General features: G+C 66.7%; 106 protein-coding genes and 3 pseudogenes (1 of these 109 running past the window's edge). 57 read left to right on the forward strand and 52 right to left on the reverse strand.

Annotated features, from left to right (window positions below):
* A protein-coding gene (glnE, locus tag ACN20X_RS04115; RefSeq protein WP_473210800.1) for a bifunctional [glutamate--ammonia ligase]-adenylyl-L-tyrosine phosphorylase/[glutamate--ammonia-ligase] adenylyltransferase crosses the window boundary here: on the forward strand, positions 1-2,613 show its 3' portion. Its footprint begins 129 nt before the window's first position; 2,613 of the gene's 2,742 nt are visible here — the last part of the coding sequence; its start codon lies beyond the left edge, outside the window; the stop codon is at positions 2,611-2,613.
* Between the two features lie 352 nt (positions 2,614-2,965).
* On the opposite strand, the gene ACN20X_RS04120 is transcribed toward glnE, so the two are convergent.
* Entirely contained in the window at positions 2,966-3,586 is a 621-nt protein-coding gene (locus ACN20X_RS04120) for a glutathione S-transferase family protein (RefSeq protein WP_016449378.1), read from the reverse strand.
* Between the two features lie 114 nt (positions 3,587-3,700).
* Between ACN20X_RS04120 and purB the strand changes: the two genes are divergently transcribed.
* Genes purB through ACN20X_RS04135 form a run of 3 tightly spaced genes read left to right on the forward strand, consistent with a single transcriptional unit; the run spans position 3,701 to position 6,748 of the window.
* Positions 3,701-5,080, forward strand: coding sequence for an adenylosuccinate lyase (purB, locus tag ACN20X_RS04125; protein WP_016449379.1), 1,380 nt, complete (start codon positions 3,701-3,703; stop codon positions 5,078-5,080).
* Positions 5,081-5,084: 4 nt separating this feature from the next.
* On the forward strand, positions 5,085-6,161 hold the full coding sequence (locus ACN20X_RS04130) for an acyltransferase family protein (protein ID WP_016449380.1): 1,077 nt from the start codon (positions 5,085-5,087) through the stop codon (positions 6,159-6,161).
* Between the two features lie 26 nt (positions 6,162-6,187).
* On the forward strand, positions 6,188-6,748 hold the full coding sequence (locus tag ACN20X_RS04135) for a YaeQ family protein (RefSeq protein WP_016449381.1): 561 nt from the start codon (positions 6,188-6,190) through the stop codon (positions 6,746-6,748).
* Between the two features lie 29 nt (positions 6,749-6,777).
* On the opposite strand, the gene ACN20X_RS04140 is transcribed toward ACN20X_RS04135, so the two are convergent.
* From ACN20X_RS04140 to ACN20X_RS04150, 3 genes are all read right to left on the reverse strand, one after another.
* Positions 6,778-7,467, reverse strand: a complete 690-nt coding sequence (locus ACN20X_RS04140; RefSeq protein WP_016449382.1) for a hypothetical protein — start codon at positions 7,465-7,467, stop codon at positions 6,778-6,780.
* A 140-nt stretch (positions 7,468-7,607) separates the two neighbouring features.
* Positions 7,608-7,787 carry a hypothetical protein gene (locus ACN20X_RS04145; RefSeq protein WP_016449383.1) on the reverse strand — a complete coding sequence of 60 codons (180 nt, stop codon included), beginning with the start codon at positions 7,785-7,787 and terminating at the stop codon, positions 7,608-7,610.
* A 57-nt stretch (positions 7,788-7,844) separates the two neighbouring features.
* Entirely contained in the window at positions 7,845-8,276 is a 432-nt protein-coding gene (locus tag ACN20X_RS04150) for a DUF3717 domain-containing protein (RefSeq protein WP_034348260.1), read from the reverse strand.
* Positions 8,277-8,784: 508 nt separating this feature from the next.
* Between ACN20X_RS04150 and ACN20X_RS04155 the strand changes: the two genes are divergently transcribed.
* From ACN20X_RS04155 to ACN20X_RS04165, 3 genes are all read left to right on the forward strand, one after another.
* Positions 8,785-9,525, forward strand: a complete 741-nt coding sequence (locus tag ACN20X_RS04155) for a TerC family protein (protein ID WP_016449385.1) — start codon at positions 8,785-8,787, stop codon at positions 9,523-9,525.
* 134 nt (positions 9,526-9,659) lie between these two features.
* Complete coding sequence (locus ACN20X_RS04160; protein WP_016449386.1) at positions 9,660-10,118, forward strand: hypothetical protein; 459 nt, start codon at positions 9,660-9,662, stop codon at positions 10,116-10,118.
* A gap of 152 nt (positions 10,119-10,270) precedes the next feature.
* Entirely contained in the window at positions 10,271-10,618 is a 348-nt protein-coding gene (locus ACN20X_RS04165; protein WP_012202791.1) for a phage holin family protein, read from the forward strand.
* Here the strand turns inward: ACN20X_RS04165 and ACN20X_RS04170 are convergent.
* The gene (locus tag ACN20X_RS04170; RefSeq protein WP_473210310.1) at positions 10,592-12,217 is read right to left on the reverse strand and encodes a M48 family metalloprotease; all 1,626 of its coding nucleotides are present in this window, start codon (positions 12,215-12,217) and stop codon (positions 10,592-10,594) included. The two genes, ACN20X_RS04165 and ACN20X_RS04170, sit on opposite strands and share 27 nt — an antisense overlap.
* Before the next feature lie 152 nt (positions 12,218-12,369).
* Between ACN20X_RS04170 and moaC the strand changes: the two genes are divergently transcribed.
* Complete coding sequence (moaC, locus tag ACN20X_RS04175; RefSeq protein WP_016454242.1) at positions 12,370-12,843, forward strand: cyclic pyranopterin monophosphate synthase MoaC; 474 nt, start codon at positions 12,370-12,372, stop codon at positions 12,841-12,843.
* Between the two features lie 27 nt (positions 12,844-12,870).
* Here moaC and tfpZ read toward each other — a convergent pair whose 3' ends face one another.
* The 8 genes and pseudogenes from tfpZ to sucC all read right to left on the reverse strand — a co-directional run bounded on the left by tfpZ (position 12,871) and on the right by sucC (position 19,499).
* Positions 12,871-13,680, reverse strand: coding sequence for a TfpX/TfpZ family type IV pilin accessory protein (gene tfpZ, locus ACN20X_RS04180; RefSeq protein WP_227469570.1), 810 nt, complete (start codon positions 13,678-13,680; stop codon positions 12,871-12,873).
* Between the two features lie 39 nt (positions 13,681-13,719).
* On the reverse strand, positions 13,720-14,148 hold the full coding sequence (locus tag ACN20X_RS04185) for a pilin (protein WP_473210801.1): 429 nt from the start codon (positions 14,146-14,148) through the stop codon (positions 13,720-13,722).
* Between the two features lie 105 nt (positions 14,149-14,253).
* Positions 14,254-14,337: pseudogene (locus ACN20X_RS04190) on the reverse strand (prepilin-type N-terminal cleavage/methylation domain-containing protein); the annotation flags it as partial.
* Between the two features lie 194 nt (positions 14,338-14,531).
* Positions 14,532-15,245, reverse strand: coding sequence for an FHA domain-containing protein (locus ACN20X_RS04195; RefSeq protein WP_016454239.1), 714 nt, complete (start codon positions 15,243-15,245; stop codon positions 14,532-14,534).
* A gap of 244 nt (positions 15,246-15,489) precedes the next feature.
* A complete protein-coding gene (locus ACN20X_RS04200; RefSeq protein WP_034348263.1) occupies positions 15,490-16,272 on the reverse strand; it encodes a PP2C family protein-serine/threonine phosphatase in 783 nt (260 codons plus the stop codon).
* Positions 16,273-16,566: 294 nt separating this feature from the next.
* The gene (locus tag ACN20X_RS04205; RefSeq protein WP_016449393.1) at positions 16,567-17,259 is read right to left on the reverse strand and encodes a TerC family protein; all 693 of its coding nucleotides are present in this window, start codon (positions 17,257-17,259) and stop codon (positions 16,567-16,569) included.
* Positions 17,260-17,424: 165 nt separating this feature from the next.
* On the reverse strand, positions 17,425-18,318 hold the full coding sequence (sucD, locus tag ACN20X_RS04210) for a succinate--CoA ligase subunit alpha (protein ID WP_016449394.1): 894 nt from the start codon (positions 18,316-18,318) through the stop codon (positions 17,425-17,427).
* Positions 18,319-18,338: 20 nt separating this feature from the next.
* Positions 18,339-19,499, reverse strand: a complete 1,161-nt coding sequence (sucC, locus tag ACN20X_RS04215) for an ADP-forming succinate--CoA ligase subunit beta (protein WP_016449395.1) — start codon at positions 19,497-19,499, stop codon at positions 18,339-18,341.
* Between the two features lie 436 nt (positions 19,500-19,935).
* On the opposite strand from sucC, the gene argC reads away from it, so the two are divergent.
* The 3 genes from argC to yddG are packed head-to-tail and all read left to right on the forward strand — an operon-like array spanning position 19,936 to position 23,691.
* A complete protein-coding gene (argC, locus tag ACN20X_RS04220) occupies positions 19,936-20,868 on the forward strand; it encodes an N-acetyl-gamma-glutamyl-phosphate reductase (protein ID WP_016454237.1) in 933 nt (310 codons plus the stop codon).
* Entirely contained in the window at positions 20,865-22,748 is a 1,884-nt protein-coding gene (locus ACN20X_RS04225; RefSeq protein WP_016454236.1) for a hypothetical protein, read from the forward strand. The genes argC and ACN20X_RS04225 overlap by 4 nt, the downstream gene beginning before the upstream one ends.
* A gap of 22 nt (positions 22,749-22,770) precedes the next feature.
* Entirely contained in the window at positions 22,771-23,691 is a 921-nt protein-coding gene (yddG, locus tag ACN20X_RS04230; RefSeq protein WP_016449398.1) for an aromatic amino acid DMT transporter YddG, read from the forward strand.
* On the opposite strand, the gene recX is transcribed toward yddG, so the two are convergent.
* Both recX and recA read right to left on the reverse strand, forming a co-directional pair.
* Positions 23,688-24,167, reverse strand: a complete 480-nt coding sequence (recX, locus tag ACN20X_RS04235) for a recombination regulator RecX (protein WP_016449399.1) — start codon at positions 24,165-24,167, stop codon at positions 23,688-23,690. The genes yddG and recX overlap by 4 nt on opposite strands.
* A gap of 202 nt (positions 24,168-24,369) precedes the next feature.
* Positions 24,370-25,473 carry a recombinase RecA gene (gene recA / locus ACN20X_RS04240; protein WP_016454235.1) on the reverse strand — a complete coding sequence of 368 codons (1,104 nt, stop codon included), beginning with the start codon at positions 25,471-25,473 and terminating at the stop codon, positions 24,370-24,372.
* 147 nt (positions 25,474-25,620) lie between these two features.
* Between recA and ACN20X_RS04245 the strand changes: the two genes are divergently transcribed.
* From ACN20X_RS04245 to ACN20X_RS04255, 3 genes are all read left to right on the forward strand, one after another.
* Entirely contained in the window at positions 25,621-26,121 is a 501-nt protein-coding gene (locus tag ACN20X_RS04245; RefSeq protein ID WP_017407164.1) for a MarR family winged helix-turn-helix transcriptional regulator, read from the forward strand.
* A 100-nt stretch (positions 26,122-26,221) separates the two neighbouring features.
* Positions 26,222-26,896 (forward strand): response regulator, encoded by a 675-nt coding sequence (locus ACN20X_RS04250; protein ID WP_012202808.1) that lies wholly within the window; start codon positions 26,222-26,224, stop codon positions 26,894-26,896.
* A gap of 95 nt (positions 26,897-26,991) precedes the next feature.
* Positions 26,992-28,491 (forward strand): sensor histidine kinase, encoded by a 1,500-nt coding sequence (locus ACN20X_RS04255; protein ID WP_016454233.1) that lies wholly within the window; start codon positions 26,992-26,994, stop codon positions 28,489-28,491.
* Here the strand turns inward: ACN20X_RS04255 and ACN20X_RS04260 are convergent.
* Entirely contained in the window at positions 28,475-29,455 is a 981-nt protein-coding gene (locus ACN20X_RS04260; protein ID WP_016454232.1) for a LysR substrate-binding domain-containing protein, read from the reverse strand. The two genes, ACN20X_RS04255 and ACN20X_RS04260, sit on opposite strands and share 17 nt — an antisense overlap.
* A 109-nt stretch (positions 29,456-29,564) precedes the next feature.
* Between ACN20X_RS04260 and ACN20X_RS04265 the strand changes: the two genes are divergently transcribed.
* Positions 29,565-30,533, forward strand: coding sequence for a Bug family tripartite tricarboxylate transporter substrate binding protein (locus ACN20X_RS04265; protein ID WP_026062916.1), 969 nt, complete (start codon positions 29,565-29,567; stop codon positions 30,531-30,533).
* Between the two features lie 175 nt (positions 30,534-30,708).
* Positions 30,709-31,641 carry an N-formylglutamate amidohydrolase gene (locus ACN20X_RS04270; RefSeq protein WP_047218928.1) on the forward strand — a complete coding sequence of 311 codons (933 nt, stop codon included), beginning with the start codon at positions 30,709-30,711 and terminating at the stop codon, positions 31,639-31,641.
* Positions 31,642-31,715: 74 nt separating this feature from the next.
* Here ACN20X_RS04270 and ACN20X_RS04275 read toward each other — a convergent pair whose 3' ends face one another.
* From ACN20X_RS04275 to ACN20X_RS04285, 3 genes are read right to left on the reverse strand one after another with little or no spacing between them, the layout of a single operon-like run.
* Positions 31,716-32,447 carry a hypothetical protein gene (locus tag ACN20X_RS04275; RefSeq protein ID WP_047218929.1) on the reverse strand — a complete coding sequence of 244 codons (732 nt, stop codon included), beginning with the start codon at positions 32,445-32,447 and terminating at the stop codon, positions 31,716-31,718.
* A gap of 34 nt (positions 32,448-32,481) precedes the next feature.
* On the reverse strand, positions 32,482-33,312 hold the full coding sequence (locus ACN20X_RS04280) for a biotin--[acetyl-CoA-carboxylase] ligase (protein WP_473210311.1): 831 nt from the start codon (positions 33,310-33,312) through the stop codon (positions 32,482-32,484).
* On the reverse strand, positions 33,309-33,959 hold the full coding sequence (locus ACN20X_RS04285) for an SET domain-containing protein (RefSeq protein WP_026062805.1): 651 nt from the start codon (positions 33,957-33,959) through the stop codon (positions 33,309-33,311). Before ACN20X_RS04285 ends, ACN20X_RS04280 begins: the two co-directional genes overlap by 4 nt.
* 128 nt (positions 33,960-34,087) lie before the next feature.
* Here ACN20X_RS04285 and ACN20X_RS04290 point away from each other — a divergent pair, with 128 nt between their 5' ends.
* Together ACN20X_RS04290 and ACN20X_RS04295 are read left to right on the forward strand one after the other, a co-directional pair.
* Entirely contained in the window at positions 34,088-37,003 is a 2,916-nt protein-coding gene (locus ACN20X_RS04290; protein WP_154836132.1) for a DNA topoisomerase III, read from the forward strand.
* Positions 37,004-37,221: 218 nt separating this feature from the next.
* Positions 37,222-38,001, forward strand: a complete 780-nt coding sequence (locus ACN20X_RS04295; RefSeq protein ID WP_016449410.1) for a tyrosine-protein phosphatase — start codon at positions 37,222-37,224, stop codon at positions 37,999-38,001.
* Positions 38,002-38,428: 427 nt separating this feature from the next.
* On the opposite strand, the pseudogene ACN20X_RS04300 reads toward ACN20X_RS04295, so the two are convergent.
* Positions 38,429-39,358, reverse strand: a pseudogene (locus tag ACN20X_RS04300) (transposase); the annotation flags it as partial.
* 71 nt (positions 39,359-39,429) lie between these two features.
* Between ACN20X_RS04300 and ACN20X_RS04305 the strand changes: the two are divergent.
* Positions 39,430-40,688, forward strand: a protein-coding gene (locus ACN20X_RS04305; RefSeq protein WP_232357001.1) for an IS3 family transposase whose coding sequence is annotated in 2 segments (ribosomal slippage) — positions 39,430-39,760 and positions 39,760-40,688 — 1,260 coding nt in all. Because the reading frame shifts where the segments join, the coding sequence is not laid out codon by codon here.
* A gap of 30 nt (positions 40,689-40,718) precedes the next feature.
* Here the strand turns inward: ACN20X_RS04305 and ACN20X_RS04310 are convergent.
* The 3 genes and pseudogenes from ACN20X_RS04310 to ACN20X_RS04320 all read right to left on the reverse strand — a co-directional run.
* A pseudogene (locus ACN20X_RS04310) lies at positions 40,719-40,979 on the reverse strand (helix-turn-helix domain-containing protein); the annotation flags it as partial.
* 327 nt (positions 40,980-41,306) lie between these two features.
* Positions 41,307-43,832: a penicillin-binding protein 1A gene (locus tag ACN20X_RS04315; RefSeq protein ID WP_473210312.1), complete on the reverse strand. Its 2,526-nt coding sequence runs from the start codon at positions 43,830-43,832 to the stop codon at positions 41,307-41,309.
* 163 nt (positions 43,833-43,995) lie between these two features.
* Entirely contained in the window at positions 43,996-44,565 is a 570-nt protein-coding gene (locus ACN20X_RS04320) for a ferritin-like domain-containing protein (RefSeq protein ID WP_017405563.1), read from the reverse strand.
* A gap of 233 nt (positions 44,566-44,798) precedes the next feature.
* Between ACN20X_RS04320 and ACN20X_RS04325 the strand changes: the two genes are divergently transcribed.
* The 3 genes from ACN20X_RS04325 to ACN20X_RS04335 all read left to right on the forward strand — a co-directional run bounded on the left by ACN20X_RS04325 (position 44,799) and on the right by ACN20X_RS04335 (position 47,051).
* Positions 44,799-45,305, forward strand: a complete 507-nt coding sequence (locus ACN20X_RS04325; RefSeq protein WP_046988514.1) for a glutathione peroxidase — start codon at positions 44,799-44,801, stop codon at positions 45,303-45,305.
* Between the two features lie 109 nt (positions 45,306-45,414).
* Entirely contained in the window at positions 45,415-46,479 is a 1,065-nt protein-coding gene (locus tag ACN20X_RS04330; RefSeq protein ID WP_473210313.1) for an asparaginase, read from the forward strand.
* Positions 46,480-46,592: 113 nt separating this feature from the next.
* Positions 46,593-47,051: an RDD family protein gene (locus tag ACN20X_RS04335; protein WP_133074009.1), complete on the forward strand. Its 459-nt coding sequence runs from the start codon at positions 46,593-46,595 to the stop codon at positions 47,049-47,051.
* A gap of 102 nt (positions 47,052-47,153) precedes the next feature.
* On the opposite strand, the gene ACN20X_RS04340 is transcribed toward ACN20X_RS04335, so the two are convergent.
* The 4 genes from ACN20X_RS04340 to sbcD all read right to left on the reverse strand — a co-directional run bounded on the left by ACN20X_RS04340 (position 47,154) and on the right by sbcD (position 53,761).
* Positions 47,154-47,762, reverse strand: coding sequence for a hypothetical protein (locus ACN20X_RS04340; RefSeq protein ID WP_473210314.1), 609 nt, complete (start codon positions 47,760-47,762; stop codon positions 47,154-47,156).
* A gap of 206 nt (positions 47,763-47,968) precedes the next feature.
* Positions 47,969-48,907, reverse strand: a complete 939-nt coding sequence (locus ACN20X_RS04345; RefSeq protein WP_473210315.1) for a GSU2403 family nucleotidyltransferase fold protein — start codon at positions 48,905-48,907, stop codon at positions 47,969-47,971.
* An 82-nt stretch (positions 48,908-48,989) separates the two neighbouring features.
* Positions 48,990-52,487: an SbcC/MukB-like Walker B domain-containing protein gene (locus ACN20X_RS04350; protein ID WP_473210316.1), complete on the reverse strand. Its 3,498-nt coding sequence runs from the start codon at positions 52,485-52,487 to the stop codon at positions 48,990-48,992.
* A complete protein-coding gene (sbcD, locus tag ACN20X_RS04355; RefSeq protein WP_473210317.1) occupies positions 52,484-53,761 on the reverse strand; it encodes an exonuclease subunit SbcD in 1,278 nt (425 codons plus the stop codon). Before sbcD ends, ACN20X_RS04350 begins: the two co-directional genes overlap by 4 nt.
* A gap of 135 nt (positions 53,762-53,896) precedes the next feature.
* On the opposite strand from sbcD, the gene ACN20X_RS04360 reads away from it, so the two are divergent.
* A complete protein-coding gene (locus tag ACN20X_RS04360; RefSeq protein WP_012202828.1) occupies positions 53,897-54,283 on the forward strand; it encodes a VOC family protein in 387 nt (128 codons plus the stop codon).
* Positions 54,284-54,422: 139 nt separating this feature from the next.
* Here the strand turns inward: ACN20X_RS04360 and ACN20X_RS04365 are convergent, their stop codons facing one another.
* On the reverse strand, positions 54,423-54,824 hold the full coding sequence (locus ACN20X_RS04365) for a hypothetical protein (protein ID WP_016449868.1): 402 nt from the start codon (positions 54,822-54,824) through the stop codon (positions 54,423-54,425).
* A 32-nt stretch (positions 54,825-54,856) separates the two neighbouring features.
* Positions 54,857-55,498, reverse strand: a complete 642-nt coding sequence (locus tag ACN20X_RS04370) for a peptidoglycan recognition protein family protein (RefSeq protein ID WP_016452080.1) — start codon at positions 55,496-55,498, stop codon at positions 54,857-54,859.
* Positions 55,499-55,866: 368 nt separating this feature from the next.
* On the opposite strand from ACN20X_RS04370, the gene ACN20X_RS04375 reads away from it, so the two are divergent.
* The 3 genes from ACN20X_RS04375 to ACN20X_RS04385 all read left to right on the forward strand — a co-directional run bounded on the left by ACN20X_RS04375 (position 55,867) and on the right by ACN20X_RS04385 (position 58,966).
* Entirely contained in the window at positions 55,867-56,478 is a 612-nt protein-coding gene (locus ACN20X_RS04375) for a class I SAM-dependent DNA methyltransferase (RefSeq protein WP_133074004.1), read from the forward strand.
* On the forward strand, positions 56,475-57,323 hold the full coding sequence (locus ACN20X_RS04380; protein WP_473210318.1) for a tRNA-uridine aminocarboxypropyltransferase: 849 nt from the start codon (positions 56,475-56,477) through the stop codon (positions 57,321-57,323). The genes ACN20X_RS04375 and ACN20X_RS04380 overlap by 4 nt, the downstream gene beginning before the upstream one ends.
* Before the next feature lie 494 nt (positions 57,324-57,817).
* Positions 57,818-58,966, forward strand: coding sequence for an acyltransferase family protein (locus tag ACN20X_RS04385; RefSeq protein WP_016449864.1), 1,149 nt, complete (start codon positions 57,818-57,820; stop codon positions 58,964-58,966).
* An 81-nt stretch (positions 58,967-59,047) separates the two neighbouring features.
* On the opposite strand, the gene ACN20X_RS04390 is transcribed toward ACN20X_RS04385, so the two are convergent.
* Together ACN20X_RS04390 and yjjJ are read right to left on the reverse strand one after the other, a co-directional pair.
* Complete coding sequence (locus ACN20X_RS04390) at positions 59,048-59,695, reverse strand: DUF924 family protein (RefSeq protein WP_016452078.1); 648 nt, start codon at positions 59,693-59,695, stop codon at positions 59,048-59,050.
* 200 nt (positions 59,696-59,895) lie between these two features.
* Complete coding sequence (yjjJ, locus tag ACN20X_RS04395; protein WP_016452077.1) at positions 59,896-61,248, reverse strand: type II toxin-antitoxin system HipA family toxin YjjJ; 1,353 nt, start codon at positions 61,246-61,248, stop codon at positions 59,896-59,898.
* 497 nt (positions 61,249-61,745) lie between these two features.
* On the opposite strand from yjjJ, the gene ACN20X_RS04400 reads away from it, so the two are divergent.
* The 3 genes from ACN20X_RS04400 (at position 61,746) to ACN20X_RS04410 (ending at position 64,333) form a co-directional block, all read left to right on the forward strand.
* Positions 61,746-62,195, forward strand: a complete 450-nt coding sequence (locus tag ACN20X_RS04400) for a DUF1439 domain-containing protein (RefSeq protein ID WP_473210319.1) — start codon at positions 61,746-61,748, stop codon at positions 62,193-62,195.
* Between the two features lie 236 nt (positions 62,196-62,431).
* The gene (locus tag ACN20X_RS04405) at positions 62,432-63,154 is read left to right on the forward strand and encodes a glutathione S-transferase C-terminal domain-containing protein (RefSeq protein ID WP_016449860.1); all 723 of its coding nucleotides are present in this window, start codon (positions 62,432-62,434) and stop codon (positions 63,152-63,154) included.
* Positions 63,155-63,286: 132 nt separating this feature from the next.
* Positions 63,287-64,333: a pirin family protein gene (locus tag ACN20X_RS04410; RefSeq protein ID WP_012202840.1), complete on the forward strand. Its 1,047-nt coding sequence runs from the start codon at positions 63,287-63,289 to the stop codon at positions 64,331-64,333.
* A 16-nt stretch (positions 64,334-64,349) separates the two neighbouring features.
* Here ACN20X_RS04410 and ACN20X_RS04415 read toward each other — a convergent pair whose 3' ends face one another.
* Genes ACN20X_RS04415 through ACN20X_RS04425 form a run of 3 tightly spaced genes read right to left on the reverse strand, consistent with a single transcriptional unit; the run spans position 64,350 to position 67,222 of the window.
* Entirely contained in the window at positions 64,350-64,802 is a 453-nt protein-coding gene (locus tag ACN20X_RS04415) for a carboxymuconolactone decarboxylase family protein (RefSeq protein ID WP_016452075.1), read from the reverse strand.
* Between the two features lie 16 nt (positions 64,803-64,818).
* A complete protein-coding gene (locus ACN20X_RS04420; RefSeq protein ID WP_473210320.1) occupies positions 64,819-66,189 on the reverse strand; it encodes a lyase family protein in 1,371 nt (456 codons plus the stop codon).
* 16 nt (positions 66,190-66,205) lie between these two features.
* Positions 66,206-67,222, reverse strand: coding sequence for a Bug family tripartite tricarboxylate transporter substrate binding protein (locus ACN20X_RS04425; RefSeq protein WP_016452073.1), 1,017 nt, complete (start codon positions 67,220-67,222; stop codon positions 66,206-66,208).
* 100 nt (positions 67,223-67,322) lie between these two features.
* Here ACN20X_RS04425 and ACN20X_RS04430 point away from each other — a divergent pair, with 100 nt between their 5' ends.
* Positions 67,323-68,216 carry a LysR family transcriptional regulator gene (locus ACN20X_RS04430; RefSeq protein ID WP_016452072.1) on the forward strand — a complete coding sequence of 298 codons (894 nt, stop codon included), beginning with the start codon at positions 67,323-67,325 and terminating at the stop codon, positions 68,214-68,216.
* A 111-nt stretch (positions 68,217-68,327) separates the two neighbouring features.
* Complete coding sequence (locus ACN20X_RS04435) at positions 68,328-68,798, forward strand: FKBP-type peptidyl-prolyl cis-trans isomerase (RefSeq protein WP_026062580.1); 471 nt, start codon at positions 68,328-68,330, stop codon at positions 68,796-68,798.
* A gap of 87 nt (positions 68,799-68,885) precedes the next feature.
* Here the strand turns inward: ACN20X_RS04435 and ACN20X_RS04440 are convergent, their stop codons facing one another.
* Both ACN20X_RS04440 and ACN20X_RS04445 read right to left on the reverse strand, forming a co-directional pair.
* Positions 68,886-69,731: a class III extradiol dioxygenase family protein gene (locus tag ACN20X_RS04440; protein ID WP_016449853.1), complete on the reverse strand. Its 846-nt coding sequence runs from the start codon at positions 69,729-69,731 to the stop codon at positions 68,886-68,888.
* A gap of 47 nt (positions 69,732-69,778) precedes the next feature.
* Entirely contained in the window at positions 69,779-70,120 is a 342-nt protein-coding gene (locus ACN20X_RS04445; RefSeq protein ID WP_016449852.1) for a protocatechuate 4,5-dioxygenase subunit alpha, read from the reverse strand.
* Positions 70,121-70,196: 76 nt separating this feature from the next.
* Between ACN20X_RS04445 and ACN20X_RS04450 the strand changes: the two genes are divergently transcribed.
* Positions 70,197-71,216 (forward strand): LysR family transcriptional regulator, encoded by a 1,020-nt coding sequence (locus ACN20X_RS04450; protein ID WP_312840819.1) that lies wholly within the window; start codon positions 70,197-70,199, stop codon positions 71,214-71,216.
* On the opposite strand, the gene ACN20X_RS04455 is transcribed toward ACN20X_RS04450, so the two are convergent.
* Complete coding sequence (locus ACN20X_RS04455) at positions 71,118-71,999, reverse strand: gamma-glutamyl-gamma-aminobutyrate hydrolase family protein (RefSeq protein ID WP_012202849.1); 882 nt, start codon at positions 71,997-71,999, stop codon at positions 71,118-71,120. The two genes, ACN20X_RS04450 and ACN20X_RS04455, sit on opposite strands and share 99 nt — an antisense overlap.
* A gap of 371 nt (positions 72,000-72,370) precedes the next feature.
* On the opposite strand from ACN20X_RS04455, the gene ACN20X_RS04460 reads away from it, so the two are divergent.
* Positions 72,371-72,751 carry an HPF/RaiA family ribosome-associated protein gene (locus ACN20X_RS04460; protein WP_016449850.1) on the forward strand — a complete coding sequence of 127 codons (381 nt, stop codon included), beginning with the start codon at positions 72,371-72,373 and terminating at the stop codon, positions 72,749-72,751.
* A gap of 97 nt (positions 72,752-72,848) precedes the next feature.
* Here ACN20X_RS04460 and ACN20X_RS04465 read toward each other — a convergent pair whose 3' ends face one another.
* The gene (locus ACN20X_RS04465) at positions 72,849-73,787 is read right to left on the reverse strand and encodes a pirin family protein (RefSeq protein WP_473210321.1); all 939 of its coding nucleotides are present in this window, start codon (positions 73,785-73,787) and stop codon (positions 72,849-72,851) included.
* Between the two features lie 191 nt (positions 73,788-73,978).
* Here ACN20X_RS04465 and ACN20X_RS04470 point away from each other — a divergent pair, with 191 nt between their 5' ends.
* Complete coding sequence (locus tag ACN20X_RS04470) at positions 73,979-74,275, forward strand: hypothetical protein (RefSeq protein ID WP_016449848.1); 297 nt, start codon at positions 73,979-73,981, stop codon at positions 74,273-74,275.
* Between the two features lie 81 nt (positions 74,276-74,356).
* On the opposite strand, the gene ACN20X_RS04475 is transcribed toward ACN20X_RS04470, so the two are convergent.
* A complete protein-coding gene (locus ACN20X_RS04475; protein ID WP_016449847.1) occupies positions 74,357-74,767 on the reverse strand; it encodes an OsmC family protein in 411 nt (136 codons plus the stop codon).
* Positions 74,768-74,824: 57 nt separating this feature from the next.
* Positions 74,825-75,721 (reverse strand): MBL fold metallo-hydrolase, encoded by an 897-nt coding sequence (locus ACN20X_RS04480; RefSeq protein WP_017404645.1) that lies wholly within the window; start codon positions 75,719-75,721, stop codon positions 74,825-74,827.
* 81 nt (positions 75,722-75,802) lie between these two features.
* Here ACN20X_RS04480 and ACN20X_RS04485 point away from each other — a divergent pair, with 81 nt between their 5' ends.
* The 4 genes from ACN20X_RS04485 (at position 75,803) to ACN20X_RS04500 (ending at position 78,971) form a co-directional block, all read left to right on the forward strand.
* Positions 75,803-76,120: an ArsR/SmtB family transcription factor gene (locus ACN20X_RS04485; RefSeq protein ID WP_016449845.1), complete on the forward strand. Its 318-nt coding sequence runs from the start codon at positions 75,803-75,805 to the stop codon at positions 76,118-76,120.
* Between the two features lie 25 nt (positions 76,121-76,145).
* Positions 76,146-76,676, forward strand: coding sequence for a rhodanese family protein (locus ACN20X_RS04490; protein WP_017404647.1), 531 nt, complete (start codon positions 76,146-76,148; stop codon positions 76,674-76,676).
* 101 nt (positions 76,677-76,777) lie between these two features.
* A complete protein-coding gene (locus ACN20X_RS04495) occupies positions 76,778-78,160 on the forward strand; it encodes an aminopeptidase P N-terminal domain-containing protein (RefSeq protein ID WP_312840817.1) in 1,383 nt (460 codons plus the stop codon).
* Positions 78,153-78,971 carry a hypothetical protein gene (locus tag ACN20X_RS04500; RefSeq protein ID WP_016449842.1) on the forward strand — a complete coding sequence of 273 codons (819 nt, stop codon included), beginning with the start codon at positions 78,153-78,155 and terminating at the stop codon, positions 78,969-78,971. The genes ACN20X_RS04495 and ACN20X_RS04500 overlap by 8 nt, the downstream gene beginning before the upstream one ends.
* A gap of 39 nt (positions 78,972-79,010) precedes the next feature.
* Here the strand turns inward: ACN20X_RS04500 and ACN20X_RS04505 are convergent, their stop codons facing one another.
* The gene (locus ACN20X_RS04505; protein WP_016452063.1) at positions 79,011-80,282 is read right to left on the reverse strand and encodes a TIGR03118 family protein; all 1,272 of its coding nucleotides are present in this window, start codon (positions 80,280-80,282) and stop codon (positions 79,011-79,013) included.
* 466 nt (positions 80,283-80,748) lie between these two features.
* On the opposite strand from ACN20X_RS04505, the gene pyk reads away from it, so the two are divergent.
* Positions 80,749-82,185, forward strand: coding sequence for a pyruvate kinase (gene pyk / locus ACN20X_RS04510; RefSeq protein ID WP_016449840.1), 1,437 nt, complete (start codon positions 80,749-80,751; stop codon positions 82,183-82,185).
* 75 nt (positions 82,186-82,260) lie between these two features.
* On the opposite strand, the gene ACN20X_RS04515 is transcribed toward pyk, so the two are convergent.
* Together ACN20X_RS04515 and ACN20X_RS04520 are read right to left on the reverse strand one after the other, a co-directional pair.
* Positions 82,261-82,830, reverse strand: coding sequence for a phosphatase PAP2 family protein (locus ACN20X_RS04515; RefSeq protein ID WP_279493590.1), 570 nt, complete (start codon positions 82,828-82,830; stop codon positions 82,261-82,263).
* A 12-nt stretch (positions 82,831-82,842) separates the two neighbouring features.
* A complete protein-coding gene (locus ACN20X_RS04520; RefSeq protein WP_279493589.1) occupies positions 82,843-83,619 on the reverse strand; it encodes a phosphatase PAP2 family protein in 777 nt (258 codons plus the stop codon).
* A gap of 93 nt (positions 83,620-83,712) precedes the next feature.
* Between ACN20X_RS04520 and ACN20X_RS04525 the strand changes: the two genes are divergently transcribed.
* The 3 genes from ACN20X_RS04525 to fba all read left to right on the forward strand — a co-directional run bounded on the left by ACN20X_RS04525 (position 83,713) and on the right by fba (position 86,972).
* Positions 83,713-84,411: a response regulator transcription factor gene (locus tag ACN20X_RS04525; RefSeq protein ID WP_034363543.1), complete on the forward strand. Its 699-nt coding sequence runs from the start codon at positions 83,713-83,715 to the stop codon at positions 84,409-84,411.
* Positions 84,408-85,778, forward strand: a complete 1,371-nt coding sequence (locus ACN20X_RS04530) for a histidine kinase dimerization/phospho-acceptor domain-containing protein (protein ID WP_043791552.1) — start codon at positions 84,408-84,410, stop codon at positions 85,776-85,778. Before ACN20X_RS04525 ends, ACN20X_RS04530 begins: the two co-directional genes overlap by 4 nt.
* Before the next feature lie 129 nt (positions 85,779-85,907).
* Positions 85,908-86,972: a class II fructose-bisphosphate aldolase gene (gene fba, locus ACN20X_RS04535; protein WP_013804528.1), complete on the forward strand. Its 1,065-nt coding sequence runs from the start codon at positions 85,908-85,910 to the stop codon at positions 86,970-86,972.
* A 56-nt stretch (positions 86,973-87,028) separates the two neighbouring features.
* Here the strand turns inward: fba and ACN20X_RS04540 are convergent, their stop codons facing one another.
* Together ACN20X_RS04540 and ACN20X_RS04545 are read right to left on the reverse strand one after the other, a co-directional pair.
* Complete coding sequence (locus tag ACN20X_RS04540) at positions 87,029-87,865, reverse strand: sulfite exporter TauE/SafE family protein (protein ID WP_012202868.1); 837 nt, start codon at positions 87,863-87,865, stop codon at positions 87,029-87,031.
* 132 nt (positions 87,866-87,997) lie between these two features.
* Positions 87,998-88,786 carry a nucleotidyltransferase family protein gene (locus ACN20X_RS04545; protein ID WP_133073467.1) on the reverse strand — a complete coding sequence of 263 codons (789 nt, stop codon included), beginning with the start codon at positions 88,784-88,786 and terminating at the stop codon, positions 87,998-88,000.
* 117 nt (positions 88,787-88,903) lie between these two features.
* On the opposite strand from ACN20X_RS04545, the gene tkt reads away from it, so the two are divergent.
* The 4 genes from tkt to ACN20X_RS04565 all read left to right on the forward strand — a co-directional run bounded on the left by tkt (position 88,904) and on the right by ACN20X_RS04565 (position 93,135).
* Positions 88,904-90,949: a transketolase gene (gene tkt, locus ACN20X_RS04550; RefSeq protein ID WP_133073468.1), complete on the forward strand. Its 2,046-nt coding sequence runs from the start codon at positions 88,904-88,906 to the stop codon at positions 90,947-90,949.
* Positions 90,950-91,058: 109 nt separating this feature from the next.
* Entirely contained in the window at positions 91,059-92,060 is a 1,002-nt protein-coding gene (gap, locus tag ACN20X_RS04555) for a type I glyceraldehyde-3-phosphate dehydrogenase (protein ID WP_012202871.1), read from the forward strand.
* Positions 92,061-92,184: 124 nt separating this feature from the next.
* Positions 92,185-92,721 carry a CcdC protein domain-containing protein gene (locus tag ACN20X_RS04560; protein WP_016449832.1) on the forward strand — a complete coding sequence of 179 codons (537 nt, stop codon included), beginning with the start codon at positions 92,185-92,187 and terminating at the stop codon, positions 92,719-92,721.
* A 54-nt stretch (positions 92,722-92,775) separates the two neighbouring features.
* Positions 92,776-93,135, forward strand: a complete 360-nt coding sequence (locus ACN20X_RS04565; protein ID WP_016449831.1) for a tRNA-binding protein — start codon at positions 92,776-92,778, stop codon at positions 93,133-93,135.
* Between the two features lie 28 nt (positions 93,136-93,163).
* Here ACN20X_RS04565 and ACN20X_RS04570 read toward each other — a convergent pair whose 3' ends face one another.
* From ACN20X_RS04570 to ACN20X_RS04580, 3 genes are all read right to left on the reverse strand, one after another.
* Positions 93,164-94,138, reverse strand: coding sequence for a tripartite tricarboxylate transporter substrate binding protein (locus ACN20X_RS04570; RefSeq protein WP_016449830.1), 975 nt, complete (start codon positions 94,136-94,138; stop codon positions 93,164-93,166).
* Positions 94,135-95,388, reverse strand: coding sequence for a M20 aminoacylase family protein (locus ACN20X_RS04575; RefSeq protein ID WP_016449829.1), 1,254 nt, complete (start codon positions 95,386-95,388; stop codon positions 94,135-94,137). The genes ACN20X_RS04570 and ACN20X_RS04575 overlap by 4 nt, the downstream gene beginning before the upstream one ends.
* 136 nt (positions 95,389-95,524) lie before the next feature.
* Complete coding sequence (locus ACN20X_RS04580) at positions 95,525-96,418, reverse strand: LysR family transcriptional regulator (protein WP_016449828.1); 894 nt, start codon at positions 96,416-96,418, stop codon at positions 95,525-95,527.
* A gap of 141 nt (positions 96,419-96,559) precedes the next feature.
* Here ACN20X_RS04580 and dkgB point away from each other — a divergent pair, with 141 nt between their 5' ends.
* Together dkgB and ACN20X_RS04590 are read left to right on the forward strand one after the other, a co-directional pair.
* Positions 96,560-97,381: a 2,5-didehydrogluconate reductase DkgB gene (dkgB, locus tag ACN20X_RS04585; protein WP_016449827.1), complete on the forward strand. Its 822-nt coding sequence runs from the start codon at positions 96,560-96,562 to the stop codon at positions 97,379-97,381.
* Positions 97,382-97,539: 158 nt separating this feature from the next.
* The gene (locus ACN20X_RS04590) at positions 97,540-99,219 is read left to right on the forward strand and encodes a long-chain-fatty-acid--CoA ligase (protein ID WP_047217875.1); all 1,680 of its coding nucleotides are present in this window, start codon (positions 97,540-97,542) and stop codon (positions 99,217-99,219) included.
* Positions 99,220-99,287: 68 nt separating this feature from the next.
* Here the strand turns inward: ACN20X_RS04590 and ACN20X_RS04595 are convergent, their stop codons facing one another.
* The gene (locus ACN20X_RS04595; RefSeq protein WP_473210322.1) at positions 99,288-100,733 is read right to left on the reverse strand and encodes an L-lactate permease; all 1,446 of its coding nucleotides are present in this window, start codon (positions 100,731-100,733) and stop codon (positions 99,288-99,290) included.
* Between the two features lie 143 nt (positions 100,734-100,876).
* Between ACN20X_RS04595 and ACN20X_RS04600 the strand changes: the two genes are divergently transcribed.
* The 9 genes from ACN20X_RS04600 to ACN20X_RS04640 all read left to right on the forward strand — a co-directional run bounded on the left by ACN20X_RS04600 (position 100,877) and on the right by ACN20X_RS04640 (position 108,415).
* Positions 100,877-101,368, forward strand: a complete 492-nt coding sequence (locus ACN20X_RS04600; protein WP_473210323.1) for an Lrp/AsnC family transcriptional regulator — start codon at positions 100,877-100,879, stop codon at positions 101,366-101,368.
* A gap of 81 nt (positions 101,369-101,449) precedes the next feature.
* Positions 101,450-102,040, forward strand: a complete 591-nt coding sequence (locus ACN20X_RS04605) for a TetR/AcrR family transcriptional regulator (protein ID WP_013804518.1) — start codon at positions 101,450-101,452, stop codon at positions 102,038-102,040.
* A gap of 136 nt (positions 102,041-102,176) precedes the next feature.
* A complete protein-coding gene (locus ACN20X_RS04610; protein ID WP_473210324.1) occupies positions 102,177-103,061 on the forward strand; it encodes an NAD(P)-dependent oxidoreductase in 885 nt (294 codons plus the stop codon).
* 22 nt (positions 103,062-103,083) lie between these two features.
* Complete coding sequence (locus ACN20X_RS04615) at positions 103,084-104,280, forward strand: MFS transporter (protein WP_473210325.1); 1,197 nt, start codon at positions 103,084-103,086, stop codon at positions 104,278-104,280.
* Positions 104,281-104,461: 181 nt separating this feature from the next.
* Entirely contained in the window at positions 104,462-104,992 is a 531-nt protein-coding gene (locus ACN20X_RS04620; protein ID WP_016449821.1) for a cupin domain-containing protein, read from the forward strand.
* A gap of 14 nt (positions 104,993-105,006) precedes the next feature.
* Positions 105,007-105,861: an alpha/beta fold hydrolase gene (locus ACN20X_RS04625; protein ID WP_473210326.1), complete on the forward strand. Its 855-nt coding sequence runs from the start codon at positions 105,007-105,009 to the stop codon at positions 105,859-105,861.
* 22 nt (positions 105,862-105,883) lie between these two features.
* Positions 105,884-106,690: an IclR family transcriptional regulator gene (locus tag ACN20X_RS04630; RefSeq protein ID WP_126311145.1), complete on the forward strand. Its 807-nt coding sequence runs from the start codon at positions 105,884-105,886 to the stop codon at positions 106,688-106,690.
* A 54-nt stretch (positions 106,691-106,744) separates the two neighbouring features.
* Complete coding sequence (locus tag ACN20X_RS04635) at positions 106,745-107,542, forward strand: aspartate dehydrogenase (protein ID WP_047217880.1); 798 nt, start codon at positions 106,745-106,747, stop codon at positions 107,540-107,542.
* Between the two features lie 111 nt (positions 107,543-107,653).
* Positions 107,654-108,415, forward strand: coding sequence for a 5'-methylthioadenosine/adenosylhomocysteine nucleosidase (locus ACN20X_RS04640; protein ID WP_016452051.1), 762 nt, complete (start codon positions 107,654-107,656; stop codon positions 108,413-108,415).
* 12 nt (positions 108,416-108,427) lie between these two features.
* Here ACN20X_RS04640 and ACN20X_RS04645 read toward each other — a convergent pair whose 3' ends face one another.
* From ACN20X_RS04645 to ACN20X_RS04655, 3 genes are all read right to left on the reverse strand, one after another.
* Complete coding sequence (locus tag ACN20X_RS04645) at positions 108,428-108,736, reverse strand: XRE family transcriptional regulator (RefSeq protein WP_016452050.1); 309 nt, start codon at positions 108,734-108,736, stop codon at positions 108,428-108,430.
* Positions 108,733-109,080, reverse strand: a complete 348-nt coding sequence (locus ACN20X_RS04650) for a type II toxin-antitoxin system RelE/ParE family toxin (protein WP_017406311.1) — start codon at positions 109,078-109,080, stop codon at positions 108,733-108,735. Before ACN20X_RS04650 ends, ACN20X_RS04645 begins: the two co-directional genes overlap by 4 nt.
* 263 nt (positions 109,081-109,343) lie before the next feature.
* Positions 109,344-109,619 (reverse strand): hypothetical protein, encoded by a 276-nt coding sequence (locus ACN20X_RS04655; RefSeq protein WP_012202887.1) that lies wholly within the window; start codon positions 109,617-109,619, stop codon positions 109,344-109,346.
* Positions 109,620-109,886: the final 267 nt, after the last annotated feature.

Raw genomic sequence — 109,886 nt, forward strand, 5'->3', positions numbered from 1 at the left:
CAGGCCCTGGCGGCACTGCTGGAGCGTGGCCTGGACCTGTCGGCTGCGCTGCGTGTGCTGCGCCAGCTGGTCATGGAGCGCACCATGGTGCTCGACTGCGAGCAGCAGGCGCCGCTGGCCGTGGTCACGCGCGCCGTGACCGAGCTGGCCGAGCTGGCGCTGGAGCGCGCCTGCATCCAGGCGCGCGCCGAGCTCGACGCGCGCCATGGTGCGCCTCAAGGCCCCGACGGCCGGCCAGTGCAGCTGTGGATCATCGGCATGGGCAAGCTGGGCGCACGCGAGCTCAACGTCTCCAGCGACATCGACCTGATCTACGTCTACGAGCAGGACGGCGACACCGCCGGCCTGCCCGATGGGCGCGGGGTGATCTCCAACCACGAGTACTTCGCGCGCGTGGTCAAGGGCATCTACGGCCTGATCGGCGACACCACCGAGCACGGCTTTGTCTTCCGCGTGGACCTGGCGCTGCGTCCCAACGGGAACTCGGGGCCTTCGGCCGTCTCGCTGGCCTCGCTGGAGGAGTATCTGCAGACCCATGGACGCGAGTGGGAGCGCTTTGCCTGGCTCAAGAGCCGCGTCGTGGCGCCCATGGACTGCGTGCGCTCCCAGCAGGTGCAGGCGCTGCGTGCCGTGGTCCTGCCCTTTGTCTTTCGCCGCTACCTGGACTACGCGGTCTTTGATGCGCTGCGCTCGCTGCACCGCCAGATCCGCGAGCATGCGGCGCGGCGCAGCGCGGGCCATCCGGGCCGCTCCAATGACGTCAAGCTCTCGCGCGGCGGCATCCGCGAGATCGAATTCACCGTGCAGCTGCTGCAGGTGGTGCGTGGCGGCCAGTTCCCCGAACTGCGCTGCCGCCCCACGCTGGAGGCGCTGGGCCGCCTGGCGCGCGCCGGCCTCATGAGCCAGGAAGTGGCCGACGCCCTGGGCTCGGCCTACACCTTTTTGCGCCGTGTCGAGCACCGTATCCAGTACCTGGACGACCAGCAGACCCATGTGCTGCCCACCCGCGACGATGACCTGGAATGGATTGCGCGCACCATGGGCTTTGCCGATGCCTGCGCCTTTTTGCACCAGCTCGATGCCCATCGCGAAAAGGTGGCCGAGGAATTCGACACCCTGCTGGGCGGCTCGGCCCAGCCCCAGTGCGGCTCGGGCCGTTGCAATGGCGCGCGCAGCCCCGCCCAGGGCACGCCGCGCGAGATAGACGGCCTCATGGAGCAGTTGCCGCCAGCCCTGGCCGCCCATGTGGCCGACTGGCGCGGCAATGCCCGCATCGCCAACCTGCGCGACGAGGCGCGCGGCCGGCTGTTTCGACTCGTGCAGCGCACGGCGCAATGGGTAGCCGAGCGCAGCGTGCCCGAAGACGCCGCGCTGCGCTTTCTGAACTGGCTGGAGCCGCTGCTGCGCCGTGAAAGCTATCTGGCCCTGCTGCTGGAGCGCCCCGCCGTGCACGAGCGGCTGCTGGACCTGCTGGGCGCGGCACGCTGGCCCGCGCGCTACCTGCAGCAGCACCCGGGCGTGATCGACGAGCTGGCCAACGAAGCCATGCTGGGCGAGCGTTTCTCGCCCATGGACTTCGAGCATGAGCTGGCCCTGCGCCTGGCCGCGCTGCAGGCCACGGGCGAGGACGATGACGAAACCCTGCTGAACCTGCTGCGCCGCGCCCACCATGCCGAGGTCTTTCGCACGCTGGCGCGCGATATCGAAGGCCGCATCACGGTCGAGCAGGTGGCGGACGATCTCAGCGCACTGGCCGACTGCGTGCTGCGGGTGACGGCCAGCTGGTGCTGGAGCCGGCTCAAGAACCGCCACCGCGAGTCGCCGCAGTTCGCCATCATCGGCTACGGCAAGCTGGGCGGAAAGGAGCTGGGCTACGGCAGCGACCTGGACATCGTCTTCGTCTTCGATGACGAAGACGAGCACGCCTCCGAGATCTATGCCGCCTTTGTGCGCAAGCTCATCAACTGGCTGGCCGTCAAGACGGGCGAGGGCGACCTGTTCGAGATCGACACCGCGCTGCGCCCCAACGGCAACTCGGGCCTGCTGGTGACCAGCTTCGCCTCCTATGCCAACTACCAGCAGCAGCGCGGCAGCAACACGGCGTGGACCTGGGAGCACCAGGCCATGACGCGGGCGCGCTTCGTGCTGGGCAGTGACGATCTGCAGGCCCGCTTCGATGCCGTGCGCGAGGCTGTGATCACCGCGCCTCGCGACCCCTCGGCGCTGCGCGACGAAATCGTCGCCATGCGCGAACGCGTGCGCGGCGCCCATCCGGTGCGCGGCGGCCTGTTCGATGTCAAGCACAGCCCGGGCGGCATGGTCGATGTGGAATTCGCGGTCCAGTACCTCGTGCTCTCGCAATCGGCCTCGCACCCGGAACTGATGGCCAACCTCGGCAATATCGCGTTGCTGCAGCGCGCCGAACAGGCAGGATTGATCCCGGCCGGCGTAGGCCAGCAGGCGGCCCCGGCCTACCGCGAGCTGCGCCGCCTGCAGCACGTGGCACGGCTGGATGAGCGCTCGGCACAGCTGGTGCCAGGGCAGGCCGAGCCGCTGAGTGCGCCCGTCAAGGCCTTGTGGGATGCGGTTTTCGCCAACGCCGTTGCGGCTTGACGATGTGAAGCAAAGAAGGCGGCTTGCGGCTGCGAACGCCTTCACTTCAGCATCCGTGGAAATTGGCCTACAGCAGGATCGCGGGCATCCTCAAAATGTTACATTTTTCCTGCCCACGACCCCTGGAACTTCTGCAAAAGTAGCTCATCTATTGAACAGCTTGTTGAGAGAGAGTACCCAGACCGAATTTCACGTTGCGAAGCCTCTGGGGCCACAGTCCTGAACTGTTCCGCCCGAAGCGCTTCTCCTCCCTCCCTCTCTTTATTCGTTTCGGGATGCTTCGCAACTTTTTTATGCCAGCAAAAAGGCCACCCATCGGGTGGCCTTTTTGCATTCCCGGGCTGGTGCGGCGTCAGGGCTGGGGAGGGCGCGTGGCTGCAAAACTGGCACGCTCGGCCAGCTTGGCCTGCAGTGCGGCCAGATTGGGGTGGTCGGCGCGCCAGTCCAGCTCGGGAAAGCGAAAGTCCAGCCAGCCCAGGGCGCAGCCCACGCACACGTCGGCCAGGGTGAAGTGGATGCCGCAGCAATACGGCTTGTCGCCCAGCCCCTGGGACATCACGTTCAGTGCAGCCCGCACCTTGGCAAGCTGGCGGTCTATCCAGGCCTGGCAGCGCTGTTCTTCGCTGCGGCCATCCCAGGTGGCTTCGAGGCGGGCCAGCGCCCCGGCATCCAGCAGGCCATCGGCCAGTGCTTCCCAGGTCTTGATCTCGGCGCGCTCGCGCCCCGTGCCGGGAATCAGCTTGCCTACCGGGGAAAGTGTGTCCAGATATTCGACGATCACGCGCGAGTCGAACATGGCATCGCTGCCGTCCATGACCAGGCGCGGCACCTTGCCCAGCGGGTTGCCGGTGCCGGGCGACAGCTCGCGGCTCCAGGGGTTTTCCTCGACGAACTGATAGTCGAGCCTTTTCTCTGCCAGTACGACGCGTACCTTGCGTACGTAGGCGCTGGTGGAGGAACCTATCAGTTTCATGGCAATTTTCCGTGGCGAAGAGGCGGCCCATGGGCGGGCAGCAGATTCTATGCGCTGCCCGGCGATCTCCCCCTCGGCCCCCGTTTTTGCCGCGCGCACCTACAATCACGGCCCATGAATCTGCCGCACATCTCCGCCCTGTCCCCGCTCGACGGCCGCTACGCCGCCAAACTGTCTCCTCTGCGCCCGATCATGAGCGAGATGGGATACATGCACCGCCGCGTGCAGGTGGAGGTGACCTGGTTCATCGCCCTGTCGGATGCCGGCTTTGCCGAGTTCAAACCCCTGTCCGAAGGCGCGCGCGTCTATCTGCAGGACCTGGTGAAGAACTTCTCCGAGGCCGATGCCGTGGCCATCAAGGACATCGAAAAGACCACCAACCACGACGTCAAGGCCGTGGAGTACTGGATCAAGGGCAAGTTCGACGGCCGTCCCGAGCTGCTCAAGGCCGCCGAATTCGTGCACTTTGCATGCACCAGCGAAGACATCAACAACACCAGCCACGCGCTGCAACTGCGTGCCGGCCGCGACAGCGTGCTGCTGCCCGCAATCTCCGGCATCACGGCCAAGCTGCGCGAGATGGCCCATGCCTATGCTGCCGTGCCCATGCTCAGCCGCACGCACGGCCAGACCGCCAGCCCCACCACCGTGGGCAAGGAAATCGCCAACGTGCTGGTGCGCCTGGAAAAGGCCTCTGCCCGCATCGCCGAGGTCAAGCTCCTGGCCAAGATGAACGGCGCCGTCGGCAACTACAACGCCCACCTTTCCGCCTGGCCCGAGTTCGACTGGGAAGCCTTCAGCAAGAACGTGATCGAGTCGCCCGAGCCCCAGGGTCTGGGCCTGAGCTTCCAGCCCTACTCGATCCAGATCGAGCCGCATGACTACATGGCCGAGCTGTTCGACGCCATCGCGCGCGCCAACACCATCCTCATCGACTTCTCGCGCGATGTCTGGGGCTATGTGTCCCTGGGCTACTTCAAGCAGCGCCTGAAGGCCGGCGAGATCGGCTCCTCGACCATGCCGCACAAGGTCAACCCCATCGACTTCGAGAATGCCGAAGGCAACCTGGGCCTGGCCAACGCCCTGCTCAAGCACCTGGCCGAAAAGCTGCCCATCTCGCGCTGGCAGCGTGACCTGACCGATTCGACCGTGCTGCGCAACATCGGCGTGGCCATGGGCTATGCCACGCTGGCCTACAGCTCGCTGATGACCGGCCTGAACAAGCTCGAACTCAACGAAGAGCGCCTGCAGGAAGACCTGGACAACGCCTGGGAAGTCCTGGCCGAGCCCATCCAGACCGTGATGCGCCGCTACGGCGTGCAGGGCGCCTACGAAAAGCTCAAGGAAGTCACGCGCGGCAAGACCGTGCAGGCCGAAGACCTGCACCGCCTGATCAACGGCCTGGAAATCCCCCAGGCCGACAAGGACCGCCTGCTGGCCATGACGCCTGCCTCCTATGTGGGCAAGGCGGCCGAGCTGGCGCGCCGCGTCTGAGTTGATGCAGGCCCATGGTGCCGGCACTTCGGCGCGATCCAACAATTTCGACGCGCTGAGACTGCTGGCCGCACTGCTGGTCATCTGGAGCCATCAGTTCGCGGTCATGGGCTTGCCGGTTCCCCAGCTCCTGCACAACGAGCCCGGGGCGCTGGGCGTGGTCATCTTCTTTGCCATCAGTGGCTATCTCGTCACCTTGTCCTGGCTGGCTGACCCGCATCTGGGGCGCTTTGCGGCGCGCCGGGCACTGCGTATCTGGCCCGGCCTCATCGCAGCCGTCCTGCTCTGCGCTTTCGTGCTCGGGCCCTTGGTCACTACCTTGCCCTTGAAGGCCTATCTCGCGCATCCATTGACGTGGGACTATCTGCGCAACCTGTGGCTGGACACACAGTTTGCGCTGCCGGGCGTATTTGATGGCAACGTGCTGGCTTCATCGGTCAATGGTCCCTTGTGGACCATCCCGCTGGAAGTGGGCTGCTATGCCTTCCTTGCTGCAGCCGGAGCCCTGGGTGTGATGCGCTGGCCCTGGGTTGCTCCCCTGGCATTTCTTGCGCTGCTTTTGGGCATGCAGTGGCACTACAGCCCAGCGCCGGGTGCTGCCATGCCTGCCTGGTCGTTCGGACTGCAATACGGCATGGTGTTCGCGCTGGGCGCGACGCTGGCCTGCTGGCGCCATCTGTGGATAGAGCGCCGCCCGTTGGCGATGACTGCAATGCTGCTGCTGCTTGCCGTCCTCTACTTCAAAGGCCCGGCGATCATTGCGGGCCAGGCACCCTTGCTGGCGCTTGCAGTTTTTTCCGTGGTGGCAGGATCGGCATCCACGCCCCTTCTCAAGCATGCAGGGCATTTCGGCGATTTCTCTTACGGCCTGTACATTTACGCCTTTCCCGTGCAGCAGCTGGTGGTCTGGCATTTCGCGGACCGGCTCGGCTATGGCGCAGCTCTGGCCTGCACCGTGGCCGGCACGGGCCTGCTGGCCGTGCTGTCCTGGCATTTGCTAGAAAAGCAGGCACTGACCTTCAAGCCTGCCCGGCCCGCTTCGGGTGCTCCCAAAATCCCTTCGTCGCATGTGACGGGCTGACCCTCACCTGCCGAACTACCTGTCTCATGGCCCTCAAATCCACCATCTTCAAGGCGAACCTGTCCATCGCCGACATTGACCACGGCTACTACGCCGACCATGCGCTGACCCTGGCTCGCCATCCCAGCGAAACGGACGAACGCATGATGGTGCGCCTTGTGGCCCTGGCCCTCAATGCCCACCAGCTCAGCGACATGTGCAACGGCGACGGCACGCTGGCCTTTGGCGCGGGCCTGTCCGATCCCGAGGATCCCGATGTCTCGCTGACCGACTTCACGGGAGCCAAGCGCCTGTGGATCGAGGTCGGCCAGCCCGAGGAAAAGCCCATCGCCAAGGCATGCAACAAGTCCGATGCCGTAGTGCTCTACGCCTTCCACCATGCGGCGGAAGTCTGGTGGAGAGGCCTGGAAGGCAAGCTGGCACGACTGAACAAGCTGCAGGTCTGGCGGATTCCCTCCGAAACCTCCCAGTCGCTGGCGGAGCTGGCCGAGCGCAGCATGCAACTGCAGGCCACCATCCAGGAAGGCGCATTGACGCTCAGCAGCAATCTGGGCACGGTCTTCATCGAGCCGCTGCGCTGGAAGTAGCCGGGCACTGGCCCAAGCAAGCCACTGTCTCAGGCAGGCAACTGCATCCGGACGGCCTGGGCGAAGGACTCCACCGTCCAGCCCGCGCCCAGCAGCATGCGGCGAGTGGACAGCCGGTCCATGACATCGTCGGGCACATTGCAGCCCAGATGGATCAGCGACTTGCTCTCCGTGATGCCCACATAGCGGCCGTCATAGCTGCGCGCCAGATGGTTCCACAGGCCGTGGGCACCCGGCGACTGGCGTGCGCCGCTGACGAGGCAGGTGCCCGTATCGAGCACGCTGCGGTAGACGGCGCTGGCGATGCCGCGCCGCTGGTAGTCCGGCGCAAAGCGCGAATGGGGCGAGCGCACGCGGCGGTCGGTGCGCTTGTCCACTTCGACCAGACGATTGAACACCGTGTAGCCGGCCAAGCAGCGCCGCTCCATATCCTCCACGTAGGCAAACCATTCGCCGTCGGCCTCCCGCCAGTGCAGCTGGAACTGCGGATCGTGAAGCGGACGTCGCTCCAGGCCGTGCAGCTTGTTGCCGGGCTGGTACAGGCGCTCATGAATGGCTTCGAGCTCGCCCTCCACCAGTGGCTGCATCACGTCGATGCGCAGTTCGGTGACGTGGTGCGGCCGCAAGCGGGCCGAGGCGCGATGCGCCACGGCATCACGCAGATGGCGCCAGAGGGTGGAAAACGAGGGCCCGGCTGGGGCAAAGGCTAGACAGGTCACGGCAAAGCTCGCTTTGTCGGCAGGCCTTGTGGCCCGGCAGACGCGTAAAAACCCAACCGCCTTCAGTTTCAAGGTGAAGGCGGCGCAAGAAGAGCGGATTCAGTGAAGCGACGCTGCCCGGTTCCGCGCAGGGCAGCGCATCAAGACCGTGCGGCCTGTCTGGGGCCGATGTTCAGCCGCGCTGCATCGCGCTCGCGCAGGCGAGCGGCCGTGGCAGGCCAGGCCTTGCCGGCCGGCACGCGCGTGCTCCCCGCATCACTTGCCGTGAGGCGCATGCAGGGGCGGGGGCGGCGGTGGCTGGAAGCGGCGGTCTGCAGCATGGGGACTGATGTTAGGCCGCCTGCAACATCGCACTGGTTCGGTGCGATATACGGCAATCAGCCGGGTTTGCGCGATATGTCCGCGCGCTCGGCCGCACGCTCTGCATAGCGGGTAAAGCGCCAGGAGTCGCCTTCTTTCGTGATCCTGCGCCATACGGCGCGCTTCTGTGGTGGCTCCATGGCGGTCCACATCTGCACTTCGTCGAAGCTGCGGCCACAACCCTTGCATTTCTCGTCGCCCTGGCTGGTGGAGCAGATGGCGATGCAGGGCGTATCGGGGGTCGTGTCGTACCAGGCCAGCCAGGCTGCCATGGCGTGCGAGGGAAAGCCCTCAACCTGCACTTCGGTCTCATGCCAGAAGATCATCAGCGCGTACACCTCGGCCAGGGCCCGTACTTCGGGCTGCAGCAGCACACCATCCGGGGACGGGTGGCGCTCTCGCCAGTAGTTGATGGCGGCTTCGATATCGGTGATGTGCAGTGCGGTCATGGACGGGCAAGGGGAAGGGACAGCGATGATAAGGCGCATGCCAGTCCTCGGCCGGGCACTGCTGCAACACTCCATCAGCTTCAGGGTTGCTATGAATAGTGAAGCGTTGGGGGCAGATGTATAAAAGGAGTACGGGATGTGTTGCTTGTGCTTTCCGTGGAATTGAAGGGTTTTTTCACTTGCGTGCCGCAGCGGCTTTGTGTTGCAATCCGCAGGTTCGAAGGGGAGTAGCTCTCTGCCGGCAGGGGTGGTTGCAAAGCCACCGCGCCGGCATCGGAATGGTCGTCAATACGAAGCGCAAGCTTCCGGCCTTCCGGGCTGCGGTACATACCGCAGCCGAGCAAGACCTTTGATGGACCTGATGACGGTCGATCAAGGTGTTCTCCCCTGAGCCAGGCATGTCCTTGCCCGGGTAGGCGCTGTGTCGTCGCATCGGTCTTTCTGTGCTGGTGGGTGTTTCTCCAGGAGGGAGGAGTTCTCGCCGGCCGTACTCAACAGCGAGGACCTTATGGACTTGGACTTTCTGACTCACGCCCCGTTCTGGGTGGCCCTGGGCCAAATCATCATCATCGACATCCTGCTGGGCGGGGACAACGCGGTCGTGATCGCGCTGGCCTGCCGCAAGCTGCCGCCCGCGCAGCGCAAGAAGGGCATCATCTGGGGCACGGCTGGCGCCATCATCCTGCGCGTCATCCTGATCGCCTTCGCGATGACGCTGCTGGCGCTGCCCTTCCTGAAGTTTGTCGGCGCACTGCTGCTGGTGTGGATCGGTATCAAGCTGATTGCGCCTGATGAAGATGGCCATGACAACATCCAGGGCAGCGACAAGCTGCTGGCGGCCATCAAGACCATCATCGTCGCCGACCTGGTGATGAGCGTGGACAACGTGATCGCCATCGCCGGCGCCGCACAGAGCTCGGGCGAACACCAGCTGCTGCTGGTCGTGCTGGGTCTGTTGATCTCCATCCCCATCATCGTCTGGGGCTCGCAGCTCGTGATCAAGCTGATGGAGCGCTTCCCCATCATCATCGTGGCCGGCGGCATGCTGCTGGGCTGGATTGCCGGCGGCATGCTGGTCACCGACCCCGTCTTCGCCAATACGGAGAAGTGGGACTGGATGGTCAAGCTGCCCCAGACCGACATGCTCAAGTACGGTGCCAGCGTGTTCGGAGCCCTGCTGGTGCTGGCACTGGGCAAGTACATCGCTTCGCGCCGTCCTGCTCCCAAGGCGGATGCCCACGGAGCTTGATTTCCTGAAAAGTTGAGGTTGGCGCCGGGTTGGCCTGTCTGGCCTCCCGCGCCGATTCGCGACAATCCAGTGCAAGGGCGGCTTTGACCGCCCGCCTGTCCCACCCCGCAAACCCAGTTCGACAAGGACTTGCTTTGAACCCCATCATCGTCTACGTGGATGACGCTTCCTACGCCCTGCCTCTGGTCCAGGCCCTGGCCGCCTCGCCGCAGGCCCAGTCCTCGCACTGGTTGCTGGTGGCCTGCGCACCGCGCATAACCCACCGTGTCAGCAAATGGGTGAGCCACAGCGCACGCGAAAGCTGGCGCGGCAAGTGGGCCGACAAGCTGTTTGCCCAGTTGCTGCCGGTGTTCGGTGACAGTGCAGGCCGAATCACGCCGGTGCTGGCCAAGGGGCCGCTGGCCGAACTGGTGGCCCAGCTCCAGCAGGAGCATGGCGCGGCCCAGATCGTCGATGCGCGCCGCCCCAAGCAGGAAGCCACGGCCCCAGCCGTGGCGCCTGCAGCCCCGCTGGGCCGGCGCTGGAATCTTCCGGGAACGCTGGCGGCCATCGGCGCGCTGATGGGCCTGGTGTTCGAGGAAGCGATGGTCTAAAGGCTGGCATCTGCCTGGCTGCTCTGGTCAGGCGATCACTGTCAGGACGGCATCCCGGAAAACGGGATGCCGTTTTTCATGGAGTTCTCCGGTCCACGGTTCCCAGTGCGCCGCCTCAACCCGGATCTGCCGGCTGCTGCTATGCTGCCCGCATGAAAATCCTGATCAAATGGCTGCTCAGCGCCGGTGCCCTGCTGGTCGTGGCCTATCTCTATGGCGGCGTGCAGGTCAACAGCTTCAGCTCGGCCATGATCGCGGCGCTGGTCATCGGCCTGCTCAACGCGGTGCTGCGGCCCATCCTCGTGGTGCTGACGCTGCCCGTGACCATCGTGACGGTCGGGCTGTTTCTCTTCGTGGTCAACGGACTGATGTTCTGGGCAGCCTCGGGCCTGCTCAGCGGCTTTCATGTCGCGGGCTTCTGGGCGGCCATGCTGGGCGCGCTCATCTACTCGCTGCTGGGCCTGGCCATCGAGTCACTTCTCGCGCGCCTGTTCCCTTAGCAGCTCCTCCACGGCACGCAGCCGCGTGTCCACGATGGAGGCTTCAATGAAATCCACCTTGGGCCCGCCCTTGCGGGCCAGTTCCTGCGCTGCCTTGAAGCGATCCACCGCGGCCGCATAGTCGTAGTGCGCGACCTGGGCCTCGGCCTCGGCGCGCAGGGCGCGCAGCTCCTGGCCCTGAGAGCGCTGAACCTGGGCCAGCAGTTGCCAGGCGCTGGCATCGCGCGGGTGGTCCGTCACCCAGGTCTGCAGCGGGCCTGCCATGCTGGCGGCGCCCTGCTCGCGCAGCAGGATCTGTGTGCGCATCAGCAGCTCGGGCCGGCGCACCGCGCGGCTTTCGACCACATTGACGGTGGCCAGACTGGGGCCGCTTTCCGTTGTCTTGGCGGGGATGGATTCCGTGGGATTGGCCTGGGCAGGCGCAGCTGCCGGCAGGTAGAGCGGTGGCAACGCCTGCAACGCGGCGCCGGGCTTGCCGGCCGTCAGCTCCAGTTCGGCCTGCAGCAGCCTGGCCTGCCGCTGGGCGCCGGCATCTGCGGCGGTTGCCACTTGAAGCCGCCCGGACATTTCCCGCGCTTCGGCCCAATCGCGCAATTGCACGGCGCTCAGCGTGGCGGCATATAGCTGCGCCACCTGCTGGGTTTGGGTTTGGCTGCCAAAGCTGGTGGAGCGCGGCTGCTCGGCCCACTGGCGCAGCACATCCACGCCGGGGCGCGACAGCACGCGGGCCCGTGCGGCCATCATCACGTGTTCCAGGGATGGTGCTGGCGCAGGCGCAACGCCACGCGGCAGGCGCGAATGCATGTCGGCCATGCGCTCCGTGGTCAGCGGATGGCTGCGCAGATAGGGCCAGCTGCCGTTGTCATTGAGCCGATTGGCCTGCTGCAGTTTGTCGAACATGGTGACAAAGCCCTGAGGCGCAAAGCCCGCAGGCGCCATCAAGCCATAACCCATGCGGTCGGCCTCGCGCTCCATGTCGCGAGAGAAGTTCAGCTGGTTCTGCACGGCCAGCGCCTGGCCGCCCATCATCATCGCCATGGCGGCATCGGGGCTGCGGCTGGCAGCCAGGGCGCCCAGGATCATCGATCCGATCATCAGCGGCGTCTGCTTGCCCTGCTGGGCAATGAGCCGCGCAATGTGGCGCTGCGTGACGTGGCTCAGCTCATGCGCCAGCACCGACGCCAGCTCGTCGCGCGTGCTGACCACGCCGATCAGTCCCAGGTGCACTCCCAGATAGCCGCCGGGCAGCGCAAAGGCGTTGACCGAGCGGTCCCGCCCCAGCAGGATCTCCCAGGCAAAGCGCTCTTCCAGCTCGTCCGACAGCTCGCCCCGCGTGCGCGCCGCATCGACCAGGTGCTGCCAGATGCCTTCCACATACTCCTGCAGTACCGCATCGTCGATGTAGTCCGGATCGCGGTACAGCGAGCGGATGATGCGGTCACCCAGGCGCCGCTCGTCACTGGTCGTCGTGGCTGCGCCGTCGCCCAGCGTGGGCAGGCGCAACTGGGCCTGTGCGGGTGCATGCGTTGCGATGGCGAGAGAGGCCGCCAGCAACTGCAGGCCGACGGCGATACGTGTCTTCAGGCGTGATGGGCGCATGGGCAGGTAAGAACCAAGGGGCCGGGCCCGTGCATAGTCACGGGGCGGTGAAACACCCCACTATGATGCCTCGGTTCGCCGAACGTTCACGGCAGGACTGACCAGCGTGTCAGGACTGCCGTAGACCGGTCCGTGCATTTTCAGGAGTTTCCATGTCTTCCCTCACCCATTTCGACGCCCAGGGCCAGGCCCACATGGTCGATGTCGGCGCCAAGCCGGCAACCCACCGCATCGCGGTTGCCGAAGGCCGTATCGTCATGCAGCCCGCCACACTGGCCATCATCCAGAGCGGCACGGCCAAGAAGGGTGACGTGCTTGGCATTGCGCGCATCGCCGGCATCATGGCCGCCAAGAAGACCAGTGACTTGATTCCGCTGTGCCATCCGCTGGCGTTGACGCGGGTGGCTGTGGAGTTTGATCTATTGCCAGATGTGTCCGCTGTCCGTTGTCTTGCAACCGTGGAAACGGTGGGGCCTACCGGGGTCGAGATGGAGGCCCTCACGGCAGTGCAGGTTGCCCTGCTCACGGTCTATGACATGTGCAAGGCAGTGGACAAGTTGATGGTGATGGAGGGAATGAGGGTGGTGGAGAAGCGGGGGGGAAAGTCGGGGAGTTTTGTGGCGTAACTAATCGGCCTTTTATTTCAGGCGTTTTCAGAATCCGTCGATAGGGGCAAAGGCTTTTACTTCGGCGGTTTGATTGTCTATCAAGGCCACCCAGCCAGTGCTGAGGAAGCTGGTGACAGGCAGCCATGCGAGTGCAGTTTCAGAAATCCCGCTATCGCGCACGGCTTTGTCGATCAATGTCTGTTGACTGGGGCGCTTGCTGCGCAGCGTGTCCAGCTTCTGAGCCCTTTTCAGCGCGTCTGGTTTGTTTTTTTCGTAAGGCTGCCACCAGTCGGGGCGCATTGACGGGTCAATTCCGCCCAGAGACATGTCCAGGCTGTCGATATACTCCTTGCTGTCACGGGGCGCTCGTGTACCGATGATGCGTGGGCCTGTCCAAGGCAGAGCATGCAGGCCACCTTGTTCCGGTCGGAGGCTCCTGTTGTCTACGTCAGCAACGGTGACCACCCGAAAACGGTCCACCTCAAATACGAGGTACACGGGTCGGGCTTGGCTGAGGGTATGCAGCCCATAGATCAGCGCAGCTAACTGGATGAGCGCGATCAGCCCCAGGTCCAGCATCAATTCACGCCGGTTTTTTTGAGGATTGAAGATTATGGCGGTCAATAGGGGGCCGCAAATTACATCCACGCCGATGATTAACCAGAGCAATTCACGGCCACCCGCCAAATCTCTATAAGGATAAGGAAACCACAGCCACAAAACTAGGCCTGTCACAACAGTGGCGATCGCCATGCTGGATAAAAAATGCAATGAAGCCGCACGAAAAGCGGCTGGCCCTCTGGGAAATAGAGTCATTTTCTTGTTGTGCGGCACATAAATAAAAAGGAGCGCCATGCGCCCCTTTTTTAGCAAGCATAAAAATATGCTTAATTATTAACGGCACTCTGCAGGTGCGAACTTTGCCAGAACATTAGTGACTGCTGGCCTAACATCAATACCGAGATTGCGTGCTGCGCTAGTTGCGGTAGTCGCAGTGGCAGAAATGCAGCCCCAATCAATCGCACCAGATTCTCCCGCACCCCATGCGGTAGCGAGTGGTACTGCTGGTGCTGCTGCATTACCAGTACGCATACGCGGGTACAGCAAAATGTCCACGCCTGTGCCCAAGCTACCAACCGTCGTTGCATTATATTTGATAGTAATGTGAGCATCTGCGTCGCCAGTAGCAGTAGAGCCGGCTTTATCAAACAGAACAGAGGCAACATACTTCGAATTTGCGCCCGTAGTGCCTGCTTGTTTGTTCCAGGTGTCAGTAAAGGACTGGTAATCAGCTAAGCTGGCGGCCCCATCTGTTGCCAGCATCTGACGTGCAGGCTGTGCCAGATTGAAACCTTCAGTAATACGCGAACGCACCGTGTAATCCTGATAAGCCGGCAGCGCAACGGCTGCCAAAATGCCGATGATCGCCACGACGATCATCAATTCGATCAAGGTAAAACCTTGCTGGATGGAACGCTTCATGAACTTCTCCTCATAGGGGGTTGATTGCATGCTCTATCGAGCAAGAGCCGTGCCAGTCGCGCCTTGAGGCCAAGGTTCGCGCATGTGTATTGTTTGGTTGCAAATTACACGGTTGATCGACATTCTCTGACAAATCGATCCAATTTTGCGTGACATTTTTGTCAAGGATGGTGAGCTTGCCAACGAAGCAACAGCGAGCCTTGTCAGTGGACCAAGAGGGTCCTTCACGCCACCAGGAACTGCATCTGCGTACCTGCCAGTTCCACCGTGTCGCCATGTTGCAGCGGCATGGCGCGGCGGCCGATTTCCTGGCCGTTGAGCTTGAGGCTGAGGGCGTCGCCTTCCAGCTGGGCCAGCACGAAGCCGTGGTGCTTCTGGGTGATGGAGGCCACGGCCACGCCGGGCTTGCCCAGCGTGGTGACGACTTTGACCAGTGGTACTTCGCGGCCGGCGGCGTTGCCGTTGAGCATGCGGATGGCGGCCTGGCGCGTGGCCAGTCCGGCCATGGAGGGGGGCAGGGTGTGGTCGAAGCCCGAGGGCGTTTCTTGGCTGAACTGCGAGGGCAGATCCGCTTCTGCCAAAGGCGCTGGGCGGGTGGCCTCGACTGCGGCGGCAATGGCGGCCAGGGCCGAGCGTGAGGACGCGCTGACCTGCTGTTGAACGAAGCGGATCTTGTACTTGCCGATGTCCAGCAGGTCGCCGTGGTTCAGGGTCTGGCGCAGTATGGGCTGGCCGTTGACATAGGTGCCGTTGGTGCTGCGCAGGTCTTCGATGATGACGGTGCCGTCGACGATGCTGAGAACGGCGTGCTCGCCGCTGACGGCGAGGTTGTCGATCACGATGTCGTTGTAGGGGCGGCGTCCCAGCGTGGTGCGCTCCTTGGCCAGCTGCACTTCCTTGATGACGGCGCCGTCGATGGAGATGACCAGGGTCGGCATGCTCAAAGTTCCTTTGTTATGCCCGGCTTGCACCATCCACTGGGCGATCCGGAGCTGGGGTGTATCTAAATATTATGTCTGCGGCCTGCGCGCGCCGAGGTCTGCCATGGTATTTGATACAGACTATGGATTGTCTTTTCCTGATTGTTGGATTTGCAATCATTTTTAACAATTGGAACCTGTGAGGGCGGTGCAGGCAAGCGCGTCCATCGGTTGGGATCTGCCGTCGATCGCTGTGTGGGGCTCAATCGAGGGAAGTGCTGGCTGCAGGGGGCGGGCTCGCCTGTATCTCGATCAGCGCCGCGCTGATGTTGTCGTTTCCGCCGGCTTCATTGGCGGCGGCGAGCAGCGAGGTCAGCAAGACGGGCAGCGGGCTGGATTGGGTGAACAGGGCGGCGATGGCTTGGTCATCGAGCATGTCGGTGAGGCCGTCGGAGCACAGCAGGATGCGGTCGCCGGGTTGCAGCGGCCACTCATTGAAATCGGGCGTGACGTCCGGCGTGACGCCCAGGGCCTGAGTGAGCAGGTGGCCCAGGCCGGATTGCCGGGCTTCGTGGTCCTGGATGCGGCCTGCGTCGATTTCTTCCTGGAGCCAGGTGTGGTCCCGGGTCAGGCGCAGCAGTTGACCCTCGCGCCAGCCGTAGGCCCGCGAGTCGCCAAGGTGGGCGAGCATCAGCAGGCCTGGCAGCAGGGCTGCGGCAATGATGGTGGTGCCCATGCCGCGGCAGCCCGGTGTTTCCCGGGCAGCCGTAAGAATGGCGGCGTTGGCCAGGTTCAAGGCATTGGCCAGTGACTGCTGCAATTCCTGGCGGGCTTGCGGAGTGTTGGCTGCCGGCGCCTCGGTGGTTACGCTTTGCAGTGCCACGGATACCAGGCTGATGGCCATGGCGCTGGCGACTTCGCCGGCGTTGTAGCCGCCCATGCCATCGGCCAGCACCGCAATGGGCCAGGGCTGGGCGTTGGGGTGGATGGTGACCGCATCCTCGTTGTTGTCACGGCGCCGGCCCACATCGGTGCGTGCAACCATGGCGCAGTACTGGGCAGGAGCTTGCTGCAGGGTGGGTTGGTCCGGGATTTTGGGGGCGCTGGGCATGGTGGCAAAGGACGGATTCGGCGGTGGTGCCATCAGTCCCTGGTGTGCAGATGCAATGGTGAAGACCGGTGCACAGCGTAAATGAAAACAGTGCGCGCAAGTGCCCGGAATGCGCGGGCGCAACGGCTCGTCAGCTTGACGCCACATCAAGATGGGTCCTCACAAAGCAAAAACGCACTGCCGGGGCAGTGCGTTCGTGATGCGGCGAAGGTGCTGCCTGCGGCAGCGTCAGGCCTGGGCTGCGTGCTTTGCGCCTGAGCGCGCCTGCAGGAACTTGCCAATGCCCACGACCAGCACGGCGCCGGCTGCGGCCGCCACATAGTGCAGCCAGGGGTGGCTGATGGCGTAGCCGTGCAGCAGGCGGTCGTTGACGATGGTTTCTCCGCCGACCCAGCCGATCAGGGCGGCGCCCAGCGTGATGATGACGGGGAAGCGCTCCATGAGCTTGATCATCAGCGTGGAGCCGAAGATCACTAGCGGGATGCTGATGGCCAGGCCCAGGATCAGCAGGACCATGTTGCCCTGCGCAGTGGCGGCCACGGCGATCACGTTGTCCAGGCTCATCACCAGATCGGCGATCAGGATGGTGCGGATGGCGACCATCATGCTGCCATGGCCCTTGGATTCGCCTTCATCATCTTCTTCGCCGGTCAGCAGCTGCAGGCCGATCCACAGCAGCAGGCAGCCGCCCACGATCTGCAGGAACGACAGCTCCAGCAGCTTTGCCGCGACCACGGTCAGGATGATCCGCAGCACCACGGCGGCGCCGGAGCCGAACATGACGGCTTTCTTTTGCTGTGCGGGAGGCAGCGAGCGTGCTGCGAGGGCGATGACGACGGCGTTGTCGCCAGACAGGATGATGTTGATCCAGACGATCTTCAACAGGCCGATCCAGAAATCGGCGCTTTGCAGGTATTCCATGGTTTCTCCGCTGTTATGAGTTGAAAAGCGCCAGGGCGGTAGCCTCTGGCGCTTTTTCTTTTTTGGAGTCGTCAGTGTAGGGCGGACTTGCCGCCTTACCGATTCGTAATTCTGCGTAATTTCTTCCTGGAGCGAACCCTGGATGTCACGCAGAACCGGTGCCGCTTAGATCAGGCCCTTGAGCAGGCGGCCCATTTCGGAGGGATTGCGGGTGATGACGAAACCGCACTCTTCCATGATGGCCAGCTTGGCGTCGGCCGTGTCGGCACCGCCGGAGATCAGCGCGCCGGCGTGGCCCATGCGCTTGCCGGGAGGGGCGGTGACACCAGCGATGAAGCCGACGATGGGCTTTTTCATGTTGTCCTTGCACCAGCGGGCAGCTTCGGCTTCGTCGGGACCGCCGATTTCGCCGATCATGATGACGGCGTCGGTGTCGGGATCGTCGTTGAAGGCCTTCATCACGTCGATGTGCTTGAGGCCGTTGATCGGGTCACCGCCGATGCCCACGGCCGACGACTGGCCAATGCCCAGTTCGGTCAGCTGAGCCACGGCTTCGTAGGTCAGCGTGCCGGAGCGGCTGACCACGCCGACGCGGCCCTTCTTGTGGATGTGGCCGGGCATGATGCCGATCTTGATCTCGTCGGGCGTGATCAGGCCGGGGCAGTTGGGGCCCAGCAGCAGGGTGCGCTTGCCGCCTGCAGCTTCCTTGGCGCGCATCTTGTTGCGCACTTCCAGCATGTCACGGACGGGGATGCCTTCGGTGATGCAGATGGCCAGGTCCAGGTCGGCTTCCACGGCTTCCCAGATCGCGGCGGCAGCGCCTGCGGGGGGAACGTAGATCACGGAGACCGTGGCGCCCGTGCCTTGTGCGGCTTCCTTGACGGAGGCGTAGATTGGCACGTCGAAGATCTTTTCGCCGGCCTTCTTGGGGTTCACACCGGCCACGAAGCAGTTCTTGCCGTTCGCGTACTCGATGCATTTTTCCGTGTGGAACTGGCCCGTCTTGCCCGTGATGCCTTGGGTGATGACCTTGGTGTCTTTATTGATGTAGATAGACATGGTGTGTTCTCCGGGCCTGCTTACTTGACGGCTTCGACGATCTTCGTGGCCGCTTCGGCCATGGTGTCGGCGCTGATGATGGGCAGGCCGGACTCGGCCAGCATCTTCTTGCCCAGTTCTTCGTTCGTGCCCTTCATGCGCACGACCAGGGGCACTTGCAGGTTCACGGCCTTGCAGGCAGTGATCACGCCGGTGGCGATGGTGTCGCACTTCATGATGCCGCCGAAGATGTTGACCAGAATGCCTTCGACCTTGGGGTTCTTCAGCATGATCTTGAAGGCTTCGGTGACCTTCTCGGGGGTGGCGCCGCCGCCCACGTCCAGGAAGTTGGCCGGCTCGCCGCCGAACAGCTTGATGGTGTCCATGGTGGCCATGGCCAAGCCGGCACCGTTGACCAGGCAGCCGATGTTGCCGTCCAGCGAGATGTAGGCCAGATCGAACTTGGAGGCTTCGACTTCGGCGGGATCTTCTTCGTCCAGGTCGCGCAGTGCCACGATTTCGGGCAGGCGGAACAGGGCGTTGGCGTCGAAGTTGAACTTGGCGTCCAGGGCAATGACATTGCCCTTGCTGTCACGGTTCAGGGGGTTGATCTCGACCAGCGAGGCATCCGTGTCCATGTAGCACTTGTAGAGCTTCTGGCAGATGTCGATGAACTGGGCAGTGGAGTCGGCAGGCATGCCGATGCCCTTGGCCAGCTCTTCGCCCTGGGCCTGGGTCAGACCGACCAGGGGATCGACGAAGATGGTGATGATCTTCTCGGGCGTGGAGTGGGCCACTTCCTCGATGTCCATGCCGCCTTCGCTCGAAGCGATGAAGGCCACCTTCTGCGTGGCGCGGTCGGTCACGCACGACAGGTAGTATTCCTTCTGGATGTCGGCGCCGTCTTCGATGTACAGGCGGCGGACCTTCTGGCCTTCGGGGCCGGTCTGGTGCGTGACCAACTGCATGCCCAGGATCTGGCCAGCCAGTGCCTTGACGTCGTCGATGCTCTTGGCAACCTTCACGCCGCCGCCCTTGCCGCGACCACCAGCGTGGATCTGGGCCTTCACGACCCACACGGGGCCGCCGAGCTTCTGGGCGGCCTCGACGGCCTCTTGCACTGTGAACGCAGGGATACCGCGAGGTACAGGCACACCAAACTGACGCAAGATGTCCTTGCCTTGGTATTCATGAATCTTCATGATGTCTCTCTCAAACAAATAGGGGGGGATTGACCCGGTAGCCCTGGGGTGCTGCCTCAAGGCGGAGTGACCTGGCAATCGCCGAATGTACCATGCTGCACTGCGCCATCCGACACGCCCCCATGCGCAGAATCCACAATTTCCTGCGGGCCAAGCAGCATGCCAGGAACTGTGCAATGCATTGATATGTCAGGGAAAAGACGGTTTCCCGACATTTCTTTCAGGCGCCACAGCTCTTTTGTCTTATAGAGGATCTGCAGACGGCCCTGCCCGCCGTTTGTAACAGGCGCATGTCAGCACGCCCTTGATCGCCACTGCCAACCGTTTTGCGACAACGGGCGCAGGGGGACCCGGTTTCGGTGAGAATCCGCAGCTGGAACGCGGCAATGGTGCCGCAGCGGCTCCAGGAGGGCCGCGCAGCAGGAGAAATACAGCGATGGCAAAAGTCTTTATCGATGGCGAAGCAGGCACGACAGGGCTGCAGATCCGTGAGCGTCTGGTCGATCTGTCCGGCGTGGAGCTGGTCAGCATTGCGCCCGAGCTGCGAAAGGATCCTGCTGCCAAGCGTGCGCTGATCGCCGGCGTGGACCTGGTCATCCTGTGCCTGCATGACGACGCTGCGCGCGAAACCGTGGCCATGGTCGACGCCATCGAGGCTGAGACCGGCCGTGCCATCAAGATCATCGATGCCTCCACCGCCCACCGCGTGGCGCCGGGCTGGGTCTACGGCTTTCCCGAGCTGCGCAAGGGCCAGCTGGACGCCGTCAAGGCTGCCACGCGCGTGGCCAACCCCGGCTGCTATGCCACGGGCGCCATCGCACTGCTGCACCCGCTGGTGGCGGCAGGCCTCATTCCAGCCGACTACCCGCTGAGCCTGCCCTCGGTGTCCGGCTACTCGGGCGGCGGCCGCAGCATGATCGAAGCCTACGAGGCCGGCACGGCCGCGCCTTACGAGGCCTATGCGCTGGGCCTGTCGCACAAGCACATTCCCGAAATCCTGCACTACACGGGCATGACGCGCCGCCCGGTCTTCATTCCTGCCGTGGGCAATTTCCGCCAGGGCATGCTGGTGCAACTGCCCCTGCATCTGGACCTGCTGCCGGGCGCGCCCAAGGCCGCCGATCTGCACGATGCGCTGGCCGCCCACTACGCGGCGACCAACACGCCCGAGCAATGGGTGTCGGTGCTGCCGCCCACCGAAGACATGAAGCTGGCTGCCGATACGCTGACCGACACGAACAAGCTGGAGTTGCGTGTATTCGCCAATGAGCAGTACCGCCAGGCCGTGCTGATCGCCCGTCTGGACAACCTGGGCAAGGGCGCCAGCGGCGCCGCCGTGCAGAACCTGCAGATCATGCTGGGCCTGTGAGGCCCCCCGCGCCCCCGTCCTTGCCGGGCCGGCGCGGTCCGGTCTGGGGCCATGTCCTGGCCCTGGCCGTGCTGTGTCTGCTGATCGTTGTGTTCGCCTGGAAGCTGCGGCCGGCATTGCCTTCCTCATCGCGCCTGCTGCTGAGTCCGCTGCTGGGCAATATGGAAGCCTGCCTGGTGCAGGACGGGCTGCGCGAGGGTTTTCCCAAGGAATTCCAGCAGGTGCCTGCCAGTTGCCTGGGCCCTCAGGGCTCGGCTGCGGAAATGGTGAAAGCCACGCTGCAGCGCTTGGACCGGCCGCAGGGCGAGGGGCTGGAGCTGGGCTATACGCTCAGCGTGCCTCTGCTGCGCTATGTGCAGTGGAACGGCCGGGCCTGGGAAGTCCGGGGCGAGGCGCTGGACCGCGTGGTGCGCACGGTGGCGCAGGCGCAGCGGCCCGTGGTGCTCTACCTGTTCGCCACGCATTTCGAGGTCCACTCCCAGGCCGAGGAGCGCCTGGCCGCCGATCCCGCCAATCTGGCCTGGACGCCCAAGGGACCGCTGCCGCTGGACACCTATCTGGGCGCGCGCATCTTCCCGTGGTCGGTTGCGCGGCAGGACAATGAAATCACGCGCGTGCGCAAGCTGGTGGTCGATGCCCTGGCCGAGCGCATGTGCGCTGCGGGCGATGCCGCCATGCATCCGCTGCGTGCGCTCACCGTGCTGGGCGAGACGCACCAGCTGTTCCCGGGTTTCGAGGCCGGCATGGGGTTCGCGGCCGAAGGCTATGCGGTCACCGACTACAGCCCTGCATCCGTGGCGGGCTTCCATGCATTCCTGCGCCAGCGCTATGGCGACATTGCGCGGCTCAATGCCCATCTGAAGTCGGAGTTCGCCAGCTTCGATGCGGTGGAGCCTCCGTCGCGCAACATCCGCAGCGAGCCGCTGCAGAACTTCTTCCAGCACATCGACAGCTATGCGGCTGGCACGGTCCCGGTGTCCGGCTGGGTCCACTCGCCCGACGCGAAGCTGCAAAAGCAACTGGCCGTGGCCGTCTTCGTGGACGGGCGCCCTTACTCGCACGCCCCCGTGCACATGCACCGCCAGGATGTGGCCCAGGCCAAGCCTGATTTCCTCACGCCCGATGTGGGCTGGCGTGCCGACATCCGCTATCCGGCGCTGGGCGAGGGCCTGCACCGCATCGACGTGGTGCTGCAGGCCGGCGGGCGCAGCCTGGGCCTGCTGGCCACGCGCCAGATCGCCGTGATGGACCGCCACCAGTGCGAGCCCAGGCCCCATGCCGCCGAGGCCTTGCCCGACTTCGGCAAGCTGCCCGATGGTGTGGAGTTCTGGGTGGACAGCCCGCAGGACCGGCTGGCGCTGTTCTACAACCCGCTGGTGACGGACTGGAACGATTTTCGCGAGCAGCAGGTGGCCGATTACATCCAGGGCTTTTCCGAGCACATCGGGCACGGCTGCCTGGGCCGGGTGCCTCGCTTTGCCCACCAGCTCAACCCCCATGCGAATCCGAGCTGGGACGCCAGCCGCTACGCCGTGGAGCGCAGCCTGCAACGCATGCCGGGGCTGTCCCTGGGTGTCAGCCTGTATGGCGAAGACACCTATGGGCCGCTGGTCGGCCAGATGCTGCGCCGCTATGGCCACACCGCCTATGGCGTGACGGAGTTCCATCCGCTGGTGGCACTGTCGCCGCAGCGGCTGGAGAAAGTGCTGACCATGCACCGCCGCCAGGGCGCGCGCTTCCTGTCCTTCTTCATGGAGGCGCGTCCCGAGGACGCGACCGGCACGCAGTCCAGCAACGAGTTCTCCTTCGATGCGGACAACCGCGCGCACGGCTCGGACGCGCTTTACCGCTCGCTGCGCCAGGTGCTGCAGCCGCACTGACCTGCCGCGCGCAGCCTTTTCCATGTCTTCAGCGCACAGCAGTTCCCCTGCAGCCGCAGGCCGGGCCACCGCCATCGGCCTGCTGGCCGTGGTGTGCTGGAGCTGCACCGTGGGCCTGATGCGCTCGGTGGCCGAGCCGCTGGGCGCCGTGGGCGGCGCTGCCATGCTCTATACGGTCAGCGCCCTGTGCGTGGCCGCCGTGCGCGGCCTGCCCAGGCCGTCGCAGTGGCGAACCATGCACCCGGCCTATTTCTGGGGCTGCGGGCTGCTGTTTGCGGTCTATGAAATCTGTCTGTCGCTGGCGATCGGTCTGGCGCAGGACCGCGCTCAGGCACTGGAGCTGGGGCTGATCAACTACCTGTGGCCCAGCCTGACCATCGTCTTGGCGGTGCTGCTGCGCCAGCAGCATGCGCGCTGGTGGCTGTGGCCCGGCGTGCTGCTGTGCCTGTGGGGGCTGACGCGCGTGCTGGGCGGCGAGTCCCTGCAGATGCATGACATGGCAGACCACATGCTGGCCAATCCGCTGGCCTATGGACTCGCCTTTGGCGCGGCCCTGCTGTGGCCCTGCTATTCGCTGGCTGCTCGGCGCTGGGGTGGGGGGCACAATGCCGTGGGGTTGTTCCTGATCTGGACTGCGCTGGCGCTGTGGATCAAGTGGTTGTGGCTGGGTGGCGAAGGCGGCATGCACTGGTCAGGCACCGTGGTGCTGCAGCTGCTGGCCGTGGGCGGGCTCACGGCCATGGGCTACAGCTGCTGGGAGCACGGCATACAGCACGGGCATCTGGCCGTGATGGCGGCGGCCTCGTACTTCACTCCCGTGTTCTCTGCCTTGCTGGCCAGTGCCTGGCTGCAGGTGCAGCCGGGCTGGGGCTTCTGGCAGGGCGTGGCGCTGGTGACCGTGGGGTCGCTGGTGTGCTGGGGCGCAACCCGGCGCGTGGATTAGTTGCCTTCGTCTGCAGCTCCGTCATCCCAGTCTTCGCTGCGCCCGCGCAGCACCTTGCTCGCTATTTCTCCGCCAAAGCCGCGCGCGGCCAGAAAGCGCATCTGCTTGAGGCGTTCCTGTGGGGTGGCCGGCGGTGTGCCGAAGCGCTGGCGCCATACGGCATGGGCGCGCTGCAGTTCGGTGGCGCGCAATTGTTCTGCGGCGGCGCGCACCAGGCCATCGTCCAGCCCCTTGCTGCGCAGCTCCTGCACCACGCGCGATGTGCCAAAGCGCGCGGCCTTGCGATGCAGCACGGACTCGGCCACGCGCTCGGCGCTGATGAAGCCGCGCTGCTCCAGCGCGTCGAGCATGGCGCCCAGGTCCTCGCCTTCCTCCACATGGGGGGCGAGCTTGCGTTCCAGCTCCAGCCGTGAATGTTCGCGCTGGCCCAGCAGCTTGAGCGCCCGGCCCTTGAGCGACAGCTTGGCGAATCCCATGCGGCAATGTCTCCTGAATCATCCCGAATAAAAAAGGCCCCCACGCTCCCCTTGCTGCGCAAGGTCCGCTGCCCCCCAAGGGGGCCGCTTTTTTGCCTTGGGGCGTCCCGGCGATAAAAAAGGCGCAGACGTGAGCCTGCGCCAAGATGGCAAACACAGTGTGCGCAGGCGCTGCGGCGCCTGCTGTGAGGGGTCTGGGCGCTCAGGCTTCGATCACGCCGTCCTTGTCGGCCTTGGCCTTGCCCGCCTTGGCAGCCTTGGCTTCGGGGGCATCGCCGCCGGCCGTGGGCAGCAGGGCAATGCCCAGGCTGTCGCGCACCTTGTTCTCGATCTCCACGGCCAGGCCGCTGTTCTCGCGCAGGAATTCGCGGGCGTTGTCGCGACCCTGGCCGATCTTTTCGCCGTTGTAGGCGTACCAGGCCCCCGACTTGTCGAGGATCTTGGCGTTGACGCCCATGTCCAGGATTTCACCTTCGCGCGAGATGCCTTCGCCGAAGAGGATGTCGAACTCGGCGGTCTTGAACGGGGGCGAGACCTTGTTCTTGACGACCTTGACTTTGGTTTCGTTGCCGATGGCTTCGTCGCCCTTCTTGATGGTGCCGGTGCGGCGGATGTCCAGGCGGACCGAAGCGTAGAACTTCAGCGCATTGCCGCCCGTGGTGGTTTCGGGGCTGCCGAACATCACGCCGATCTTCATGCGGATCTGGTTGATGAAGATGACCATGCAATTGGTCTTCTTGATGGTGGAGGTCAGCTTGCGCAGCGCCTGGCTCATCAGGCGGGCCTGCAGGCCGGGCAGCTGGTCGCCCATCTCGCCTTCGATTTCGGCGCGCGGTGTCAGTGCGGCCACCGAGTCCACGACGATCATGTCCACGGCGCCCGAGCGCACCAGGCTGTCCACGATTTCCAGGGCCTGCTCGCCGGTGTCGGGCTGGCTGATCAGCACTTCGTTGAGGTTCACGCCCAGCTTCTGGGCATAGCTGGTGTCCAGCGCGTGTTCTGCGTCGATGAAGGCGCAGGTGCCGCCCTGCTTTTGCATTTCGGCGATGACCTGCAGCGTCAGCGTGGTCTTGCCCGAGGATTCAGGGCCGTAGATCTCGATCACGCGGCCACGGGGCAGGCCGCCCACACCCAGGGCGATGTCCAGGCCCAGCGAGCCGGTGGAGACGACCTGGATGTCCTGGATGGCTTCGCCTTCACCCAGGCGCATGATCGTGCCCTTGCCGAACTGCTTTTCGATCTGGGCGAGTGCGGCCTGCAGGGCCTTGGCTTTTTCACTGTTGGCGGTGGTGACGGCGGTGTTCATGCGGACTCCTGGGTTGGGTATGGATTCAGCTCTGTATTTGCATTCAGGCTGGATGCTTGAACAGTAGTTTATGGGCTTGCTGTCTTGATTTGTTGGTGTTTTTGGTCAGTTTTCCTGACTTGTTGGATTTGCCTCCACAATGCATTCATGAGTGAGCTTTCCCCTGTCACGCCGCCCGCCGACGCCTGGCGCCAGACCCACCTGGGCCGCCTGCTCGGCCATGCCATGCGGCGGTTCGACGCGCGTGTGCTGCAGCTCATGGCGCGCGATGTGGAGGTGCCGCTGGCACTGTCCAACCTCGCTGCGCGCGACAAGGTGGGGGCGGCCCATATCCACATCACGCGGCATCTGTCGCTGGCTGGCGACCGGCTGACGGACCTGGCAGAGCGCGCAGGCATGACCAAGCAGTCCATGGGCGACCTGGTGACCCAGTGCGAGGCCTGGGGCCTGGTCACGCGCGAGAGCGACGAGCGCGATGCGCGCGCGCGCCGCATCCGCTTCACGCCAGCGGGCCTGGCCTGGCTGCAGGCTTTCCATGACGCCGTCTCCCAGGCCGAGGCCGAATTCCGCGAGGAAGTCGGCGACGACATCGCCACCGTGGTGGCGCTGGGGCTGGAGGCCTACGCGGGCGGCGGCTCACTCGGGTAAGGTCCCTGCCCGCGCTGCGGGGCGCATCCTAGAATCCTGGGAATTAAAGGCGCGCATTTCCAACTCCCAGAGCGCGCCTGCATTACAGGAGACATCCCCCATGCGCATTCTGATTGCCGAAGACGACCAGGTCCTGGCCGATGGCCTGCTGCGCAGCCTGCGCGGCTCGGGCGCCGTGGTCAGCCATGTGGCCAATGGCAGCGAGGCCGACACCGCGCTGATGACCAGCAGCGAATTCGATTTGCTGATCCTGGACCTGGGCCTGCCCAAGATGCACGGTCTCGAAGTGCTCAAGAAACTGCGCGGCCGCGGCGATGCGCTGCCGGTGCTCATCCTCACGGCGGCCGACAGCGTGGAGGAGCGCGTGCAGGGGCTGGACTACGGTGCCGACGACTACATGGCCAAGCCGTTTGCGCTGTCCGAGCTGGAGGCGCGCGTGCGCGCCCTCACGCGGCGCGGCATGGGCGGCGCCAGCAGCACCATCAAGCACGGCCCGCTGGTCTACGACCAGGCCGGCCGCGTGGCCACCATCGACGGCAAGATGGTCGAGCTGTCGGCGCGCGAGCTGGGCCTGCTGGAAGTGCTGCTGCAGCGGGCCGGCCGGCTGGTCAGCAAGGACCAGTTGGTCGAGCGCCTGTGCGAGTGGGGCGACGAAGTCAGCAACAACGCCATCGAGGTCTACATCCACCGGCTGCGCAAGAAGATAGAGCGCGGCCCCATCCGCATCGCCACCGTGCGCGGCCTGGGCTACTGCCTTGAGAAGATCGCGTCCTGAGGCCGCTGCCGTGGCTGTCAGGCCCGGGTTGGCTTGCCTGCGCATAGTGGTGGTTGCCGCGGGGCCGTGAACCCGTCGTAAGGGGCTGCCCGCCGATGAAAATCTTCCAGCGTGAACAGCGCTCCCTGTTCGGCGAGATCCTTGACTGGATGCTCACGCCGCTGCTGCTGCTGTGGCCCGTGAGCCTGGCGCTGACCTGGCTGGTGGCCCAGGGCCTGGCCAACAAACCCTTCGACCGCGCGCTGGAATACAACGCCCAGGCGCTGGCCCAACTGGTGATGGTGCAGCACGGCAAGGTGCTGTTCAACCTGCCGCAGTCGGCCAGCGAGATCCTGCGTGCCGACGAGTCGGACACCGTGTATTTCCAGGTGCTGGGCGTGAAGGGCGAATACCTGGCCGGCGAGCGCGACCTGCCGCCGCCGCCCGAACCCGACGAGGCTCTGACTGGCGCGACGCCTCCAGGCTTGCCGTCCGGCGGCACCGTGCAGTTGCGCGATGCGGAATTTCGCGGCATCGATCTGCGCGTGGCCCATGTCTGGGTGCGCATGCCCCTGCCGGGCGAACCGCAGGCCCTGGTCCAGGTGGCCGAGACGCGCGAAAAGCGCAGCGTGCTGGCCACGGAAATCATCAAGGGCGTGATGCTGCCGCAGTTCGTCATCCTGCCGCTGGCCGCGCTGCTGGTGTGGCTGGCGCTGGCGCGCGGCATCAAGCCGCTGCACCGGCTGGAGGAGCGCATCCGCGCGCGCCGGCCCGAGGACCTTTCGCCCATCAACCACAAGGACGTGCCGCTGGAAGTCGTGCCGCTGGTGGATTCGGTCAATGACCTGCTGGGCCGCCTGGGCGACTCGCTGGCCACGCAAAAGCGCTTCCTGGCCGACGCGGCCCACCAGCTCAAGACGCCGCTGGCCGGGCTGCGCATGCAGGCCGAACTGGCCCAGCGCGAAGGCGTGAGTACGGGCGAGCTGCGTCAGTCCCTGGCCCAGATCGCGCGCTCCAGCATCCGTGCCACGCACACCGTCAACCAGTTGCTGGCGCTGGCGCGTGCCGAGAGCGCGGGCCTGGGGCGGGGCCTGGCCATGCAGCCGTGCAACCTGGTGCGCATCGTCACCGACGTGGTGCGCGACTGCCTGCCGCGCGCCATGGACAAGCATGTGGACCTGGGCTATGACGGCGCCGAGTCCTCGGCCGCCGGCGTCTGGCTGCAGGGCAATGCCACGCTGCTGACCGAGCTGGTGCGCAACCTCGTGGACAACGCCATCAACTACACGCCTTCCACCAGCAGCCGGCCGGGCATGGTCACCGTGCGTGTGCTGGCCGATCCTTTTGGTCAGGTCCTGCTGCTGCAGGTGGAGGATTCGGGGCCGGGCGTGCCCGAGGCCGAGCGCGAGCTGGTGTTCCAGCCGTTCTACCGCGTGCTGGGCTCGGAGGCCGATGGCTCGGGCCTGGGCCTGCCCATCGTGCTGGAGATTGCGCGCCAGCATGGCGGGCAGGTGGTGCTGGAGGATGCGCATCCGGGCCAGCAGCCACCGGGCGCATGCTTCAGCGTGCGCTTCACGGCACTGCGCTCGCCGCCGCCGCCTAAGCCTGCGGCATAGGTGGCGCCTGACCGGCTGCCGCAGGGGCATCGGGGGCTACAGGGGCCATCGCCACCCGTCCCGGTGTCTGCGCCGCATGGTCCACCAACCAGTTGCGGAAGATGCCCAGCGTGCCATGGTTGGCACGGTCGGCCGGATAGCACAGCCAGTAGCCCAGGGCGCTCTGGTAGCCGTGCTGGGGCAGGGGCTCGTTCACCAGGCCGGCGGCAAGCTCGTCAAGCACCAGGCAGCGTGGCACCAGTGCGATGCCCATGCCCGCCATCACGGCGCGGATGATGGTCTGGAACTGGTCGAACTGCGGGCCCGCCAGCGGGCTGATGCCGTGGATGCCGTGGGCCTCGCTCCAGCGCGCCCAGGCGTCGGCAATGGTCACGTGGCGCAGCCGCGTGCAGCGCGCCACGTCCTGGGGCGTGGTGATGCGCGCCTCGGGGCCCGTGCCATGTGGCGGTGCGATCAGCGCCACCTGGCGGCCCACCAGATAGTGGGCGTGCGCGCCGCTCCAATGCCCGTCCCCGAACAAAATCGCGCAGTCCAGACCCGGACTGTCAAATTGGTAGCTGTGTACGTAGGGTACAAAGTGCAGCGTGATCTGTGGATAGCGCTGCTGAAACTGGGGCAGCCTGGGGATCAGCCACTTGGCCGCGAAAGTCGGCAGCGATGACAGGTGCAGCGCGCCTCGGCTGTCATCGCTGGTGATGAGTTCGAGGGTGGCCGCCTCCAACTGGCCCAGCAGGGCGCGCACGGCGCGCTCGTAGCGTTCGCCCGCAGGCGTCAGGCTCAAGCGCTTGCGCTCGCGTTCGAACAGCGGCACGCCCACCCACTTCTCCAGCTCCTGGATCTGCTTGCTGACTGCGCTTTGCGTCAAGTGCAAGGCTTCGGCCGCGCGCGAGACACCTCCGAAGCGCACCACGGTGGAGAAGGCGCGCAGCAGATGTATGGGCGGGTTGAGGCGGCGCAAACTCATGACAGGGATATGATGAAACTATTCCTGTTCGGAATATTAACAGGCACAGTATTTGCTTTTTTTGTGAGCAGATTTCTTTTAATCTGACCTTGTTTGTAAGAAAGATCCTATGCAACGACGCCATTTCCTTGCTTCCATCGCCGCTTCTTCTGTCGTTCCTGGAATGTCCTTCGCCCAGGAAACCACCCGTCCCCTGCGCATCGTCGTTCCGTTCCCTGCTGGTGGCTCCACCGACATGGTCCCGCGCAACATGCAGGACGTGCTGCCCAAGTTGCTGGGCGGCCAGGCGGTGGTGATCGAGAACAAGGCCGGCGCCGGCGGCTCCATCGGCATGGCCGAAGTGGCACGTGCCACCGACGGCGTGACCTTCGGCATTGCCACGCTGTCCACCCATGGCGTGAACCCTGCCGTGTTCAAGAAGCTGCCCTATGACGCCATCAATGACTTCGTCGGCGTGACCGAGATCGTCAAGGCGCCCGGCGTGATCGTGATCAACCCCAAGCTGGTGCCTGCCAACAACTTTGCCGAGTTCGTGAAGTACCTGAAGGCCAACCCCGGCAAGGTCAGCTTCGCCACGCCCGGCAACGGCACCATCGGCCACATGTGGGGCGCCCAGTTCATGAAGAGCACGGGCACAGAGATGCAGCACATTCCCTACCGTGGTGCAGGCCCGGCCATCAACGACGTGCTCGGCGGCCAGGTGCCCGTGTACTTCGACCAGGTCGCGTCCTCGCTGCCCCACATCAAGGGCGGCAAGGTCAAGGCCCTGGCCGTGTCCTGGCATGAGCGCCTGGACGTGCTGCCCGATGTGCAGACCTACGCCGAAGCCGGCCACGCCGACCTGAACGATCCTTCCTGGTTCGGCCTCGTGGCCCCCAAGAGCACGCCGCCCGAGCAGATCGCCCGCGTGCAAAAGGCCATCGCGGCCGCGCTCAAGGACCCGGCCGTGCAAAAGCGCATGGCTGCCCAGGGCCTGTACATCTCCGGCACCAGCAGCGATGCTTTCACCAAGCAGATCGCCAGCGAAGTGGCCAAGATGAAGAAGATTGCCGCCACGGCCCAGATCCAGCTGGATTAAAGGCTCCCCCTGAGGCGCTTCGCGCCTTCCCCCTCTCTCGCTTCGCGGGAGGGGGACGACGCCCTCGCTGCGGGGCGGCCCTTGCTCGGCGTCCCTGGCCTGGGACGCGCCAGTTTCATGGCGGGCTGGCCGCAGCGCAGCGGTGCAATGCGTAACCGAGATAGACCACTTCCTCATGCATCCCGTCCTGCGACTGATCAGTCAGAACTTCCTGCAATCCCTGCCCGGCGCGGCAGGCTCCGGCGCGGCCGATGCCGCGCAGCCCATGGTGACCAGCGTGGCCGGCACCAGCGCCGTGGTGCTGGACTCGCCGCACAGCGGCACGGTCTACCCGCAGGACTTCGGCTCCTGCCTGCCGCTGGCCACGCTGCGCCAGGCCGAGGACACGCATGTGGAGAAGATCTATGCCTTTGCGCCAGGCATGGGCGTGGGCTGGGTGGAGGCGCATTTCCCGCGCATCTACCTGGATGCCAACCGCGACACCACCGAGATCGACACCACCATGATCGAAGGCGACTGGCCGCTGCCCGTCACCACCGACCAGGTCGTGCTGCAGAAGGTTCGCCTGGGCAAGGGCCTGATCTGGAAGTTCACCGACGAGGGCGTGCCCATCTACGACCGCCAGTTGCCGGCCTCCGAGCTGCTGCAGCGCATCGAGCGCTGCTGGAAGCCCTACCACGCCGCCGTGGAGCGCGCCATTGACGCCGCCCATGCGCGCCATGGCTACAGCATCCACATCAACTGCCATTCCATGCCTTCCGTCGCCGCCAGCCATGCCACGCTGCACCCGGGCCTGGTGCATGCCGACTTCGTCATCGGCGACCGCGACGGCAGCACGGCCAGCCCCGCGCTGTCCGAGCGCATCTGCGCCTTCCTGCGCGAGCGCGGCTACAGCGTGGACTACAACCATCCCTACAAGGGCGTGGAGCTGGTGCGCCGCTACGGCAAGCCTGCCGAGCACCGCCACAGCATCCAGATCGAGATCAACCGCAAGCTCTACATGAACGAGCAGACCCTGGAACTGGACCAGGCCGGCTACCTGCGCCTGACCACCGATCTGAAGGTCTTGGTCGAGCAGCTCATGGCCACCGACCCGCGCGCGCTCTGACCCGCGGCGGCTGAAATGAAAAAGGCCCGCGATCCTGTGATCGCGGGCCTTTTCGCATGGCATGCCCAACGGGTTCAGCAGGGTTTGAACGGCTTGCCCTCGAAGGCCTTGCCGCCCATGGCCTCGACCTGGCTGCGCAGTGCGGCCGTGGCCTGGGGCAGGCGCAGGGTGTAGAGCGTGATGTCGGGGCGCTCCTGCACCACGCGGGCCGTGCGCACGCCCTGGCGCGCGAAGTTGGTCAGCTCGCGCGTGGCCGCTTCCTCGGTGGAAAAGCGGCCCAGCGACAGGCCCGGCTCCAGCGCACCGCCCGCACGGTCGAAATCGATCTTGCGGGCGCGCAGTTCGGCGCGCTTGCGTTCCAGGAATTCGGCGTCGGGGAACTTGCCCATGTAGACCATCCAGCGGCCCGGCTGGTGCGTGCTGCTCAGATCCCATTGGTCGCTGGCGACCTGGGCGATGAGGCCGCGGCGCAGCGCCTCGGCATGGCGGTCTTCGATGCCCGTGGCCACCAGGCAGCTGGTGGGCTGGCCTGCAGCCTGGGCGGGCCTGGGTGCAGGGGCGGGCTCCTCGCCGCCTGCCGGGGTGGGGGCCGGCGCTGGCGTGGACGGGGCGGCGGCCGGTGAGGGCGTGGTGGATGCGTTGTCCACGCTCAGCAGGCTCAGCGCCTCGGGGCGCACCTGCTGGGCCAGGCGCTCGGGCTCGGTCGTGGACGGGGGGGCCAGGCCCAGGGCCTGGAGCTGGCCGTGGCTCCAGAGGTAGTAGCCGGCATTGGCCAGCACCAGCAGCAGAAAGGCAATTCGCAGCATGTCGTTTCTCGGCGGGCCTAGTGCATCAATCGCTCTAGCCTACAGCAGCCGGCCGCACGCTGATTTCCGAGCTGGTGATGACCTGCAGGCCGCGCGCCGTGCGCACCAGCAGCGCGCCATCGCGGCCCACGCCTTCGGCCATGCCGCTTTCGCCGTCGCTGAGATTGACGGCGCGCCCGCGCAGCAGGTCGCGCTGTGCAAAGCGGTCCACCAGCGGCGCAAAGCCCTGGGCGGCAAAGGCCTGGATGTCGGACACCAGTCCCGGCAGCACGCAGGCCAGGGCGGTGGGCGCGTCCAGGCGCTCGTCCAGTTCCAGCAGGCTGGCCGGCGGCGTGCGCATGCCGTCGCCGGGGCGGGGGCGCACATTCAGGCCGATGCCCACGACCACGTAGCGCGGCGTGCCGGGCTCATGCGCGGCGCTGCCGACAAAGCTGGCGGTCTCGATCAGGATGCCGCCGAGCTTGCGGTCGCCGTCGATCCACAGGTCGTTGGGCCATTTGAGGCCGATGCGCGGGCGCTGCGAGCCCGGGGCGGGCAATTGCGGCTGCAGGCTTTGCGCCACGCTCAGGCCCACGGCCAGCGACAGGCCGGACCAGTCGGCAGGCGCCAGCGGCATGCCCAGCGAGAAGGTCAGCGAATCGCCCACGCCGCTGGTCCACTGGCGGCCCAGCCGGCCCCGGCCGGCGGTCTGCACTTCGGTCACCAGCAGCACGGGTTCGTTGCGGCCATCGCGGGCGCGTGCCATCAGCTCGGTATTGGTCGAGCCGATGCTGGGCACGATCTCCACGGAAAAGCCCGGCAGTTGCGGCTCGATGGCCTGCCACAGCGACTCCGCAGGCCAGTGGATGGGGGACGAAGCCATCATGCGCCCGCCTTTGTCGAGGATGTGCCGGATTTCTTCTTCGGCTTTTGGGTGGGTTTGCCCAAAGGCTTTGGCGCTTGGGCCTGCTGTTTTTGGGGCCGCTTTGCCTTTTCAGACTTTTCCGATTTCGGCTTTGCGCCGGCCGGCAACGCATCGCCGGGCATGGGCGGACGCCAGCCGCGCTTGGGCGCCAGCAGCGTGCCGCGGCAGGTGGCCGCACCGCACCAGCAGGGATACTCGGCCTTCAGCTTCCTGGTGTAGGGTTCGTCGATGATCAGGCCGTAGTCGTAGCTCAGCTCCTCGCCGGCGGCGATGTTGCGCAGTGCGACGATGAAGATGCGGCCATCGCGCTCGTCGGTGTAGCAGTTGGGCGCGCAGCTGTGGTTGATCCAGCGCGAGGAATTGCCGCCGTAGTTGGCATCGATCACGCGGTCTTCGTCGATGTGGAAGTAGAAGGTATGGTTGGGCTGGCTGGGGTCGTGCGGGTGCCTGTCCTGGGCTTCCTGCCAGCTGACGATTTCCCCTACGTACTCGACAAGGACCTCGCCTTCGGCAAGATCCTGCACGGCGAAGACGCCCTTGCCATGGACACCCGAGCGGCGGGTCTGGATACGGCGGCCGCCGGAAGGGGCCAAAGCTGTGCGGGGCATGTTTTCTCTGATAACTTGAATAGGCACACATGCGCGTGCGCGTACACGTACGTACACGCGTGAGCCATGGATTGTAGAAGCGCAGGCATGCGACATGCAGCTCCTGCGGGGAATGACGAGTACACACAATGACAAAGACCCTGGTGATTGCTGAGAAGCCTTCGGTCGCGCAGGACATCGTCCGCGCGTTGACTCCGGTGGCGGGCAAATTCGACAAGCACGATGAATACTTCGAGAGCGAGCACTACGTCGTGACCAGCGCCGTGGGCCACCTGGTGGAAATCCAGGCGCCCGAGGAATTCGACGTCAAGCGCGGCAAATGGAGTTTTGCCAACCTGCCGGTGATTCCGCCGTATTTCGACCTCAAGCCCGTGGACAAGACCAAGAGCCGGCTCAATGCCGTGGTCAAGCTGGCCAAGCGCAAGGACGTCACCGAACTCATCAACGCCTGCGACGCGGGCCGCGAGGGTGAGCTGATCTTCCGCCTGATCGAGCAGTACGCTGCAGGTGCCAAGCCGGACGGCAAGGGCCTGGGCAAGCCGGTCAAGCGCCTGTGGCTGCAGTCCATGACGCCGCAGGCCATCCGCGACGGCTTCCAGAACCTGCGCAGCGACAGCCAGATGCAGGGCCTTGCCAGCGCGGCGCGCAGCCGCTCCGAGGCCGACTGGCTGGTGGGCATCAACGGCACGCGCGCCATGACGGCCTTCAATTCGCGCGACGGCGGCTTCTTCCTGACCACCGTGGGCCGCGTGCAGACGCCCACGCTGTCCCTGGTGGTGGAGCGCGAGGAAAAGATCCGCAAGTTCGTCAGCCGCGACTACTGGGAAGTGCATGCCGCCTTCGACGCGCAGGCCGGCCAGTACCTGGGCAAGTGGTTCGATCCCCAATGGAAGAAGAGCGAGGATGCGGAAGCCCGCGCCGACCGCATCTGGAACCAGCGCGACGCCCAGGCCATCGCCGACGCCGTGCGCGGCAAGCCGGCCCAGGTCACCGAGGAGTCCAAGCCCACGTCCCAGGCCAGCCCGCTGCTGTTCGACCTGACCAGCCTGCAGCGCGAGGCCAACGGCAAGTTCGGCTTCTCGGCCAAGACCACGCTGGCGCTGGCGCAAAGCCTGTACGAGCGCCACAAGGCCCTGACCTACCCGCGTACCGACTCGCGCGCCCTGCCCGAGGACTACGTGCCCGTGGCGCACCAGACCTTCGCCATGCTGGCCGGCAGCGGCATGCGCCACCTGGCGCCCTTTGCCCAGCAGGCGCTGGACGAGAACTATGTGCGCCCGACCAAGCGCATCTTCGACAACAGCAAGGTGTCGGATCACTTTGCCATCATCCCGACCACGCAGGCGCCCAGCGGCCTGTCCGAGGCCGAGCAAAAGCTCTATGACCTCGTCGTGCGCCGCTTCATGGCCGTGTTCTTCCCGAGTGCCGAGCACCAGGTGACCACGCGCATCAGCAAGGTCGAGCAGCACAGCTTCAAGACCGAAGGCAAGATCCTGGTCAAGCCCGGTTGGCTGGCCATCTACGGCAAGGAGGCCGCCAACGAGGTCGAAGGCGGCAAGGACGGCGACAAGGGCCAGCCCCTGGTCGCGGTGCAGCCCGGCGAGCAGCCGCGCGCTGGCCAGGTCGATCCCAAGGGCCTCAAGACCAAGCCGCCCGCGCGCTACTCCGAAGCCACGCTGCTGGGCGCCATGGAAAGCGCGGGCAAGCAGGTGGAGGACGACGAGCTGCGCGAGGCCATGCAGGAAAAGGGCCTGGGCACGCCTGCCACGCGCGCGGCCATCATCGAAGGCCTGCTGACCGAAAAGTACATGCTGCGCGAAGGCCGCGAGCTGATTCCCACGGCCAAGGCCTTCCAGCTCATGACCCTGCTGCGCGGCCTGGGCGTGGAAGAACTCTCGCGCGCCGACCTCACCGGCGAATGGGAGTACAAGCTGGCGCAGATGGAAAAGGGCCAGCTCTCGCGCGATGCCTTCATGCAGCAGATCCAGGCCATGACGGAAAAGCTGGTCAAGAAGGCCAAGGAATACGACCGAGACACCGTGCCCGGCGACTACGCCACCCTGTCCACGCCTTGCCCCAACTGCGGCGGCGTGGTCAAGGAGAACTACCGCCGCTACGGCTGCACGGGCAGCGACGGCCAGGGCGCGGGCTGCGGCTTCTCGTTCACCAAGTCGCCTGCAGGCCGCACCTTCGAGACGGCCGAGGCCGAGCAACTGCTGCGCGACCGCCGCCTGGGCCCGCTGGACGGCTTTCGCTCCAAGGCAGGCTGGCCCTTCGTGGCCGAAGTCACCATCGTGCGCGATGAGGAAGGCGGCAACTACAAGCTCGAGTTCGACTTTGGCGACGACGCCGCCTCCGAAGACACGGGCGAGCTGGTGGACTTTGCCAGCCAGCAATCGCTGGGCCCCTGCCCCAAGTGCGGCGCGCCCGTCTTCGAGCACGGCAGCAACTACGTCTGCGCCAAGGCCGTGCCCACGCTGGCCCAGGCCACGCCCAGCTGCGACTTCAAGAGCGGCCAGATCATCCTGCAGCAGCCCATAGAGCGCGAGCAGATGCAAAAGCTGCTGCAGACCGGCAAGACCGACCTGCTGGACAAGTTCGTCTCCAACCGCACGCGCCGCAGCTTCAAGGCCTTCCTGGTCTGGGATGGCGCGGCCGGCAAGGTCAACTTCGAGTTCGAGCAGCGCGACAGCAAATACCCGCCGCGCAAGACGGCGGCCGCCAAGAGCGCGCCGGCCAAGAAGGCGCCTGCCAAGAAGGCCGCGGCCAAGACCACGGCAAAGACGGCCACCAAGACCGCGCGCAAGCCGGCGGCCGGCACGCTGCAGCCCAGCGCGGCCCTGGCCGCCGTCATCGGCGAAGGCACGGTGGCGCGTACCGAAGTGGTCAAGAAGCTGTGGGAATACGTCAAGGCCCAGAACCTGCAGGACCCCAAGGACAAGCGCGTCATCCGCGCCGATGACAAGCTGCGGCCCGTCTTCGGCAAGGACAGCGTGAACATGTTCGAGCTGGCCGGCATCGTGGGGAAACATCTCACCCCCTGAGGCGCTTACGCGCCTTCCCCCTCTCTACTCGCTCCGCGAGGGAGGGGGACGACACCCTCGGTGCGGGGCGGCGCGGCCGGCTTAGGCCCTTCTTCGGTGTCCCTGGCTTTGGGGCGCGCCAGTTTTGAGGGCAGTGTTTGAGCTCTACACCAGCGGGTCGCCGGCCTGACATGGGGGCAACACATGCTTGGGCTAATCTAGCGGGCATGGATACCGAAATGCTCACCCCGGCAGCGGCTGCCGCCGCTGCTTCCTCCCCGGCGCCCTCGCGCTCCATCCGCCTGGACGGCGCCTCCAACTTCCGAGACCTCGGTGGCTACGCGGGCCTGGATGGCCGGCGCGTGCGCTGGCGCACGCTGTTCCGTGCCGACCACCTGGCCGGCCTCAGCGCAGCGGACCTGGACGTGCTGCAGGGCCTGAAGCTCGCGCGCAGCGCGGACTTCCGGGGCAAGATGGAAAGCGCCCACCTGGCCTACGAATGGCCGGGCATTGCCCGCCATGCGCTCATCGTCGAGCCCACCGTGGTGCAGCGCGCCAGTGCCCTGATCGCCGCAGGCAACGACCTCACGGCCGCCCATGCCGAGGAGCTGATGCAGGACACCTACCGCAGCTTCGTGCACGCCTACGCACCGCGCTTTGCACAGTTGTTCCAGCTGCTGCTGGACAGCCAGGATCCGCTGGTCTTCCACTGCACGGCCGGCAAGGACCGCACGGGCTGGGCTGCCGCCTTGCTGCTCACCGCGCTGGGCGTGGACGAGGACACCGTGATGCAGGACTACCTGCTGACCAACCAGCTCTACCAGCGGCCCGCCACCACCTTCGCCCCCATGCCAGCCGAAGTGATGGATGTGCTGTGGCGCGTGCAGGCCTCCTACCTTGCGGCCGCCACCGACATGGTGCGGGCCGACTTCGGGGGGATGGAAGGGTATCTGCGGGATGCGCTGGGCATCGACAGTGCGGCACGCGAGCGGCTGGCCGCGCTTTACCTCGAAGGGTGATTACGTTCGCTCACGGGGCGGCAGGGTGGCGCGGCTAACATGGGCTGTGCCGGTCGGTTGCGCCGGAGTTCAAGGAGATTGCGATGAAATACGGCATGCGTGAGCTGGCCGCGATGGTGCTGGTGGCCCTGAGTGTGGGGCTGGCTGGTTGTGCGGGCGGGGTGCCTGGGGATGTTGCGGGGAGCCAGGCGTCCAGTGCCAGTGGGGTGACGGTGTTTGGGACTGTGGATGCCAATGTGAGTCATACGCGGACTTCGCGGTGACTTGGTTTGTGCTTTGATTCTTTCGCCGGATTTGTCCCTGCCGGGTGGTTGTTTTTCGAGGCCGGGTTTCGGCCCGGCGGCCGACCTACTTTCTTATCGCGCGATAAGAAAGTAGGCAAAGAAGCGCGCCCTGTACGTGTCAAGGACATGGGTAACAACTCAGCTCACAGACATGGGTAACACTTCAAGCTCACATAGTCCTTCTGGGGTCCTCGCACATCCTCTTCGTTGAAGCAGCCCAGTCGCACCGGCCCCAGATACACATCCCACTGGCCAGCGGCCACCTCCTGCATCCCGATCCACTGCCCCGCCAGCAGGTAGCCGATGTAGATCCGCAGCGCTCGCCAGTAAATCAAGCCGTTGTGGCTGACCCGAACCCTTTCCCAATGCTTCGGGTACTGCAGCTCGGGTAGCTTTGAGGGGTATGGCCTGGTCGAGTCGCTGTAATGCTGGGCCGGCATGCTTTGCTGCAAGGCCTCATGCGGGCGCTGCTGGTTGTAGTGCTCCACAAAGGCATCGAGCTGCATCTGCAATGCCGCTTTGTCCGCCGCAGGCTCTTTGCCCAGGGCATGCTTGAGCGTGCGGTGCATCCGCTCGTGGCGACCGTTTTGCTGTGGCTTGCCCCTCTCGATGCGCTCCGGCCTGATGCCCAGCCTTATCCACCATATCGCCAGGCGTGACAGGCCCGCCACGCCAGTAGTCGCGAACGGCGGACCGTTGTCACTGCGTATGCGCTCGGGCAGTCCGTATTGCCGAAACACCTGTTCGAAGCTGCGTTTGGCATCCTCGTAGTTGGGGCTGTCGTAGACATGCACGGCCAGCAAATAGCGGCTGGCGTGGTCCATGATGGTCAATGGATAGCACCAGTGACCATCGGCTGTCTTGAACTGGCCTTTGTAGTCTGCACTCCACACCCCATTGGGCTGCTTGCTCGTTCGCAAGGGCTGGGCCGTAGGCACCGAGCGTCTGCGTACACGCCTGCTGCAAACAAGCCCCTCAGCCTTCAGCACGTTGTAGATGGTGGTTTTGCTGGGTGTCTCCTGTGGGCCCCAACGCTGCAGGAGCAAAGCGTGCAGCTTCTTGGGCCCCATCTGGTGAAATAGCCCCCTGATTCCCCGGCCCCGTCCTATCGCTTATCTTTGAAGATAGGAACAGGACTGTGCATATGACTAGGCATACGGAGTCAATCGAGGTAGTCGTGAAGGACCAGCGCCGCAGGCGCTGGTCTCTCGCAGAGAAGGCGGCGCTGGTGCGCCGAACCTACGAACCAGGCATGAGCGTGTCATTGGTCGCTCGGCAGGAAGGCGTTTCGGCTGGACTGCTGTTCCAGTGGCGCAAGCTCGAACGCCAGGGGGCTTTGACCGCCGTCTCCGCTGGCGAGGCAGTCGTGCCCGCATCCGAACTGGCGGCTGCCCGCGCGGAAATCGCCAAGCTGCAGCGCGTGCTCGGCAAGAAAACCTTGGAGAACGAAATCCTCAAGGAAGCCGTGGAGTACGCCGCAGAAAAAAAGTGGATTGCGCGCTCGCCCTTGTTGCCCGGGGACGACCAGTGAAGACGGTCTGCAGGACGATGGGGCTGGCGCGCTCGCATGTGCGCGAGCTGCTTGGGCGCGGTGAAGACTGGACCGATGGCCGCAGCCATCGCACACCCAGCGACGATGCCGGGCTGCTCGCCGAACTGCGCCAGGAAATTGCCGACTTGCCCAGCTATGGCTACCGACGTGCCTGTGCCTTGGTGAACCGCCAGCGTGCGGCACGGGGCGCCCCGAGGGTCAACGCCAAACGCGTCTATCGCGTCATGGCACAAGCCGCTTTGCTGCTGCCCAAGGCGCCTCGCCGCCGCCAGTCCGCACGCACGCATGAGGGCCGTGTTGCGGTCTCGCGCAGCGACCTTCGATGGTGCTCCGATGGTCTGGAAATCAAGTGCGATTCAGGGCAGACCGTGACAGCCGCCTTCGCCAAGGACTGCTGCGACCGTGAGGTGCTGGCTTGGCGTGCATGGGAGGGCAAGGGACTGCCAGGCGAGCCGGTTCGCGAGATGCTCATCGAGGCCGTCGAACGCCGATTCGGCTCGGTCGAAGCGGTCCCGCAGGGCCAGGAGTTGGAGTTCCTCAGTGACAACGGCGGTGCCTACATCGCCTCCGAAACGAGGGCACTGGCACGCGCGCTGGGCCTGAAGCCCATCAACACGCCCGTCTGCAGCCCGCAGAGCAACGGCATGGCCGAGAGCTTCGTCAACACCTTCAAGCGCGACTATGTGGCGCGCATGGACCTAAGTGACGCGCAGACGGTACTGGCACAACTGCCAGCGGCCTTCGAGCACTTCAACGAGGTGCATCCGCATTCTTCGTTGAAAATGCGTTCGCCTCGGGAGTTCAGGCGGCAACAGGCTGCAGGGGCTGACCAAGTGCTTTATTGCGAATAGGGCGGGGTCGGGAATACGGGGGCAACATCACTGTGACCTTTGCTGCGTGCGCAGCTCAATGATGGCCCGGCGCTGTGCATAGCTGATCGCCTGATTGTTCCCGTGGGGCCTGCGACTGCGCTCTTGGAATCCATCCATGCCCAGTTGGCGGTATCGCTCAACCCACTTGTAGGCCGTCTTGCGGCTGATGCCGTAGCGCCTGCACAGCTCGCTCAGCGGCACGCCACTGCGCAGATGGTCGGCTATGAAGAGCAGTTTCTCGTCCATGGGTGCGCACTCCTTCCAGGGCATGGTGATCGCTCCTTGGCTGCTGTTGGCTCCAGCTGCCAAGCTTGGATCTGTTACCCATGTCCTTGTACTGATGTGTCACCTATGAGTGTGAGTCGTACCCCCCACTGCCCACGACCCTTCGCTTCGCTGCGGGCGACCTGCGTTGTGCGGGATGCGGGGTGCGCCGTGAAACTCGTTGCGCGCTGCGCGCTTCACTCAAACATCACGGCGAGCTAGACAACGAAGCAAGCCTGTCCTTCGGCAGGCTTGCCGCCCCGCATCCCGCCCAACGCAGGCGTGGGCAGAAGGGGGAGGCTGGCGACAGCCAACAGCCAACAGCCAGCCGGGTCAGGGCTGGATCGGCGTGATCACCACGCCGGTGCCTGCGGGGGCGTCTTCGCCGCCGGGCAGGGCGGGTGTGGCGGGGGTGGCTTCCTGCACTGCGCGCTGGTCCGTGGGGCCCAGCGTGCCCTGGGTGAGGGGGATGCTGGGGGCGGGCAGGGCGGGGGTGCTTTCTATGATTTCCTCGCCGGGCGACAGGCCCGGGCCGGGTGGCTCCGTGGGCTCGGGTGCGGGTTCAGGGGGCGGCGCCGGCTCCGGGGTGGCGGGTTGGCCGGGCTGGGCGGGCGGCTGCTGGTCGGGCCACCAGCCCTGCATGCGTTCGCGCAGGCGGCCGACCATGTCGGACCACCAGTGGCTTTGTTCGGGTGGCTCGAATCGGGCCTTGGCGTCGATGACGGGGCTGCGCAGGGCGCGGGACATGAAGTCTCCCACCATGGGCAGGGCGCTGCGCGAGCCCTGGCCCCAGCGGTCGCTGCGCAGGGTGATGCGCGCGTCGTTGAAGCCGGCCCAGGCGCCGGTGACGATTTCCGGGTGCATGAGGATGAACCAGCCATCGGCATTGCCCTGGGTGGTGCCGGTCTTGCCGGCCACGTCGGCGTGGATGCCGTAGCGCTGGCGCACGGCCACGGCCGTGCCTTTGTCCACCACGGCGCGCAGCATGTCCACCAGGGCGTAGGCGTGGTCTTCGTCCAGCGCGCGCTCGGGCTTGGGCGGGCTGAATTCGGCGATGACCTTGCCGTCGGCGTCCTCGATGCGCGTGACCATCATGGGTGGCAGCCAGCGGCCACCGTGGGCCAGGCTGGCATAGGCGTTGACCATCTCCAGCAGTGACACCGGGCTGCTGCCCAGGGCCAGGGCGGGAACCTCGTCCAGCGGGCTCTGGCGCACGCCCAGGGCGCGGGCCAGGCGTGCCACGCGGGCGGGGCCCACGGACTGCATGACTTCGGCGGTGATGGTGTTCTTGGAGTAGGCCAGGGCGTCGCGCAGCGTCATCTCGCGGCCCGTGGGGGGCGTGGCGTCGGTGGGACGCCAGACTTCGCCGCCGGGCAGCTTGATTTCCACGGGGCTGTCCACGCGCTTGTCGCCGGGGGTGGCGCCCTGCTGCAGCGCGGCGCCATAGACAAAGGGCTTGAAGGTGGAGCCGGGCTGGCGCCGTGCCTGCTGCACGTGGTCGTAGGCGTCCTGCGTGAAGTCGCGGCTGCCTACCCATGCCAGCACTTCGGAGGTGGCCGGGTTCAGCGCCACGAAGCCTGCCTGCACGCGGGTCTTGTCCTCGCGCAGCTGCTTCATGAAGGCCTTGTCGGCCAGCAGGGCCTTGAGGGTATCTTCCTCGCTGTCCTTGTCCGTTGCCTTGTCCTTGCCTTGGCTGTCCGCGCGTTTGCGCGCGGCACGCCAGGCGGGGGTCTCTCGCACGAGTTGCTGCACCAGCGGGTTGGAGGCGTTCCAGCCGTCGCGCTGGCTCCAGGCGCCATTGGCCACGCCCTGCAGCGTGCGCGTCTGGCGCGCCACGGCCTGGTTGGCCCAGTTCTGCAGGCGTGAGTCGATGGTGGTGTGCACCACCAGGCCATCGGTGTAGATGTTGTAGTCGTTGCGGTCGGCCCAGTCGATCAGCCACTTGCGCAGATGCTGCGCGAAGTGCGGCGCCATGCCCAGGGGCTCTTCCTGGCGCTCGAAGTTGATGCGCATGGGGCGCTTCTTGAGCTGGGCGAACTCGGCCTCCTGCAGCACGCCGCGCTTGACCATTTGCGACAGCACCGTGTTGCGGCGGTACAGCGCGCGGTCGGGGTTGAGCACGGGGTTGTAGTAGCTCGTGCCCTTGAGCATGCCCACCAGCGTGGCGCTTTCCAGCACCGTCAGCCGCGCGGCCGGTTTGTCGAAATAGGTGCGCGCCGCCATCTCTATGCCGAAGGCGTTGTAGAGGAAGGGCACGGTGTTCAGATAGGTCTCGAGGATCTCGTCCTTGGTGTAGAGCGCCTCGATCTTGAAGGCCGTGATCGCCTCCTTGAGCTTGCGGTTGAGCGTGGGCGCGCGGCCGATTTCGGTCGGGTACAGGTTGCGGGCGAGCTGCTGGGTGAGGGTGGAGCCGCCCTGCGGATCGCCGCGCAGCGTGTGCACCACCGAGCCCAGCGTGCGGCGCCAGTCCATGCCGTGGTGCTCGTAGAAGCGGTGGTCCTCGGTGGCGATCAGCGCCTTGATCACCGAGGGCGACATCTCGTCGAGCTTCACCCACTGCCGGTTGCTGCGCTTGAACTGCGCGAGCTGCTTGCCATCCGCGCTCATGATCTGGGCTGGCTGCTCCAGCTTGGCCTTGCGTATGTCGCGGATGCCGGGCGTGAACGGGATCAGGGCCAGCACATACAGCGCGAACAGCAGCGGCAGCGCAGCGGCGAACAGCAGCCATTCGCGTCGCGTGGGCCAGCGGTGCCACCAGGGCAGGGCCGCCACGCGCTGGCCGATGCGGCTGGCCAGCAGCCTTTGCCAGGCTGCGAGCACAGCGTCGGGCAGCTTCAAGTCATTGAAAGAAAAGCGCATATTGCAAGACGGCCCTGATGACAGGACATCAGGGCCGATAGGGCGGGACCATTCCGCGAAGGCTAGAGAATGCCCAAAAAAACGGCACCCCGCTCGCGCGGGGTGCCTTGCCTATGGGCCAAGCCCCGGTATTGTCGGGCTGGCGTGTACTGGCGGGAAGTGCTTATTTCTCCAGCCAGTCGGACAGCTCGTCCGCATGCTCCTGCTCCTGCTCCAGGATGGATTCGATCAGCCGGCGCGTGGTGGGGTCCTTGTCGCCGATCAGGTCGATCATCTGGCTGTAGGCCTCGATGGCCACGCGCTCGGCGATCAGGTTGGTGCGGATCATGGCCTTCAGGTCCGTCTCGCCGTTGTAGTCGGCATGGCTGCGCTGGGTCAGCGTCTGGGGGTTGAAGTCGGGCTCGCCGCCCAGCTGCACGATGCGCTGGGCCAGCTTGTCGGCGTGGGCCATTTCCTCGTTGGCATGGACCAGGAACTCGTCGGCGATGGCCGGCGAGGCCAGACCCACGGCGGTGAAGTGATGGCGCTTGTAGCGCATCACGCACACCAGCTCGGTGGCCAGCGAGTCATTGAGCAGCTTGATGATGTCCTCGCGCCAGGGCCCGAAATGCGGGGTCACGGCGCCATCGTCCAGGCTGCGCTTGGCAGCCTCCAGGGCCTTGGGGTCCAGCGCCAGGTGGCCGTTGCCGGGGTTGGATTTGGCTTGCTTCGTGGGGGTGCTGTTGGCGTTCATACAGGTGGTCTCTTCATCGTGGGACGGAAACTACGGCAGGCATGCGCCTATGCGGCTTGTAAACACCTGCCAGCGAAACGGGACCAGGCGGGCCGCTGTGCCCGCCTGTTGCCTTCCAAGGTAAGTTTTTGGCCGCCTGCTGTCTGTGAGACAAGTCCGCATCCCCATGCCCGGCCAGCGCGCCCCCGGGTGTCCCGGCGCTACCATGGATGCTCCACTTCAGGAGCATCCGCATGAATGACACCGCCGCCGCGCCCCGCTCGACCTACGACTTCGAGGCCACCTCCATCACGGGCCAGGCCGTCCCCCTGTCGGACTACCGTGGCAAGGTGCTGCTCATCGTCAACACCGCCAGCGCCTGCGGCTTCACGCCGCAGTACGCGGGACTGCAGGCGCTGCATGAGCAGTACGGCGAGCGCGGCCTGGTGGTGCTGGGCTTTCCGTGCAACCAGTTCGGTTCCCAGGAAAAGGGCAGCGAATCGGAAATCGCCAGTTTCTGCGACCTGAACTTTGGCGTGCGCTTTCCGCTCATGGGCAAGATCGACGTCAACGGCGCCAACGCCCACCCGCTGTACCGCTGGCTCACGGCCGAGGCGCCGGGCGTGCTGGGCACCAAGGCCATCAAGTGGAACTTCACCAAATTCCTCGTCGGCCGCGACGGCCAGGTCATCCGCCGCTATGCGCCGCAGGATGCGCCGGCCAAGCTGTCCACGGACATCGAGGCCGCGCTGGCGCTTTGATGCGCTGACCGCGCCTGTCCATCAGGGTTTCACGCAGGGCCGGCAGCGCGGGCCGGCCGCAAGCCATGGTTAGCATGCTCCTTGACATCACAACAAGGAGACAACACCCGTGAAAGCCTTCCGCCGCACCGCCCTCGCCCTGCTCACTGCCTGCACCCTGCCCATGATTGCTACCAGCGCCGCCGCCCAGGGCAAGCCCGTGGTCCAGTTCATCGCCACGGGCGGCACCATTGCCATGAAGATCGACCCGGTCAAGAACGCGCCCGTGCCCGCGATCTCGGGCGACGACCTGCTGGCCACCGTGCCCGACGTGGGCAAGTACGCGCGCATCCAGGTCAACAACCTGTCCAACGTGCCCTCCGACTACATGGACCCGGCCCGCTGGGTGCAGCTTACCCAGGCCGTACAGGCCGCGCTGGCCCGCCCTGAGGTGGCTGGCGCCATCGTCTCGCACGGCACGGACACGCTGGAGGAAACCGCCTTCTGGCTGGACCTGACCGTGCAGTCGTCCAAGCCCGTCGTGCTCATCGGCGCGCAGCGCAATGCCTCGGTGTCCGACTTCGACGGCCCGCGCAACCTGCTCAACGCCGTGCGCATCGCCGTGGACCCCAAGGCGCGCGACAAGGGCGCCATGCTGGCCATGAACAACCAGATCAACGCCGCGCGCTACGTCACCAAGACACACACGGCCAACGTGGAGACCTTCCGCTCGGGTGAATTCGGCTTTCTGGGCGAGGTCTACCCGGACCGCGTCAGCTTCGCCTCCGCCCCCGCGCGCCGCCAGCACCTGCCCATCCAGGCGCAGACCATGCCCGAGGTGGAAATCTTCCCCATGTACGGCGGTGCCAACGGCCAGGCCGTGCGCCAGGCGGTGGACCGTGGCGTCAAGGGCATCGTCATCGACGCCCTGGGCATGGGCAACATGAACGTCGCCATGCTCGATGCCGCCAAGTACGCCATCGGCAAGAACGTGCCCGTGGTCGTCAGCACGCGCGTGCACAACGGCCGCGTCATGCCCAGCTACGGCTTCGAGGGCGGCGGCAAGACCTCGTTCGAGGCCGGTGCCGTCATGGCCGACGACCTGCGCGCGCCCAAGGCGCGGATCCTGCTGATGCTGGCGCTGCAGTCCGGCGTGACGGGGCAGAAGGACCTGCAGGCGGTATTTGATCGATAGTTCGACCGACAGGCCGCCGCAACGCTGCCGCGCAGGCCCTGGCCTTGCGCGGCATTTCTGGCGGGGCACCGAGGTGGCACACTGGCAGCCCCATATGCCAACCAGGGCGCACCATGCAGGATGACGATCTCGAATACGTAGGCTTCTGGGCCCGCACCGGCGCCGCGCTGATCGACACCGTGATCCTGCTCGTGCTCATGCTGCCGGCCCTGATCTCCATCTACGGATGGGAATACCTGGATTCCGAAAAACTGTTGCACGGCCCGGCCGATTTCGTCATCTCCTGGGTGCTGCCTGCCATTGCCGTCGTCATCTTCTGGATCAAGAAACAGGCGACGCCGGGCAAGATGATCATCTCCGCCAGGATCGTGGACGCGCAGACCGGCGCGGACATGAGCACACGGCAGGCCGTCATTCGCTACCTGGCCTATTTCGTGTCCATCATCCCGCTGTGCCTGGGGCTGATCTGGGTGGCCTTTGACCCGCGCAAGCAAGGCTGGCACGACAAGATTGCGGGCACCGTGGTGGTCAGGCCCAAGCACCGGGGCGTGCAGCCGGTGAAGTTCCACTGATATCCACATCGCACTGCTCCAGCGCGCTGGCCGTTTGTGCCTCGGCCTGCTTCAACGCCTTCTGGCTGTCTGCCAGGTTGCGGGCAAGGCCCGCCCCGTGGCTCAATCCTCTTCCAACCCCGGCTCGTCCACCACGAAGCCCGAGCCGTCCTCGTCGCAGAACACGCATTGCTGCAAGAAGCTGTCCAGGCTGCGGGCGTGGAACCAGATCAGGCCCTGGTCTTCGTCGCAAAGCATGTCGGTCTGCTCGTCCACGCTGGCGGCGGCAAAGCCGCTCAGTTCCATTTCTTCGAGGAACTGCTCCAGGTCCTCGCAGCCTGCAAACAGCTCATGGTCCAGGCTGCCGATGCGGCCCTTGAAGGCGCCGTGCAGCACTTCCACGAAGGGGTTGCCGCCGGGGTCATGGCCAATGACCATGAAGTGCGCGGCAAACAGGTTCTCGCGCTGGTGGTCCTCCACGTCGTAGTGCTCCGAGCCTGCGCGGAAGTGGTGCAGGGTGCGCAGCCAAGCGTGGTTGTCGCCGGTCTCGTCGTCGGCCTGCAGGTAGTCCTCGCGGTCGGGCGCCGCTTCGAGCCGGTCGAAGTCCAGGCCGTTCTGCGTGATCAGGAACTGCGCGTAGGCGTCGGAGAAGCCTTGCGCGGCCTGGTATTCGCGCACCGCCTGGGCGTCGGGCAGGGCCAGGCCGAAGGGATTGGGAAAGCGCACTTGCATGGAACGGTCCTTGAAAAGGAGTGAACGGCGGCCACGCAGGCCGTGCCCGCAGGATGGTGCAGGCGTTGGGAGGCAGTTTGGTGACAGTTCTGTATTGAGCTGCAGAGCAGAGCAAAGCAGTGGCACGCAATGACTTCCCATATGTGCGTTGAACCCAGGCCTGCCTGCTCACAAATTGCACAGGTCTCAGACGTATCCGAAAGCACTCATGGAGGCAAGTACCCGTCCACCAGCGCTTGCACCACGTCCGCTTGCAGTACATCCCGCGTGCGCTTGATGGCCTCTCGCTCGCGCAGGCCGGCCATCCATCGCTTGAACGCGACGAAGGTTGCCGGGTGGACGGTATGCATGCGCGCCATGGCTCCATTGCTGGCGACGATGACGGCTGAAAACGGTGGCGCATCCAGCAGCACGTTGGCACGCCTGGCCTGGGCCACCCAGAAGTCTTCCTCGGCGTCGCTGAGTTTGATGGGGTGGGGATCGTCTGCCACACGTTCGCGACGGATGATGTCCACTTCAAAACCGTCTTTGTTGACGGCCGTGTAGAGCTGGCTTTTGCGCAGGCGGAACGTGCTGTCCACCTTCTTCAGTACGCCGAGCATGGAGCTGTCTACGCGGGCGAGTTGCGTGGCAAATTGCAGCCGCTTGCGGGTATCCCACAACAGGTCCATGTCGCGCGTGGCCAGGGCATCTGCCTGTAGCCGCAAGCCGGCTGCTGCCTCGTACGCGTAAAGCGCATGCGTTCCTACCACGCGAAAGTGCGGACTCAGCCCGGTGATCGACAGACGGTTGAGCAGCTCCACCACCAGCGGGTCCACCCTGCCTACGCGCAGCGCACGATTCAGTCGCTGGTGCTGGGCCAATGCGGCCTTGAGCCCGGCCAAACGCTCGGCGCTTTCCCGTTTGCGCTGCATGAAGCGTTCATAGATGGCTTCGGTTTCCGGCGTGCGAAGACCGAGGCTGGTTTCGGCGCCCGCAGGCGTGGTGCGGATCAGGTAGCTGGATTGAGGAGACGACGCCGGACCCGCATGCCAATACATGCCACCGCGTACTTGAGCCCCTTCATCCCGGGCTTCTTCCAGGGCTTCGAAGGTGGATACGGCGTCTATGTACTGGCGGGCCGCTGATGGCTGGAGGTCTTGCATTTCGGTATTTTTTTGAGAATTTCTCTTTTATACCGAAATTCTTTTAAAAACAACAGCCTAAGAGATTTTGAAACGCTTCGGATCACGAAGAAACCACCAGCCTCGAATGCCCCACGCCACCGCCTTTCTCCACCCGCACCTGCACGGCGATGCGTTCCTTGAGCGCCTCCACGTGGCTGATGATGCCGATCATCTTGCCGCTGTCGTTGAGCCGGTCCAGCGCGGTGAGTGCGATCTCCAGCGTGTCGGCATCGAGCGTGCCGAAGCCTTCGTCGAGGAACAGGGAGTCGATGGAGGTCTTGTGGCTGACCAGGTCGGACAGCGCCAGGGCCAGGGCCAGACTGACGAGGAAGGCCTCGCCGCCCGATAGCGTGCGCGTGTCGCGCGGGGTGTCGCCCTGCCAGCTGTCGACGATGTCCAGTTCCAGCTCGCCCTCGGGCTTGCGGCGCAGCAGGTAGCGGCCGTGCAGGCGCGACAGGTGGAGGTTGGCCAGGTGCAGCAGGTGGTCCAGCGTGAGGCCTTGGGCAAAGCGCCGGTATTTGTCCCCCTTGGCCGAGCCGATGAGGCCGTCCAGGTGCTGCCACAGCTCGCTGTCGCTGGCCTGGGCCGCAATGCGCTCGAACAGGGCCTGCTGGCCCTGGCGGCGGCGCTGGTCGTCGGCCAGCTGGGTGCGGACGCCGCCCAGTTGTTCGCTGAGTGCGTTGCGGCGTTCCTCCAGCGTTTGCAGGCGGGCCTGGATTTCTTCGGGCGCCGCCTCGGTCAGGGCCTGGGCCTGCAGTTGCGCGTGCTCGCGCTGTGCGGCTTCGAGCAGGGTGGCAGCGCGCTGTTGTGCCGCCTGCAGTTGCTGGCGCAGCGCGACCAGGCGCTGGCGTTCGGGTGCGGGCAGCAGGGCCTGCAGGTAGGCGGGTTCGTCGGCAAAGGGGCTGGTGCTCAGGGCGGCCTGCCATGCGGATTCGGCCTTGGCCGCTTCCTCGCGCTGGCGGGCCAGCGTGGCCTGGGCCTGTTGCTGCTGGCCTTGCAGGGCATCCTGCTGCCGCGTGAGAGCGGCGATGTCGCTGGCGCATTCGGCCAGGGCCTGCGGCAGCTGTTCCAGGGGCGGCAAGGGCAGGGAAGGCGGCTCTGCCACAGCCGTATCGACGGGATGGTGCTGCGCCGTTCTCTGCACCTCGCACTGTGCCTCCCACTGTGTTTCCGACTGCTTTTTCCAGCGCTGCGCATCGGCCTCGGCCGCCTCGCATTCCTTGCGCTGCAAGGCCATCGATTGGGCCAGTTGCTGCAGGTCGTGCCGGGCCTGCTGCCAGTGCTGCCATTCGGCTTCGCGCGCTTCAAGCCAGGGCTGGGCGTCGTCGGGCAGGGTGTGGCCGGCCTCGCCGAGCGAAGCCTGCAACTGCGCGTTCAGCGCCTGGGCTTCGGCCTGCAGGCCGGCGATGGATTGCTGCAGTTCTTCGCGGCGTGCGCTGTGGTCGGCCAGGGCCTGCTGCTGCAGCGCAAGCTGGCCTTGCGCGGTCTGCAGTGTCTGGCGGCTGTGCTGGGCGGCGTCCTTGGCCTGTTGCACGGCCTGCTCGCCTTGCTCGGCGGCCTGCACGGCGCGCTTGAGCGTGTCCAGCTGCCGGGCGCAGGCCTGGGCCGATGCGGCGAGGGTGTCGGCCTGTTGCCAACTGTCTGGCGCGAGTTGCAGGGGTTGCGTGAGGCCCTGCCATGTGTCGTTCCATGTGTCGTGCCAGCGTGCGATGTCCTGTTCCAGTTCGTCGGCCTGGCGCTGGCGCGCCGCCTGCGCGGCCGTGGTGGCGGCCAGCGTGGCGCGGGCGGTTTCGCCCTGGGTTTGCAGGGCGTCGAGTTCCTCCTGCTTGCGGCGCAGCGCGGCTTCGGTGGCCGAGGCGTCCAGCGCTTCGTAGGCGGCCACGGCCGGGTGCTCTTGCGCGCCGCACAGCGGGCAGGGCTGGCCGGGCTGCAGGGCGTGGCGGTGCTCGGACAGGCTTTGGATGCGCTGCTCCTGGGCCAGCAGCTTTTGCTTGTCGCGGACCTGTTCTCGCACGTCTATGTAGCGCGTGCGCAGGGCTTGCCAGGTGTCCGTCTGCTGCTGCGCCAGTGCTGTGCCTTCGCGCAATTCCCGGGCCAGTGTCTGTTGCTGGCGCGCAAGTTCGCGGCGCTGCGCGGCCTGGGTTTCTGCCTGGCGCCACAGGTGCAGGCGGTCCTGCTCTGCCTGCTCGCGCGCGCGCAGCTCGGCCATGCCGCCGCTGCCTTGAAGGCGCTGCGCCTGTTCGTCCTGCGCGTGCTGGAGTGCGGCGCTGGCGCGGGCCTGGGCATCGGTGGCGGCTTGGACCTGGGCCGCGCCGGCTTCGACGCTTTGCGCCATGCGGGCCTGTTCGGCATCCAGCTTGCGCAGGGCCTGCTGCTGGTGGGCCGCCTGCTGTTGCTGGCTGGCGCGCAGCTTGAACTGCTGGCGCCAGCTGCCCAGGCGCTCGCCCAGCAGGGCATGGGCTGCATGGTGGGTGCAGAACTGTTCCAGCGTTTGGTGCTCGGCCTGCTGGCGGGCCAGGGTGTCTTGCGCAGCCTGGGCCAGGCGGGCGGACAGGGCCTGGGCATGGCGGTGCTGCAGCAGCAGGCGGGTCTGGGTCTGCTGTTCGTGCTCGCGCAGTTGCTGCAGTTGCTGGCGGCTGTCATCGCAGGCGGCGGTGCTGCGCTGCCAGGCCTGGTGCAGCGGCTGCAGCGCTTGAGCAGGCTCGTCGTTGGCCAGTCTTTCCAGTTCGGGCGTGGCCTGCTCCAGTGCCTGGGCGGCGTCTGCGCAGCCGGTGCGGGCGGACTGCAGTGTCTGGGTGGCCTGGGCCAGTTGCTGCTGCCATTGGTGCTGGGCCTGGGCGCGCAGGTAGTCGGCCTGCAGCGTGGCCTGCTCCGTCACCAGGCTGTCGGCCTGGGCATGCAGGGCATCGCGCGCCTCGGGCGTCAGCAACTCCACGCCATCGGCCTGGGCCTTGAGCTGGTCCAGGCGCTGGCGCGCATCGCGGGCGCGTTCGAAGACTTTCTGCGAGATGAGGCCGTAGATCTCGGTGCCTGTCAGCTCTTCCAGCAGGCCGGCGCGCTCATTGGCATTGGCTTGCAGAAAAGCCGCAAAGCCGCCCTGGGCCAGCAGCATGGACTTGGTGAAGCGATCGAAGTCCAGCCCCGTGATGGCGGCGGTCTGCTCCAGCTTGTCGCGCGTCTGGCTGCTGAGGATGCTGCCGTCGCCCCGGGCCAGTTCCACCTTGGGCGCCTGCAGCGCGCCATCCACCCTGTCGCGTGCGCGGCGCTGGCTCCAGAAGGCGCGGTAGACCTGTCCCTTGACCTCGAATTCGACCTCGGCCAGACAGTCGGCCGTGTGGCGCGTCATGAGGTCGTTGGCGGATGCCGAGATGGTCTTCAGGCGCGGTGTCTCGTGGTACAGCGCCAGGCAGATGGCATCGAGCAGGGTGGACTTGCCCGCGCCCGTGGCCCCGGTGATGGCGAACAGGCCGTTGCCCGCGAACGGTGCCTGCGTGAAGTCGATGCGCCATTCGCCCTTGAGCGAGTTGAGGTTCTTGAGCCGCAGCGTAAGGATCTTCATGCGCGGGCCTCCTCGCCGTGTTCGCCGGCGCCTGGGTGGGGCGCATCAAGCCCGGCCACCACCTCCTGGTAGCGCCGGGTGAGGGCCTGGGCCAGGCCAGGCTCCAGTGTTTCCAGCGCCAGGCGGCGCTCGAAGACGTCGGCGGGGCTGATCTCGTGCAGCGACTCGCCAGCGGCGGCGGCCATGCCGGCCACCGCCCGGCCGCGCTGGCGCCGCACGCGCAGCAGCTCCACCGGCAGCTCGTCGGCCATGGCCTGCACGCGGTCGGTGAGCTGGAGCAGGTAGTCGTCCTGCTCCACCACCACCTCCAACCACACGGGCCGTGCAGGGCTGCCGGCCTGGGCGGCGGCGCGCATCAGATCCGGCAAGGCGGTCAGGCTGCCTGCCACCGAGGCCATGGGCTGAAAGCAGGGAACGGGCAGCGGCGTGACGGCCTGCAGCCCTTCGGGGCCCAGGTCCACCAGCAGCATCTGCTTGGACTGGCGGGCCTCGTCAAAGCTCAGCGCAATGGGTGAGCCGCTGTAGCGGATGTGCTCCAGGCCGCCCACTTTCTGCGGCTGGTGGATGTGGCCCAGGGCCACGTAGTCGGCGGGTGGAAAGGCCGAAGTGGGAAACGCGTCCAGCGAGCCCACATAGATTTCGCGCACGGACTCGCTGCTGCTGGCGCCCACGGTGGTGAGGTGGCCCGTGGCGACGATGGGCAGGCGCTCGCCGCGTGTGGCGGCCAGCGCGTCACGGCGAGCGATGGCGGCGTCGTGCACGTTGCGGTAGCAGGCCTCGATGGCGGCCTGCAGCGCCTGCTGTTTTTGCTCGGCGCTTTGGCCCGCCTGGCTCAGCATCACGTCGCGCGGGCGCATGAAGGGCAGGGCGCAGACGATGCAGCCAGGCGCGGCAGGCTGGCCCGGCAGGCGCCGCAGCGGCAAGTCCACCACGTGGCTGGCCGTCTCGCCCACGGCGGCTACCACGGTGGTGTCCAGGCAGGCCAGCAGCTCGCGGCTTTCGGCCAGCGTGGCCACGGAGTCATGGTTGCCGCCCAGCAGCAGCAGGGCCACGCCCGCCGCGTGCAGGCGCACCACGAGCTGGCTGTACAGCTCGCGCGCATAGCTGGGCGGCGCGCCGGTGTCGAAGATATCGCCCGCGATGAGCACGGCATCCACCGCCTGGGCATCGACCTGCTCCAGCAGCCAGTCGATGAGCGCGGCATGCTCTGCCTGGCGGCTCTTGCCCATGAAGTGCTGGCCCAGATGCCAGTCGGAAGTGTGAAGAAGGCGCATGGTTTCGGTATCGCGGGGTCCAATGTCCGCCGGCTCTGGCGGGGGCGACAGTATGGTCGCTGGCGCGCATGGGTGACAGCAGGACGGCTTGCCGCAGCTAACATCCCGGTTCGCATCAACCAAGGAGACACAGGCATGTTCAGCCACGTCATGGTCGGGGTCAACGACCTCGAAAAATCCAAGCAGTTCTACGACGCATTCCTGGGCGCGCTCGGCATTGCGCCGGGCATGGCCAACAAGAACCGCTATTTCTACCGCAGCGCGGGCGGCACGTTTGCCATTTCCACACCGATCAACGGCGAGGCCGCCTGCCACGGCAATGGCGCGACCATCGGCTTTGCGACGCAGTCGCCCGAGCAGGCCGACGCGGCCCATGCCGCCGCCGTGGCAGCCGGGGGCGTGACCTGCGAGGATCCGCCCGGCTGGCGCGAGGCTTCGCCCGGTGGCCGGCTGTACTTGGCCTATGTGCGGGATCTGGATGGCAACAAGCTGTGCCTGTTGCATCGGCCGCCGAAGGCCTAAGTTTCTGACCGTGCCGGACGGTGTTTTTTCGGGGCTGGAGCCCTGACGTCGAAACGCCAAAATGCAAATAGCCGATGTGCCATAGCTGCACTCGGCTGTTTTTATTGCGATTGGCCAACGTGGTGCCGCGCCAGAACAATCACCATTGAAATGGCTTGAACTTGCATTTTGGGCAGTGCAATACCGTCTTGTCCCTGCCCTCCAGGAACAGCGCACCGCCCCGGAACTGGTTGATGCTCCAACTTCCACGGCTGCCATCGCTGAATGCGATTTCGCCGCTTGCATAGCAGGGCGACCAGTCTAGCGTGTAGTGTGCGTCGTTTTCGTTGGTGGTTTTTGCCTGTTGAAAATAACGGCGCACCTGGGAGATGGTCAGGACAAAGTTGGCGCAACTCACCGCTGGGTCTTTTTCGACGGGCGATTTGGCCGCGTTTTCCTGGATGGTGATCTGGCTGATCTTGGGAAGTATCAGTGGGCACAGTGGCGGCTCGAACTCTGAGCCTTTTGTGCATTGATTGGCGGCGGAGGCGGTGCTAGCCATAACAACTAGCAGGGGTAAGGTTAATAGTGATCTCACCATTTTGCTGAAATCGCTTCCGTAGGATTTTTTCTAGAGACTTCTGGGTGCCTGAAAACTTCGCTCATAGATATTCTTAGTGTCAGCGTTAATTCCGCGATAAGCCACTGTAGTGCATTGTTCTGCTCACTTGTAACGGCCTGATAAGTTTTCTTTTCGTCTGGTATGTTCCCGCCACGAGGAAGTGCTTCACCTACCAATTCAATGCCAATGCTGTCTTGGTTGGCCGGAAATCGTGCTGGAACCTTTTTCAGCATCTCGCGCTTGTTCTCTTGGGTTGGATTGAAGCGTTGTAACGATTTTAATTCAACTGGCGTGCATCGCTTTTCCAGTAAACAACGCGCTTTTATTTTGCCAATGTGCCATGTTTGTTTGTAAAGGGAAGCGGTTTGATATATTGTTCCATCTTTCTCTATCAGGAAATGTGCTCCATTTGCTGATGGGTTTTTGTAACTATCAATTGAAGACTGTGCTGTCGATCCTCCAGTTTGATGAACAATGATGCCATGAATTTCCTTCATTTCACCACGTTCAATGGTGGGTGCGATGGCTCGCTTTATAAGGGAGTGGATTGCTATTCCATTTCTATCAATTATTAGCATTTTAGTACCAATGATGTAGGCCTGCCGATGGCCCATGGGTGTTAATTTGGTATTTTGCTGGATATCGTAATTGCCGTTGATATGTTAGCCATGATGGGTATTGAGTGGTTGGGTTGAATTTGTAAAATTATGCAATCCTGATCTTTTTGTCATATCTCGCAGTTTTTTAGATGTTTGGGCGGCTGTTGTTGTGATCTGATATGCAAATCAGTCTGTCTTGCGGAGTAGCAACTGTCTTGGCTTATGCGGGCGATCAAGAAATTGGTCGACAACCGGACAGGCCCGGCCTCGGAAAAAAGCATCACCCGGCAGGGGCAAAAAACACGCGTTCCCATACCCACTGCCCTCTGCGCCATACTCCCGCCCGAACGCGCCCACCGGGCGCTTACCCCCAAGGAGAATGCGTGCAATCAGCAAGTGACCAGTGGTTCGACGAGGCGTACTACCAGCGCTACTACTTCGACAAGAAGACCAGCGTGGTCGACACCGAGCATGTGAACCGGCTGGGCGCTTTCGTGTGTTCCTATCTGAACTATGTGCGGGTGCCGGTGCGCCGCGTGCTGGATGTGGGCTGCGGCATCGGTCTGTGGCGCGAGGCGGTGCAGCGCCACTTCCCCGGTGCCAGCTACCACGGCGTGGAGTTCAGCGAGTACCTGTGCGGGCGCTTCGGCTGGGAGCGCGGCTCGGTGGTGGACTATGCGGCGCATGATCCTGCAGAGCCCTTCGATCTGGTGATCTGCCAGGGCGTGCTGCCCTATCTGAGCCCGCCGGATCTCAAGCGCGCGCTGGCCAATCTGGGGCGGTTGAGCCGAGGCGGTCTGTATGTGGAGGCAGTGGCGCGCGAGGATTACGAACGCGGCGTGATCGATGAGGATCTGACCGATCCGCGCCTGTTCCGCCACCGGGCCGATCTGTACCGGCGCGGGCTGGTCGAGCATTTCAAGGAACTGGGCGGCGGCGTGTGGCTGAGCCGCCGCGCCGAGCTGCCGCTGTTCGAGCTGGAAAGCGTGGGATGAGCATGGAGCTGCCTGACCAGGCTCCGGCGTCTCCGGTGCCCCTGTCCTATTTGCGTGGCGTGGATTCGGGCGTGGCGCCGCATGCGGTGTCGCGCCTGCGCACGCAGCGGCTGGCGCGCAGCACGCGGCCGTTCCTGTCGCGCGGCGGGCCGCGCGGCGAGCGCTGCGAGGGTTGCCGGCTGCGGCCTTCGCACTGCATCTGCGCGCTGCGTCCCATGCTGCCGACGCGGGCGGGTTTTTGCCTGCTGATGCACGATGCCGAGCCGCTCAAGCCCAGCAACACGGGCTGGCTGATCGCCGATGTGGTGGAGCAGACGCACGCCTTCGGCTGGGCGCGCACCGAGGCCGATGCGGGCCTGCTGGCCTTGCTCGCTGACCCGCAGTGGCAGCCCTATGTGGTGTTTCCCGGTGAGTTCGTACAGCCGCCGCAGCGCGTGGTGCACACGCTGCCGGTGCCCCAGGCCGCGGTCGTGCCGGGCCAGGAGCGGCGCCCGCTGTTCATCCTGCTGGATGCGACCTGGCCCGAGGCGCGCAAGATTTTCCGAAAGAGCCCTTACCTGGACCGCTTTCCGGTGCTGAGCCTGCACCCGGATCAGGTCTCGCAGTACCGCCTGCGCCGCTCCCAGCGCGAAGACCACTTCTGCACCAGCGAGGTGGCCGCCCTGTGCCTGGAGCTGACGGGCGATGCGGGCGACCGGCGCGCGGGCCGCGCGCTGGAGAGCTACCTGGCGCTGTTCACCGAGCACTATCTGCGCGCCAAGAGCCAGCAGCCGGTTCAGGCAGACAGTGCCGCGCACCGGGGTCTGCAGGACGCCGTCTCATCCCGCTGTACGCCTGAAGAATAAAAACGATAGCGGTGAATGCTTGTGTTCATTGGGATTGGCGTCGTTTTGTTCCAAATTGTTGACGGCACATCCATCGCCCCTGCCCGGTGTGCGCCGGCGGCTTCACGGGGTGGAACGGGCCAGGGTGCAGCGGCGCCAGCACAAACCTCCTGTTACGTTCTGGCTGCAGGGTGCCTCCCATACTCGCGGCGTGCGAAGAAAGGCGAGTGGACGGCAGGGCGGGGGCATAGGATCCCGGGCTGAATGTCCATCGAACCTCGTCCCCGGGCGGTGATGGCTAGAATTGGATTTCGCTGAAATTCATCGGCCTGGCCCCGCTCAAGCGGGGCTTGTTCGTGCACGCAGGGCTGCCCGTCGAGGTGGCCCGCATCCTCAGGGCGCGCCGCACCGCGGCACGCGGATTGCTGTTCACCGCATCCGCCGGGAACCTTGGGACGTGCCGTCTCTCTTATCGCGCTGGACCATGCGTTGCACCCTTCGGGGCCGGCTGCGCCATGGCCGCGTGCTCCATTTTCTTGGGGTTTGTTCATGGCTCGGGGCCCATTGCTCCGGCGTTGGAAAGGTGTCCGGTTTTGGTGGTCAAGGATTTCAAACTGCGCTACAACCCCGCCCTTGACGGGCTGCGGGGCGTGGCGATCCTGTTGGTGATCTTGTCGCACTCCCATGCGCCTCTGTTTGATGGCGCGTTCTTCGGGGTCGACCTGTTTTTCGTGCTCAGCGGCTATCTGATCACTTCGCTGCTGCTGATGGAGAACGATTCCGAGGGCCGCATCGGCTTCTGGCGCTTTTACCGCCGCCGCTTCTTCCGCCTGATGCCGGCGCTGGCCCTGTTTCTGGCCGCGTACTGCATCTTCGCGCCCATGCTGTGGCCGGACCTGAACGACATCTACTCCGATGCGCTGGTCTCCATCCTCTATCTGGCCGACTACGGCATCGCCTTCTTCGACAGCCCGGACACGCTGCTGCACATGTGGTCGCTGTCGGTGGAGGAGCACTTCTACCTGATCTGGCCGCCGCTGCTGGTGCTGCTGCTGCGCTTTTCCAAGCCGGGCCGCCTGTGGCGCCCCATTGCCCTGCTGTGGGCGCTGAGCTGGCTGTGGCGCGTGTACTGGGTGGACCAGGGTCAGCACTTCTATGAGATCTTCTTCCGCTTCGACACCCGCGCCTCGGGCCTGTTCGCCGGTGCGCTGCTGGCGGCGCTGATGATCGAGCGCCCGGACTTCATCGCTGCGCTGAAGGCGCGCATGCACCACGCCATGTGGGTGCCGCTGGCCGTGCCGCTGTTGATGGCGCTGCAATGGGACAACCAGGACGCCATGGTCTGGGGCATCACCGTGGTGGAGTGCGCGGCCGTTGTGCTGCTGGTGGCGGTGAGCCAGGGCTCGGGCCTGGTCTACGACATGCTGTCGTCGCCCATGCTGGTGAAGCTGGGACGCCTGTCCTATGGCGTCTATCTCTGGCACTACCCGGTGGTGCGCTATCTGCGCGCCGACTTCTCGTGGCCCGTGGTCGTGGTGCTGGGCCTGGCGATCTCGGTGGTGCTGTCGGCGCTGTCCTTCTACACCATCGAGCGCTGGGCGCTGCGCATGCGTGATGGCGAGCGCAAGGGCGGCGAGCGCCAGCCGCAGGCGCAGCCGGCCTGAATGCCGGCAGCGCGCCGAAAGCAAAAAAGGGAACGTTGGCACGTTCCCTTTTTTTGTGGGTGAAGGAGATCCGCTGCGCTCTCAGAACCCTGCGCCGGGCTGGGACAGGTACTGCAGTTCCTCGGGCGTGCTGGTGCGGCCCAGGATGGCATTGCGGTGCGGAAAGCGGCCGTAGCGCACGATGACGTCGCGGTGCCTGTGGGCGTAGTCCAGCGTGCCGGCCAGGAACTCGCGCACGCCCTCGCCGACAGCGTCACCGGCCTGGTCGGCCAGGGCCTGGAAGGCGGCCACGCTGCGGTCCTGCAGGGCCAGGTCCTCGGCATGCTCCAGCGGCAGGTAGCAGAAGATGCGCGCCACGGCAGGCAGGTCGGCATGCCGGTCATGGCCCAGGGCGATGCCGTCCAGCGCCAGCTGCAGCGCCTGCGGGTCGCCTGCAAAGCTGCGCGCCGTGCCCCGGAACAGGTTGCGCGTGAACTGGTCCAGCAACACGATCAGCGCCAGCCGCCCCAGCGCCGTGCCGGCCCAGCCGTCCAGTTGGCCGGCCAGCGCATCTTCGACCAGGGCGCCGAAGCGCTCGCGGATCTGGTTGTCGGTGGCCTCGGACTTGATGAACCACAGGTTCTTGCAGGCCAGGGCGCTTGCATTGTCGGGGCGGGTGGAGCCCAGCCAGTAGCCGAGCACGTCGGCAATGCGGGGGTCTGCGGCGGAGGAGGGTGCAATGCTGGTCATCGGGGGCCCGTGTCTGGTCGGATGAGGAAAGCTTCGATTGTGCAGGCGGTGGCGGGCCGAGGCTGTGGATGGCCGGTTCTCCGCAGATGGATAACAGTTTGTGCAGAGGTTTTTCCAACCAATATGCACAGATTTTTCAAGAGAATTTCTATTGGTTATCAACAGGTGGTGTCATTGATTTCATTGGAGGTGCTTGAAAATCAAGCGGCAATGGCATCAAGATTGCTTTCGGCAATACTGCGGAATTCCCCGGAGATGCGCGCATCCTGCGCCACGGCCCGCCAGAAGCGCCGCGCCAGTGCCTGGGCGCGCGGCCATTCGGCCAGCGTGGCGGCCGTGGGTCGCGGGGGCTGGGCGCTGAAGTCGCGCTCCACGATCTCGCCATTGATGGGCATGTAGAGCATGGGCAGCATGTCGTAGGTGGGCGACAGCGCCCAGTCGCCCTGCGGCTGCGGCAGCACGAAGGAGATGTTGCCGTAGTGCCGGTCGGTGTTGGCGATGAGTTGGCCGTAGGCCTCGAGCAGGCGCAGGCTGCGCGCATCGGTCTCGGTGATGAGGCCACGCGCCGCCAGGCGGCTGGCCGTGGCGGCCCAGTTGTCCACCTCGCCCACGTACTGGGCATTGAGCACCTGCAGGGAGACCATGCCTATGCGTCCGGGGTTGCGGTCCGGCGGCGGTGCGCAGCCCGGCTCGGGCTGGCTGCGATCGAAGCGCTCCGATTCGAGAAAGGCCCGGCCGCCATCAATGAAAAGCCGCGTGCGCGCGGCGGGCAGGCCGTCTTCGGCCAGGGTCTGCAGCGCCAGATGCTCGCAGACCAGCAGGTCGCGTATGCGCTGCTCGGCCGGCGCGTCGCCTGCCGGGGAGAACTTGACGATGACGCTGCGCCCGGCCGTGGTGCAGCAGAACTTGGGCTGCTCGCCGCCCGCCGACGAGCCCGGATGCGTGCCCTGCATGGCCTGCATGGCCAGGCGCGGATACTCGGCCGGCGACTCGGCGCGCAGCGCGCGGGCGGGCAGGGTGTGGAAGCGCTCGAACGCGGCTTCGCCCACGATGAGGTTGCCCGGCAGGTCCTCGCCGAATCGGGCCAGGGCGCGCAGCACGTCGTCCTCGCCCCATTGGCGCGGGTCGCCGCCCAACTGCAGTTCGGGATGGCTGTGCGCAAACGTGCGGCCGATGAAGCCCTGGGGCCGCATGTCGTCCAGGAACCAGGGCAGGCCGTCGTGCTGCTCGCTGAGGCCATCGGCCTCGTCCACCCAGAAGCCGCCGCCGTGCAGCGCGATCATGCGGCCGAAGGGCGATGCGTGGCCTTCGGTATCCACGCGCATGATGGCCACCTCGGCGCCTACGCCCGCCACCTGGCGCGGCAGCACATAGCGCTGCGTGCGCGCCGCACCCACCTTGCGCACCTGGCCCGACCGGATCAGCGGCGCCAGCGCGCGCGACACGGTGGGCTGGCTCACGCCCAGCATCTGCTGCAGCTCGCGCGCCGCCAGCGCACCGCCCTGGCGGCGCAGTGCCGCCAGTATCTGGGTGGAGAGGTCTTCCAAGGCCATGGGAATCAATTGATGAATGAATAAAAATAGAGAGTAATTTATTAAAAATCAATGATTTATGCAAATCAATGAATGAATATATGAATAGATTCATGCGCCGGTGGAGGGCCGTGCTCAAGGCCGCGGTAAAGCTGGGCGGGCGGGAGGGCCGGCCAGAAGGATTGGGTGAAGTTTCCGTACGGAGGGCGGTACTGCCTATGTCCGATAGGCACTCGCTGTGAAGCGACTTCGCGCAGGTGCCGGGCAACACCCACTGCAGGGACAGGGAATAGCCCCTGGCGGGACAATGCCGATCTCAAAAAACATAGCGCCATGCGTATGGCATGCATGGCGCTTCAGGGTTTCGTGTCGGGCTTTCTGGGGCTTGTGCTGTCGTGATGAATCGCCGCTTTTTGTTGATGGTCCTGGCCGCGGGCTGCAGCCTGGCTGCGACCGGATGTTCGGGAAAGTCCGGGCCTGGAAATGTCTCGATTTCGCGGCAAAGGCTGCAGGAGGTGGTGGCCCAGCGCTTTCCACGGCAATTCCCCGTGGCCGGCATGCTGCAGCTCAAGCTGCATTCGCCGGTGCTGGGATTGCTGCCCGAGCGCAACGCGCTCAATGCGGTGTTGCAGGCCGATCTGTCGGGACCCGTGCTCAAGCAAACCTATGGCGGCCATCTGAACCTGGACTTCGCGCTGCGCTACGAGCCCACGGACCGCACGCTGCGCGCCCACCAGATCAAGGTCAACAGCCTGGTCATCAACGACCTGGCCCCCGCCATGAGCGACATGATCACCACTTACGCCAGTGCCCTGGCCGAGCAGGCGCTGGGCCAGCTCGTGCTCTACCAGCTGCAGGACAAGGACCTGGCCCTGATGGACTCTCTGAACATGGAGCCCGGCGCCATCACGGTGACGCCGGACGGCCTGAGCGTGGCCCTGGTCCAGAAGCCCGTCGCGCCGCGCTGAGAGCTGTGCCGGGCGGGCGGTGCACGGTTCAGCCGTGCGCCTCCATCCGAGCGCCTCGGTAGCCGGTGCATGGCGGCGAGCGGGGAGACTGGCCATGCAATCTGCGTGGGTTGTCATGACCCGGCGGCAAAGCCGGGCCGCCATTATTTGGCGTGCCAAGCATGGCTGGGCGCCGAACGCTACGATGCAGCGGCCATCGATTTCTTGGCGAACCCGTCCAGCCTTCAAGGTGCCCCATGACTCCACAGAATCCGCTTTCCGCCTTTTCCGTCACGCGCAAGTGGCCGGCCATGCAGCCGGACCGCATCCAGCTGTATTCCCTGCCCACGCCCAACGGCGTCAAGGTGTCGATCGCTCTGGAGGAGATGGGCCTGCCGTATGAGGCGCACCGCGTGGGCTTCGAGAGCAATGACCAGCTCTCGCCCGAGTTCGTGGACACCTTTCCCAACAACAAGATCCCGGCCATCCTGGACCCGCAGGGTCCGGGCGGAAAGCCGCTGGCGCTGTTCGAGTCGGGCGCCATCCTGGTCTACCTGGCCGAGAAGTCCGGCAGCCCGCTGCTGCCCGCCGACCCGGCCGCGCGCTATGAAACGCTGCAGTGGCTGATGTTCCAGATGGGTGGCGTCGGCCCCATGTTCGGCCAGCTGGGGTTCTTCCACAAATTCGCGGGCAAGGACTTCGAGGACAAGCGCCCGCGCGACCGCTACGTGAACGAGTCCGTGCGCCTGCTGGGTGTGCTGGAGCGCCGCCTCGCAGGCCGCGCCTGGGTGATGGGCGAGCAGTTCACCATTGCCGACATCGCCCTGTGGCCCTGGGTGCGCAACATGGTGGTGGAGCAGGGCTACAACGCGGCCGAACTGCTGGGCTGGGAGCGCTTTCCCGAGCTGCAGCGCGTGCTGGCCGCCTTCGTGGCGCGCCCGGCCGTGCAAAAGGGCCTGGTGACGCCGCCGCGCAACTGAGCCGGCGGGCGTTGCATTCCTGGGCCGCACTGTCCCAGCCATGGTGGCTTTCAAAACGGGCGCGGGGGCCGCATCTGTCCGAGAATGCAGCGCCCCCTTTTTTCTTGCGGGCGCAGCCTCACAGGAGCCACGATGACCGCAGCCACCACCCCCGTCCTCCAGAGCCAGCCGCTGGGCCCGCTGTGGCCCACCATGGACCCCTTCCTGTTCTGTGCCCACCATGACGATGCCTATCCGCCCAGCGATGGCCGACTGGGCGTGCAGGCCGTGGACCTGGAAGGCCGCCAGATGGGCAGCGACTTCAGCCGCAAGGACGGCTTTTCCATGTACCACGGCGATGGCGTGCCGGGCTTTCCCGGCCATCCGCACCGTGGCTTCGAGACCGTGACCCTGGTGCGCAAGGGCCTGATCGACCATTCCGATTCGCTGGGCGCGGCCGCGCGCTTTGGCGGCGGCGACGTGCAGTGGCTCACGGCCGGCAAGGGAATCCAGCATTCGGAGATGTTCCCGCTGCTCAACAGCGACGCGCCCAATCCGCTGGAACTGTTCCAGATCTGGCTGAACCTGCCTGCGCGCTCCAAGATGGTGGAGCCGCACTTCACCATGTTCTGGAACGAACGCATCCCCCGCCTGGAGCATGCGGATGCCGCAGGCCGAAGGACCGTGGTCACCGTGGTGGCAGGCAGCCTGCCCGGCACGGCGGCCGCCCTGCCGCCGCCGCCCGAATCCTGGGCCTCGCAACCCGAGGGCGACGTGGCCATCTGGACGCTGCGCCTGGAGCCCGGCGCGCGCTGGACGCTGCCGCGCGCGGCCGGTGCGGACACGCAGCGCATGCTGTATTTCTTTGCAGGCCAGGCACTGCAGGTCGGGCCCACGGCGCTGGCACAGCATGCGGCCCTGCATGTGGATGCCACGCAGGACTGGGAGCTGCACAACAGCGGCGCCGACGCCGTGGAATGTCTGGTGCTGCAGGGCCGCCCCATTGGCGAGAGCGTGGCGCAGTACGGCCCCTTCGTGATGAACACGCAGCAGGAAATCATGCAGGCCATGCAGGACTACCGGCGTACCCAGTTCGGCGGGTGGCCCTGGGCCGAGCAGGACCCGGTGCATGGCGCAGAGAACCGGCGCTTTGCGCGCTACCCGGGCGCTGCGGCCGAGGAACAGCCGCCGGCCGCCTGAGTCCGGTCAGGCCGCGTCAGGCCGTGTCTGAGGGTGGATGAAAGCTGGCCGGCGCGGGCGTGCGCCCCAGCTCCTTGAGGATCTTCAGCGTGATGGCCATGCCGGTGTTGCCTGCGGGCACGCCGGCATAGACGGCGGTCTGCAGCAGCACTTCGCGGATGGTGTCCAGGTCCAGCGGCGCGGCCTCGGCATCGGCCGGGTCGGCCAGCAGGCCGGTGCGGATGTGCAGCTCGAACTCTTCCCAGCGGCCCATGGAGGCCGTGATGGCCAGCACCATGATGCGGCGCGTGCGGCGCTCCAGGCCGGGGCGGCTCCAGATGCCGTCCCAGGCATAGGCCGTGATCATGCGCTGGAACTCCACATTCAGTTCGTTGGCGCGCGCCACGGATTGGTCCACCCATTCATCGCCCAGCACGCGGCGGCGGTTGGCAAGGCCGCGCTGCAGGGCGTCGGCGGAAGGTTCGGTCATGGCGGGGGTTCCTGTGTCAAGCATGGGCATGGGCGTTGGCGTGGGTCTGCGGCGCTGCCAGCAGCGCCAGGCATGCATCATGCGATGCCTGCACGGCGCGTGCCGGGTCGCAGGCCCGGGCCAGCGCATCTTGCAGCGCTTGCAGAGCTGCTGCGTCCAGCCGGGGCGCGGCCCATTCGGCCAGCAGCAGGCGCAGCTCGCGCCCCTGCTCCAGCGCCTGCGGGGCCAGCAGCTCCACGGCGGCCAGGGCCTCGGGCTTGCCCGTCCAGGGCGCCATGGCGTGCACGCAGGCCTCTGAAAACACCAGTCCGTGCAGGCCCCGCACATGGCCCAGCATGCGCTGCGGATGCACCTGCAGCGACTGGGCGGCCTGGCGCAATGCGGCGGCGGCGCCATGCACATGGCGCCACAGGTCGGGCCAGTGCGCGACCTCGGCCTGCCACTCGCCCAGCGCGCGTTCATGGGCCTGGGCCATGCAGCCCAGCAGCAGGGCCGCGAGTTGGGGGATGGCCTGGGCCTGTGCCACCGCCTGCATCAGGTGCACGGGATTGCGCTTGTGCGGCATGGCGCTGGAGGTGCTGCCGCGCGGCGCCTCGGCGATCTCGCCCACCTCGTACTGCGCCATCAGCGACCAGTCCCGGGCCAGCTTGGCCAGGCTGCCGCCGCACACAGCCGCTTCCATGGCCAGGCGCATCCAGTCGTCGCGCTGCGTATGCCAGCTGCGGCCGCAGGCCGACAGGCCCAGGCGCCGGGCCAGTGCCTGCTCCACCTCGGCACGGTAGCTTCCCAGCACGGCGCCATTGCCCACGGCGCCGCCCAATTGCACGCACAGCGCAGCGGTGGCAAGCCTTTCAAACTGTTCGATGCTGCGCCCCACGGCGGCAGCCGACTGCGCGCACTTGAATCCGAAGCTGGTGATCTGCGCGGGCTGCAGCAGGCTGCGCGCCAGCATGGGCGTGGCCGCGTGCGTGCGGGCCAGGGCCTGCAGTGCGGACTGCAGCGCGTCCAGCTCGGCCAGCAGCGCCTGCAGGGCCTGCTGCGTGAGCAGGGCCTGCGCCGTGTCCACAGCGTCCTGCGTGGTCGCGCCCCAGTGCAGCCAGGGCAGGCCTTCCGGGGCTTGGGCCTGCAGCCACTGCTGCAGCGGCCGCACCACGGCCAGGCCCAGCGCGCCGCTGGCGCGTGCCTGCTCCACCACGCCTTCGCACGTGAGCGGCGCCTGCGCGCAGGCGCGCGCAATGGCCTCGGCGGCCGGGCGCGGCACCAGGCCGCAGTCGGCCTGGGCCTGGGCCAGCGCGCTCTCGAAGCGCAGCAGCGCGTCCAGCCAGCGCGCGTCTGCAAACCATTGGCCGCTGTCGGCCGGGCCCAGATAGTCCTTCACCAATGACATGCTGTCCTTGCCGGTCTCAGGCCGTGGCGCCCGAGGCCTTGATCACGGCGGCCCACTTGGCGCTCTCCACCTGGATGCGGGCCGCGTACTGCGCACCATCGCCCAGCAGCGGCACGGCGCCCTCGATGCCCAGGCGCGACTGGAAGGATTCGGCAGACGCCACCTTGAGGATGTCGCGCCCCAGCGCGCGCACCGTCTCGGCAGGCGTGCCCCTGGGCGCGAGGATGCCGTAGGTCAGCGAGCTCTCGAAGTCGGCCAGTGCACGCACGCCGGACTCGGCCACCGTGGGCACGTCGGGCAGCTGGGGCTGGCGTTTGGCTCCGGTCACGGCCAGGGCGCGCAGCTTGCCGGCCTTCACCAGGGCCATGGCCGCGGGAATCACGCCAAAGCTGAAGTCCACATTGCCGCCCACCAGGTCGGTCAGCGACGGGGCCGTGCCCTTGTACGGCACGTGGATGGCCTTGGCGCCCAGCGCGTGGGCGAACATCTCGCCCGTCAGGTGGCCGCCCGTGCCCGAGCCGCTGGAGGCGTAGTTCATCTCGCCGCTGCGCTTGCGCATCTGCTCGGCCAGATCGGCCACGCTGCGCACGGGCGAGGAAGCCGGCACGACCAGCAGCAGGGCCGACGAGGCGAACATGGCCACCGGCTGCAGATCGGTGGCCGCATTGAACTTGAGGCCCGGATACAGCGAGGGATTGATGGACACCGTGCCCGTATGGCCCAGCAGCCAGGTGCCGCCGTCGCCGGCCGCACGCACCACGGCTTCCGTGCCCAGATTGCCGCCCGCGCCGGCCTTGTTCTCCACGATCATCCCGTAGCCGAAGGACTCGTTGAGGCCATGCGCCATCTGCCGCGCGAACACATCGTTGCCGCCGCCCGGCGCAAACGGCACCACCAGGCGGCTGCCGCGCTTTTGGGCCCAGGCCGGCAGCGCATAGGCGGCCAGCGCGGCGGCGGCGGTGGACAGCCACATCCGGCGCGGCAAAGAGGTCTGAGAGGCTTGAGCGGTTTGAGAGGTGGGCCGGGAATCCATGCGTCTGTCTCCTGAAATAGTCGTTGTCACGCAGTGTGGTGCAGCGCAGCCTGGGAAAACAGCAGTTGCATCTGCGTTGTGATTCAAGAAAATGTGTGAAATGGAAGTGAGATACATACACAATTTCTTGAGAGTGGTGGACGCCGGCTCCATGTCCGAAGCCGCTCGCCAGCTGGATCTGAGCCCCTCGGCCATTGCCCAGCAGATGCGCGTGCTGGAGGGCGAGCTGGGCGCGCCGCTGCTGGTGCGCCATGGCCGCAGCGTGCGCGCCACCGAGGCGGGCGAGCGGCTGTTCGAGCGCGGCCGCCAGCTGCTGCAGGACTTCGAGGGCCTGCGCGAATGGGTGGCCTCGGACGCGGACGGCGGCGAGCTGCGGCTGGGCACCGTGAACACGGCGCTGCACGGCTTTGTGCCCGCCGTGATGCGGGCCTTCGTGGCGCGCCACGCCGAGGTGCGCATCAGCGTGCGCGCCGGCCTTACGCCCGAGCTGTACACGGCCCTGGTCCAGTCCGAGCTGGACGTGCTGATCTGCCTGCAACCCTCGTTCGACCTGCCCAAGACCGTGTGCTGGGCCGAGCTGCGCCAGGAGCCATTGGTCGTGCTGTGCCGCGCTCGCGACGCGCAGCAGGACCCGCTGGCCCTGCTGCGCACCCGGCCCCTGGTGCGCTACGACCGCTCCCTGGCCGGTGGCCGGCTGGCCGACCGCTATCTGCGCTCCCAGGGCATTGCGCCGCTGGAGCGCATGGAGCTGAACTCGGTGCTGGCGGTGGCCATGATGGTGGACCAGGGGCTGGGCGTGGGCCTGGTGCCCGACATCGGCCCCGTGCTCTCCCAGGGCCGCGACGTGCGCGTGCTGGCGCTGCCCGATCAGGCCGGCGGCGAGGGCCCTCGTCCTGCCGACGCGCGCAAGGTCGGCCTGCTGTGGCTGAACACCTCGGCCCGCGCGCGCTGGGCGCGCAGCCTGCTCGAATGCGCGCGCGAGTGCCTGGGCTGAGGCTGGGCAGCCGGTGAACCCCCGGTCCCGACGCTGGAATGCCCCAGGTCGCCGACAATGGCGGCTTTGCGCGGCGCGCCTTTTGCGCTGCGGTTTTCCAAGGCCTTTGCCATGAACATCACCAAAGACACCGCCGTCACCATCAACTACAAGATCACCGACAAGCTGGGCAAGCTGCTCGACAAGGGCGATGTGGCCTATCTGCATGGCGGCTACGACAACATCTTCGCCAAGGTGGAAGCCGCCCTGGACGGCAAGACCGTGGGCGACACGCTGACCGTGGACCTGGCCGTGGAAGACGCCTTCGGCGCGCGCGACGAGAGCCTGACCCGCACCATCCCCAAGGGCGAGTTCCCGCCCGGCGTGAAGGTGGGCGGCCAGCTGCGCGGCACGGATGACCAGGGCCAGCCCCAGATCTACCACGTGGTCAAGATCAAGGGCCCCGTGGTGCTGCTGGACGGCAACCACCCGCTGGCCGGCATGGCGCTGCACTTTGCCTGCAAGGTCACCGAAGTGCGCGCGGCCAAGCCCGAGGAAATCGAGCACCGCCACGTGCACGGCGGCCACGGCCACCACCATTGAGAGGCAGGGCCGGGATACACCCGGTCCGCACGGCTACGCAGAGCACAAAGGCCGCCTGGCATGCCCGGCGGCCTTTGTGCTTTGCGACTAGACCGCCTCCAGCGCCAGCAGCGCCGTGGCGGTGTTGGAGATCGGTATGTGGTAGTTGCCGTGCACGCGGCGCACGCCGGGCGCAGCCGCGGACAGGGCGCCGCGCATGGCCAGCCACATCAGCAGTTCCACGCCCTGGGTGCCGGTCTTTTCCACGAGTTCATGCACGCTGAACTGCGTGGCCCATTCGGGATTGGTGGCCATGCTTTCAAGGAACTGCAGGTCGAAGGCCTTGTTGATGAAGCCCGCGCGCTCGCCATCGAGCTGGTGCGACAGGCCCCCTGAGGCAATGACGGCCACGCGCTGGTCGCTGTTCCAGCGCGCAATCGCCCGGCCCACGGCCTGGCCCAGCGCATAGCAGCGGCGCGCCGAGGGCAGCGGGAACTGCACGGTATTGATGCACACCGGCACGACGGCCACCGGGCAGTCGCCCTCGGGCCAGAACAGCTTGAGCGGCAGCGTGCAGGCATGGTCCACCAGCATCTCCTGGCAGCTGACCACATCGAAGTCCTCGCCCACCAGGGACTCGATCAGGTGCCATGACAGCTCCGCGTGGCCGCGCAGCGGTGCCAGCGTGGGAATGCCCCAGCCTTCGTCGGCGTTGCAGTAGCGCTCGGCCGCGCCCACGGCGAAGGTGGGCATCTTGTCGAGGAAGAAGTTCAGGCCGTGGTCGTTGTAGAACACCACCACCACGTCGGGGCGCTGGGCGGCCAGCCATTCGCGGATGGGCGGAAAGCCGTCGAAGAAGGGCTTCCAGTACGGCTCGTTCTGCAGGCCCTTGTGGATGGCGTTGCCGATGGCGGGAATGTGCGAGGTGCCGAGGCCGCCGATGAGATGTGCCATGGTGGGTGTCTCCTGTACTGTGTCTTGCGTGTGGTCTGCGGCGGGGCTCAGGCGTGCGAGCGCAGCAGGGCCTGGAACTCGGCCTTGGTCATGCCGGTCTGCTGGGCGCCTATGTCCTGCATGTCCAGGTGGAAGATGCCGGCCAGCTTGGCCAGGTAGTAGGCGTTGCCGCCGGCCGCGATCATCTGCAGCACGTTGCGCGCGCGCACGGCCTCGGCCTGCTCCTGGTTCAGCCCGTAGCTGCGCATATAGGCCTCCTCGTCGGCCAGGAAGGCCTGGCGGTTGGCCAGCTCGTTGAAGGAAAAGCACATGCTGTTGAGCGCATAGCCCTTGCGGGCCTGCCTGCCGTCGAACAGGGTGGTGCCGGGAATCTGCGGCTGATCGGCCATGTTTTGTCTCCGGTATTTGCGTTGGATCAGCGGCAGTGTCCGGCCCGCGTTGCCAAAGATAAAGCGGCGGCCAATCATGGAATGCATGAGACAAATCGATGGATCGCAGCTCGATGGCAGGCTGCTGCAACTGCTGCTGGCCGTGCTGGAGACCGGCAGCGTCACGGCGGCGGCGCAGCGCCTGGGCGTGACGCAATCGGCCGTCAGCCATCTGCTGGACAAGCTGCGCGCCATCACGGGCGACCGATTGTTCGTGCGGCAGGGGCGGGGCATTGCGCCCACGGCCCATGCACTGGCGCTGCAGGGCCCTGCGCGCGAGCTGCTGCGGCAGATGCAGCAGTTCGGCCAGGGGCCCAGCTTTGACCCCGCGCACTGGCGTGCCGAGATCACCATTGCCGCCAACGACCTGCAGCGCGAGCTGCTGCTGCCCGCACTGGCCCGGCGCCTGCGCTCAGCCGCGCCCCGGACGGTGCTGCGCGTGATCGACAGCGGCGCGCCCGATGCCGAACTGCTGCGCTCGGACGCCTGCCTGCTGGCCATCAGCCCGCGCCCGCCCGATGCCACGGACATCGTGCAAAAGCGCCTGTTCAGCGATGAGTACGCCGTCTTCTATGACAGCGCCGTGCGACAGCCGCCGGCCAGCCTGGCCGACTATCTGCAGGCCGACCACGCCACCGTGGCCTATGCCGACCGCCAGGCGCTGGACCTGGACCTGCAACTGCAGGCGCGCGGGCTGGAGCGCCGCTTTGCCGTGCGCGTGCCGGGCTTTGCGGCGCTGGCCGCCTTCGTGCGCGGCACGCCGCTGCTGGCGACGGCGCCATCGCTGCTGGGCCGCACGGCCCTGTCATCGCTGGCCAGCGTTGCGGTGCCCGTGGACTGCCCGCCGCTGCCCATGTTCATGATCTGGCACGCGCGCCACCAAGCCGATCCCGCCCATGCGTGGCTGCGCGGGCAGTTGCAGCAAGTGGTGGCGCAGGCGCTTGGCGGCGCCGGGCCGTCAATGCCTGCGAAGCAAGGCGCGGCGCAGCAGGCGCGCTGCGCGGTTGCGGATCTGGAAGGGGCTGTGGCTCACGGCCGGGCTCACGCGGGCGCGTGAGCAGGCGGCCAGGAAGTCGCGCAGCAGCACGCTGTCATCCAGCGTGCTGGTGTCGGGGTTGCGGAACTGGAATTCGGGGTGCCACTGCGTGGCCGCGATATAGCTCTTGAGCGTGCCGGGCTTGCGGAAGATGGCCTCGGGAATGCGGTCGGGCAGGCTCCAGGCCTCCACATCGAACTCGGGCGCCACGTCCTTGATGCCCTGGTGGTGGATGCTGTTGACGCGTGCGCGGTCCAGCGTGGGATACAGCGCCTCCAGCCGGCTGCCGGGCACGATGGCGATGTCGTGGTAGTGGCGGTCGTACTCGGTGGGATTGCGGTGCAGCTGCGAGCCGGGCACCTGGGTCTCGATGTCCTGGTAGAGCGTTCCGCCGAAGGCCACGTTGATCAGCTGCAGACCGCGGCAGACGCCGAAGATGGGCTTGCCGGCCTGGGAAAACGCCTCGACCACGGCCAGGTCGTAGAGATCGCGCACGCGGTCGCCCAGCCATTCGGGTCGCATGGGTTCCTCGCCATAGCTGCCGGGCCAGACGTCGGCGCCGCCATGCATGACCACCCCATCCAGCCATTCGGCATAGTGCTCCAGCGTCACGTCGCCACGTGCGGTCTCGCCTGTGGGGCAGGGCACCATCACCACCATGGCGCCGGCCGACATGATCCAGTGCGCTATCGATTGCTCCACGTACTGCAGCGTCTTGCCCGTGAAAAGCGGACGCTGCGGGTCCGCATGGGAGAAACAGGCCGAAAGGCCGATCTTGAGGCGGCGTGAGGCAAGTGGGCTCATGGGGTGGTGGGCAAGGGGAAAGTCCTGATGGTCACGTTGTAAGCCCAATCGTGCCTGCGACCTGTAGGAAGGGGTTGAACGCCCGCGACCGGCGCAGGGCCATCACCGCAAATAGGTGTAGGTGAATGCAAGAGTTGTCTTGAGGCATCTCAAGCTTCTTCAGCGCGCTGAACCCGGCGTCGCCCCTCTGGGTGTAGCCTGTAGGCAGGGTGGGGACTGCGGATGCTGCAGTGCGAAAAACCTGACGACGCAGGGTGCGACTTGCTGTGCAGGCAGCCCGCATGGCGTTACGATGGTTTCGCCAGTTCATCAATGGCCCCGACAACCCCGCCGCGCCGGTGGTGCGGCTTTTGGCGACTAGGAGGATATGCATGCAAGTTCAGGTTCATGCCGACGATTCGATCCAGGGTGGCGAGTCCTTGGCGCAATGGGCGCAGGAAGAAATCAACGCCAAGCTGGCGAGATTGAAGGACTATGTGGTGCGCGTGGAGGTGTTCCTCACGGGTGTCGATGCGCTCAAGACCTCGGGGGCTCCCGGCAAGCGCTGCGTTCTGGAGACCCGGGCCAATGGACGCCCGCCGATCGCCGTGAACGCCGAGGCCGAGAAGGTCAAGGACGCCTTCAACGCCGCCATCGATAAGCTGAAGCGGGCGGTGGAAACCGATCTGGGCAAGCTCAAGGACAAGCATGGCCGCGAGAGCGTGCGCGGCGTGGAAGATGGCACCGAGGTGGATGCGGCCAGCCCGGCCTGACCCTCGAGACTCCCGCAACATCAACGGCAAGGCGCCCCTTTCGGGGCGCCTTTTTGCTGGGGCGGCCATCGCCGCGAAGACTGCGGTACGGCGCGTTTCAGCGCGAGGCGCGCAGCACCACGCCGTCCAGCGAAGGCGCATGCAGCGGCGCCAGGGGCGAAGCCAGCGGCGGTCCGAAGCGGCGCGCCGCAGTGGCGGGCTGCCGGGTCTCGGCCTCCCACTGCGCGCGGGCCTCGGCGATTTCCTCTCCCGTGCGCGCCACGAAGTTCCACCACAGCAAGATGGCTTCATCCATGGGCTCGCCGCCAATGACCAGCAGGCGGCTGCCGGGCGCCGCTTCGATGGCGACCGAGGGCGTGCCCAGGGGCAGGTAGAGCAATTCCTCCACCGGCAGCGGCTGGCCGTTCACGCGCACGTCGCCTTCCAGGCTGAGCACGGCATGCTCGAAATCGGCGCGCAGCGGCAACGTGGCGACGGCATTGGCGATGCGTGCGCTGTCCGCATGCAGGTCCACGCTCATCAGGGGCGTGTGCACCTCGGCGGGCGACGTCAGGCCCAGCGCCTCGCCGGCCAGCACCGTGGCCGTGAAGTCCCCCACCGTGGTCCTGGGCAGCTCGGGGTAGTGCTGGAAGCGGGGCGGACCGTTGCGGTGCGATTCGGGCAGCGCAATCCACAGCTGGGCGGCGTGGATGTGCGAGGGCGTCTGGCTTTCCTCGGAATGGGCGATGCCGTGGCCTGCCGTCATCAGATTGACCTGTCCGGGCCGGATGATCTGGGTGTTGCCCAGGCTGTCGCGGTGCAGCACTTCGCCGCGGATCATCCAGGTGAAGGTCTGCAGGCCGATATGGGGATGCGGGCCGACCTGCATGCCGGGCGGCGCGGGATCGGCGGGGCCGGCATGGTCGAGAAAGCACCAGGCACCGACCTTGCGCAGGGCGCGCTGCGGAATGGCGCGCTGGATGGGAATGCCGCCCACGTCGGCGGTGCGGGTGGGAAGGTGCTGGGGCTGGGAGTTGGGTGGGGACGTGTCGGACATGGGCGGATCGGCCTGGTTCGTGGGGGAGGCCACCAGTGTCGTGCAGCTCGGCGCAGCAGGCAAACCAGGATCGCAGATATTGGGCCTGTTCGCTGACAGCGCATTCTCAGGAACATTGTTTACATTCGAGGAACGGCCCGGCGCCCGTCCTTTTGGCGGGCGCCGGCCTCACTCTTACAGGAGAAAACGCCATGAATACATCCGTACAGACGCACGCCGAAGCCGCTGAAGAGGCGGTCCAGAGCGCCGTGGAAGTCCAGCGATTCCCCGAGAAATTTGAAGCCACGGTCACCGGCAATGTGCAGCACCGGGTAGGCGATGGCCAACTGGAAGACATTCCGCGTGGCACCCGTGTGCAGGTGGCCACGGCCATCGGAAGCTATGTGCTGTCCTGGACCCAGGAGGATCAGCCGATCACCGTGTCGCTGGCCAAGCGGGAGTTCGAACTCTATGTCGATACGGGGGAGATCGAGGTCAGCGAAGCCTGACGCCGGCCATGTCCCCGTCCACTCCGAAGGCCCTGCGGCATACCTGCCGCAGGGCCTTTTGCATGGTGGCCAGTCCTTCGCTCAGGCGGGCAGCTGCAGCGCGGTCTGGATGTGCACTTCGCCGGCCAGCAGCTTGTGCACGGGGCAGGCCTCGGCCACCTGCAGCAGGCGCTGGCGCTGTTCGTCGTCCAGGTCGCCTTGCAGGGTGATCTGGCGTTCGATCAGGTTGCCGCTGGCCGGCGTGCCTTCGGGGTTCAGGCGCAATTGCACATCCACCTGCTCCAGCTTCCACTGCTTGCGCGCCGCATACATCTGCAGCGTGACCGTGGTGCAGGCGCCCAGGGCCGACAGCAGCAGCTGCAGGGGGTTGGGCGCCGTGTCGCCGCCGCCCTTGTCCGCGGGCTCGTCCACGTGCCAGCGGTGTCCTTGGGGGTCTGCGAGCGTGACGCGATAGGGGGTGTCCGTGCTGGTGGCATGGGCGCTGTGGATCATGGAAGGTCCTTTGTCCTGGGGGTGTCGCAAGAGGGGTGGGGGAGCCAACGGACGACTCTACGCCTGCTTCGCGTCCGCTGCCTGGGGCCGATGCTTCATGCGCAGCGGAATTTTGAGGTAGTGCACGCCGTTGGCCTCGGCCTCGGGCCAATGGCCTGCGTGCATGTTGACCTGGATGGCGGGCAGCAGCAGGGCGGGCGCCGACAGCGTGGCGTCGCGCCGGTTGCGCATGGCCACGAAGCTGGCCTCGTCCACGCCCGCGTGCACATGCACGTTGCCGGCACGTTGGTCGGCAACGGTGGTTTCCCAGGCGTGGCGGTCGCGGCCCGGCGCCTTGTAGTCATGGCACATGAACAGGCGTGTTGCGGGCGGCAGGGCCAGCAGGCGCTGGATGGAGCGGAACAGCGTGCGCGCATCGCCGCCCGGAAAGTCGGCGCGCGCCGTGCCGTAGTCGGGCATGAACAGCGTATCGCCCACGAAGACCGCATCCTCGATGCGGTAGGACACGCAGGCGGGCGTATGGCCGGGCGTGTGCAGCACCTCGATGCGCAGCCCGCCCAGGGGCAGGCTGTCGCCGTCTGCCAGCAGTCGGTCGAAAGGCGGCTCCCCGGCGGGCGCGGGCAGGTTGAAGACGGGGCGGAAGATGCGCTGCACCTCGCGGATGTGCTCGCCCACGGCGATCGGGGCGCCTGTGCGCTCGCGCAGGTACGGGGCCGCGCTGAGGTGGTCGGCATGCGCATGGGTTTCCAGGATCCAGCGCAGGCGCAGGCCCTGGGCCTGCGCGGCGGCCAGCACGGCATCGGCCGAGCCGGTGTGGGCCTGGCCGCTGGCATGGTCGTAGTCGAGCACGGGGTCGATGGCGGCGGCCTCGCCCGTGTTCGCATCCCAGACCAGGTAGGTCACGGTATGGGTGGCTTCGTCGAAGAATGGCGCGATGCGCAGCGGCGAGGTCATGAAAGCACTCCTTTGTCGATGGCTCCAGTGCAGCCTGCCGGCAAGTATATTAGAATTTGCTAAATTAGATTTTTCTTAATCATGAGCCAACCCATCCTCTCCTCCGAACAGGCTTTCCTGCAGCAGGGTGCGGCGCGCGCCGCCGCCCTGCTGCGCGCCGTGGGCAACGAGAGGCGCCTGCTGGTGCTGTGCCTGCTGATCGAGCATGGCGAGCTGTCGGTGGGCGGGCTGCTGGAGCGCATCCCGCTGAGCCAGTCGGCCCTGTCCCAGCATCTGGCGCGCATGCGCGAGGAGGGCCTGGTCGCCTACCGCCGCGAGTCGCAGACCCTGTACTACCGCATCGCCGATCCCGATGCGCAAAAGCTGGTGGCGGCACTCAAGAGCATCTTCTGTCCCTGAAAACACCCACCCCAGGAGTCGTCCCATGTCCCTTCCCCTCATCTCGGCCCAGGCCGCCCGCCAGTTGCAGGCGCAAGGCGCCTGGCTCATCGACATCCGCGCGCCCGACGAACATGCGCGCGAACGCATGGCAGGCGCCCGCAGCATGCCCATGGAGCGCCTGGGTGCCCAGGCCTGGGGCGATGCGCCGGCCGCCGTGGTCTTTCACTGCCGCTCCGGCAACCGCACGCGGCTCAACGCCCAGGCCCTGGCGGCTGCCTTGCCGCCCGGCTGTGCCGGCCATGTGCTCGACGGAGGCCTGGACGCCTGGAAGGCCGAAGGCCTGCCCGTGCTGCACGACAGCCGCCAGCCGCTGGAGCTGCAGCGCCAGGTGCAACTGGGTGCGGGCGGGCTGGCACTGCTGGGCGCCGTGCTCGGTGCCACGGTTTCACCGTGGTGGCACCTGCTCTCGGCCTTCGTGGGCTGCGGTCTGATCGTGGCGGGTGCCACCGGCTTTTGCGGACTGGCGCGCATGCTGATGAAGGCGCCCTGGAATCGGCGCGCCCTGGGGCAGTGACGGTGTCTGCGCTGAAGTCCACCTGACGCCGGCCGGCTGCCCCCCCTCCTTCCCCTGTTCCGGGGACTGTGGAGAACCCCGGACGGCAGTACGATAGCTGTATGACATCTGTTTATGCCCAACGCCGCGCACGCTTGGCCGCCCAGTTGGGCGCCGGCGGCATCGCCATCATTCCCACCGCTCCCGAGCGCCAGCGCAACCGGGACACCGGCTATCTGTACCGCCACGACAGCTATTTCTATTACCTGACCGGCTTTGCCGAGCCCAATGCCTGCCTGGTACTGGCCGCCGATGGCACCAGCGTGCTGTTTTGCCAGCCCAAGGACCTGGAGCGCGAAATCTGGGACGGCATCCGCCTGGGCCCCGAGGCTGCCGTGGCCACGCTGGGCGTGAGCCAGGCGTTCTCCAGCGCCGAGATCGATACGCGCCTGCCCCGCCTGCTGGAGAACCGGGGCCGCCTCTGGTATCCGTTCGCCACGCATGAAGGGCTGGCCGTGCGCGTGGAAGGCTGGCTGGGCCAGGTGCGCGCACGCGTGCGCTTTGGCGCGCTGTGCCCGTCCGAGCAGGGCGACCTGTGCACGCTGCTGGACGAGATGCGCCTGGTCAAGGACGCCCACGAGCAGGACATCATGCGCCGCGCCGCCGCCATCAGCGCCCAGGCCCATATCCGCGCCATGCAGCGCTCGGCGCGCATGCTGCGCGCAGGCCAGGAAGTGCGTGAATACCACCTGGATGCCGAGCTGCTGCATGAATTCCGCCAGCAGGGCTCGCAGTACGTGGCCTACGGCTCCATCGTGGCCGCCGGCGCCAATGCCTGCGTGCTGCACTACCAGGCCGACAAGGCCCCCGTGCGCGCGGGCGAACTGGTGCTGATCGACGCCGGCTGCGAGCTCGACGGCTACGCCAGCGACATCACGCGCACCTTCCCCGCCGATGGCCGCTTCACCGGCCCGCAGCGCGCTCTCTACGAACTGGTGCTGGAAAGCCAGAAGGCTGCCGTGGCGGCCACGCGGGTCGGCGCGCGCTTCAACGATCCGCACGACGCCACCGTGGCCGTGCTGGCGCAGGGCATGCTGGATCTGGGCCTGCTGGATAAAAAGGTCTATGGCAATGCCCAGGACGTGATCGAGCAGCGCGCCTTCTTCCAGTTCTACATGCACCGCACCGGCCACTGGCTGGGCATGGACGTGCATGACTGCGGCAGCTATGTGGAGCCTTCGGAGCTGGGCCAGTCGCACGAGCGCAAGGACCCGCTGTCGGGCGAGACCATCACCAACCGCCCCAGCCGCATCCTGCGTCCGGGAATGTGCACCACCATCGAGCCGGGCATCTACGTGCGCCCTGCGGCCGGCGTGCCCGAGCAGTTCCACAACATCGGCATCCGCATCGAGGACGATGCCATCGTCACCGAGACCGGCTGCGAGCTGATCACGCGCGGCGTGCCCGTGGAGCCCGACGAGATAGAAGCCTTGATGCGTGACTGACAACGCCAGCCTGCCCACCACCGGCCCCGTGTCCACTCTCATGCCCGCCCCATCGGCCTATGCCGCACCCGCACTGCCCCGGCTGAGCTGGCGCATCTTCACGGTGCTCTGGCTGCTGGGGCTGCCCGGCGTGGCGGCCATGGCCTGGTTCGTGCTGCCCGACTGGATGCGCATGCTGGGCCTGCCCGTGGAGCCGCTGGTCACGCCGCTCACCGGCATTGGCGTGATGGCCGCGCTGCTGGCCCTGCCCGTGGGCGTGGGCGTGTGGCTGGGGCCGCGGCTGGGCCTGTCCGCACCGCTGCTGACCACCTGGGTGGCCGGGCGTTCGCCCCAGCGCGCCGTGCGCTACCTCACGCTGCCGGGGCTGGCCGGGGGCGTGGTGGGCGCGGCCTGGCTGGTGACCCTGGCCCTGGCCTGGCCCGACGACCTGACCCTGATCGACCCCGTCTACGCCATGCCGCTGGGCGCCAAGATGCTGTACGCGGGCATCACGGCCGAGCTGGTGATGCGGCTGGGCGGCATGACGCTGGTGATGTGGCTGCTGTGGCGGCTGAGCGGGCGCACAGACCGCCGCCCGGGATGGACGCTGGGCTGGTGGTCCGTCATGCTGTCGGCCCTGCTGTGGGGCATGCTGCAGCTGGCCCTGGCCTGGAGCACCTGGGGCGGCCTGTCGGACGCGCTGGTGCTGCAGTTGCTGCTGTTCGAGGTCGTCCACGGCGCCGTGGGCGGCTTCCTGTTCTGGCGCTATGGCCTGGAGGCGGCCATGGTGGCCCATGCCATCACCTACCTGCTCTCGCACGGGCTGGTGTGAGGCCTGGCGTCTGCGCAATGACACCGCCAGGATGAAGCGTCACAGAAGCCTCAGCGAGCCGAACAGGCCCTCGGTTTCGTCCTCGGGGCCGGCGGCGAAGTAGAGCGCGTCGCTGTCGCCCAGGGCCACGCCGTTGCCGAACTGCAGGGCCCACAGGCCGGGGATGGCCACGGGGCGGTCCTGCGCGTCGCGCAGATCGTCCACATAGCGGCCCGTGGACAGGTCGAAGGCACAGATGCGGCCTGCTCCCCCGAAGTTGCCGACCAGCAGGTGCCCCGCCAGTGCGCCGAAGCCGTCAGGAGCGATGGCCACGCCCCAGGGCGCATTCAGGCGTCCATCGTCCTCATAGATGCGCAGCAGGCGGCCGTCGAGGTCGAACTCGGCCAGCCTGCCGCGCGCAGGCCGGTTGCCGCTGGCCGCTTCTGCGGCTGCGTCCAGCGCATCCTCCTCGCCGGCATGGAACGCCAGGGGATCGTCCGGGTCGGGCTGGCTGATCGCATAGAGCACGAACACGCGGTCGCGGCGGCCGTCGTTGACGACCTGGATGTTGAAGGGCACCGGATCACCGGGCCGGGCCTCGCCTGCCGCGCCTGATGCGAACGGGTTGGCGAAGCCCTGAGTGGGCACCAGTTGCCACTGCGCGTCCAGCGTGCGGATCTGGGGCCGGGCGCCGAAGTCGGCCATCCACACGCGGTCCCATCGGCCCGTGTGGATGGCGGCCCCGAAGAAAGCCATGCCCTGGTCGGCGCCATTGAACATTTCCACCGCAGGGCCGTCCACCCGGACGATGGCGCCCGTCTGCGCATCGCGCTCCGTCCAGGCGCTGACGCTGCCGCTGTCGGTCACGAAGACGAAGCGGGCCGAGCCCTCGAGCAGGCGTCCGGCGGCAGGCTGCTGCCGGACCCGCAGCAGCTGCGAGTCCAGGGGCGCACCGTTGTAGACCACGCCGGTGACTTTGCCGGCACTGTCATCGCCGGTCAGGGCATCGGAGCGCGGAACGGCCACTTCGCGCAGGCCGTCCTGGTGCAGGGCGCGCATCCCGGGATCGGCCGAGCGAGCCACGTCACCGATGAACTGCCAGGACGTGCCCCCGCCGCCAATCCAGAAATGGCCTCCCGCGCCGGCCGGGCGGATGGCGATGCCCCAGCCGTTGACGAAGCCGGGCTGCGTGAAGCGCGCGCCGTAGCGCGCATGGCTGGCGAGCAGGGGAGTCTGGACATAGCGGTTGGCGGCAACATCGCCACCCGCGCCGCAGGCGGTCAGCGCCGGGGAGGCCAGGGTGGTCAGAACAAAGCGTCTGCGGTCAAGCATGGTGGATTTCCTGGTGGCATGGCAAAGCTGTGGATGGACTGGCTGAGCATGCGAAACCAAGGGGAACCGTATGTTCTGGCTGCGGCCTGCGGGCCTGGTGGACCACAGGAATATGAAGGCGATGCTAGGAAGCAGGGGCGGGCCGCGTCAATGTGGACCAGTCTGATTCTGTGGTGTCCTGCGGCGCGGTGAGCATTGCGAACGCGGCGGGCAAAACTGCTTTCACAGGAGGCCGGCATGGCACAGCGCCTTTGCCGGGAATGCTGCCGTGCAGCATCAAAAGCAATAGCGGCAAAGGCAGTGCACCGCAGTGTTCGGCGATGGCAACGGCATCCGGCCGCCCCCTTGCGCAGGCTCAGGACGCGGGGTCTTCAGGCCCGCACCGCATGCCGGAATGTTGCCTTCATGTAACCGCATTCGTGTGAGAATTGAAACCCGATTACAAACCCTGAGCGAGAGACATTCCATGCAAGTGAGCCGTGCCACCAAGATCGTCGCCACCCTGGGCCCCGCTTCCAGCGACCCGCAACTGCTGGAACAGATGGTGCGCGAAGGCGTCAACGTGGTGCGCCTGAATTTCAGCCACGGCAAGGCGCAGGACCACATCGACCGCGCCACCATGGTGCGCGAGGCGGCCCAGCGCGCAGGCCGCGAGGTGGCCATCATGGCCGACCTGCAGGGCCCCAAGATCCGCGTCGGCAAGTTCGCCGAAGGCAAGGTCATGCTGGAGCCCGGCGCGCGCTTCGTGCTCGACGCGTCGCGCACCGAGCCCGGCGACATCAACGGCGTGGGCCTGGACTACAAGGAACTGCCGCGCGACGTGAAGCCCGGCGACGTGCTGCTGCTCAACGACGGCCTGATCGTGCTCACCGTGGACCATGTGCGTGGCGACGAGGTGCACACCACCGTCAAGCTCGGCGGCGAACTGTCCAACAACAAGGGCATCAACAAGCAGGGCGGCGGCCTGACGGCCCCGGCGCTGACGGCCAAGGACATGGAGGACATCAAGACAGCCATGAGCTTCCAGGCCGACTACGTGGCCGTGAGCTTTCCCAAGAACGCCACCGACATGGAGATGGCGCGCCAGCTGTGCAACGTGGCTGCGGCCCAGTACGGCCACAAGCCCGGCCTGATCGCCAAGATCGAGCGCGCCGAGGCCATTCCGCGCCTGGAAGAGATCCTGCATGTCTCCGACGGCATCATGGTGGCGCGCGGCGACCTGGCCGTGGAAGTGGGCAACGCGGCCGTGCCCGCGCTGCAAAAGAAGATGATCCGCATGGCGCGCGACATGGACAAGTTCGTGATCACCGCCACGCAGATGATGGAAAGCATGATCACCAACCCCGTGCCCACGCGCGCCGAGGTCAGCGACGTGGCCAACGCCGTGCTGGACGGCACGGACGCCGTCATGCTCAGCGCCGAGACCGCCGCCGGCAGGTACCCGCTGGAGACCGTGCAGGAAATGGCCAAGATCTGCGCCGCCGCGGAAGCGGCCGAAGACCCGGACAGCGATGCCGAGTTCACCGGCCGCCAGTTCTCGCGCATCGACCAGTCGATCGCCATCGGCGCGCTGTTCACGGCCCACCACCTGGGCGCCAAGGCCATCGTCGCCATGACGGACAGCGGCTCCACCGCGCTGTGGATGAGCCGCCACCGCATCCACATCCCCATCTACGCGCTCACGCCCAAGATCTCCACGCAGCGCAAGATGGCCATGTACCGCAACGTGCGCCCCCTGCTCATGGACACCAGCGCCGACCGCGACACCGCGCTGGACCAGGCCGAAGGCCATCTGCGCGCGCGCAACATCGTGCAAAGCGGCGATGTCTACGCCATCACCTGCGGCGAGCCCATGGGCCAGCCCGGTGGCACCAACATGCTCAAGATATGTCGTGTGAACTGATACGCACGCATCCGCTGCGCGTCAGTGATTGAACCCACCCGGGACAGGCCCACAGGCCTTCCCGGGTTTTTTGTTTCAGAGCGTGCCTGAGCCCAGGCGTGCCGGCAGCGGCCCGCCTGCACGGCGGCGCCACAGCGCGGCATGCCAGACCAGGGTGGCGCTGCAGATGCCCACGATGGCGCCGCCGACCACATCGGACGGGAAGTGCACGCCCAGGTGCACGCGGCTCCAGGCCATGCCCAGGGCCAGCGACCAGGCTGACACCATGACCCAGCGGCGGTGGCGCGTGCAGCCCAGGGTCAGCGCCTGGGCCAGGGCAAAGGCGCCCGTGGCGTGCATGCTCGGAAAGCTGGACCGCAGCGCGTGTTCCACCCATTGCACGCCCATGCCCAGCTGGGCAGGACGCGGCGCCGGGAAGCCCCAGCGGATCAGCCGTGCCACGGCCCAGGCGGCCAGCATGGACAGCAGGGTCAGCACCAGCGTGCGGCGCAGGGCGGGCGAGCCGCGCAGCAACCCGGCCATCACGGGAAGGGCGCACAGCGAGGGAAGCCAGGAGGAGATGGCGCGCGCCGCCTCGATCGAGATGGCGGGCGTTTGCGCGTTGGCGTTCAGCAGCGTGAACAGGGCGGGGTCCAGGGGCAGCATGGCAACGCTTGATCAGGGAGTGGAAGGCGGAAGGCTGGCGGCGGGCCACAGGGAGTCAGGCGCGCTGCCCCGGGTGCGCAGCGCACGCGTGACCGCCAGGTCGAAGAGCCAGCCCGCCGTCCAGCACAGCCAGCCGGTCCACAGCGTGTGGCTCATGAAATGGGCGCCGCGCATCTGCTGGGCCAGGCCCATCGACAGGCCTGCGGCCAGCGAGACGGCCAGCCAGATCCAGGCTGCGCGCGGTGCATGGCGGCGCAGCGCGAAATAGCCGGCCAGAAAGGCGAAGCCTGCCGAGGCGTGGCCTGCGGGAAAGCAGCGGCCCGGCCCGCCGTCGGCCAGGCCCATCGACCAGTGCGAGACATGGCGCGCCACGCCGCCGAACTCGGCCAGGTCCCAGGGGCAGCTGGTCGCGCTGGTGTACTTGAGCAGCGAGATCAGGGCCAGCGACAGCAAGATGCCCGCCACCAGCTGCACGCGCCGCCCGTGAGGCAGCAGGCGCAGCGGGCCGATGGGCCGCCAGACGCACAGCGTCAGGCCCAGCACCACCAGCCAGGCCAGGCGGCGTGCGCCTTCGTGGGCGATGTTCACGAAGAACCAGTCCGAACGCAGCGCAAAGCCATCGGCGTCGCCAAACCAGCGGGCCATGGCCAGGTCCAGGGCGCCGGCATCCCAGGCCAGGACCACGGCCAGGGCCGCCAGGGTCCACAGCAGGGTGCGTTTGAAGGAGGGACCCTGCGCGGGGGCTGCGGAAAAATATCGGGGGTCGGGTGTCGGCATGGCCGGCAGCATGAGAAGCGCGGCTTAAACCCGTCTTAACGCATGCCCCGGCGTGCGGCCATCGTCTGGCGCCGCAGCCGGCAGCGGCCATTGCACAATGCGCGCATGCGAATACTGGTCGTCGAAGACAACGCGGGCATTGCCGCAGGCCTGCAGGCCAATCTGCAACAGCGCCGCTATGCGGTCGACGTCTGCTCCACCGTGGCCGATGCCTGGCATGCGCTGGAGATGGAGCGCTTCGACGCAGTGCTGCTGGACCTGGGCCTGCCCGATGGCGATGGCAGCGAAATCCTGCGCCGCCTGCGGAGCCCGCGCCGTCCGGGTAGCGACAGCCACGCCCTGCCGGACCCCAACACGCCCGTGCTCATCCTCACCGCGCGCGACCAGGTGCGCGAGCGCATCGCCGGGCTGGACCTGGGTGCCGACGATTACCTGGTCAAGCCCTTCGACATCGACGAGCTGGAGGCGCGGCTGCGCGCCATGCTGCGCCGCGCAGGAGGCCAGGCGGCACCCGTGATCCGCCATGGCGAGCTGGAAGTCGATCCGGCCGCGCGCACCGTGCGCCGCGACGGAAAGCTGGTGGAGATGTCGCCGCGCGAGTTCTCCGTGCTCTGGGTGCTGCTGCAGGCGCGCGGGCGCGTGCTCTCGCGCCAGCAGATCGAGGAACATCTCTACAGCTGGGGCACGGCCGTGGAAAGCAATGCCGTCGAGGTCCATATCCACCACCTGCGCAAGAAACTGGGCAATGCCAGCATCGTCACCATGCGCGGCGTGGGCTATTTTCTTCCTGCGGAGAACCCATGAGCACCGCGCAGCAGCGCCGCCCCTCGCTGATCTGGCATCTGATGGCCTGGATGCTGGGCGCGCTGGTCGTGGTCTGGGCCAGCTTCGTGGCGCTGGGCTACCAGACCGGCGTGCACGAGGCCGACGAGCTCACCGACGGCCACCTGGCCGGCGTCGCTGCGCTGGTGCTCAACCTGGAAGTCGCAGGCGCCGTAGGCCAGGGAGCAGCCACGCCCGTGCATGAGCCCCCCGGCCTGATGGCCCACGACTACCAGCAGTCGCTGAGCGTGGCCCTGTGGGATGGCGCGGGGCGGCTGATCTCGCGCACGGGCGATGCGCCCGAGCCCGCCTTCGACACCGAGCAGGGCTTTGCCACCCTGCGCCTGGGTCCCGAGCATCGGGCCTGGCGCAGCTTCACCCAATGGAGCCGCGACCATGCACGCAAGGTCAGCGTGATGATCGAGCTGCAGGAGCGCGACGAACTGGCCGACGACATCGCGGGCCAGATGATCGAGCCGGGCCTGTGGCTTTTGCCTGTGGTCGCGCTGGCGCTGGGGCTGGCCATTCGACGCGGCATGCGGCCGCTCAACGAACTCTCGCGCGAGGTCGAGCGCCTGGACCTGGCCCAGGCCGAGCGCGTCTCGCACCGCCACGCGCTTCGGGAATTCATGCCCGTGGTGAACTCCATCAACACCTTGCTGGACCGCCAGCAGGAGGCGCTGGAGCGAGAGCGCAGCCTGGCCAACGAAGTGGCCCATGAACTGCGCACGCCGCTGGCCTCCATCGCCTTGCAGGCGCGTGCCTTGGGCGATGCGCCGGCCGGCGCCATGGATGCCCCGGCCCAGCGCGCCGCGCTGGCGCGCATAGGCCAGGACGCGCTGCACGCCGGCCATGTGCTCAGCCAGCTGCTGGCACTGGCGCGCGCAGGACGCGCCATGCTGGCCGACCCGCCCGTGCCCGTGGACCTGGCCGCGCTGGCCCGTCAGGTGGTGGCCGCCCATGCGCAGGCGGCCTGGCAGCGCGGCTGCAGCCTGTCCGTGCAGGCGCCTGAGGCACTGGGCGTGATGGGCAATGCCGTGCTGCTGGAGCTGGCGCTGCGCAACCTGGTGGAAAACGCCCTCAAGCACACACCGCACGGCACGCAGATCGAGGTGCAGGCCGGGCAGGGGCCGGATGGCGAGGTCTGGCTGCAGGTCTGCGATGACGGCCGCCGTGACGGCGCAGAGCGCGCGGCAGCGCCCGTGGACAGCCTGCACCTGGGCCACGAGATCGTGGCGCGCGTGCTGCGCGCCCACCAGGGAAGCTTTGGCGAGGCCGCGCCGCCCGAAGGCTTCACGACCTGCTACCGCATGGGAATGCCCGGGACAGGGTTGGCGGCAGCTGGTTAAAATCGCCAGTTACCAAGCGGTTACTACCGCGATCCCCCGGCCGCAGCCCCGCAGCGAACCCATGACGCAGCGGCGGCCGCCATGCGGCAGGGGCATCCCCCTCTCAACAACTTGATACGGACCCTACACATGCCTCTCGTTTCGATGCGCGAACTGCTGGACCACGCTGCCGAAAACGGCTACGGTCTTCCCGCCTTCAACGTCAACAACCTGGAGCAGGTGCAAGCCGTGATGTCGGCCGCCGACGAAGTGGGCGCGCCCGTCATCCTGCAGGCCAGCGCAGGCGCCCGCAAGTACGCCGGCGAGCCCTTCATCAAGCACCTGATCCAGGCCGCCGCCGAGCAGTATCCCCACATCCCCCTGGTCATGCACCAGGACCACGGCACCTCGCCCGCCATCTGCCAGGGCGCGCTGAACCTGGGCTTCGGCTCGGTGATGATGGACGGCTCGCTGATGGAAGACGGCAAAACGCCTTCCTCCTTCGAATACAACGTGGACGTGACCCGCAAGGTCGTGGAAATGGCCCACAAGCTGGGCGCCACCGTCGAAGGTGAACTCGGCTGCCTGGGCTCGCTGGAAACCGGCATGGCCGGCGAGGAAGACGGCGTGGGCGCCGAAGGCGTGCTCGACCACTCGGCCCTGCTGACCGACCCCGAGGAAGCGGCCCAGTTCGTCAAGGCCACGCAGCTGGACGCGCTGGCCATTGCCATCGGCACCAGCCACGGCGCCTACAAGTTCACGCGCAAGCCCACGGGCGACATCCTGTCCATCCAGCGCGTCAAGGAAATCCACGCCCGCCTGCCCAACACCCACCTGGTCATGCACGGCTCCTCCTCCGTGCCCCAGGAACTGCTGGAAATCATCCGCCAGTACGGCGGCGCCATGAAGGAAACCTACGGCGTGCCCGTCGAGGAAATCCAGGAAGCCATCAAGCACGGCGTGCGCAAGATCAACATCGACACCGACATCCGCCTGGCGATGACCGGCGCCGTGCGCAAGTTCCTGGCCGAGAACCCAGAGAAGTTCGACGCCCGCGAATGGCTCAAGCCTGCCCGCGAAGCCGCCAAGCAGATCTGCAAGGCCCGCTACATCGAGTTCGGCTGCGAAGGCCAGGGCGCCAAGATCAAGGGCTACACGCTGGAGCAGATGGCCGCCAAGTACGCTGCCGGTTCGCTGCAGCAGGTCGTGAACTGATCGGTTCCTTCCCCTTCAAAAAAGCCCGCCGGTCCGCCCTGCGGGCTTTTTTGCTTTCAGCGCGGCGCGGGGGCCGCAGCCGGTGACCGCTGGGGTACGGCCATGGCCATCTCGTCATCGGGCACCACGGGCTGGGGGTGGCTGGCGTTCCAGCCCGACACCAGCAAGCTGGTGCCCGACAGCACCAGCAGCAGGCAGACCATCCATTCGACCAGCCGCTTGGGCAGGGCGGGCGGATGGCGCATGTGCAGCCAGGTCACCACCGTCACCACGGGAAAGGCCAGGGCCGCCGCCAGCAGCACGCTGGCGGTGATCTCGCCCTCCCAGGCCACCATGGCCAGGCGCAGCAGCGCGCAGGTGAGGAACATGGCAAACAGGCACTGGCGCACCACCAGGCGGTCCAGCGGCTGGCGGTACAGGTGGTAGACCATGGGCGGGCCCGGCGTGGCAAACAGGCCGCCCAGCACCCCCGATGCCACACCGGCCACCCACAGCGACACCGGCCCCGACACCTGCGCGTTGACCTGCTTTTGCAGCAACAGCAACAGCGCGCAGGCCACGATGGCCAGGCCCAGCAGCATGCGCAGCCCGCTCAGCGCATTGCCGCTGAGCCACTGCAGCAGCAGCACGCCGCCGATCACGCCGATGACGCTGCTGATCAGCATGGGCTTGAGCAGCGTCCACTGCGGCACTTGGCGGTGGGCGCGCAGGTAGGCCACGCCGTTGACCACGGACAGCAGGCAGGCCACGTTGGCCGCATCGCCAATGCCCATCAGGTGCGTGGCACCGGCCACGCCCACGAAGATCAGCCCGAAGGCAAAGCCCGTCAGGTTCTGGCAAAACGTCGCCAGGCCCACCAGGGCCAGGAACATCACATACTGGATCACGCTCATCGAAAGGCTTTCTGGCGCGCCGCTGCGCCGAACCGGCGACGCTAACACGGAGCGCCTTCGCCTGCCCGGGCGCCGAAGTCACCAGCGGGCGCCCCAGGCCAACGTGCCAGGCCGGCGTGTCAGTCCGACGTCTCAGGCGGCTGGCGTGTTGAGCCGCTGCAGCCGCTCGGGCGTGCCCACGTCGGTCCAGCGCCCGGTATACAGGCTGGCGCTCACCTGGCCGGCGGCCATCGCCCGGCGCAGCAGCGCCACCAGCGGCACGCGCCAACCGTCGGGGTTGCCGGGCGGGATGTCGCACCAGGGCGCGGCAAACAGCTCGGCGCGCAGCAGCGCAATGGTGCCGTAGGTCTGGCGCGGGCGGGCATCTCCCTCGGGCCAGTCGCAGGCCAGGCCCAGTTCGTCCACGCCGAAGTCGCCACGCCGATGGTGCTCGGGGTTGGGCACCAGCCACAGATGGGCCAGCCGTCCGCTGGCGGCAAATTCGCGGGCCGCCTCGAACGGGAAATCAAAGTCGGGCGCGTAGACATCGCCGGCCGCCAGCCAGAACACCGTGTCCAGAAGCGGCAACGCGCGCGCAATGCCTCCTGCGGTCTCCAGCGCCTGCTCGGGCTCGGGGGAATAGGCCAGATGCAGCGGCTCGCCACCTGTGTCGGGCGCGAAGCGCGCCCCGAAGCGCGCGGGAATCTGCTCGCCCAGCCAGCCCGTGTTGACCACGGCGCGGCGCACGCCGGCCTGCGCAAGGGCCTGCAGGTGGTGCTGCAGCAGCGGCCGGCCCTGCACCTGCAGCAGCGGCTTGGGGCAGGTGTCGGTCAGCGGCCGCATGCGCTCGCCACGGCCTGCGGCCAGCAGCATGGCCGGTGGCTGCTCGGTGAGGAAAAGCGCCTTGGCGGCGGGGAACGGCTGGATGGGCGAGGCGGTCATGGAGCGCAACTGTAGACCATTGCCAGCGGCCATTGCCCCGCGCGCGGGAGCCGAAAACCCGCGTCCTTTAAAATAGCCGGCTTACTCTGATTACCCCCTCCTTCACGGAGCGCCCTGATGGCCAACACTCAACAAATGGCGAATGCGATCCGCGCACTCGCAATGGATGCCGTTCAACAAGCCAACTCCGGCCACCCCGGCGCCCCCATGGGCATGGCCGACATGGCCGTGGCACTGTGGAGCCGTCACCTCAAGCACAACCCCGTCAACCCGCAATGGGCTGACCGTGACCGCTTCATCCTGTCCAACGGCCACGGCTCCATGCTGATCTACGCGCTGCTGCACCTCACGGGCTACGCGCTGCCGATCGACGAACTCAAGAACTTCCGCCAGCTGCACAGCAAGACGGCCGGCCACCCCGAAGTGGGCATCACCCCCGGCGTGGAAACCACCACCGGCCCGCTGGGCCAGGGCATCACCAATGCCGTGGGCTTCGCGCTGGCCGAAAAGCTGCTGGCCGCCGAGTTCAACCGCGCAGGCCACGCCATCGTCGACCACCACACCTACGTGTTCCTGGGTGACGGCTGCCTGATGGAAGGCATCAGCCACGAGGCCGCGGCCCTGGCCGGCGCCTGGAAGCTGGGCAAGCTGGTGGCGCTGTACGACGACAACGGCATCTCCATCGACGGCAAGGTCGCCCCCTGGTTCATCGACAACACGCCCGCCCGCTTCGAAGCCTATGGCTGGAACGTGGTGCGCGACGTGGACGGCCACAACGTGCAGGCCATCGATGCCGCCATCGCTGCCGCCAAGAAGAGCAGCGACAAGCCCACGCTGATCTGCTGCAAGACCAGCATCGGCAAGGGCTCGCCCAACCGCCAGGACACGGCCAAGGCCCACGGCGAGCCCCTGGGCGCCGAGGAAATCGCGCTGACCCGCGCGGCCCTGGGCTGGGAGCACGGTCCCTTCGACATCCCCGCCAGCGTCTACGGCGACTGGGATGCCAAGGCCGCCGGCGCCAAGGCCGAAGCGGCCTGGAACAAGAAGTTCGCCGCCTACGCCAAGGCCTTCCCCGAACTGGCTGCCGAATTCAAGCGCCGCATGGCCGGTGACCTGCCCGCCAACTTCGGCGAGATCGCCGCGCAGATCGCCTCCGCCGCGCATGACGCAGGCGCCACCGTGGCCAGCCGCAAGGCCAGCCAGCTGGCCCTGGAGGGCCTGACCGCAGCCCTGCCAGAACTGCTGGGCGGCTCGGCCGACCTGACCGGCTCCAACCTGACCAACACCAAGAGCACGCCTTCGCTGCGCGTGGACGACAAGGGTGCCGTGGTCCTGACCGAAGACGGCAAGATCGGCCGCCACATCAACTACGGTGTGCGCGAGTTCGGCATGGCCGCCATCATGAACGGCATCGCCCTGCATGGCGGCTACATCCCCTACGCAGGCACCTTCCTGACCTTCAGCGACTACAGCCGCAACGCCATCCGCATGGCCGCGCTGATGAAGCAGCGCGTGGTCCATGTCTTCACGCACGACTCCATCGGCCTGGGCGAAGACGGCCCCACCCACCAGTCCATCGAGCACGCCGCCTCGCTGCGCCTGATCCCGGGCCTGGATGTCTGGCGCCCTGCCGACACCACGGAAACCGCCGTCGCCTGGACCGTGGCCCTGAGCCAGAAGAACAAGCCCACGGCCCTGCTGCTGTCGCGCCAGAACCTGGCCTACGCAGCCAAGACCGAAGACGCGCTGGACGACATCGCCTGCGGCGCCTACGTGCTGTCCGAACCCAAGGCCGTCGGCCTGAACAAGAAGGCCCAGGCCGTCATCATCGCCACCGGCTCCGAAGTGCAGCTGGCCCTGGCCGCCCAGAAGCTGCTGGCCGAGCGCAAGGTCGCCGTGCGCGTGGTCTCCATGCCCAGCACCACCACCTTCGACAAGCAGGACGCCAAGTACAAGAGCCAGGTGCTGCCGGCCAACCTGCCGCGCATCGCTGTGGAAATGGGCGTGACCGACTTCTGGTGGAAGTACGGCTGCGCCGCCGTCGTCGGCATCGACACCTACGGCGAATCGGCCCCCGCGCCCGTGCTGTTCAAGCACTTCGGCTTCACGGCCGAGAACGTGGCCGACACCGTGCAGGCTGCGCTGCAGCGCGCCGGCAAGTAAAGCTGCGAGAAGGGGCCTGTGGCCCCTTTTTGCCGCCCGCCAGGCCCGGCCTGGCCCTCACCGTTTCAGTTTTTCCGTTTTTCGCAATCCGTCAATCCAAGAGGCAAATATGACGATCAAGATCGGTATCAACGGCTTCGGCCGCATCGGCCGCATGGTGTTCCGCGCTGCCGTGCAGAACTTCAGCGACATCGAAGTCGTGGGCATCAACGACCTGCTCGAGCCCGACTACCTGGCCTACATGCTCAAGTACGACAGCGTGCACGGCCGTTTCAAGGGCGAGGTCTCGGTGGAGGGCTCCAACCTGATCGTCAACGGCAAGACCATCCGCCTGACGCAGGAGCGCGACCCCGCCAACCTGAAGTGGAACGAAGTCGGCGCCGACATCGTGATCGAGGCAACCGGCCTGTTCCTGACCGACGAGACCGCACGCAAGCACCTGGCTGCCGGCGCCAAGAAGGTCATCATGTCCGCGCCTTCCAAGGACAGCACCCCGATGTTCGTCTTCGGCGTGAACTGCAAGACCTACGCTGGCCAGGACGTGATCTCCAACGCCTCCTGCACCACCAACTGCCTGGCTCCCGTGGCCAAGGTGCTCAACGACAAGTGGGGCATCAAGCGCGGCCTGATGACTACCGTGCACGCTGCCACCGCCACCCAAAAGACCGTGGACGGCCCCAGCAACAAGGACTGGCGCGGCGGCCGCGGCATCCTGGAAAACATCATTCCCTCCAGCACGGGCGCAGCCAAGGCCGTGGGCGTGGTGATTCCCGAGCTCAACAAGAAGCTGACCGGCATGTCCTTCCGCGTGCCCACCTCCGACGTGTCGGTGGTGGACCTGACGGTGGAGCTGAACAGCGAAGCCAGCTACGAAGAGATCTGCGCCGAAATGAAGGCCCAGTCGCAAGGCGCGCTCAAGGGCGTGCTGGGCTACACCGAAGACAAGGTCGTGGCCACGGACTTCCGCGGCGAGTCCTGCACCTCGGTGTTCGATGCCGAAGCCGGCATCGCCCTGGACAAGACCTTCGTGAAGGTCGTGTCCTGGTACGACAACGAGTGGGGCTACTCGAACAAGTGCCTGGAAATGGTGCGCGTGGTCGCCGCCAAGTAATCCTGGCGCGAACCGCTGCGGGGCCTGTCGACGGGCCCTGCACCAGGCCGGCATCGGACGCGATGCCGGCCTTTTTCATGGAAGCTGCGACACTGGCGGCTTGTGCGCCACACCGGAGGTTCCCATGGCTGTCCACGCGAGTTCCACCACGCTGATCGTGCTGCTGCCCCTGCTGGTCTGGCGCCTGCACGCGCGTTACCGGCGGCTCGTGGGGCGCCAGCGCACGAACAAGTACCGGCCCTGGATCACGCTGGGCATCTACACCGTGCTGCTGGGCCTGGTGAGCTGGGTCGCCTGGGGCCACTGGCCTGCGCTGGCGGCGCTGGGCGGCGGGCTGGTCTGCGGCGGGCTGCTGTCGCGCTGGGCCTGGTCGCGCACGCAGCTCGAACCGACTCCACAGGGCCTGTACTACACGCCTCATACCCATCTGGGCATTGCCCTGTCCCTGCTGTTCCTGGCGCGCATCGCCTGGCGCGTGGTGCAACTGGCCTGGCTGTCGCCGGGCGCCGATACCGGCCTGCATGGGTTCATTGCCAGTCCGCTCACACTGTCGGTGTTCGGGCTCATGGCGGGGCACAGCACGGGCTATGCGATTGCGCTGTATCGCTGGCGCCAGCGCGTGCTGGCCGCCAAGCGGGCGCGCGAGGCGGCCCAGGTCTAGCACTGCAAGCGTTGCTCGACAAAGCCGGCACCGGCGGCGCGGCATCATGGCCGCATGACTACTTCATCCGCATTGCACGAGACCATTGGCTTTGACGACTTCCTCAAGGTGGAGCTGCGCGTGGGCCGCATCGTGGACGCCCAGGTGTTCAAGGAGGCGCGCCGCCCCGCCTATGTGCTGCAGGTCGACTTCGGCCCGGCGCTGGGCCTGCGCAAGTCCAGCGCCCAGATCACGGCGCTGTACCGGCCCGAGGAACTGATAGGCCGCCAGGTGGTGGCTGTGCTGAACTTTCCCAGCAAGCAGATCGGGCCCATGCGCTCGGAATGCCTGGTCACGGGATTCCACAACGAGAACGGCGAGGTGGCGCTGTGCGTGCCCGACCGCGAGGTGCCGCTGGGTACCAAGCTGCTGTGACGGCCTGGGTGACTGTTGGCCTGGGTGACTATTCGATGCGCACGTCGGCCGCCTTGACGATGCGCCCGGACGCTTCCCAGTCGTCCTTGAGCAGGCGCTGGAATTCGGCGGCCGGCAGGGTGGCGGCTTCCACGCCCACGCGGGCCAGGCGCTCCTGGACCACGGGCTCGGCCAGCACCTTGCGCACGGCGGCGTTGATGCGCTCCACTTCGGCGGGCGGCGTGCCGGCCGGTGCCAGCAGGCCCAGCCAGGAGTCGAAGGCATAGCCGGGCACGCCGGACTCGGCCACCGTGGGCAGATCGGGCAGGAAGCGCGACCGTTGCTGGCCCGAGTAGGCCAGCAGTTTGACGCGCGGGTCCTTCTGGAAGGCCAGCATGCCGATGGTGGCGCCCGTGACCAGCTGCACGCGGCCGGCCAGCAGTTCGGTCGTGGCGTCGCCCGTGGATTTCATGGGGATGTGCTGCAGCTTGACGCCCGCCTGCGCGGCCAGCGAGGCCGAGGCCAGGTGCGAGGCGCTGCCATTGCCGGCCGACGCATAGTTGAGCTGGCCGGGCTGGGCCCTGGCGCGCTGCAGCAGCTCGCCCAGGGTCTGCACGCCCGAGGCGGCCGGCACGCCCACCACATAGCCCGTGCGGCCCAGGAAAGACACGCCCACGAAGTCCTTGAGCGGGTCATAGGGCAGCTTCGCGTACAGATGGCCGGCCAGGTTGTGGCTGGCCGCAGCCAGCACCAGGGTGTTGCCGTCCGGCGCGGACTTGGCCACCTGGGCCGTGCCCACGCTGCCACCCGCGCCCGCCCGGTTTTCCACCACCACGGTGGCGCCCAGGGCCTGGCCCAGTTCATTGCTGAAGGTGCGTGCCACCGTGTCCTGCGTGGCGCCCGCGCCGAAGGGCACGACGATGCGGATCACGCGTTCGGCATGCACGGCCGGTGCCAGTCCCAGGGCCAGGGCTGCTGCCAGCAGAACGCGGCGGGTGACGGGAGAAGGGTGAGAGGTTTTCATGGGGAAGTTTCCTGGGTGACGGCAAGCCACCGCTCCACCAGCCGCACGAAGTAGCTGGCGCCGATGGCAAGGATGTCGTCGTTGAAGTCGTAGGAGCGGTTGTGGATCAGGCAGGGGCCGTCGCCATGGCCGGGCAGTCGGTGATCGCCCTGGCCGTTGCCGATGAAGGCGTAGCAGCCGGGGCGCGCCTGCAGCATGTGGGCGAAGTCCTCGGCCGCCAGCACGCCGGGGAACTGCGTGTCCACGGCGTCGTCGCCCGCGATCTCGCGCATCACGGCGGCGGCGAAGGCGGCCTCGGCCGCGTGGTTGACCAGGGGCGGCGAGGCGCGCCGGAAATGGATCTCGGCCCTGCAGCCATGGGCCAAGGCCGTGTGCTCGGCCTGGCGGCGCAGGGCGGCTTCGAGGATGTCCAGCGCCGCCACGGAGAAGGTGCGCACCGTGCCGCCCACCCAGGCGCTGTCGGGAATCACGTTGGGCGCGTCCGAGCCCTGGATCTGCGTGACCGCCAGCAGTGCGCGTTCGCGCGAATCCACATGGCGCGCGACCAGGGTCTGCAGCTGCTGGGCCAGATCAATGGTGGCGGCCACCGGATCGGTGCCCGTGTGCGGCAGCGAGGCATGCGTGCCCTGCCCATGCAGCACGATGCGGAAGGTGTTGCTGGAGGCCATGAGCGCGCCCGGGTTGAGCGCGAAGCTGCCCACGCGGTCCAGCGCGAAGTTGTGCAGTGCGAAGACCGCATCGCAGGGGAAGCGCTCGAACAGGCCTTCGTCGATCATCCTGCGTGCGCCGGCCTTGCCCATCTCTTCGGCGGGCTGAAAGATCAGGTGCACCGTGCCCGCGAAGTCGCGCGTGCGTGCCAGATGCCAGGCCGCGGCCAGCAGCATGGTGGTGTGGCCGTCATGGCCGCAGGCATGCATGCGGCCTGCGTGCTGCGAGCGGTGGGCGAACCGGTTTTCTTCCTGCAGCGGCAGCGCATCCAGGTCGGCGCGCAGGCCGATGGTGCGCGTGCCGTGGCGTGCGTACGTATGCCTGCCGTGCACCACGCCCACCACGCCCGTGCCGGCCAGGCCGGTGTGCACCTCCACGCCCCAGGCGGCCAGGCGTTCGGCCACGATGGCCGAGGTGCGGTGTTCCTCGAAGCCCAGCTCAGGGTGGGCATGCAGGTCGCGCCGCAGGGCCACGAAGGGCGCCATGTCGGCAAAGCTTTCGATCAGGTGGGGCAAGACGGTCTCCGGCCGCAGCCGGCCCATGCCTGCTGCGGCGAATCCCGGATTCTGTAAAACCGCCAGCCCTGCGGCAACGAAGCAAAACGCATATGCATGCGCCCTGCATGCACAAGCCGAACGGGCCGATCAAGCCGTTCAGGCGGACGTCGTCACAGGGCCCTCAGGACTGCGCCATGCGCTGCGCGAGAAAGTCCAGGAAGGCCGTGATGCGCGCGGCCAGCGCCGTGTTGCGGTAGTAGACGGCGTGGATGGGCTGGCGCTGCTGCACGGTCTCGCGCGCCAGCACCTGCACCAGCTCGCCCTGGGCGCGGTCTCGCACGGTCATGAAGTCGGCCAGGCAGACCACGCCCTGGCCGGCCAGGGCCAGCTGGCGCATGGTCTCGCCGCTGGAGGCCGTGAGCTGGGGCGCGGCATCCCAGCGGTCGCCGCCCTCGGGCGTGCGCAGCGGCCAGTGGTTCAGGCCCGGCACCTGGCTGTTGCCGATGCGCTGGTGGCGCGCCAGCGCGGCCACGCTCGCCACGGGGCCATGGGCCTGCAGGTAGGCGGGGCTGGCCAGCACGCGCAGCAGGCTGTGGCACAGCAGTCGCGCATGCAGCGTGGAGTCGCGCAGCTCGCCGATGCGGATGGCGATGTCGGTGCGCTGGGCCAGCAGGTCGATGTGCAGGTCATCGGTGTTCAGCTCCAGCGTGATCAGCGGATAGAGCGCGCGGAACTCGCCGACCAGCGGCACGATGGCATGCAGCATGAAGGGCGAGGCCGCGTTGACGCGCAGCAGCCCGGCCGGCGCCTCACGGCGCGCGGCCAGTTCCTCCTCGGCCGCGTCCAGGGCCTGCAGCACCTCGCGCGTGCGGGCCAGGAAGCGCGCGCCTTCCTCGGTCAGCTCCAGGCTGCGCGTGGTGCGCCGCACCAAGGTGGTGGCCAGCTTTTTCTCCAGGCGCGACAGGCTGCGGCTGATGCCCGAGGTGGTCTGTCCCAACTGCTCGGCCGCCGCCGTGATGCTGCCGCAGTCGATCACGGCGCGAAAGGCCTGCAGTTCGTCCAGCGTGGTTTTCATGGGGCGCCAGCTTGGCGCAATTGTTGCTGGAGCGTCAAATATTTTCTGCTGATACCAGGCTTTATCTGCAAGCGTGAACGCGCCAGACTGCAGTCTTCGAGGCGTTGTTCCGCGCCTTGTTTGCTTTTTTGAAAGACCTGCATGACATCGACTGCCTCTCTCGCTTCCGTGGTGCCCGCGTTCGGCCTGGGCACCTTCCGCCTCAAGGACGAGGTGGTGCGCCACTCCGTGGGCCAGGCCCTGGAAGTGGGCTACCGCGCCATCGACACCGCCCAGATCTACGGCAACGAGGCCGATGTGGGGGCCGCCATCGCCGCCAGCGCCGTGCCGCGCGATCAGCTGTTCCTCACCACCAAGATCTGGACCGAGAACCTGTCCGCCGACGCGCTGATCCCCAGCCTGGAGCGCAGCCTTGAAGCCCTGCGCACCGACCATGTGGAGCTGACGCTGATCCACTGGCCTTCGCGCAGCGTGCCGCTGGAGGACAGCCTGGGCGCCCTCATGCGCGCCAGGGAGCAGGGGCTGACGCGCCACATCGGCGTGTCCAACTTCAACATCGCGCTGCTGCAGCAGTCCATCGCCGCCGTGGGCGCCGCGAACATCGCCACCAACCAGATCGAGCTCAGCCCCTATCTGCAAAACCGCGCCGTCACCGACTTCGCACGCCAGCAGGGTATCCACACCACCTCGTACATGACGCTGGGCTACGGCAGGCTGCTGGCCGATCCCGTGCTGGCCGACATCGCCGCCGCCCGCGGCGCCACGCCCGCCCAGGTGGCGCTGGCCTGGACCATGGCCATGGGCTATGCCGTCATTCCCTCGTCCACCCGGCGCGCCCACCTGCAGGCCAACCTGGACAGCTGCCAGCTGGTGCTGGGCGCCGAAGACATGCAGCGCATCGCCGCGCTGGAGCGCGGCGACCGCCAGGTCAGCCCAGACGGGCTGGCTCCGGCCTGGGATTGAACCGCGGTCGTGACGGAGGGCCTGGGCGGCCCGGCGAGCTTTGACCTGGAGCAACGCAATGCGGACCCTAGGGGTAGTACTAGGGTTATCACAGTATCGAACGACCGTGCTTTTTATGAGAATGCACGATTAGTCGAGACAACCAGGAGACAAGCAGCATGAGTGACCGCCCATGGCTGGGTGCCTATCCGGCAGGTGTGCCCGCCGACATCGATCCCTCCCAATACCCTTCGCTGGTGGCCCTGATGGAGGAGGCCTTCAGCCGCTACGCGGACCGTGTGGCCTATTCCTTCATGGGCAAGGAGCTGACCTACTCCCAGGTCGATGCGCAAAGCCGCGCCTTCGCTGCCTATCTGCAGAGCCTGGGCCTGGCGCGCGGCGACCGCGTGGCGCTGATGATGCCCAACGTGCCCCAGTACCCCGTGGCCGTGGCCGCCGTGCTGCGCGCCGGTTTCGTGGTCGTCAACGTCAACCCGCTGTACACGGCGCGCGAACTGGAGCACCAGCTCAAGGACTCGGGCGCCAAGGCCATCGTCATCATCGAGAACTTCGCCCATACGCTGCAGGCCTGCAAGGCCGCCACGCCCGTGCAGCACATGGTGCTGTGCACCATGGGCGACCAGCTGGGCATGCTCAAGGGCGCCATCGTCAATTACGTGGTGCGCAAGGTCAAGAAGCTGGTGCCGCCGTTCTCGCTGCCGGGGGCCGTGCGCTTCAACGACGCGCTGGCCAAGGGCATGCGCTCGCCCTTCCAGGCGCCGCAGCTGCAGGCCTCCGACATGGCCCTGCTGCAGTACACGGGCGGCACCACGGGCGTGAGCAAGGGCGCGGTGCTGCTGCACAGCAACATCATCGCCAACGTGCTGCAGTCCGAGGCCTGGAACCAGCCCGCCATGGGCAAGGTGCCGGCCGGCGAGCAGCCCACCAGCATCTGCGCGCTGCCGCTGTACCACATCTTCGCCTTCACGGTGAACATGATGCTGTCCATGCGCACGGGCGGCAAAACCATCCTGATTCCCAATCCGCGCGACCTCAAGGCCACGCTCAAGGAACTGTCCACGCAGCGCTTTCACAGCTTCCCGGCCGTGAGCACGCTGTTCAACGGCCTGGCCAACCACCCGGACTTCAACACCGTGGACTGGTCGCACCTGAAGGTCTCGGTCGGCGGCGGCATGGCGGTGCAAAGCGCCGTGGCCCAGCTGTGGCTGCAAAAGACCGGCTGCCCCATCTGCGAGGGCTACGGCCTGTCGGAGACCAGTCCCTCGGTCAGCTGCAACCCCGTCACCTCCACCGAGTTCTCGGGCACCATCGGCGTGCCCCTGCCCAGCACCTGGATGAAGCTCGTCGATGACGAAGGAAACGACGTGACCACCATCGGCGAGCGCGGCGAGGTCGCCATCAAGGGCCCGCAGGTCATGGCCGCCTACTGGCAGCGCCCCGACGAAACCGCCAAGGTCTTCACCGCCGACGGATATTTCCGCACCGGCGACATCGGCACCATGGACGAGCGCGGCTACTTCAAGATCGTGGACCGCAAGAAGGACATGGTCCTGGTCAGCGGCTTCAACGTCTATCCCAACGAAGTGGAAGACGTGGTCTCCAACTGCCCCGGCGTGCTCGAATGCGCCGTGGTCGGCGTGCCCGACGAGAAGACCGGCGAGGCCGTCAAGCTGGTCATCGTGCGCAGGGACGACAGCCTCACCGAGCAGGCCGTACGCGATTTCTGCCACGACAACCTCACGGGCTACAAGCGGCCGCGCGTGATCGAATTCCGCACCGAACTGCCCAAGACCCCGGTCGGCAAGATCCTGCGCCGGGAGCTGCGCGACAGCAAGTAGCGCGGGCGGCTTGCCGTGTTTGCAAAGAGGCGCTGCGGCGCCTCTTTCCATTGGGAGGGAACACGTCTTCAGAACACGCCCGGACCCGCCAGGGCCAGCGCCGCCAGCGCCACGGCCGCCGCATTGAGGCAGGCCAGCGCAAAGCCGAAGCGCACCAGCTCGCCTTCTTCCTGCGCGGTGGTCCGTGCCAGGCCCAGCACCAGCATCACGATGGACAAAGAGCCCAGCGCCGCATGCCCGGCGGCGCTGTTGTGCACGGCGGCCAGCAGCAGGCGCGAGGACTCGGGCAGCAGGGCGATGGCGGGCATGAAGATCGCGTTGCCGCCCACGTTGGAGCCCGTCATGTAGCCGGCCAGCGCACCGAAGGCCGCCACGATGGGCGCCAGGGCCGCAGGCGCCAGTTCGGCCAGCAGCTGCACCAGGCCGGACAGGAAACCGGCCTTGACCATCATCTGGGACATGGCCAGAAAGAAGAAGATGGTCAGCAGCGGGCGCTTGGCGCGGGCGGCCAGAGCACCAGCCAGGGCAACGCCACGGCCGGCCCCGCGCGCCAGCAGCAGTGCCAGCACCAGGGTCAGCGCCACGCCCGGCGAGGCCAGCGGCTTCCAGGCCACCTGGGCGCCCTGCACGATCCAGCGCTGGTCCCACTGCGTGGCCAGGGCCAGCAGCTTGAGCAGCACGATGGCAAGGGCGAGCGCCAGATACGGCCAGGCCTGGCGCGGCCAGCCGGGTGCCGCCTGGGCCGTGCCGCGCAGCAGCAGCGCGCGCACCAGCATGCCCAGCGCAACCGCAAAGCCCGCGCCCACGCCCGCCACCTCGGGGCCCAGCCAGCGGCTGATGCCATGCAGCACGACCACGAACAGCAGGCCAAAGCCGCCCAGCAGCAGCCAGGCCCGCGCACCGCGCTCGCCTGCCAGGTGCAGGGACAGGGCGCCCAGCACCAGGAACACCGGCGCGCTGGTCAGCGAGGACACAGCGGCCAGCGCGGCCGCATCCACATGGGCCAGCGAGGCTCCGATCACCGTGGCCAGGCCCAGCGTGCCCCAGGGCATGATGGCCATGCCCGCCAGCGCCATGCGCAGTGCGGCGCGCCGCTCGAACAGGCTCAGCAGCAGCGGCACGGTGGCGATCAGCGACACGCCAAAACCCGTCATCGCCTCCAGCAGCGGCGCCAGGCCCAGCACGATGAACACCACCTGATCGGCCGGCCCCAGGCCCAGCGAGCGCACCCACTGGCTCAGCGCCTGGTTCACGCCCATGCGTTCGATGAGGATCACGAAACCCAGGCCCGGCACGATCACGAAGGCCGTGCTCAGGAACAGCACGCCCGTGTCGCGCGCTGCGGCCAGGGCGGCGCCGGAAGCGGCGGTGCCCTTCGCCATCCAGGCATCGACCAGCCACAGCAGGGCGACCAGCGCCGCCCCGGCCATGGCCGCCTGCACAGGCGGGCGGCGCAAAACCATGAGCATGGACATCACAAGAAACACGGGAGACAGGTGGAGCAGGGTGGCCATGGGATGGGCTTTCTCGGCAGGCAGGTCCGCATGCGTTGGATGCGGAAAACGACGAAATACTATTTCGCAGCACCTGTTTTTTGGTCTCTGAATTGAGGGTGTTTGCGAGAAAATTTCTCACCCTCCAAAAATCCTCGCTTCCCATGACCAAGCACACCGCCCACCCTGCACACCTGGCCGATCTGGACGGCTTCGACCGCGCCATCCTGGCCATCGTCCAGCGCGACAGCACGGTGCCGCTGCGCCTGCTGGCCGAGCAGGTCAACCTGTCCACGGCCGCCGTGCAGCGCCGGCTCAAGCGCATGCAGGCCGAAGGCGTGATCACCGGCCAGGCCGCCACCGTGGACCCCACGCGCGTGGGCCGGCCCATCACCATCATCGTGGAGGTCATGACCGAGCGCACCAGCATCGATGCGCTCAACGCCATGAAATCGCACTTCGCCGTGCCCGAGGTCCAGCAGTGCTACTACGTCACGGGCGAGGTGGACTTCGTGCTCGTCCTCACCGTGGCCACCATGCAGGAGTACGAGGCGCTGGCGCGGCGCCTGTTCGCCGAGAACTCCAACGTCAAATGGTTCAAGACCATCGTGGCGCTGGACCGCGTGAAGGTCGGGCTGGAAATTCCCTGCGAGTGAAGGCCCTTTGGCGCAATCTTGACAGCCGCTAAACGGCCGCCTACATTGAATGGAATGATCGTTCCAATTCAATGAGCCACCATGCGCACCAAGGACTTCGACCCCGATGACATTGCAGACGCCGCCATGCAGGTGTTCTGGCAGCGCGGCTACGCGGCCACCTCGGTGCAGGACCTGGTGGACGGCACGGGCCTGTCGCGCAGCAGCCTGTACGGCACCTTCGAGAACAAGCAGGGGCTGTTCCAGCATGCGCTGCGCCGCTATGAGGCCGTGACCACCTCCAACGTGGAACTGCTGTCCGGCCCGGGACGCGCCCGGGACCTGGTGCGGCAGCTGCTGCTGCGCATCGTGCAGGACGAATTGAGCGATGCCGGGCGCCGGGGCTGCCTGGTCGCCAATGCCGCGCTGGAGCTGGCCGGCCATGACGAGGCCGTGGCCGAGAGGGTGGCCGGCAACTTCCAGCGCCTGCAAAAGGCGCTGGAAAAGCTCATCCTGCGCGGCCAGCAGGAAGGCGACATCACTGACAGCAAAAAGCCGCGCGCCCTGGCGCGCTTCGTCCTGAACACCGTGCAGGGCCTGCGCGTGCTGGGCAAGGGCAGCAGCGCGCCGCAGCGCCGCCAGTGCCTGATGGATGTGGTCGACGTGGTCGACATGGCGCTGCAGGCGCAATAGCCGGCCACCCGCCACCCGCCGCGCGCATGTCGTGCCGTTGCGGGTTTTTATTTTCCTTGAATTGGAATGATCGTTCCAGTAATCCGGATTTCAGTTTTCCTTGTCTGTTTCACTCTCTCATCACCCTGGAGTTCCCATGCATTCAAACCTTCAAACCACCATTGCGGTGCTCGGCACGGGCCTGATCGGTGCGCCCGTCGCGCGCAACCTGCAACGCAAGGGCTTCACCGTCCGGGCCTGGAACCGGACGGCCGCCAAGGCCCAGGCCCTTGCGGCCGACGGCGTTCAGGCCTGTGGCGACGCGGCCGACGCCGTGCGTGGCGCCCGCATCGTCGTCACTGTGCTCAAGGACGGGCCGGCCGTGCTGCAGGCCATGCAGGCCGCAGCGCCCGCATTGCAGCCGGGCACACTGTGGCTGCAACTGAGCACGGTGGGTGTGGACGCCATCGCGCCGCTGGCGCAATTCGCCGATCGGCATGGCCTGGTGTTCTACGACTGCCCCGTGCAGGGCACGCGCCAGCCGGCCGAGCAGGGCCAGCTGGTCATCCTGGCCGCAGGCCCGCTGGCGCAGCGCGGCCAGGTGCAGCCGGTGTTCGATGCCATTGGCAAACGCAGCCTGTGGATTGCGCAGCAGGCAGGCGCCGCCAGCCGGCTCAAGCTGGCGCTCAACCACTGGGCCTTCGCACTCACGCATGGCCTGGCCGAAAGCCTGGCGCTGGCCAAGGGGCTGGACATAGAACCGTCCCTGGTGGTCGATGCCGTCACGGGCGGGCCCATGGACAGCGGCTTCTTCCAGGCCAAGGCCGCTGCCATGCTGTCAGGCCGCTACGACGCCAGCTTCACCGTGGCCAATGCCGTCAAGGACGCGCAGCTGGTAGCCGATGCCGCCGCCGGCGCAGGCCTGCTGCTGGATGGCGCCCAGGCCGGGCTGCGCCGCTTCGAACGCGCGCTGGCCGCCGGGCATGGCGACAAGGACATGGCGGCATCCCACCTGGCATCCCATCCAGCCTCCCGTGCCTGAGATGCGCAGCAAGGAAAAGGCAATGAACCAGCACATGGACACCTCCGGCGACACGGGCCTGCCGCTGGGCAGGCTGCTGGCCCTGGCGATGGCAGGCTTTCTGGCCATCATGACCGAGGCCCTGCCGGCCGGCCTGCTGCCCCAGATCGGCACGGGACTGGCAGTGTCCGAAGCCATGGCCGGCCAGATGGTCACGCTGTACGCGCTGGGTTCGGTACTGGCCGCCATTCCCGTCGTGGCCGCCACGCGCGGCCTCAGGCGCCGGCCGCTGTTCATGGCGGCGGTGGGCGGGCTGCTGCTGTTCAACAGCCTCACCGCGTTGTCCGGCCACTACGGCCTGACCCTGGCCGCGCGCTTTGCCGCAGGCATGGCTGCGGGCGTGATCTGGGGGCTGGTGGCCGGCTATGCGCGGCGCATGGTGCCGCCGCATCTGCAGGGGCGTGCACTGGCCGTGGCGGGCGTGGGCCAGCCGTTGGCCCTGGCGGCCGGCGTGCCGCTGGGCGCCTGGCTGGGCAGCCTGTTCGACTGGCGCGGCGTGTTCTGGGCGCTGTCGGCGCTATGCCTGCTGCTGCTGGCCTGGGTGCGGCTGGGTGTGCCGGATTACGCCGGGCAGACGGCGCACCAACGCCAGCCCGTGGCGCGCATCCTGCTCGTGCCCGGCGTGCGCCCCGTGCTGCTGGCGCTGTTCGGCTGGATGCTGGCCCACAACATGCTCTACACCTTCATCGCGCCCTTCCTGGCTTCGGCGGGTCTGGGGCAAAGGGTGGATGGGGTGCTGCTGCTGTTCGGCCTTGCGGCCATTGCCGGCATCTGGCTCACGGGCCTGCTGGTGGACCGCTGGCTGCGCGCGCTCACCGTGCTGAGCCTGGCCTTGTTCGCCGTGTCTGCGCTGGTGCTGGGCCTGGCCGGGCAGTCGGCCGTGGCCGTTCTGATCGGGGTTGCGGCCTGGGGCCTGAGCTTTGGCGGCGCACCCACGCTGCTGCAGACCGCGCTGGCCGATGCGGCGGGCGAGGGCGCCGACGTGGCCCAGTCCATGCTGGTGACGGTCTTCAACCTGGCCGTGGCGAGCGGCGGCGTGGCCGGCGGACTGCTGCTGGGCTGGCGGGGTGCCTCCGCCTTGCCCTGGGCGCTGGCGGTGTTGGCACTGGCCTGCCTGTCCGTGGTCTGGCCGGCCAGCCATGCGGGCTTTCGGCCTGGGCGGCGCAGCATGGCTGCCTGAGGCACGGCCATCGCTGTTCCCTCAACAGACGGGCAGCAAAGGGGCCACATGCCGCTGCGCATGTGGCCCTTGTTGCGTGCGATCAATCTTCCTATAATTGTTTTACCCCATGAACTGTGATTCATGGATAAAACAAATGGCACCTTCCCCGCCATGTCCACCGACGTTGATGGAGAGACACATGTCCGAATCCGCTCAGAACACGCCCCGCACCTGGGACCAGCCCGAAGGCTCCAGCTTCGAACAATGGATGGAATCGCGCGTGGCGCGGTTTTCCACGCGCAAGTACGACTTCGACGCGCTGAAGTTCCAGGCCGACTTCGATCCCAAGTACCGCCGTGGCCAGATGCGCTACATCGGCACGGGCGGCACGGGCGTGGCTGCGGACAGCAACACCATCCCGGCCGAGCACTTCACCTTCTCCACCATGGTCATCCCGGCCGGCAATGAAGGCCCATCGCACCTGCATACCGATGTGGAGGAAGTCTTCTTCCTGATCCGCGGCAAGCTCAAGCTCGTGCTGGAGAAGGACGGCCAGCGCTTCGAGACCATCCTGACCGACCGCGACGTGGTCTCCGTGCCGCCCGGCGTGTACCGCGAGGAAATCAACATCGGCGACGAAGACGCGCTGATGTGCGTGATGCTGGGTGCCAAGAAGCCCATCACGCCCACCTATCCCCCAGAACACCCCCTGGCAAAAATCAAACGTTGAGTAGCGGGCCTGCCATGACCGCGCAGACGCTGCAACGCATGGAGCAGCGCCTTCAGGCGCAGTTCCCCGAACACCTCATCGCCCTGCCCGGTGGCGCCCAGGTCGCCTGGCGCGAGGCCGGCGACACGACCTCGGACTTTGCCGTGGTGATGCTGCACGGCATCAGCTCGGGCGCCGCGTCCTGGATGGACGTGGCCCTGGCGCTGGCGCCGCGCACGCGTGTGCTGGCCTGGGACGCGCCCGGCTATGGCCGCTCCACGCCGCTGGCACCCGCCGCGCCCACGGGCGCCGACTACGCCCGCGTGCTGGATCAGTCGCTGCAGGTGCTGGGCGTGCGCCGCTGCCTGCTGGTGGGCCACTCGCTGGGTGCGCTCATGGGCACGCCCTGGGCGGTGCAGGCCGGTGCCGGGCGCGTGCAGCAACTGGTGCTGATCAGCCCCGCTGGCGGCTATGGCGCACCCGGCATGGGCGAGCAGCAGGCCAAGGTACGCCAGGGCCGTCTTGCGGCTCTGCAGGAAAAAGGCATCGAAGGCCTGGCCGCTGCCATCGACCAGCGCCTGGTCTCGCCCGCCGCGCCCGAGCCCGTGCGCCAATGGGTGCGCTGGAACACGGCGCGCCTGCATGCCGCAGGCTACGCCCAGGCCGTGGAGCTGCTGTGCGGCAGCGACCTGGGGCAGGCGGCGGGGCGCCTTGCCATGCCGGTCGAGGTCTGGGTGGGAGAGCACGACGTGGTCACGCCGCCGGCTGCCTGCGCGGCCTGGGCCGCAAGACTGGGGGCGCGGTACGTTACGCTTGCGGCAGCCGGCCATGCCTCTGTCGTCGAACAACCTGCGGATGTCGCACAGAGGCTGGCCACCCTGCTGACCTGATGGCCTACCTGCCCGAATTGCGATGAGCGATACCTCCGAAACCCTCTCCACCGACAACGACCGCTACACCGTTCCCGCGCTGGAGCGCGGCCTGCGCCTGCTGGCCTGCTTCACGCCTTCGCAGCCCGTGTGGAGCGCGCCCGACCTGGCGCGCACCCTGGCGCTGCCCCGGTCCACGGTGTTCCGGATGCTGACGACGCTGGAGGGCATGGGGTATCTGCAACGCTCGGGCACCGAATACCGGCTGGGCCTGGCCGTGCTGCGCCTGGGCTACGACTACCTGTCCACCCAGCCGCTGGCCCAGCTGGCCGAGCCCGTGCTGCAGTCGCTGTGCGACCGGCTGGGCTTCACCACCAACCTGGCGCTGCTGGACGGCACCTCGGTGGTCTACGTGGCGCGCATCGCGCCGGCCGGCGCCTTCCAGGGCGCCGTGCGCGTGGGCTCGCGGCTGCCGGCCCATGCCACCGTGCTGGGCCGGGCACTGCTGCAGGACATGGACGCGGACCAGCTGCGCGCCCTGTTCGGCGGCAGCGAACTGCCCCAGTTCTCGGAAAGCACGCCGCGCAGCGTGGAGCAGTTGCTGCAGTTGCTGCAGCAGGACCATGAACGCGGCTACGCCATGGGCGAGGGCTTCTACGAGCCCGGCGTCTCCAGTATCGCCGCGCCCGTGCGCGATGCGCAGGGGCGCATCGTGGCGGGCCTGGGCATGGCCGTGGCCTTCACCGAAATCGCTCCCGGCCGCATGGCCGACTGGGTGGAGCAGGTACGTGCCGCCGCCGATGAGCTGGCCGGCCACCTGCGCACCCAGCATCCCGGTTTTCTGCGCTGAACGGATGGTGGGCACACCGGCCGCCAGCGCATTCCTTCCCAGAAAGATATGACGATGAAGATTGCTGTGATTGGCTGCGGTGCGATTGGCGCCAGCGTGCTCGAACTGCTCAAGGGACATGCCGCCGTGCAGGTGGGCTGGGTGCTTGTGCCGGAAGTGACCGACGCCGTGCGCGCCACCCTGGTCCTGCATGCGCCCCAGGCGCGTGCCGTGCCTTCGCTGGCGGCCGAAGACCGGCCCGACCTCATCGTGGAGTGCGCGGGCCATGCCGCCATCGAGGAACATGTGCTGCCCGCCCTGCGGCGCGGCATTCCTGCCGTCGTGGCCTCCATCGGCGCACTCAGCGCCCCGGGCATGGCCGAGGCCGTGCAGGCGGCGGCCGAGGCCGGAGGCACCCAGGTGCAATTGCTGTCGGGTGCCATCGGCGGCGTGGATGCGCTGGCCGCTGCGCGCATCGGCGGCCTGGATGAAGTGGTCTACACCGGCCGCAAGCCGCCCCTGGCCTGGACCGGCACGCCCGCAGAACAGCGCTGCGACCTCGCCAGCCTCAAGGAAGCCTTCTGCATCTTCGAAGGCAGCGCACGCGAGGCCGCCCAGCTCTACCCCAAGAACGCCAACGTGGCCGCCACCCTGTCGCTGGCCGGCATGGGCCTGGACCGCACCACGGTGCGCCTGTACGCCGACCCGGGCGTGGACGAGAACGTGCACCATGTGGCCGCGCGCGGCGCCTTCGGATCCATGGAATTGACCATGCGCGGCAAGCCGCTGGCGGCCAACCCCAAGACCTCGGCCCTCACCGTCTACAGCGTGGTGCGCGCCGTGCTCAACCAGGCCACGGCCATCGCCATCTGAGCCGCGCCGGGCACAGGCTCGCGGCACAATGGGCGCTTTCGCCCCGCAGGCGGCCCCCGGGCCGCCTTTGCTTTTTGCCTGTGCCGTTGAAACGTTGAAAGAGAAGCCACCATGACCATCGCCATCCTCAGTGCCCTGCCGCAGGAACAGGAAGGCCTGGTCCATGCCCTGTCCGACGCCCAGGGCACGGCCCACGCCGGCCGCATGTTCTGGCGCGGGCGCCTGCATGGGCATGACGTGGTCTGCGCGCTGTCGGGCATAGGCAAGGTGGCGGCGGCCACCACGGCCACGGCGCTGATCGAGCGCTTCGGCGTGCGCCGCATCGCCTTCACCGGCGTCGCCGGCGGCCTGGGCGAAGGCGTGCGCGTGGGCGATGTCGTCGTGGCCGACGAATACCTGCAGCACGACCTGGACGCCTCGCCCATCTTCCCGCGCTGGGAAATGCCCGGCTACGGACGCACGCGCCTGCCCTGCGACCCTGAAATGACCGCCGCGCTGCTGGCGGCTGCCCAGGCCTGCGTTGCCGAGGCGGGCGAAGACCTGCGCGCCGCCCACGCCACCACGGCGCCGCGCGCGCACCAGGGGCTGATTGCCAGCGGTGACCAGTTCGTGGGCACGGCGGGCGCTTCTTGCGCCCTGGCGCAGGGCCTGCGTGCTGCGGGGCATGAGGTGCTGGCGGTGGAGATGGAAGGCGCCGCCGTGGCGCAGGCCTGCCTGGACTATGGCGTGCCGTTTGCGGCCATGCGGACGGTTTCCGATCGGGCGGATGACAGTGCGCATGTGGACTTTGCGGAGTTTGTGAGGGTGGTGGCGAGTCGGTATGCGTTGCGGGTGGTGGATGGGTTTTTGCGGCGGCTGTCGGCGCAGCGCTGAGCGGTCGTGCTTTTATGCCGCTGATGCCTGGAAAACCGTCGCATCGTCCAGTTCAAAGTGCAAAGCCGTGCCAAGCGCCACGCTGGCGCGGGCCAACGTGGCCAGGGTGACGCCGGTGTCGTTTTCGTCCAGCAGGCGGTTCACCACCATGCGGCTGGTGCGCATGCGTGTCGCCATCTCGGTCTTGCTGACTTTCTGGGCTTTCATCGCCTGTGCGAATTGCGAGGAAATCACCCGCTTCACTGCGATAGCTGTGGCCTCCTCAAGCAGGCCTTCTTCTTCGAGGAAGTCATCGAAATTGCTGCCTAGATGTTTGTTCATGGGGTATTCCTCAGCTTCTTGAGCCGGTTTCTGGCAGTTGTCAGATCCGGCGCGGGGGTCTTGGCCGACTTCTTGATGAAGCCATGCAGCAGAACCATTTTTCCATTCTGGGCCGTGAATAGGACACGTGCGATGCCATCGCCAATGCTGCACCGCACCTCCCACAGTCCTGGCTCCATCTTGCGTACTACGGGCATGCCCAGAGGCCAGTTGTATTGGACGGTCTTGATATCGGCGCCGATGGCTTTGCGGTCTTCCACCGTAAGTTCAAGAAGCCAGTCACGCACGGGCTCCTTGCCGGCATCGGACCGGTAGAAGACAACGGAAAGAATGGGCTCTTCCATCGGAAAAGTGTATCTAAAAAAGTACTATTTTGCTGCGTATCTTTACTGATGACCGTGTAGCCCGTGTGTCATCGGAGGCCAAAGCCTTGACGCTGGACGCGAGGGGAATTCCTGCTACTGCGATTGCTTGGTTTCGATGCCTGGTTCCTGGCCTGGCAGCCGATGGCCCATCTTGATGCGCCAAGAAAGGTCAGGTCAAAGACGGCAACCCGAATGCCCGCGACCCCTTCGCTGCGCTCGGCCGGATGTGGCCGCACTCGTGGCTATGGGCTTTGAGTGTGGTCGCAACCTACGCTTCTGGCTTCGCCTTGCACATAGTCGGCCAGTGACTCAGCGCCGTCGCGGATGGCGCGCAGTGCGTGAGCCATGGCTTGCGGACGTCGCAAGTCTTCTGGTGCATTGAGGCTGGCCAACACAAGTTGGGCCAGGGCCCATATTTCGTTGCAGCCTTCCTGTACCCATCCATTGGTGTCGGTGATGGTGCGAGCCAGTTGCTCGAAGCTGGCGCGCGTGGGAAGAGCGGTGCGCTGATCGTTCATGTTTTCGTACTCCTGTGCGAGACGGAAACACCCGACCTGCGTTTTCAAGCGCAGAAAGGGTGGATGGGATGTTGAAAACACGCACACAGACGTGCGGGCAGCCTTGCGGGTAGCCCCATCCCATCCAAAACCGTGTGGACGTGCGGGTGCGATGCCCACTGTCCAAGTGTTCAGACGTGACGAGGCCTCTCTTTCGGGGAGGCTCTGCCGCTGTGTGTTGATGGTGTTTTCAAGCACCAGCCCCGGAACAGGGGGCCACCGAAATCA

This window comes from Delftia sp. PX-1 (assembly GCF_055797465.1).

Coding starts and splice junctions, on each gene's coding strand:
- ACN20X_RS04120 (WP_016449378.1), bottom strand. CDS start 3,586: ATGAAACTGATAGGTTCCTCCACCAGCGCCTACGTACGCAAGGTACGC.
- purB (WP_016449379.1), top strand. CDS start 3,701: ATGAATCTGCCGCACATCTCCGCCCTGTCCCCGCTCGACGGCCGCTAC.
- ACN20X_RS04130 (WP_016449380.1), top strand. CDS start 5,085: ATGCAGGCCCATGGTGCCGGCACTTCGGCGCGATCCAACAATTTCGAC.
- ACN20X_RS04135 (WP_016449381.1), top strand. CDS start 6,188: ATGGCCCTCAAATCCACCATCTTCAAGGCGAACCTGTCCATCGCCGAC.
- ACN20X_RS04145 (WP_016449383.1), bottom strand. CDS start 7,787: ATGCTGCAGACCGCCGCTTCCAGCCACCGCCGCCCCCGCCCCTGCATG.
- ACN20X_RS04150 (WP_034348260.1), bottom strand. CDS start 8,276: ATGACCGCACTGCACATCACCGATATCGAAGCCGCCATCAACTACTGG.
- ACN20X_RS04155 (WP_016449385.1), top strand. CDS start 8,785: ATGGACTTGGACTTTCTGACTCACGCCCCGTTCTGGGTGGCCCTGGGC.
- ACN20X_RS04165 (WP_012202791.1), top strand. CDS start 10,271: ATGAAAATCCTGATCAAATGGCTGCTCAGCGCCGGTGCCCTGCTGGTC.
- ACN20X_RS04170 (WP_473210310.1), bottom strand. CDS start 12,217: ATGCGCCCATCACGCCTGAAGACACGTATCGCCGTCGGCCTGCAGTTG.
- moaC (WP_016454242.1), top strand. CDS start 12,370: ATGTCTTCCCTCACCCATTTCGACGCCCAGGGCCAGGCCCACATGGTC.
- tfpZ (WP_227469570.1), bottom strand. CDS start 13,680: ATGGCGCTCCTTTTTATTTATGTGCCGCACAACAAGAAAATGACTCTA.
- ACN20X_RS04185 (WP_473210801.1), bottom strand. CDS start 14,148: ATGCTGGCAACAGATGGGGCCGCCAGCTTAGCTGATTACCAGTCCTTT.
- ACN20X_RS04195 (WP_016454239.1), bottom strand. CDS start 15,245: ATGCCGACCCTGGTCATCTCCATCGACGGCGCCGTCATCAAGGAAGTG.
- ACN20X_RS04200 (WP_034348263.1), bottom strand. CDS start 16,272: ATGGTTGCACGCACCGATGTGGGCCGGCGCCGTGACAACAACGAGGAT.
- ACN20X_RS04205 (WP_016449393.1), bottom strand. CDS start 17,259: ATGGAATACCTGCAAAGCGCCGATTTCTGGATCGGCCTGTTGAAGATC.
- sucD (WP_016449394.1), bottom strand. CDS start 18,318: ATGTCTATCTACATCAATAAAGACACCAAGGTCATCACCCAAGGCATC.
- sucC (WP_016449395.1), bottom strand. CDS start 19,499: ATGAAGATTCATGAATACCAAGGCAAGGACATCTTGCGTCAGTTTGGT.
- argC (WP_016454237.1), top strand. CDS start 19,936: ATGGCAAAAGTCTTTATCGATGGCGAAGCAGGCACGACAGGGCTGCAG.
- yddG (WP_016449398.1), top strand. CDS start 22,771: ATGTCTTCAGCGCACAGCAGTTCCCCTGCAGCCGCAGGCCGGGCCACC.
- recX (WP_016449399.1), bottom strand. CDS start 24,167: ATGGGATTCGCCAAGCTGTCGCTCAAGGGCCGGGCGCTCAAGCTGCTG.
- recA (WP_016454235.1), bottom strand. CDS start 25,473: ATGAACACCGCCGTCACCACCGCCAACAGTGAAAAAGCCAAGGCCCTG.
- ACN20X_RS04245 (WP_017407164.1), top strand. CDS start 25,621: ATGAGTGAGCTTTCCCCTGTCACGCCGCCCGCCGACGCCTGGCGCCAG.
- ACN20X_RS04250 (WP_012202808.1), top strand. CDS start 26,222: ATGCGCATTCTGATTGCCGAAGACGACCAGGTCCTGGCCGATGGCCTG.
- ACN20X_RS04255 (WP_016454233.1), top strand. CDS start 26,992: ATGAAAATCTTCCAGCGTGAACAGCGCTCCCTGTTCGGCGAGATCCTT.
- ACN20X_RS04260 (WP_016454232.1), bottom strand. CDS start 29,455: ATGAGTTTGCGCCGCCTCAACCCGCCCATACATCTGCTGCGCGCCTTC.
- ACN20X_RS04265 (WP_026062916.1), top strand. CDS start 29,565: ATGCAACGACGCCATTTCCTTGCTTCCATCGCCGCTTCTTCTGTCGTT.
- ACN20X_RS04270 (WP_047218928.1), top strand. CDS start 30,709: ATGCATCCCGTCCTGCGACTGATCAGTCAGAACTTCCTGCAATCCCTG.
- ACN20X_RS04275 (WP_047218929.1), bottom strand. CDS start 32,447: ATGCTGCGAATTGCCTTTCTGCTGCTGGTGCTGGCCAATGCCGGCTAC.
- ACN20X_RS04280 (WP_473210311.1), bottom strand. CDS start 33,312: ATGATGGCTTCGTCCCCCATCCACTGGCCTGCGGAGTCGCTGTGGCAG.
- ACN20X_RS04285 (WP_026062805.1), bottom strand. CDS start 33,959: ATGCCCCGCACAGCTTTGGCCCCTTCCGGCGGCCGCCGTATCCAGACC.
- ACN20X_RS04290 (WP_154836132.1), top strand. CDS start 34,088: ATGACAAAGACCCTGGTGATTGCTGAGAAGCCTTCGGTCGCGCAGGAC.
- ACN20X_RS04295 (WP_016449410.1), top strand. CDS start 37,222: ATGCTCACCCCGGCAGCGGCTGCCGCCGCTGCTTCCTCCCCGGCGCCC.
- ACN20X_RS04315 (WP_473210312.1), bottom strand. CDS start 43,832: ATGCGCTTTTCTTTCAATGACTTGAAGCTGCCCGACGCTGTGCTCGCA.
- ACN20X_RS04320 (WP_017405563.1), bottom strand. CDS start 44,565: ATGAACGCCAACAGCACCCCCACGAAGCAAGCCAAATCCAACCCCGGC.
- ACN20X_RS04325 (WP_046988514.1), top strand. CDS start 44,799: ATGAATGACACCGCCGCCGCGCCCCGCTCGACCTACGACTTCGAGGCC.
- ACN20X_RS04335 (WP_133074009.1), top strand. CDS start 46,593: ATGCAGGATGACGATCTCGAATACGTAGGCTTCTGGGCCCGCACCGGC.
- ACN20X_RS04340 (WP_473210314.1), bottom strand. CDS start 47,762: ATGCAAGTGCGCTTTCCCAATCCCTTCGGCCTGGCCCTGCCCGACGCC.
- ACN20X_RS04345 (WP_473210315.1), bottom strand. CDS start 48,907: ATGCAAGACCTCCAGCCATCAGCGGCCCGCCAGTACATAGACGCCGTA.
- ACN20X_RS04350 (WP_473210316.1), bottom strand. CDS start 52,487: ATGAAGATCCTTACGCTGCGGCTCAAGAACCTCAACTCGCTCAAGGGC.
- sbcD (WP_473210317.1), bottom strand. CDS start 53,761: ATGCGCCTTCTTCACACTTCCGACTGGCATCTGGGCCAGCACTTCATG.
- ACN20X_RS04360 (WP_012202828.1), top strand. CDS start 53,897: ATGTTCAGCCACGTCATGGTCGGGGTCAACGACCTCGAAAAATCCAAG.
- ACN20X_RS04365 (WP_016449868.1), bottom strand. CDS start 54,824: ATGGCTAGCACCGCCTCCGCCGCCAATCAATGCACAAAAGGCTCAGAG.
- ACN20X_RS04370 (WP_016452080.1), bottom strand. CDS start 55,498: ATGGGCCATCGGCAGGCCTACATCATTGGTACTAAAATGCTAATAATT.
- ACN20X_RS04380 (WP_473210318.1), top strand. CDS start 56,475: ATGAGCATGGAGCTGCCTGACCAGGCTCCGGCGTCTCCGGTGCCCCTG.
- ACN20X_RS04385 (WP_016449864.1), top strand. CDS start 57,818: ATGGCCGCGTGCTCCATTTTCTTGGGGTTTGTTCATGGCTCGGGGCCC.
- ACN20X_RS04390 (WP_016452078.1), bottom strand. CDS start 59,695: ATGACCAGCATTGCACCCTCCTCCGCCGCAGACCCCCGCATTGCCGAC.
- yjjJ (WP_016452077.1), bottom strand. CDS start 61,248: ATGGCCTTGGAAGACCTCTCCACCCAGATACTGGCGGCACTGCGCCGC.
- ACN20X_RS04405 (WP_016449860.1), top strand. CDS start 62,432: ATGACTCCACAGAATCCGCTTTCCGCCTTTTCCGTCACGCGCAAGTGG.
- ACN20X_RS04410 (WP_012202840.1), top strand. CDS start 63,287: ATGACCGCAGCCACCACCCCCGTCCTCCAGAGCCAGCCGCTGGGCCCG.
- ACN20X_RS04415 (WP_016452075.1), bottom strand. CDS start 64,802: ATGACCGAACCTTCCGCCGACGCCCTGCAGCGCGGCCTTGCCAACCGC.
- ACN20X_RS04420 (WP_473210320.1), bottom strand. CDS start 66,189: ATGTCATTGGTGAAGGACTATCTGGGCCCGGCCGACAGCGGCCAATGG.
- ACN20X_RS04425 (WP_016452073.1), bottom strand. CDS start 67,222: ATGGATTCCCGGCCCACCTCTCAAACCGCTCAAGCCTCTCAGACCTCT.
- ACN20X_RS04430 (WP_016452072.1), top strand. CDS start 67,323: ATGGAAGTGAGATACATACACAATTTCTTGAGAGTGGTGGACGCCGGC.
- ACN20X_RS04435 (WP_026062580.1), top strand. CDS start 68,328: ATGAACATCACCAAAGACACCGCCGTCACCATCAACTACAAGATCACC.
- ACN20X_RS04440 (WP_016449853.1), bottom strand. CDS start 69,731: ATGGCACATCTCATCGGCGGCCTCGGCACCTCGCACATTCCCGCCATC.
- ACN20X_RS04445 (WP_016449852.1), bottom strand. CDS start 70,120: ATGGCCGATCAGCCGCAGATTCCCGGCACCACCCTGTTCGACGGCAGG.
- ACN20X_RS04450 (WP_312840819.1), top strand. CDS start 70,197: ATGGAATGCATGAGACAAATCGATGGATCGCAGCTCGATGGCAGGCTG.
- ACN20X_RS04455 (WP_012202849.1), bottom strand. CDS start 71,999: ATGAGCCCACTTGCCTCACGCCGCCTCAAGATCGGCCTTTCGGCCTGT.
- ACN20X_RS04460 (WP_016449850.1), top strand. CDS start 72,371: ATGCAAGTTCAGGTTCATGCCGACGATTCGATCCAGGGTGGCGAGTCC.
- ACN20X_RS04465 (WP_473210321.1), bottom strand. CDS start 73,787: ATGTCCGACACGTCCCCACCCAACTCCCAGCCCCAGCACCTTCCCACC.
- ACN20X_RS04470 (WP_016449848.1), top strand. CDS start 73,979: ATGAATACATCCGTACAGACGCACGCCGAAGCCGCTGAAGAGGCGGTC.
- ACN20X_RS04475 (WP_016449847.1), bottom strand. CDS start 74,767: ATGATCCACAGCGCCCATGCCACCAGCACGGACACCCCCTATCGCGTC.
- ACN20X_RS04480 (WP_017404645.1), bottom strand. CDS start 75,721: ATGACCTCGCCGCTGCGCATCGCGCCATTCTTCGACGAAGCCACCCAT.
- ACN20X_RS04485 (WP_016449845.1), top strand. CDS start 75,803: ATGAGCCAACCCATCCTCTCCTCCGAACAGGCTTTCCTGCAGCAGGGT.
- ACN20X_RS04490 (WP_017404647.1), top strand. CDS start 76,146: ATGTCCCTTCCCCTCATCTCGGCCCAGGCCGCCCGCCAGTTGCAGGCG.
- ACN20X_RS04495 (WP_312840817.1), top strand. CDS start 76,778: ATGACATCTGTTTATGCCCAACGCCGCGCACGCTTGGCCGCCCAGTTG.
- ACN20X_RS04505 (WP_016452063.1), bottom strand. CDS start 80,282: ATGCTTGACCGCAGACGCTTTGTTCTGACCACCCTGGCCTCCCCGGCG.
- pyk (WP_016449840.1), top strand. CDS start 80,749: ATGCAAGTGAGCCGTGCCACCAAGATCGTCGCCACCCTGGGCCCCGCT.
- ACN20X_RS04515 (WP_279493590.1), bottom strand. CDS start 82,830: ATGCTGCCCCTGGACCCCGCCCTGTTCACGCTGCTGAACGCCAACGCG.
- ACN20X_RS04520 (WP_279493589.1), bottom strand. CDS start 83,619: ATGCTGCCGGCCATGCCGACACCCGACCCCCGATATTTTTCCGCAGCC.
- ACN20X_RS04525 (WP_034363543.1), top strand. CDS start 83,713: ATGCGAATACTGGTCGTCGAAGACAACGCGGGCATTGCCGCAGGCCTG.
- ACN20X_RS04530 (WP_043791552.1), top strand. CDS start 84,408: ATGAGCACCGCGCAGCAGCGCCGCCCCTCGCTGATCTGGCATCTGATG.
- fba (WP_013804528.1), top strand. CDS start 85,908: ATGCCTCTCGTTTCGATGCGCGAACTGCTGGACCACGCTGCCGAAAAC.
- ACN20X_RS04540 (WP_012202868.1), bottom strand. CDS start 87,865: ATGAGCGTGATCCAGTATGTGATGTTCCTGGCCCTGGTGGGCCTGGCG.
- ACN20X_RS04545 (WP_133073467.1), bottom strand. CDS start 88,786: ATGACCGCCTCGCCCATCCAGCCGTTCCCCGCCGCCAAGGCGCTTTTC.
- tkt (WP_133073468.1), top strand. CDS start 88,904: ATGGCCAACACTCAACAAATGGCGAATGCGATCCGCGCACTCGCAATG.
- gap (WP_012202871.1), top strand. CDS start 91,059: ATGACGATCAAGATCGGTATCAACGGCTTCGGCCGCATCGGCCGCATG.
- ACN20X_RS04560 (WP_016449832.1), top strand. CDS start 92,185: ATGGCTGTCCACGCGAGTTCCACCACGCTGATCGTGCTGCTGCCCCTG.
- ACN20X_RS04565 (WP_016449831.1), top strand. CDS start 92,776: ATGACTACTTCATCCGCATTGCACGAGACCATTGGCTTTGACGACTTC.
- ACN20X_RS04570 (WP_016449830.1), bottom strand. CDS start 94,138: ATGAAAACCTCTCACCCTTCTCCCGTCACCCGCCGCGTTCTGCTGGCA.
- ACN20X_RS04575 (WP_016449829.1), bottom strand. CDS start 95,388: ATGGGCCGGCTGCGGCCGGAGACCGTCTTGCCCCACCTGATCGAAAGC.
- ACN20X_RS04580 (WP_016449828.1), bottom strand. CDS start 96,418: ATGAAAACCACGCTGGACGAACTGCAGGCCTTTCGCGCCGTGATCGAC.
- dkgB (WP_016449827.1), top strand. CDS start 96,560: ATGACATCGACTGCCTCTCTCGCTTCCGTGGTGCCCGCGTTCGGCCTG.
- ACN20X_RS04590 (WP_047217875.1), top strand. CDS start 97,540: ATGAGTGACCGCCCATGGCTGGGTGCCTATCCGGCAGGTGTGCCCGCC.
- ACN20X_RS04595 (WP_473210322.1), bottom strand. CDS start 100,733: ATGGCCACCCTGCTCCACCTGTCTCCCGTGTTTCTTGTGATGTCCATG.
- ACN20X_RS04600 (WP_473210323.1), top strand. CDS start 100,877: ATGACCAAGCACACCGCCCACCCTGCACACCTGGCCGATCTGGACGGC.
- ACN20X_RS04605 (WP_013804518.1), top strand. CDS start 101,450: ATGCGCACCAAGGACTTCGACCCCGATGACATTGCAGACGCCGCCATG.
- ACN20X_RS04610 (WP_473210324.1), top strand. CDS start 102,177: ATGCATTCAAACCTTCAAACCACCATTGCGGTGCTCGGCACGGGCCTG.
- ACN20X_RS04615 (WP_473210325.1), top strand. CDS start 103,084: ATGAACCAGCACATGGACACCTCCGGCGACACGGGCCTGCCGCTGGGC.
- ACN20X_RS04620 (WP_016449821.1), top strand. CDS start 104,462: ATGTCCGAATCCGCTCAGAACACGCCCCGCACCTGGGACCAGCCCGAA.
- ACN20X_RS04625 (WP_473210326.1), top strand. CDS start 105,007: ATGACCGCGCAGACGCTGCAACGCATGGAGCAGCGCCTTCAGGCGCAG.
- ACN20X_RS04630 (WP_126311145.1), top strand. CDS start 105,884: ATGAGCGATACCTCCGAAACCCTCTCCACCGACAACGACCGCTACACC.
- ACN20X_RS04635 (WP_047217880.1), top strand. CDS start 106,745: ATGAAGATTGCTGTGATTGGCTGCGGTGCGATTGGCGCCAGCGTGCTC.
- ACN20X_RS04640 (WP_016452051.1), top strand. CDS start 107,654: ATGACCATCGCCATCCTCAGTGCCCTGCCGCAGGAACAGGAAGGCCTG.
- ACN20X_RS04645 (WP_016452050.1), bottom strand. CDS start 108,736: ATGAACAAACATCTAGGCAGCAATTTCGATGACTTCCTCGAAGAAGAA.
- ACN20X_RS04650 (WP_017406311.1), bottom strand. CDS start 109,080: ATGGAAGAGCCCATTCTTTCCGTTGTCTTCTACCGGTCCGATGCCGGC.
- ACN20X_RS04655 (WP_012202887.1), bottom strand. CDS start 109,619: ATGAACGATCAGCGCACCGCTCTTCCCACGCGCGCCAGCTTCGAGCAA.